This is a genomic window from Pelagibius litoralis, assembly GCF_011683915.1.
Classification (GTDB): domain Bacteria; phylum Pseudomonadota; class Alphaproteobacteria; order Kiloniellales; family Kiloniellaceae; genus Pelagibius; species Pelagibius litoralis.
In genome coordinates this window covers 1-91,593 of record NZ_JAAQPH010000024.1, presented here as the reverse complement: position 1 = coordinate 91,593, position 91,593 = coordinate 1, and the positions used below count along the sequence as shown (strand labels likewise).

General features: G+C 65.8%; 87 protein-coding genes, 1 tRNA gene, 1 pseudogene and 2 riboswitches. Of the genes and pseudogenes, 52 read left to right on the top strand and 37 right to left on the bottom strand.

The annotated features are described in order from the left end of the window. Positions 1-226: 226 nt before the first annotated feature. Positions 227-913: a cysteine hydrolase family protein gene (locus HBA54_RS23995; RefSeq protein ID WP_167229527.1), complete on the top strand. Its 687-nt coding sequence runs from the start codon at positions 227-229 to the stop codon at positions 911-913. A gap of 133 nt (positions 914-1,046) precedes the next feature. Here HBA54_RS23995 and HBA54_RS23990 read toward each other — a convergent pair whose 3' ends face one another. The 5 genes from HBA54_RS23990 to petA form a co-directional block, all read right to left on the bottom strand. Further along, positions 1,047-1,934 (bottom strand): VOC family protein, encoded by an 888-nt coding sequence (locus tag HBA54_RS23990; RefSeq protein WP_167229524.1) that lies wholly within the window; start codon positions 1,932-1,934, stop codon positions 1,047-1,049. Positions 1,935-1,977: 43 nt separating this feature from the next. Next, positions 1,978-2,865 carry an S-methyl-5'-thioadenosine phosphorylase gene (locus HBA54_RS23985; RefSeq protein ID WP_167229521.1) on the bottom strand — a complete coding sequence of 296 codons (888 nt, stop codon included), beginning with the start codon at positions 2,863-2,865 and terminating at the stop codon, positions 1,978-1,980. A gap of 178 nt (positions 2,866-3,043) precedes the next feature. Then, a complete protein-coding gene (locus tag HBA54_RS23980) occupies positions 3,044-3,823 on the bottom strand; it encodes a cytochrome c1 (RefSeq protein WP_205944880.1) in 780 nt (259 codons plus the stop codon). Next, complete coding sequence (locus tag HBA54_RS23975; protein ID WP_167229518.1) at positions 3,823-5,085, bottom strand: cytochrome b; 1,263 nt, start codon at positions 5,083-5,085, stop codon at positions 3,823-3,825. The genes HBA54_RS23980 and HBA54_RS23975 overlap by 1 nt, the downstream gene beginning before the upstream one ends. 14 nt (positions 5,086-5,099) lie before the next feature. Then, the gene (petA, locus tag HBA54_RS23970; RefSeq protein ID WP_167229515.1) at positions 5,100-5,648 is read right to left on the bottom strand and encodes a ubiquinol-cytochrome c reductase iron-sulfur subunit; all 549 of its coding nucleotides are present in this window, start codon (positions 5,646-5,648) and stop codon (positions 5,100-5,102) included. A 291-nt stretch (positions 5,649-5,939) separates the two neighbouring features. Here petA and HBA54_RS23965 point away from each other — a divergent pair, with 291 nt between their 5' ends. Both HBA54_RS23965 and hemF read left to right on the top strand, forming a co-directional pair. Then, positions 5,940-6,398, top strand: a complete 459-nt coding sequence (locus tag HBA54_RS23965; RefSeq protein WP_167229551.1) for a tRNA (cytidine(34)-2'-O)-methyltransferase — start codon at positions 5,940-5,942, stop codon at positions 6,396-6,398. A gap of 32 nt (positions 6,399-6,430) precedes the next feature. Further along, positions 6,431-7,306, top strand: coding sequence for an oxygen-dependent coproporphyrinogen oxidase (gene hemF / locus HBA54_RS23960; protein WP_167229512.1), 876 nt, complete (start codon positions 6,431-6,433; stop codon positions 7,304-7,306). An 11-nt stretch (positions 7,307-7,317) separates the two neighbouring features. On the opposite strand, the gene HBA54_RS23955 is transcribed toward hemF, so the two are convergent. Genes HBA54_RS23955 through HBA54_RS23940 form a run of 4 tightly spaced genes read right to left on the bottom strand, consistent with a single transcriptional unit; the run spans position 7,318 to position 10,080 of the window. Then, a complete protein-coding gene (locus HBA54_RS23955; protein WP_167229510.1) occupies positions 7,318-8,598 on the bottom strand; it encodes a CCA tRNA nucleotidyltransferase in 1,281 nt (426 codons plus the stop codon). A 38-nt stretch (positions 8,599-8,636) separates the two neighbouring features. Beyond that, positions 8,637-8,924 carry a hypothetical protein gene (locus tag HBA54_RS23950; RefSeq protein ID WP_167229506.1) on the bottom strand — a complete coding sequence of 96 codons (288 nt, stop codon included), beginning with the start codon at positions 8,922-8,924 and terminating at the stop codon, positions 8,637-8,639. Beyond that, positions 8,921-9,571 (bottom strand): CoA pyrophosphatase, encoded by a 651-nt coding sequence (locus tag HBA54_RS23945; protein ID WP_205944879.1) that lies wholly within the window; start codon positions 9,569-9,571, stop codon positions 8,921-8,923. Before HBA54_RS23945 ends, HBA54_RS23950 begins: the two co-directional genes overlap by 4 nt. Beyond that, entirely contained in the window at positions 9,568-10,080 is a 513-nt protein-coding gene (locus HBA54_RS23940) for a DUF1285 domain-containing protein (protein ID WP_167229503.1), read from the bottom strand. The genes HBA54_RS23945 and HBA54_RS23940 overlap by 4 nt, the downstream gene beginning before the upstream one ends. Positions 10,081-10,183: 103 nt before the next feature. Between HBA54_RS23940 and HBA54_RS23935 the strand changes: the two genes are divergently transcribed. From HBA54_RS23935 to HBA54_RS23915, 5 genes are all read left to right on the top strand, one after another. Further along, entirely contained in the window at positions 10,184-11,194 is a 1,011-nt protein-coding gene (locus HBA54_RS23935) for an AAA family ATPase (protein ID WP_437126252.1), read from the top strand. 63 nt (positions 11,195-11,257) lie between these two features. Next, positions 11,258-12,133 carry a DUF58 domain-containing protein gene (locus HBA54_RS23930; protein WP_167229500.1) on the top strand — a complete coding sequence of 292 codons (876 nt, stop codon included), beginning with the start codon at positions 11,258-11,260 and terminating at the stop codon, positions 12,131-12,133. Positions 12,134-12,188: 55 nt separating this feature from the next. Continuing rightward, entirely contained in the window at positions 12,189-15,017 is a 2,829-nt protein-coding gene (locus HBA54_RS23925) for a DUF4159 domain-containing protein (RefSeq protein ID WP_167229497.1), read from the top strand. Then, complete coding sequence (locus HBA54_RS23920; RefSeq protein ID WP_167229495.1) at positions 15,014-17,098, top strand: hypothetical protein; 2,085 nt, start codon at positions 15,014-15,016, stop codon at positions 17,096-17,098. The genes HBA54_RS23925 and HBA54_RS23920 overlap by 4 nt, the downstream gene beginning before the upstream one ends. Before the next feature lie 214 nt (positions 17,099-17,312). Beyond that, positions 17,313-17,768: a TspO/MBR family protein gene (locus HBA54_RS23915; RefSeq protein WP_167229492.1), complete on the top strand. Its 456-nt coding sequence runs from the start codon at positions 17,313-17,315 to the stop codon at positions 17,766-17,768. A gap of 28 nt (positions 17,769-17,796) precedes the next feature. On the opposite strand, the gene HBA54_RS23910 is transcribed toward HBA54_RS23915, so the two are convergent. Both HBA54_RS23910 and HBA54_RS23905 read right to left on the bottom strand, forming a co-directional pair. Next, complete coding sequence (locus HBA54_RS23910; protein ID WP_167229489.1) at positions 17,797-18,333, bottom strand: GNAT family N-acetyltransferase; 537 nt, start codon at positions 18,331-18,333, stop codon at positions 17,797-17,799. Between the two features lie 198 nt (positions 18,334-18,531). Next, a complete protein-coding gene (locus HBA54_RS23905; protein ID WP_167229487.1) occupies positions 18,532-19,482 on the bottom strand; it encodes a LysR family transcriptional regulator in 951 nt (316 codons plus the stop codon). A gap of 149 nt (positions 19,483-19,631) precedes the next feature. On the opposite strand from HBA54_RS23905, the gene wrbA reads away from it, so the two are divergent. The 3 genes from wrbA to HBA54_RS23890 are packed head-to-tail and all read left to right on the top strand — an operon-like array spanning position 19,632 to position 21,993. Further along, positions 19,632-20,234, top strand: coding sequence for an NAD(P)H:quinone oxidoreductase (gene wrbA / locus HBA54_RS23900; protein ID WP_167229485.1), 603 nt, complete (start codon positions 19,632-19,634; stop codon positions 20,232-20,234). 43 nt (positions 20,235-20,277) lie between these two features. Further along, on the top strand, positions 20,278-20,976 hold the full coding sequence (locus tag HBA54_RS23895; RefSeq protein WP_167229483.1) for a pirin family protein: 699 nt from the start codon (positions 20,278-20,280) through the stop codon (positions 20,974-20,976). 30 nt (positions 20,977-21,006) lie between these two features. Next, entirely contained in the window at positions 21,007-21,993 is a 987-nt protein-coding gene (locus HBA54_RS23890; RefSeq protein ID WP_167229481.1) for a glutathione S-transferase family protein, read from the top strand. A 190-nt stretch (positions 21,994-22,183) separates the two neighbouring features. Here HBA54_RS23890 and HBA54_RS23885 read toward each other — a convergent pair whose 3' ends face one another. Beyond that, a complete protein-coding gene (locus tag HBA54_RS23885) occupies positions 22,184-23,164 on the bottom strand; it encodes an endonuclease/exonuclease/phosphatase family protein (RefSeq protein WP_167229479.1) in 981 nt (326 codons plus the stop codon). Positions 23,165-23,371: 207 nt separating this feature from the next. On the opposite strand from HBA54_RS23885, the gene HBA54_RS23880 reads away from it, so the two are divergent. After that, entirely contained in the window at positions 23,372-24,007 is a 636-nt protein-coding gene (locus HBA54_RS23880) for a pyridoxamine 5'-phosphate oxidase family protein (RefSeq protein ID WP_167229477.1), read from the top strand. A gap of 154 nt (positions 24,008-24,161) precedes the next feature. On the opposite strand, the gene HBA54_RS23875 is transcribed toward HBA54_RS23880, so the two are convergent. Continuing rightward, complete coding sequence (locus HBA54_RS23875) at positions 24,162-25,013, bottom strand: AraC family transcriptional regulator (protein WP_167229475.1); 852 nt, start codon at positions 25,011-25,013, stop codon at positions 24,162-24,164. A gap of 53 nt (positions 25,014-25,066) precedes the next feature. On the opposite strand from HBA54_RS23875, the gene HBA54_RS23870 reads away from it, so the two are divergent. Both HBA54_RS23870 and HBA54_RS23865 read left to right on the top strand, forming a co-directional pair. Beyond that, complete coding sequence (locus HBA54_RS23870) at positions 25,067-26,284, top strand: MFS transporter (RefSeq protein WP_167229473.1); 1,218 nt, start codon at positions 25,067-25,069, stop codon at positions 26,282-26,284. 61 nt (positions 26,285-26,345) lie between these two features. After that, the gene (locus HBA54_RS23865) at positions 26,346-26,819 is read left to right on the top strand and encodes a GreA/GreB family elongation factor (protein WP_167229471.1); all 474 of its coding nucleotides are present in this window, start codon (positions 26,346-26,348) and stop codon (positions 26,817-26,819) included. A gap of 167 nt (positions 26,820-26,986) precedes the next feature. On the opposite strand, the gene HBA54_RS23860 is transcribed toward HBA54_RS23865, so the two are convergent. Together HBA54_RS23860 and HBA54_RS23855 are read right to left on the bottom strand one after the other, a co-directional pair. After that, entirely contained in the window at positions 26,987-27,622 is a 636-nt protein-coding gene (locus HBA54_RS23860; protein WP_167229468.1) for an exopolysaccharide biosynthesis protein, read from the bottom strand. A 259-nt stretch (positions 27,623-27,881) separates the two neighbouring features. Next, positions 27,882-28,220, bottom strand: a complete 339-nt coding sequence (locus HBA54_RS23855; RefSeq protein ID WP_167229465.1) for a helix-turn-helix transcriptional regulator — start codon at positions 28,218-28,220, stop codon at positions 27,882-27,884. 197 nt (positions 28,221-28,417) lie between these two features. Here HBA54_RS23855 and HBA54_RS23850 point away from each other — a divergent pair, with 197 nt between their 5' ends. Continuing rightward, positions 28,418-28,645, top strand: a complete 228-nt coding sequence (locus tag HBA54_RS23850) for a helix-turn-helix domain-containing protein (RefSeq protein ID WP_167229462.1) — start codon at positions 28,418-28,420, stop codon at positions 28,643-28,645. Positions 28,646-28,832: 187 nt separating this feature from the next. On the opposite strand, the gene HBA54_RS23845 is transcribed toward HBA54_RS23850, so the two are convergent. Beyond that, positions 28,833-29,501 carry an RraA family protein gene (locus HBA54_RS23845; RefSeq protein WP_167229459.1) on the bottom strand — a complete coding sequence of 223 codons (669 nt, stop codon included), beginning with the start codon at positions 29,499-29,501 and terminating at the stop codon, positions 28,833-28,835. A 229-nt stretch (positions 29,502-29,730) separates the two neighbouring features. Here HBA54_RS23845 and HBA54_RS23840 point away from each other — a divergent pair, with 229 nt between their 5' ends. From HBA54_RS23840 to HBA54_RS23805, 8 genes are all read left to right on the top strand, one after another. Continuing rightward, positions 29,731-30,303, top strand: a complete 573-nt coding sequence (locus HBA54_RS23840; RefSeq protein WP_167229456.1) for a DUF1353 domain-containing protein — start codon at positions 29,731-29,733, stop codon at positions 30,301-30,303. A 112-nt stretch (positions 30,304-30,415) separates the two neighbouring features. After that, positions 30,416-31,336: a pantoate--beta-alanine ligase gene (gene panC / locus HBA54_RS23835; protein ID WP_167229453.1), complete on the top strand. Its 921-nt coding sequence runs from the start codon at positions 30,416-30,418 to the stop codon at positions 31,334-31,336. 260 nt (positions 31,337-31,596) lie between these two features. After that, a complete protein-coding gene (phnD, locus tag HBA54_RS23830; protein WP_167229449.1) occupies positions 31,597-32,571 on the top strand; it encodes a phosphate/phosphite/phosphonate ABC transporter substrate-binding protein in 975 nt (324 codons plus the stop codon). An 88-nt stretch (positions 32,572-32,659) separates the two neighbouring features. Continuing rightward, entirely contained in the window at positions 32,660-33,481 is an 822-nt protein-coding gene (gene phnC, locus HBA54_RS23825; RefSeq protein WP_167229446.1) for a phosphonate ABC transporter ATP-binding protein, read from the top strand. Then, on the top strand, positions 33,478-34,287 hold the full coding sequence (phnE, locus tag HBA54_RS23820; RefSeq protein ID WP_167229443.1) for a phosphonate ABC transporter, permease protein PhnE: 810 nt from the start codon (positions 33,478-33,480) through the stop codon (positions 34,285-34,287). The genes phnC and phnE (HBA54_RS23820) overlap by 4 nt, the downstream gene beginning before the upstream one ends. Position 34,288: 1 nt before the next feature. Further along, positions 34,289-35,101 carry a phosphonate ABC transporter, permease protein PhnE gene (gene phnE, locus HBA54_RS23815; RefSeq protein WP_167229440.1) on the top strand — a complete coding sequence of 271 codons (813 nt, stop codon included), beginning with the start codon at positions 34,289-34,291 and terminating at the stop codon, positions 35,099-35,101. A 133-nt stretch (positions 35,102-35,234) separates the two neighbouring features. After that, complete coding sequence (locus HBA54_RS23810) at positions 35,235-36,194, top strand: TAXI family TRAP transporter solute-binding subunit (protein WP_167229437.1); 960 nt, start codon at positions 35,235-35,237, stop codon at positions 36,192-36,194. Between the two features lie 92 nt (positions 36,195-36,286). After that, positions 36,287-38,104, top strand: coding sequence for a TRAP transporter permease (locus tag HBA54_RS23805; RefSeq protein WP_322096106.1), 1,818 nt, complete (start codon positions 36,287-36,289; stop codon positions 38,102-38,104). Between the two features lie 18 nt (positions 38,105-38,122). Here HBA54_RS23805 and HBA54_RS23800 read toward each other — a convergent pair. Both HBA54_RS23800 and HBA54_RS23795 read right to left on the bottom strand, forming a co-directional pair. Further along, positions 38,123-38,197 (bottom strand) — tRNA-Gln (locus tag HBA54_RS23800). A 90-nt stretch (positions 38,198-38,287) separates the two neighbouring features. Further along, positions 38,288-40,942, bottom strand: coding sequence for an MMPL family transporter (locus HBA54_RS23795; protein WP_167229434.1), 2,655 nt, complete (start codon positions 40,940-40,942; stop codon positions 38,288-38,290). A 228-nt stretch (positions 40,943-41,170) separates the two neighbouring features. On the opposite strand from HBA54_RS23795, the gene HBA54_RS23790 reads away from it, so the two are divergent. After that, positions 41,171-42,262: a peptidoglycan-binding domain-containing protein gene (locus HBA54_RS23790; protein WP_167229431.1), complete on the top strand. Its 1,092-nt coding sequence runs from the start codon at positions 41,171-41,173 to the stop codon at positions 42,260-42,262. A gap of 4 nt (positions 42,263-42,266) precedes the next feature. On the opposite strand, the gene HBA54_RS23785 is transcribed toward HBA54_RS23790, so the two are convergent. The 3 genes from HBA54_RS23785 to HBA54_RS23775 form a co-directional block, all read right to left on the bottom strand. Then, positions 42,267-43,145: a 4-(cytidine 5'-diphospho)-2-C-methyl-D-erythritol kinase gene (locus HBA54_RS23785; RefSeq protein WP_167229428.1), complete on the bottom strand. Its 879-nt coding sequence runs from the start codon at positions 43,143-43,145 to the stop codon at positions 42,267-42,269. Positions 43,146-43,172: 27 nt separating this feature from the next. Then, positions 43,173-44,960: a tetratricopeptide repeat protein gene (locus HBA54_RS23780; protein ID WP_167229425.1), complete on the bottom strand. Its 1,788-nt coding sequence runs from the start codon at positions 44,958-44,960 to the stop codon at positions 43,173-43,175. Between the two features lie 227 nt (positions 44,961-45,187). Next, complete coding sequence (locus tag HBA54_RS23775) at positions 45,188-46,840, bottom strand: electron transfer flavoprotein-ubiquinone oxidoreductase (protein ID WP_167229423.1); 1,653 nt, start codon at positions 46,838-46,840, stop codon at positions 45,188-45,190. 320 nt (positions 46,841-47,160) lie between these two features. On the opposite strand from HBA54_RS23775, the gene HBA54_RS23770 reads away from it, so the two are divergent. The 5 genes from HBA54_RS23770 to HBA54_RS23750 all read left to right on the top strand — a co-directional run bounded on the left by HBA54_RS23770 (position 47,161) and on the right by HBA54_RS23750 (position 52,278). Further along, a complete protein-coding gene (locus tag HBA54_RS23770; RefSeq protein ID WP_167229421.1) occupies positions 47,161-47,649 on the top strand; it encodes a hypothetical protein in 489 nt (162 codons plus the stop codon). Positions 47,650-47,782: 133 nt separating this feature from the next. Then, positions 47,783-48,646: a uracil-DNA glycosylase gene (locus HBA54_RS23765; RefSeq protein WP_167229419.1), complete on the top strand. Its 864-nt coding sequence runs from the start codon at positions 47,783-47,785 to the stop codon at positions 48,644-48,646. A gap of 288 nt (positions 48,647-48,934) precedes the next feature. Continuing rightward, complete coding sequence (locus HBA54_RS29775) at positions 48,935-50,899, top strand: lytic transglycosylase domain-containing protein (protein WP_167229417.1); 1,965 nt, start codon at positions 48,935-48,937, stop codon at positions 50,897-50,899. Further along, the gene (gene moaB, locus HBA54_RS23755) at positions 50,886-51,431 is read left to right on the top strand and encodes a molybdenum cofactor biosynthesis protein B (protein WP_167229415.1); all 546 of its coding nucleotides are present in this window, start codon (positions 50,886-50,888) and stop codon (positions 51,429-51,431) included. The genes HBA54_RS29775 and moaB overlap by 14 nt, the downstream gene beginning before the upstream one ends. 151 nt (positions 51,432-51,582) lie before the next feature. Continuing rightward, positions 51,583-52,278: a nitroreductase family protein gene (locus HBA54_RS23750; protein ID WP_167229413.1), complete on the top strand. Its 696-nt coding sequence runs from the start codon at positions 51,583-51,585 to the stop codon at positions 52,276-52,278. 33 nt (positions 52,279-52,311) lie between these two features. Here HBA54_RS23750 and HBA54_RS23745 read toward each other — a convergent pair whose 3' ends face one another. Continuing rightward, positions 52,312-52,617 (bottom strand): ArsR/SmtB family transcription factor, encoded by a 306-nt coding sequence (locus HBA54_RS23745; RefSeq protein ID WP_437126250.1) that lies wholly within the window; start codon positions 52,615-52,617, stop codon positions 52,312-52,314. 149 nt (positions 52,618-52,766) lie between these two features. Here HBA54_RS23745 and HBA54_RS23740 point away from each other — a divergent pair, with 149 nt between their 5' ends. Continuing rightward, positions 52,767-53,861, top strand: coding sequence for an NADH:flavin oxidoreductase/NADH oxidase (locus HBA54_RS23740; protein ID WP_167229409.1), 1,095 nt, complete (start codon positions 52,767-52,769; stop codon positions 53,859-53,861). Here HBA54_RS23740 and HBA54_RS23735 read toward each other — a convergent pair. Together HBA54_RS23735 and HBA54_RS23730 are read right to left on the bottom strand one after the other, a co-directional pair. Beyond that, a complete protein-coding gene (locus tag HBA54_RS23735; protein ID WP_205944878.1) occupies positions 53,846-54,454 on the bottom strand; it encodes a TIGR04282 family arsenosugar biosynthesis glycosyltransferase in 609 nt (202 codons plus the stop codon). The two genes, HBA54_RS23740 and HBA54_RS23735, sit on opposite strands and share 16 nt — an antisense overlap. A 126-nt stretch (positions 54,455-54,580) precedes the next feature. Then, on the bottom strand, positions 54,581-55,291 hold the full coding sequence (locus HBA54_RS23730; protein ID WP_167229407.1) for a TIGR04283 family arsenosugar biosynthesis glycosyltransferase: 711 nt from the start codon (positions 55,289-55,291) through the stop codon (positions 54,581-54,583). Positions 55,292-55,407: 116 nt separating this feature from the next. On the opposite strand from HBA54_RS23730, the gene HBA54_RS23725 reads away from it, so the two are divergent. From HBA54_RS23725 to HBA54_RS23705, 5 genes are all read left to right on the top strand, one after another. Then, positions 55,408-56,529: a phosphotransferase family protein gene (locus HBA54_RS23725; protein WP_167229405.1), complete on the top strand. Its 1,122-nt coding sequence runs from the start codon at positions 55,408-55,410 to the stop codon at positions 56,527-56,529. Between the two features lie 109 nt (positions 56,530-56,638). Continuing rightward, positions 56,639-57,763 carry a PA0069 family radical SAM protein gene (locus tag HBA54_RS23720; RefSeq protein ID WP_167229403.1) on the top strand — a complete coding sequence of 375 codons (1,125 nt, stop codon included), beginning with the start codon at positions 56,639-56,641 and terminating at the stop codon, positions 57,761-57,763. A gap of 120 nt (positions 57,764-57,883) precedes the next feature. Continuing rightward, positions 57,884-59,281, top strand: a complete 1,398-nt coding sequence (locus HBA54_RS23715; RefSeq protein ID WP_167229401.1) for a cation:proton antiporter — start codon at positions 57,884-57,886, stop codon at positions 59,279-59,281. Positions 59,282-59,352: 71 nt separating this feature from the next. Next, positions 59,353-60,012, top strand: a complete 660-nt coding sequence (rnhB, locus tag HBA54_RS23710) for a ribonuclease HII (RefSeq protein WP_167229399.1) — start codon at positions 59,353-59,355, stop codon at positions 60,010-60,012. 153 nt (positions 60,013-60,165) lie between these two features. Further along, positions 60,166-61,203 carry a site-specific DNA-methyltransferase gene (locus HBA54_RS23705; RefSeq protein ID WP_240932865.1) on the top strand — a complete coding sequence of 346 codons (1,038 nt, stop codon included), beginning with the start codon at positions 60,166-60,168 and terminating at the stop codon, positions 61,201-61,203. A gap of 139 nt (positions 61,204-61,342) precedes the next feature. Here HBA54_RS23705 and HBA54_RS23700 read toward each other — a convergent pair whose 3' ends face one another. Further along, positions 61,343-63,436, bottom strand: coding sequence for a pyridoxamine 5'-phosphate oxidase family protein (locus tag HBA54_RS23700; RefSeq protein WP_240932864.1), 2,094 nt, complete (start codon positions 63,434-63,436; stop codon positions 61,343-61,345). Positions 63,437-63,469: 33 nt separating this feature from the next. After that, positions 63,470-63,910, bottom strand: coding sequence for a VOC family protein (locus tag HBA54_RS23695; RefSeq protein WP_167229393.1), 441 nt, complete (start codon positions 63,908-63,910; stop codon positions 63,470-63,472). A gap of 173 nt (positions 63,911-64,083) precedes the next feature. On the opposite strand from HBA54_RS23695, the gene HBA54_RS23690 reads away from it, so the two are divergent. Further along, on the top strand, positions 64,084-64,989 hold the full coding sequence (locus HBA54_RS23690; RefSeq protein WP_167229391.1) for a LysR family transcriptional regulator: 906 nt from the start codon (positions 64,084-64,086) through the stop codon (positions 64,987-64,989). 3 nt (positions 64,990-64,992) lie between these two features. On the opposite strand, the gene HBA54_RS23685 is transcribed toward HBA54_RS23690, so the two are convergent. Then, positions 64,993-65,601, bottom strand: a complete 609-nt coding sequence (locus tag HBA54_RS23685; RefSeq protein WP_167229389.1) for a glutathione S-transferase family protein — start codon at positions 65,599-65,601, stop codon at positions 64,993-64,995. A gap of 81 nt (positions 65,602-65,682) precedes the next feature. On the opposite strand from HBA54_RS23685, the gene HBA54_RS23680 reads away from it, so the two are divergent. After that, positions 65,683-65,997 (top strand): ArsR/SmtB family transcription factor, encoded by a 315-nt coding sequence (locus tag HBA54_RS23680; RefSeq protein ID WP_167229387.1) that lies wholly within the window; start codon positions 65,683-65,685, stop codon positions 65,995-65,997. After that, positions 65,994-66,482, top strand: coding sequence for an SRPBCC family protein (locus HBA54_RS23675; protein WP_167229385.1), 489 nt, complete (start codon positions 65,994-65,996; stop codon positions 66,480-66,482). Before HBA54_RS23680 ends, HBA54_RS23675 begins: the two co-directional genes overlap by 4 nt. On the opposite strand, the gene HBA54_RS23670 is transcribed toward HBA54_RS23675, so the two are convergent. Further along, a complete protein-coding gene (locus HBA54_RS23670; protein ID WP_167229536.1) occupies positions 66,479-66,844 on the bottom strand; it encodes a VOC family protein in 366 nt (121 codons plus the stop codon). The genes HBA54_RS23675 and HBA54_RS23670 overlap by 4 nt on opposite strands. A 121-nt stretch (positions 66,845-66,965) precedes the next feature. Between HBA54_RS23670 and HBA54_RS23665 the strand changes: the two genes are divergently transcribed. From HBA54_RS23665 to HBA54_RS23655, 3 genes are all read left to right on the top strand, one after another. Further along, on the top strand, positions 66,966-67,592 hold the full coding sequence (locus tag HBA54_RS23665; protein ID WP_167229383.1) for a LysE family translocator: 627 nt from the start codon (positions 66,966-66,968) through the stop codon (positions 67,590-67,592). A gap of 118 nt (positions 67,593-67,710) precedes the next feature. After that, on the top strand, positions 67,711-68,796 hold the full coding sequence (locus HBA54_RS23660) for a CARDB domain-containing protein (RefSeq protein WP_167229381.1): 1,086 nt from the start codon (positions 67,711-67,713) through the stop codon (positions 68,794-68,796). 126 nt (positions 68,797-68,922) lie between these two features. Then, positions 68,923-70,065 (top strand): DSD1 family PLP-dependent enzyme, encoded by a 1,143-nt coding sequence (locus HBA54_RS23655; RefSeq protein ID WP_167229379.1) that lies wholly within the window; start codon positions 68,923-68,925, stop codon positions 70,063-70,065. A gap of 52 nt (positions 70,066-70,117) precedes the next feature. On the opposite strand, the gene HBA54_RS23650 is transcribed toward HBA54_RS23655, so the two are convergent. Then, positions 70,118-71,023 (bottom strand): DMT family transporter, encoded by a 906-nt coding sequence (locus HBA54_RS23650; protein ID WP_167229377.1) that lies wholly within the window; start codon positions 71,021-71,023, stop codon positions 70,118-70,120. After that, a complete protein-coding gene (gene mutY, locus HBA54_RS23645) occupies positions 71,016-72,134 on the bottom strand; it encodes an A/G-specific adenine glycosylase (RefSeq protein WP_167229375.1) in 1,119 nt (372 codons plus the stop codon). The genes HBA54_RS23650 and mutY overlap by 8 nt, the downstream gene beginning before the upstream one ends. 58 nt (positions 72,135-72,192) lie before the next feature. Between mutY and HBA54_RS23640 the strand changes: the two genes are divergently transcribed. From HBA54_RS23640 to HBA54_RS23605, 8 genes are all read left to right on the top strand, one after another. Then, positions 72,193-72,741: a DUF721 domain-containing protein gene (locus HBA54_RS23640; RefSeq protein WP_167229373.1), complete on the top strand. Its 549-nt coding sequence runs from the start codon at positions 72,193-72,195 to the stop codon at positions 72,739-72,741. Positions 72,742-72,883: 142 nt separating this feature from the next. Next, a complete protein-coding gene (locus HBA54_RS23635; RefSeq protein ID WP_167229371.1) occupies positions 72,884-73,564 on the top strand; it encodes a thioredoxin domain-containing protein in 681 nt (226 codons plus the stop codon). 66 nt (positions 73,565-73,630) lie between these two features. Continuing rightward, positions 73,631-77,095, top strand: coding sequence for a chromosome segregation protein SMC (smc, locus tag HBA54_RS23630; protein ID WP_322096105.1), 3,465 nt, complete (start codon positions 73,631-73,633; stop codon positions 77,093-77,095). A gap of 203 nt (positions 77,096-77,298) precedes the next feature. Further along, positions 77,299-77,673, top strand: a complete 375-nt coding sequence (locus tag HBA54_RS23625; RefSeq protein ID WP_167229369.1) for an AtpZ/AtpI family protein — start codon at positions 77,299-77,301, stop codon at positions 77,671-77,673. A 10-nt stretch (positions 77,674-77,683) separates the two neighbouring features. Further along, positions 77,684-78,427, top strand: coding sequence for a F0F1 ATP synthase subunit A (locus HBA54_RS23620; RefSeq protein ID WP_167229367.1), 744 nt, complete (start codon positions 77,684-77,686; stop codon positions 78,425-78,427). Between the two features lie 79 nt (positions 78,428-78,506). Then, entirely contained in the window at positions 78,507-78,731 is a 225-nt protein-coding gene (locus HBA54_RS23615) for an ATP synthase subunit C-like protein (protein ID WP_167229365.1), read from the top strand. A 111-nt stretch (positions 78,732-78,842) separates the two neighbouring features. Continuing rightward, the gene (locus tag HBA54_RS23610) at positions 78,843-79,334 is read left to right on the top strand and encodes a F0F1 ATP synthase subunit B family protein (RefSeq protein ID WP_167229363.1); all 492 of its coding nucleotides are present in this window, start codon (positions 78,843-78,845) and stop codon (positions 79,332-79,334) included. Next, positions 79,334-79,816: a F0F1 ATP synthase subunit B family protein gene (locus HBA54_RS23605; RefSeq protein ID WP_167229361.1), complete on the top strand. Its 483-nt coding sequence runs from the start codon at positions 79,334-79,336 to the stop codon at positions 79,814-79,816. The genes HBA54_RS23610 and HBA54_RS23605 overlap by 1 nt, the downstream gene beginning before the upstream one ends. A 303-nt stretch (positions 79,817-80,119) precedes the next feature. Here HBA54_RS23605 and HBA54_RS23600 read toward each other — a convergent pair whose 3' ends face one another. Both HBA54_RS23600 and ampC read right to left on the bottom strand, forming a co-directional pair. Next, positions 80,120-81,064, bottom strand: coding sequence for a LysR family transcriptional regulator (locus HBA54_RS23600; RefSeq protein ID WP_167229359.1), 945 nt, complete (start codon positions 81,062-81,064; stop codon positions 80,120-80,122). A 165-nt stretch (positions 81,065-81,229) separates the two neighbouring features. Continuing rightward, a complete protein-coding gene (ampC, locus tag HBA54_RS23595) occupies positions 81,230-82,384 on the bottom strand; it encodes a class C beta-lactamase (RefSeq protein WP_205944876.1) in 1,155 nt (384 codons plus the stop codon). Positions 82,385-82,752: 368 nt separating this feature from the next. Here ampC and HBA54_RS23590 point away from each other — a divergent pair, with 368 nt between their 5' ends. Then, positions 82,753-83,319: a cytochrome c gene (locus tag HBA54_RS23590; RefSeq protein ID WP_167229357.1), complete on the top strand. Its 567-nt coding sequence runs from the start codon at positions 82,753-82,755 to the stop codon at positions 83,317-83,319. Between the two features lie 327 nt (positions 83,320-83,646). Beyond that, positions 83,647-84,072, top strand: coding sequence for a hypothetical protein (locus tag HBA54_RS23585; RefSeq protein ID WP_167229355.1), 426 nt, complete (start codon positions 83,647-83,649; stop codon positions 84,070-84,072). 54 nt (positions 84,073-84,126) lie between these two features. On the opposite strand, the gene HBA54_RS23580 is transcribed toward HBA54_RS23585, so the two are convergent. Continuing rightward, positions 84,127-85,203: an alcohol dehydrogenase family protein gene (locus HBA54_RS23580; protein WP_167229353.1), complete on the bottom strand. Its 1,077-nt coding sequence runs from the start codon at positions 85,201-85,203 to the stop codon at positions 84,127-84,129. 310 nt (positions 85,204-85,513) lie between these two features. On the opposite strand from HBA54_RS23580, the gene HBA54_RS23575 reads away from it, so the two are divergent. After that, entirely contained in the window at positions 85,514-86,458 is a 945-nt protein-coding gene (locus HBA54_RS23575; protein ID WP_167229351.1) for a ribose-phosphate diphosphokinase, read from the top strand. A 152-nt stretch (positions 86,459-86,610) separates the two neighbouring features. Here HBA54_RS23575 and gcvP read toward each other — a convergent pair whose 3' ends face one another. The 4 genes and pseudogenes from gcvP to HBA54_RS23555 form a co-directional block, all read right to left on the bottom strand. After that, complete coding sequence (gene gcvP / locus HBA54_RS23570) at positions 86,611-89,514, bottom strand: aminomethyl-transferring glycine dehydrogenase (RefSeq protein ID WP_167229349.1); 2,904 nt, start codon at positions 89,512-89,514, stop codon at positions 86,611-86,613. Between the two features lie 55 nt (positions 89,515-89,569). Beyond that, a complete protein-coding gene (gene gcvH, locus HBA54_RS23565) occupies positions 89,570-89,947 on the bottom strand; it encodes a glycine cleavage system protein GcvH (protein WP_167229347.1) in 378 nt (125 codons plus the stop codon). 17 nt (positions 89,948-89,964) lie between these two features. Next, positions 89,965-91,080, bottom strand: coding sequence for a glycine cleavage system aminomethyltransferase GcvT (gene gcvT / locus HBA54_RS23560; RefSeq protein WP_167229345.1), 1,116 nt, complete (start codon positions 91,078-91,080; stop codon positions 89,965-89,967). A gap of 55 nt (positions 91,081-91,135) precedes the next feature. Beyond that, a riboswitch (glycine riboswitch) is annotated at positions 91,136-91,258 on the bottom strand. Then, positions 91,259-91,354: riboswitch (glycine riboswitch) on the bottom strand. Between the two features lie 124 nt (positions 91,355-91,478). Then, positions 91,479-91,593, bottom strand: a pseudogene (locus HBA54_RS23555) (IS5/IS1182 family transposase); the annotation flags it as partial.

Here is a 91,593-nt window from a genome sequence, read left to right as displayed (position 1 = left end):
AAAACGCTATTGTGGTGGCGCACGGTGTTGTTCCTTTCTCGTGTCCCAGGACGTCGCCAAACGCTTGGACACCAGTAGAATCAACACCGTGCGCTCAGTCCACCAAATCTAAACCGGACACCAGTGGATCAAGTCCGAGGGTGACAGGTGGGGTTTGAGGGTGACGGGTGGGTCCGGGCGGAACGGCATTGACTCGGAACCATCCGGCGGTGCTATACCGCTGGCGATGACTTCCCCCACCGACAGCGCTGCGACCACCGCCGACGGTCCCCTTGGCCGCGAGCGGCCACTGGTTCCGGCGCGCGCGGCCCTGCTGGTCGTTGACGTGCAGAACTTCTGCACGCGGCGCGACGGCGGCGAGTTCAAAGGCCTCAGCGAGGCCGAGATCGAAAGCGGCTACGCCTATTACTTCGGGCAGGTGGAGAAGGCCGCGCTGCCGAACATGCAGAGGCTGCTGGCGGCCTGCCGCGGGGCCGGGATCGAGGTGCTCTATACGACCATCGAGAGCCTGACGCAGGACGGGCGCGACCGCAGCCTGGACTACAAGATCTCCGGCTTCAACATTCCCAGGGGCTCCTGGGACGCCAAGGTGGTCGAGGAGGTCGCGCCGCTCGGCGATGAAATGGTGTTCGCGAAAACCGCTTCGTCGGTCTTCGTCGCGACCAACATCGACTACGTGCTGCGCAACCTGGGCGTCGAACAGCTGGCGATCTGCGGCCTCAGAACCGATCACTGCGTCGAAAGCGCCATCCGCAACGCCTGCGACCTCGGCTATCTGGTCACCCAGGTCACCGACGCCTGCACCACCTTCACCCAGGACCGCCACGACGCCTCGCTGCGGGCCGTCAAAGGCTATTGCCGGCAGGTCACGACCGACGCCCTGCTGGCCGAACTGGGCGAAGAGAGACCCTAGATCGGATCATGTTTTGACGGAACCACTTCGTGGTTGCGCCAAAACATGTGAATCCGATCGCTATCAAACAGTTAGAGCAGATTCACCCGGTCGATGGATCGCCTCCGGCGATTCCATCCGAACGGGATCTGCTCTAAGCCGCCTCGGCGAATTCCAGCAGCACGCCGCAGGCCGCCGCCGGGGGCAGGCGCAGGACCTGTTTGCCGTCCCAGTGGACCGGCAGGCCGGCATGTTCCAGCAGGGTGGCGGTGCGCGCCAGGTCCTCAACGGCAATCCTGAGGGCGGCCAGCCAGGGGGTCGGCGGGCGCGGTGCGCCGGCCAGGCCGGGATGCAGCTGCCCCAGCATTTCAGAGGTGGTGAAGCGCAGCCAGGTGCCGTCGCAGTCGACCTCCACCACCCCGTCGCCGGCCCGCACGCGGTCGAAACCGAAGAGTTCGGCATAGGGTATCGCCAGGGCGGAGGGGTCTTTCACCACCGACGTCATGGCGATCAGCCCGGTCGCCCCGTTGGCGTGCTCGGTCCAGGCCTTCTGCCACACCAGCTCCGGCGTCAGGTGCTGGCAGACGAAGGCCGAGGTGCCCGGCGTCGCCTCCGGCGGCAGGTGCAGCAGCTTGAAGCGCGGCCAGACCTCCCCCTCCGGGTCTTCCAGGATGCGTTTCAGGTCGCGCATGTCGCCGGGCTGGATGCCGGCGCGGTGCAGCGCCCGGGCCGCCAGGCCGACGTCGTCGCTGGCAAAGGCCAGCCCCAGCAGGCCCTCGCGGGATTCGAGAAAGCGGTTCAGGTTGTTGGTGAACTGGCTGGAATCGATGATGCCCAGCAGCTCGATATAGTCGTTGGGAAACATCACGCAGTAATTGGCGGTCCCCCAGCCGATGTGGCGCCCGCGCGGCGACAGGGTAAAGCCCAGGCGCTGATAGGTGTCGTAGGCCGCTTCAAGGCCGCGGACCCCGACCAGGACATGATCGATGCCGCGAATCGGCCGCGCCGCCTCGACACCGCTTTCGGTGACCACCAGCTTCATCGGCTGCGCACCCTCCCTTCCAACAGGCTTTCCAGCCTTCTCGTCAGCCGCCCAGAACCCGACCCGCGACGGCATCCAAACGGGCCATGACGACAGGATCGCGCGCGCCCGCCTGAGTGATCACCGCCGCGTCCAGGGCCCGGTGACAGCCCCTGTCGCAGATATCGCGGCGCCCGCTCAGCTTCGGGACGACCTGCTTGATCAGTGCCCTTGCCTTGTCGGCATTGCCGAGCAGGGTCTGGACCACCTGATCGACCGTAACGTCGTCATGCCCCTCGTGCCAGCAGTCATAGTCGGTCACCATGGCCACCGTCGCGTAGCAAATTTCGGCCTCGCGGGCGAGTTTGGCCTCCGGCATGTTGGTCATGCCGATGACATCGCAGCCCCAGGAACGGTAAAGCTCGGATTCGGCGCGGGTCGAGAACTGCGGGCCCTCCATCACCATGTAGGTGCCGCCGCGCCGGCACGGCAGGGACAGTTCGCCGGCCGCCGCGGCCAGGTGATCGCCCAGCCGCCCGCAGACCGGATCGGCAACCGAGACATGGGCCACCATGCCCGGCCCGAAAAAGCTTTTCTGCCGTGCGAAGGTGCGGTCGATGAACTGGTCGACCAGCACGAAATGCCCGGGCGGCAGGTCTTCGCGCAGGGAACCGACGGCGCTCAAAGAAAGGATTTCCGTCACGCCTGCGCGCTTCATCGCGTCGATGTTGGCGCGAAAATTCAGATCGCTGGGCGACAGCTTGTGGCCGCGGCCATGGCGCGGCAGGAAAACCAGACGCTGCCCGTCCAACTCGCCGAACAACAGGGCGTCGGAGGGCTCGCCGAAGGAAGAGGTCATCTTGCGCCACTCGGCGTTCTTCAGGCCGTCGATTTCATAGATGCCGCTGCCGCCGATAATGCCGATCACCGGCACCGAGCCCGGTTCTGCCATGGGATACCCCTTTCTCGTAACGCCTCTTGCGCCTGCCGTCTCTGCACAGACTACCGGTCCCCCTGTACCGGACCGGGCAGGACTTGCCAAGGACAAGGCGGGGTTCCGCCCAAAGCAAAAGGCCGCCCCGGTTATCGCCGGGGCGGCCTTTGATGCAGTCTAAGCGTTGAGCGGCGCTCTAGTGAACGTCGGCCCAGACCTTGCGCTTGGCGGCATAGAGCACGCCGCAGAAGACCAGCAGGAAGATCAGCACCTTGATGCCCATGCCCTTGCGCTCTTCCAGTTTCGGCTCCGCCGTCCACATGAAGAAGTGGGCCAGGTCGGTCGCCATCTGGTCGACCGTCGCCGGCGTACCGTCGGCGTATTCCACCGCGTCCTCGAACAAGGGCGCCGCCATGGCGATCTGGTGGCCGGGGAAGTAGGCGTTGTAGTTCGAACCCTCGGCCAGCTCAAAGTCCGCCGGCGGATCGACATAGCCGATCATCAGGGCATGAAGGTAGTTCGGACCGTCCGCCCGGGCCTTGGCCATCAGCGAAAGATCAGGCGGTATGGCGCCGCCGTTGGCGAAGGCCGCTGCCTGTGGATTGGGAAAGGGCGCCGGGAAGTAGTCGGACGGGCGGCCTTCCCGCTCGAACATCTCGCCCTCATCGTTAGGCCCGTCGACAACGGAAACCTCGGCCGCCATGGCCTTGATCTCGTCCTCGGAATAGCCGAGGTCGGCCAGATTGCGGAAGGCGATGTAGTCCAGGCTATGACAGCCCGAGCAGACCTCGCGGTAGACCTGCAGACCGCGCTGCAACGAGGCCCGGTCATAGGTGCCGAACATGCCCTCGAACGACCATTCCAGCTGCGGCAGTGCGATGGCCTCGCCCGCCGCCTTGGCGCTGTTGGTGTTGAACAGCGCCCCGGTGGAAACGGCGGCAAGGGCCGCGAACCCAAAAATCAGTCCCTTGCGCATCAGGCTTTCTCCATCGGCTTGGCTGGGGCCCCGGCCATAGAACCGCCGCCGCCCTTTAACACCGGCTCGCTGATCGAGGTCGGCAAAGGTTTAGGTGTCTCGAACACCGAGAGCAGCGGCAGAATGACCAGGAAATGGATGAAGTAGTAAGCGGTCGCGACCTGCGCGATCCGCAGCCAGGCGCCCTCGGCCGGCTGCGATCCGGCATAACCCAGCACCACCGCGTCGACCATGAACAGCACGAAGAAGAGGCGGAAGAGCGGCCGGAAGCGGCCACTGCGGACCGGCGAACGGTCGAGCCAGGGCAGGACGAAGAGGATGGCGATGGAGCCGAACATGGCAATCACGCCCATCAGCTTGTCCGGGATCGACCGCAGGATCGCGTAGAACGGCAGGAAGTACCACTCAGGCACGATATGCGCCGGGGTCGAAAGCGGGTTGGCCGGAATGTAGTTGTCCGGATGGCCCATGTAGTTCGGCGCGTAGAACACCACCGCCGCCAGCACCAGCAGGAAGACCCCCAGACCGAAGGCATCCTTCACCGTGTAGTAGGGATGGAAGGGGATGCTGTCCTGCGGACCCTTGGTATCGATGCCGATCGGATTGTTGGAGCCGAAGCGGTGCAGTGCCCAGATGTGCAGGATCACCACGCCGACGATGATGAAGGGCATCAGATAGTGCAGCGCGAAGAAGCGGTTGAGCGTGGGATTATCGACCGTGAAGCCGCCCCACAGCCAGACCACGATCTGCTCGCCGAAGATCGGCACGGCGGAGAACAGGTTGGTGATCACCTTGGCGCCCCAGAAGGACATCTGGCCCCAGGGCAGCACATAGCCCATGAAGGCGGTGGCCATCATCAACAGCAGGATGACGACGCCCAGCATCCACAGCAGCTCGCGCGGCGCCTTGTAGGAACCGTAATAGAGGCCGCGGAAGATATGGATATAGACCACGATGAAGAAGAACGAGCCGCCGTTCATGTGGATGTAGCGAATCAGCCAGCCGTAGTTCACGTCGCGCATGATGCGCTCGACCGATTCGAAGGCGTAGTCGACATGCGCCGTATACTGCATCGCCAGCAGAATGCCGGTCAGGATCATGATCACCAGGGTGATGCCGGCCAGGGACCCGAAGTTCCAGAGGTAGCTGAGGTTCCTGGGCGAGGGGTAGCCCGACCCGACGGAGTGATCGAGGAAGGAGAAGATCGGCATGCGATGCTCGACCCACTTGATCACGGCGTTATTGCTTTGAAATCCGCTCATTTTTCTGTTCTCCCCTAGCCGATCACGATGGTCGTGTCGGTGGTGAACTCATAGGGCGGCACCGGCAGGTTCAGTGGGGCCGGGCCCTTGCGGATACGTCCTGATGTGTCGTAGTGGGAGCCGTGGCAGGGGCAGAACCAGCCGCCGAACTCGCCGCGATTCTGTCCTGTCTTCTGGCCCAGGGGAACGCAGCCCAGATGGGTGCAGACGCCGATTACGACCAGCCATTCGGTCTTCTGAACCCGCGCCTCATCGGTTTCGGCGTCCGGCAGGTCGTCCAGGGCCACCGCTTCGGCCTCGGAAATCTGATCTGCCGTACGATGATCGATGAAGACCGGGTTGCCGCGCCAGGTGACCGTGATGCGCTGGCCCTCGACCACCGGCCCCAGATCGACCTCGGTCGACGCCAGGGCCAGAACCTCGGCCGATGGATTCATCGACGCGATCAACGGCCAGACAACGGCGCCGGCGCCGACGGCGCCCATGGCGCCAGCGGCCAGGTATAAGAAGTCGCGACGTGTGTCGCCCGATCCGGCTTGTGCGGCTGCGGCGGTATCTGCCATACGATTTCCCCTAAGATCCCTCTTGTGGAACTGAGTCCCTACTTTGGAACTTCGACATTCAAAGGCTGCTTCAAAGCGATCCGATGACCTATAGGATCGTAATGAACAAAACCTTATCTTGCAGGGGGACATCAGACATGTGGCAAGCTGCCGCAGCGAACACCCCCGTCGCTCCGTTATGGAGGTCGATATAGAGTAATTTCCTTGGGAACGCAAAGCCCCTAAACAGAGCCTTGCTGCCGAAGACTCGCCAAATTGTCGAACCACCGAAAGCTGCAATTCCACCCCAACATGCGCCTTGCCCTGTTCCAGCCCGACATTCCCCAGAATACCGGCGCGCTGATTCGCCTCGCCGCCTGCCTTGATGTGCCTCTGGACATCATCGAGCCCTGCGGATTCCTAATCGACGACAAGCGCCTGCGCCGCGCCGGGCTGGATTACCACGCCCAGGCCCGGATGCAGCGCCACAGCTCCTGGGCGGTCTATCAGAGTCAGCTAAAGGGCCGCTTGCTGCTCTTGACGACCCGGGGCAGCGCGCCTTACACCGGGTTTTCCTTTCACAAGGACGACAATCTGCTGATGGGCCGCGAGTCCGCCGGCGTGCCCGACGACGTACACGCGGCCGCCGAAGCGCGGCTGTTGATCCCGGTGAGCGCCGATTGCCGCTCCCTGAACGTAGCGCTGGCGGCGGCCATGGTGCTTGGCGAGGGCCTGCGCCAGACGGCGCTGTTTCCTGGAAGATCTGACTGAACGACCCGAATAATGGACAAGGCAAGGCGCCGATGACCGATCAAACCCCCGACCAAACCGAAGAGCGGAAAACCCGCGCCCAGGCCTGGTTCAAGGACCTGCGCGACCAGATCTGCGCCGCTTTCGAGGCCCTGGAGGACCAGATCGAAGGGGTCAATGCGGAGCGCGTCGCCGATATCGCCCCCGGCCGATTCGAACGCAAGGCCTGGGATCGCCCGGATGGCGGCGGCGGCGTCATGGCCCTGATGCGCGGACGGGTGTTCGAAAAAGTCGGCGTGAACATTTCGACCGTCCACGGCCAGTTCTCCCCCGACTTCGCCAAACAGATACCCGGGGCCGAGGAAGATGCCTCCTTCTGGGCCAGCGGCATCTCGCTGGTCGCCCACCTGCGCTCACCCCTGGTTCCCGCCGTCCACATGAACACCCGCCATATCGTGACCACCAAAAGCTGGTTCGGCGGCGGCAGCGATCTCAACCCGATGGTCCCCGACGACCGCGACACGGCCGATTTTCACGCCGCCTTCAAGGCCGCCTGCGACCGCCACGACGCGGATTACTATCCGCGCTTCAAAAAGTGGTGCGACGAATACTTCTTCATTCCCCACCGGGGCGAAGCGCGCGGCGTCGGCGGCATCTTCTACGACTACATCGACAGCGGCGACTGGGAGGCCGACTTCGCCTTCACCCAGGACGTCGGCCGCGCCTTTCTGGAAATCTACCCGGCGCTGGTGGGCCGCCACATGGCCGAACCCTGGACCGAGGAACAGCGCCGCCACCAGCTGTTCCGCCGGGGGCGCTACGCCGAATTCAACCTGCTCTACGACCGCGGCACCAAGTTCGGCCTGCAGACCGGCGGCAACGTCGAGGCCATTCTCATGAGCCTGCCCCCCGAAGCCGCCTGGCCCTAATTCGCCACGCCCTAACTCACCTCAGCATGGCGGCGGTGCAGTTCAGCCAGACAGGCGGCCCGGTCCGGGGCGAAATCGGCAGCGGTCCACCAGTCTTCAACCTGGCGCAGCAGACCGCCGACCTGCGGCCCGGCGGGAATGCCGAGCGCCAGGACATCGCTGCCGCTTAAAGGAAAGGTTCGGGGCCGCCAGGCGGCCACTTCGGCCAGCGCCGACTGCAAAACCTCTGAAGACGCCTGCCGGCGGGCCGTCTGCATCAGCAGATCGTCCTTCACGCAGGCCGCGCCGTGGCGGTAGAGCGCACCGCGCAGCGCCGCACGGATGGCTGGGCGTTCGGCCAGGGGATCAAGCGCCAGCCGGGCCTGTTCCAGGTCCTGGGCGGGTGCCGCAAGCCGGCGCAGGGTCTCGCTGTCGATACCGGAGAGGCGCAGGCGGCGCGCGACAGCCACGGCGGCGTCGCGGTCAGGCGGCAGGAGGGCGGCCAGCCGCAGTATCGGTTCCGCCGATCCGGTCGAATCGACGGCAATCGAATCGATCGCCAAAAGGCGGCTGAGAACGTCCAAATCCACTATTTCCGGCAAGAAAGCGTCCAGAATGGCGTGATCTTTCATCACCCATAACACGGGCAGGGGATCCTCGGCCGCCAGCAGTTTCAGGAACTCCTGACGCAACCGCTCCCCCGACAGGGTCTTCAACTGCGGCGCCAGGGCGCTCATCACCGCCAAAACGCCCTCTTCCGGCGGAATCCGCCCGTAGTGGGCCTGAAAACGGAAGAAACGCAGCAGGCGCAGATAGTCTTCCTGGATTCGCGCTTTTGCATCGCCGACAAAACGCACCCGCCCGGCCTCCAGGTCCGCGCGCCCGTCGAAAGGATCGAAGAGCTGGCCCTCGGCTGTGCAGGACAGGGCATTGAAGGTCAGATCGCGGCGTGAGGCATCGGCCAGCCAGTCGTCGGTAAAAGCCACCTTGGCCCGACGGCCGTCGGTTTCCAGGTCCTCCCGCAGGGTGGTGATCTCAAAGGGCTTATGCCCCGCCACCGCCGTCACCGTGCCGTGGTCCAGGCCGGTCGGCACCACCTTGATACCGGCGTCGCGCAGCAGGGCCATGACCACCACCGGTTCATCCGGTGTGGCGATATCGACGTCCTTGACCGGGCGCCCCGCCAGGGCGTCACGCACGCAGCCGCCGACGAAGCGGACCTCACTGCCGCCCGCCGCCAGCGCCGCCATGACCCGCCGGGATTCCGGCGCGATCATCCAGTCCTGAAGTTCAAGCCGCTGCGGCTGAAACATCGTCGAAAGCCCCCCAGGCGATTGGCCATCAGCCGGGATCACTCCGCCGGATGGCTCGGCACCACTTCGCCATCGACGAAGGCCGGCGGCAAGAGTTTCGTACCCGGCGGTACGCCGCGGTCGGCGCCCAGCAAAAGCAAGGAGGCCGCGCTGAAGCAGACGCCGAGCGCCAGCAGCACGACCCAGGGGGTCGCCTCCCGGCCCGGGGGCACCCGACCGTCCGGCCCCGCCGCGGCCTGTCGGCGCCGGGCGAACCAGACAGCCAGGCCGTAGACCAGGAAGGGTGCCAGAAGCGGCAGAATCGCAAGGAAAAATACCCGGGTCATGAGGTCACCAGATCACGGTCGCGCAGGACCTCGGCGAGGTTGGAGATCATCCCGGCCGTCGCCCCCCAGATGAAATAGTCGCCGTAGGGATAGGCATAGAAAAAGCGTGTCTTGCCGTGAAACACCCGGCTGTGGGTCTGCCGGTTGGCCGCGTCGAGGAAAAACGTCAGGGGCACCTCGAAGATCTCGTCCACCTCCCCTGCCTCGGGCTGCAGCGACAGCGGCGGGGCGACCAGGCCGATGACCGGAATGACGCAGTAGCCGGTTCTGATGACATAGGTATCGAGACGGCCGATCAGGCGCACCCGGTCCCGGGTCAGTCCCACTTCCTCTTCGGCTTCGCGCAGGGCCGCGTCCTCGGCATCGCTGTCACCGGGATCGACACGTCCGCCGGGGAAACTGATCTGCCCGGGATGGTCCGGCAATTCCTCGCTGCGCCGGGTCAGCAGCACGCTCAAGCGGTCGCCGTAGTCGATAATCGGCACCAGCACGGCAGCATCGCGCAGCGGGCCCGCCGGGTCATAGAGATCGGGATTGAGGTCGTGATCGCCGCGCGGCACCGTCAGCGCCGCAGCCGACTCCGGCGCCGCGCGTTGCGAAGGCTCCGGCAGTTCGGCCAGTCGGTCCAGAAGGTCGTCAGCTCTCACGCCGCATTCCCTATCACGAAAAACACACCATCACTCCAGACTCCGAGCCCGTCCGCAGTCTCCGGGGCCGGGACCGCCAGTTCGGCCAGCTCATAATAGACCGGGCGCAGAATTCTTGCCTCCAGCGCGTCCCTGACCAGGATATAGGGACTCGGCCCGGCGCTTGCACGGCTTTCGGCGACCCTCAAGGGGTGGGCGGCCCCTGCCGCCACCCATTCGTCGAGATTGGTGCGGAAGCTCAGGCGCTGGTCCTCGCCGCTGCCCCTCACGGAAAGTTCAACGGCCACAAAAGGCACATCCTCCACCGTAATGCGCCCTTTTTCCACCGGGGTCTGCAGCCAGTAGGCCCCTTCGTCGTCGCGGCGCAGGACCGTGGCGAAAAGCTTCACCAGGGGCTTGCGGGCGATTTCGGCGCCTTCATGGAACCAGGTTCCGTCCCGGGCGATGCGGATGTCGAATTCTCCACCGGACGGCAAATCAGGAAGCCCTGGCGACTGGTCAGCGGACATCGAAAGCCTTATCTTCTCTAGTTAACGGACGAGCGGTCGGTTTTGCCCTGCCAACAGGCGGCAACCGGCCAGGCCCCACTTCACAGTCGGGAGATGCTGCCACGTGACAACGACCCCCACCCAACACGCCGACGATGCCGCCGGGCTGGCCGAACAGATCGAAGACCTGGGCGACAAGCTGGCGCTTGTACGCGAAAGCATCGGCCAGGTCATTTTCGGCCAACAAGAGGTCGTGGATCAAACCATTATCACGCTTCTGGCGGGTGGCCACGCCCTGCTGATCGGCGTGCCCGGGCTGGCCAAGACCCGCCTTGTCGAGACGCTCGGCACGGTTTTCGGGCTGGAAGACAAACGTGTGCAGTGCACACCGGACCTGATGCCGGCGGATATTCTGGGATCCGAGGTGCTGGAAGAGAGCGAATCGGGGCGCCGGTCCTTCCGCTTCATTCCCGGCCCGGTGTTCGGCCAGCTGCTGATGGCCGACGAAATCAACCGCGCCAGTCCGCGCACCCAGTCGGCCCTGCTGCAGGCCATGCAGGAGCACCGGGTTACGGTGGCCGGCAAGCCACACGACCTGCCCGCGCCCTTCCATGTGCTGGCGACCCAGAACCCCCTGGAGCAGGAAGGCACCTATCCTCTGCCCGAGGCGCAGCTCGACCGTTTCCTGCTGGAAATCGACGTCGGCTACCCGGAACTGGAGGCCGAGCGGCGCATGCTGATCGAGACCACCGGCCCGAACCAGATGAACGCCAAGGCCGTCATGGATGCCGAGCAGCTTATGGCCGTGCAGCGCCTGGTGCGCCGGGTACCGGTGGGCGAAAGCGTCGTTGAGGCGATTCTCGCCATCGTGCGCAACGGGCGGCCGGAAACCACCGCGCTGGAAGAGGTCCGCAGCCAAGTTGCCTGGGGCCCCGGCCCCCGCGCCAGCCAGGCCCTGATGCTGGCGGTCCGCGCCCGGGCCCTGATCGACGGGCGTCTCGCCCCCTCGATCGACGATGTGGTCGCCCTCGCCCACCCGGTCCTGAAACACCGCATGGCACTGAGCTTTGCCGCGCGCGCCGACGGCGTGACGCTGGACCACATCATCGCGCATCTGACGGCCCCCTATGCCTGAGCGGCGGCGCCGGGTCTTGGACGCAAAACAGGTAGAGGCAGCACGCGGGGTTTATAGCGCCCTATGACGACAACCCTACCGCTTCGGCACCGCGCCGAGCAGCTGGCGGCCAGCCTGCCGCCGCTTCTGGTCGCGGCCGAACGCGTCGCCTCCACCGTTGCCCAGGGCGTGCACGGGCGGCGGCGCGTGGGACAGGGGGAAACCTTCTGGCAGTTCCGGCACTACGACATGGGCGACCAGCCGCAGTCGATCGACTGGCGCCAGTCGGCCAAGTCGGACATGGTCTTTGTCCGGGAGATGGAATGGGAGGCCGCACAATCGGTGTGGATATGGCGCGACACCTCCGCATCCATGTCCTGGTCTTCCGACCGCAATCACCAATCCAAGCGTGAGCGCGCCGACCTGCTGACCCTGGCCTTGTCGGTTCTGCTGATGCGCGGCGGCGAACATGTGGCCCTGCTGGGCAGCGGCCTGCGGCCCTCCAACAGCCGGGCAAACCTCTCGCAGACCGCGGTACTGCTGGAAAGCGAGAACCAGGCCGACGAGGAACTGCCGCAGACGCTGCCGCTGCCGCGCAGCGCCCAGATCGTTCTGATCGGCGATTTCCTCGCGCCCCTGCCGGATATCGACCGGACGCTGCGCTACTACGGGGAAAGCGGCGTTCGCGGCACCATTCTGCAGGTGCTCGACCCGGCGGAGGAAAGCCTGCCCTATGACGGACGGGTGAACTTCGAGGGCCTTGAGGAAGAGGCGCCCTGGCTGGTTTCACGGGTCGAATCCGTGCGCGGCGACTACGCAAAGCGCCTGCAGGACCAGCGCGACGGTTTGCGCGACATTACCCGGGCGCTGGGCTGGGGTTGCGATTTCCATCGCAGCGACCAACCGCCCCAGGCAGCCCTGCTGCGGCTCTACACCACCCTGTCCCAGGTTTTGGCATGACGGGTTCTGGCATGAACGGCGCACAGCACGGGCGGCGCAGCCTGAGGCCGGCGCCATGATCAATCTCGGCCTGCTCGCCTTCGCGCATCCCTGGCTGCTGCTGGCCCTGATCGGGCTTCCGGTGCTCTGGCTGCTGCTGCGCTTGACACCGCCGGCGCCGCGCCGCGTCGCCTTTCCCGCCATCCGCCTGCTGGCCGGCCTGCGGGTTCCGGAGGAAACCCCGGCGCGCACCCCCTGGTGGCTGCTGCTGCTGCGCCTGATGATCGCCGCGCTGGTCATCCTGGGGCTCGCCCAGCCGTTGTTGAATCCGGCGGCACAGCTTTCCGGCAGCGGCCCGATGATCATGGTGATCGACGACGGCTGGTCGGCGGCGCGCTTCTGGCAGGCGCGCCAGGTGATCGGCGGGAAGCTGCTGGCCCAGGCCGAGCGGGAGGGCCGCGCCGCGGTGATCCTGACGACCGCGCGCGACGCCCAGGGCGAACCGGCCGCCACCACCGGCCTGCTGCCCGCCGCAGAGGCGCAACGCATCCTGCAGGGCCTGCGCCCGAAACCCTGGCCCAACGACCGGGCGACGGTGCTCGAAACGCTGGGGGATCTGGAGATTGACGGTTCGGCCCATGTGGTCTGGCTGTCCGATGGTCTGGGCGACGCCGACAGCGCCGCCCTGGCCACCGCCCTGCAACGGCTGGGCCGCCTGCATATCCTGCGCGAGGAAGGCAGCGCCCTGGCCCATCTCGCCCTGGCGCCGGATACCGAGGGTGTCGATCTCGTCGCCCGCGCCCTGCGTGCCGACGCCGGCGGGCCCGGCCGGGCCGAGGCCCTGGCCCTGGGGGCCGACGGGCGCATCCTGGCCAAGGCGCCCTTGCTCTTCGCCCCCGGCGAAGCGGAGGCCCGGGCCCTGCTCGACCTGCCGACGGAGATGCGCAACCGCATCGCCCGCATCGCCATCGAAGGCGAAGCGACCGCCGGGGCGGTGGTCCTGCTGGACGAACGCTGGCGCCGGCGGCCGGTCGGCCTGGTCGCGCCGGGATCGCAGCAGGAAGGCCAACCTCTGCTGAGCGAATCCTACTATCTGGAGCGGGCGCTGGAGCCTTTCACCGAACTGCGCCAGGGCAACGTCGAAGAACTGCTGCAACGCGACCTGGCGGTCCTCGTGCTGCCCGATGCGGTCAGCCTCAGCCCGCGCGAACGCGATGCGGTCGCCGCCTGGGTCGACCGTGGCGGCCTGCTGCTGCGGTTCGCCGGCCCGCACACGGTCTCGCAATCCAACAATGACCTGGCCAACAGCGCCCCGCCCAGCAGCGTAGCGGATGACCTGCTGCCGGTCCGGCTGCGCGGCGGCGACCGCATTCTCGGCGGGGCCCTGACCTGGGACACCCCGGCCCAGTTGGCGCCCTTCGCCAGCGACAGTCCCTTTGCCGAGATTGTCTTGCCGGAGGATGTCCTGATCCGCCGCCAGGTCCTGGCCGAACCTTCACTGGATCTGGCCGAAAAAACCTGGGCGAGGCTTGCCGACGGAACCCCGCTGGTGACCGCCGACCGGCGCGGCGGCGGCTGGCTGGTGCTGTTCCACACCACTGCCAACACCGACTGGTCGAACCTGCCGATCTCCGGGCTCTTCGTCGAGATGCTGCGGCGGGTAATGGCGGTCAGCCAGGGGATCAGCGGCGGCACGGGCGGCGAGGCCCTGCCGCCGATCGAGGTGATGGACGGCTTCGGCAGCCTGGGCGCGCCGCCCGCCACTGTCCTGGCGCTGGAGCCAGGAACCGGAGCGCCCGCAACCATCTCTCCGCAGCACCCGCCGGGCTACTACGGCAACGACAGCCTGCGTCAGGCCCACAACATGAGCAACAGCATTACCGCACTGGAACCGCTGAAGGAGCTGCCGGCCGGCGTTACCAGCGGGCTCTATCATGAAAGTCCGGAACAGGACCTGAAGCCCTGGCTGCTGGCCGCAGCGCTTATCCTGGCGCTGGCCGACCTGCTGATCTCCCTGCGGCTGCGCGGCCTGCTGCCGGTTCCGAGGAAGCGCGCCGCCGCCGCGGCGGGGGCCCTCATCGGGCCGCTTCTGCTGGCCGCGGCAGTCTACGGCTTTACCCCCCTGTCGCCGGCAGCGGCACAAAACAGTGAAAGCCTGGGCGCCGAGGGCCTGGCAACCGATGACGGGCGGGCCCTGGAAGCGACCCTCATGACCCGCCTCGCCTTTGTCGAGACGGGATCCAACGGGATCGACGAAATCAGCCGCGCCGGCCTGGCCGGACTGACCCGGGTGCTCGAACGGCGCACCTCGGTCGAAGCGGGCCCACCCCTCGGCGTGGTCCTCGGGCGCGACGACCTCTCGTTCTTTCCGCTCATCTACTGGCCGATCACCGACGAGCAGGCGGACCTGGATGCCGGCTCGATCGAACAGGTGAACAGCTATCTGGAAAACGGCGGCACCATCCTTTTCGATCTGCGCGAAGCGAGCAGCGGCATGCAGCTCTTCGGCGCCACCAGCCGTGGCACCCGCAACCTTCAGCGCCTGACGCGCGGCCTTTCGATCCCGGCGCTGGAGCCGGTGCCGACAGGCCATGTGCTGAGGAAGTCGTTTTATCTGATGGAGGATTTCCCCGGCCGTTTCGCCGGTGGGACGCTCTGGCTCGAAGCGCAGAGCGAAAACATCAATGACGGCGTCGCTTCGGTGCTGATCGGCAGCAACGACTGGGTCGGCGCCTGGGCCGTGAACCGCCTGGGCCGGCCGCTGAATGCGGTTGTTCCCGGCGGCCCGCGGCAGCGCGAGATGGCCTACCGCTTCGGCGTCAACCTGGTGATGTATGCCCTGACCGGCAACTACAAGGCCGACCAGGTGCACATTCCCTTCATCCTCGAGAGGCTCGGCCAATGAGCGCGCTTTCAGTCCAATGGGCGCCCTTGCTGCCCGGGACGATCCTGGCGGGCCTGGCCGTGGTGGCACTGCTGCTGCTTGCCCTCGCCCTTTGGCGTCGTGCCCCCGGGGTTTTCTGGCGCGGCCTTGCCTTCGGCGTCCTGCTGCTGGCGCTGGCCAATCCCGCGCTGATCGAGGAGCAACGCGATCCCCTGAGGGACGTGGTCTTCGTGGTTGCCGACGACAGCACCAGCCAGACCATCGACGAGCGCAGCGGACAGACCGATCTGGCCGTGGCCCACCTGCTCGAACAACTTGGCGAGCTGGGCGACACCGAAGTCCGCCTGATCCGTGCCGGCGACAACCGCGGCACCCAGGACAACAGAGGCACCCGGCTGTTCGGCCCTCTGCGTCAGGCCCTGGCCAAGGTGCCGCACCAGCGCATCGCCGGCATCTTTCTGGTGAGCGACGGACAGATCCACGATCTGCCGGAAACCGTCGAGAGCCTGGGTATCGAGGCACCGGTGCATCTGCTGTTGACCGGCGAGGAAGACGAGGGCGACCGGCGGCTGATGGTGACCCAGGCGCCGAGCTTCGGCATCGTCGGCGACCAGTTGAGCCTCACCCTGCGGGTCGACGATCTGATCAGCGGCGCCGCCGGCGGCAGCGGCCGCATCACGCTGCGCCAGAACGGTCAGGTAACGCAGAGCCTGGACGCGCCCATCGGCAGCGAACAGGAAATCGCATTCGAACTGAACCACCGCGGGCCCAGCGTTCTGGAAATCGAAGTCGCACCGGGCCCGGAAGAACTGACCCTCGCCAACAACCGGGCCGCCGTGGTGGTGAACGGGGTGCGCGACCGCCTGCGCGTTCTGCTGGTCTCCGGCGAGCCCCATGCCGGCGAGCGCGCCTGGCGCAACATCCTGAAATCCGATCCCTCCGTCGATCTGGTGCACTTCACCATTCTGCGCCCCCCGGAGAAGCAGGACGGCACGCCGATCCGCGAGCTCTCCCTGATTGCCTTTCCGACCCGCGAGCTCTTCGAGATAAAGCTCGACGAGTTCGACCTCATCATCTTCGACCGCTATCGCCGCCGCGGCGTTCTGCCCAGCATCTATCTGGAAAACGTCGCCGCCTACGTCGAAAAAGGCGGTGCCCTGCTGGAAGCCGTCGGCCCCACCTTCGCGACACCGTTGTCGCTCTATCGCACGCCGCTGGGGCGCGTGTTGCCGGGCGAGCCGACCGGCGCCATCTTCGAGAACGGCTTTCATCCGAAGGTGACCGATATCGGCCAGCGCCATCCGGTGACCGCCGGGCTGGACGGCGACCCGGGGAGCAGTGAGGAGGGCGCCCCGTCCTGGGGCCGCTGGTTCCGGCAGATCGACGCCGACCCCAGCAGCGGCGTGATCGTGATGGAGGGCATCTCGGAACGCCCCCTGCTGATTCTCGACCGCGTCGGCGAAGGGCGGGTCGCCCAGCTGATGAGCGATCACATGTGGCTCTGGTCGCGCGGCTTCGAGGGCGGCGGACCGCAGGCCGAATTGCTGCGCCGCATCTCGCACTGGCTGATGAAGGAACCGGACCTGGAAGAGGACGATCTGCGGGCCGAGGTCCGCGCCGGGCAGTTGCGGATTACCCGGCGCTCCCTGACCGAGGAGCTGCCGGAGGTCACCATTACCCTGCCGTCGGGCACCAAACGCAGCCTGCCGCTGACCCCGGAAGGCCCGGGCCGGGCAAACGCCCAACTCGCGGTCAGCGAAAACGGCCTCTATCAGATCACCGACGGCACCCTGACGACCCTGGCAGCGGCGGGGCCCCTGAACCCGCTGGAACTGCGCGACCCGCGCTCCACCGCCGCCCTGATCGATCCGCTGCTGCGCGAAAGCGGCGGCACCGCCCGCCGGCTGGCCGGCCAGGACCTGCCGGAGCTGCGCAAGGTGAGCGGCAGCCGCGACCGCTTCGGCCGCAACTGGCTCGGTATCAAAAGCGGTGGCGGCTATGTCGTGACAGGCGTGCTGCAGATCCCCCTGCTGCCCGCCTTGCTGGTGCTGTTCCTGGCCCTGGCCGCCGTGGTCCTTGCATGGCAGCGCGAAGGGCGCTAGAGCATGTTCCAACCAATTGGAGTCAATTTGATGGGCACTGGCGTCTCATTCGGCAAGGCGGGCTGTGCAGCGCGATGCGGCACATCGGATAAGCGCTGCAACGCAGCCAGGCCGCGAAAAGGCCTCGGTCAAATGGCTCCAATTGGTCGGAATATGCTCTAGCAAGGTTCCCATGCATCATCCAAGGCGTCTCGCTCCGCTGACGAGCCCCATCATGCTGCTCGTTTTCGTTATCATCTGCCTGCTTGCCGGGCGGCTGGGGGCTGTGCTGACGGCAACTTCGCTGACCGACTGGTACCCCAGTCTCGTGAAGCCGGCCTGGACCCCGCCCGATGTCGTCTTTCCGGTGGTCTGGTCGCTGATCTTTCTGGCCATGGGCATTGCCGCCTGGCTGGTCTGGCGTGAGGCCGAACGCGGTCAGTTCCTCAAGCCGTTCAGCCTCTTCTTCCTGCAGCTCTTCCTCAACGTCCTCTGGTCGTTCGCGTTCTTCGGCCTGAAAAATCCGCTGATCGGCGTCTTGGTCATCGCCGCCCTGATCGCGGCGGTGCTTGCCACGACGCGCGCCTTCTCAAAGATCGCGCCGGTCGCCGGTTGGCTGTTTCTGCCTTACATCCTATGGCTCGGCTACGCCGCAGCGCTGAACGTCGCCATCTGGCGCCTCAACGCCTGACCGCGCGGCGGCTCACCGGTCTTGACCGTCAAGCGACGGAGCGGCGAAGCCCCCTCTGGGTCTGGGAGACTGTCGGGCCGCTTCCGATCACACCGTAGACCTCGGTCAGGGCGCCGGGCACCAGTGCTTTCACCTGAAAGCGCTCCGGCTCCACCGGGCCGGGCAGCGAGAGACCGATGGTGCCGGCCGAGACAAAGCCAAAGGGGCGGTAGTAGGTCGGCGCGCCAACCACAACGCAGATGCTGTGCCCCAGCTTGGCGGCTTCATCCAGGCTGTGACCGACCAGGGCCTTGCCGATGCCGCGCCCCTGTTGGGCCGGTTCGACCGCAAGGGGCCCCAGCAGAATTGCCGGCGTCTCGGCAATCGCGATCGGCCAATAGCGGATCGAACCGAGCAGACTGCCGTCCTCGGCGACCGCGGAAAAGCACAAGCCCGCCACCGGTGCAATGCCCTCGCGCAGGCGATAGACCGTCCGCTGTGTGCGGTCGAAACCGAAGGTCCGGTCAAGCAGGGGCGTGTTGAGGGCGGTGTCATCCGGCCGCTCGGGCACAAGAACGAAGGTCATGATCTCTTTTCCAGGTGAGCCGTCCTAAAGAACGGCGTTTGCAGACTGCAGGCGTGGGCGCACGCAAAAGGCGCGGGGCTCAGCGTCGTCGTCGCAGTCTTTCCTGGTTCGCCAAGGGATCCACCCTCCTCTTATGCTTCGCTCGAACGGCTTTTGCCGTTCACGAACAACTGCCATATCACAGTTGTCTTAACGATTCTAGCCTTGTTGCATTGGCGCGGCAGGCTGCAGAACCCGGTCCAGCCCGTCGTCCCAATAGGGCTCGGGGCCGAAGCGCCCGGCCAGAAAGTCTACGAAGGCCCGGACCTTGGCGGAGAGGTTTCGGTTGTGCGGATAGACCGCATAGATGCCCTGCGCCGCCAGGCGAAAGCCGCACAGCACGGGCACCAGCCGGCCGGCCAGCAGGTGTTCGCCGACGATGAAGCTCGGCAGCGCCGCAATGCCCATACCGGCAAGGGCGGCACTGCAGAGCGCGTCGCCGTTGTTGGCCTGGAAAGGCCCTTTCACCTTCACCCGGACCGGACCGCGCGGGCCGGCGAAACGCCAGGCATGACGCTGGTCGAGGTTTGAATAGATGAGGCAGTCGTGCCCGCTGAGATCTTCCGGCTGCAACGGCGTGCCGCGCTGCGCCAGATAGTCGGGCGCGGCACAGAGAAGCGCCTGGCTGGGCGCCAGGTAGCGGGCGATCAGGCTGGAATCCTGTAGCGCGCCGGTGATGCGGATCGCGACGTCATAGCCCTCCTCCACTAGGTCGACGAAGCGGTCGTTCATGACCGCATCGATAACAATCCGGGGATAGCGCGCGTGAAACTCCGGGATCACCCGGGCCAGGTGCAGAAAACCGAAGGACATCGGCGCGTTCAGTTTCAGCAGGCCGCGCGGCGCCGCCGACAGGCTGCTGACCGCCGTCTCCGCCACCAGGGCCTCGTCCAGCACCCGGCGGCTGGCTTCGTAAAAGGTCGCGCCGGCCTCGGTCAGCGAGAGACGCCGGGTGGTGCGGTTCAGCAGGCGGACCCCAAGCCGGTCCTCCAGGCGGCCGACCTGCTTGGAAACCGCCGATTTGCTGACCCCGAGCACCCGGGCGGCAGCGGAAAACCCTTCCGCCTCCACCACCTCGGCGAAGACCGCCATCTCATCCAGCCGCGACATACTATCGTTTCCTTATAGAAACAATGATGTTCCAAATCGACCTATTAATAATCGAAAGAGAACGAATTAGCTATCATCCAGGCCGCTTTTGCGGCGACCCCGCAACCGCAACAGCCCGCCCGGCGCGGCGCCAATCAGGGAAATACAGGATGACCAAGCTACTCGTGCTCTATTACAGCAGCTACGGACACGTCGAAACCATGGCCGGCGCGATCGCCGAGGGCGCGCGCGAAGTCGCCGGAACCGAGGTCACGGTGAAGCGGGTGCCCGAGTTGATGCCCGAAGAGGTGGCCAAGAACGCCGGGGTGAAGCTCGACCAGGCCGCGCCGCTGGCCGATCCGAACGAGCTGGGCAACTACGACGCCATCATCTTCGGCACGCCGACGCGCTTCGGCAACATGGCGGCACAGATGCGCAATTTTCTCGATCAGACCGGCGGCCTGTGGATGAAGGGCGGACTGATCGGCAAGGTCGGCAGCGTCTTCGCCTCCACCGCCAGCCAGCACGGCGGCCAGGAGACCACGATCACCTCGTTCCACAGCACCCTGTTCCATCAGGGTATGGTGGTGGTCGGCGTACCCTATAGCTGCAAGGAGCTGATGCAGATGGGCGAGATCAGCGGCGGCACCCCTTACGGCGCCACCACCCTTGCCGACGGCGACGGCAGCCGCCAGGTCAGTGAGATCGAATTGAGGATCGCCCGCTTCCAGGGCCGCCACGTGGCGGAGATCGCCGGCAGGCTGGCGGGCTAGTTGAAGCGTGGAGAGAGGCTCCGCGCGCTGAAGGATAAAGACGATGATTGAGATCAAGACTTTCGACGACCTCGGCCGCTTCCAGAACGACTGGCTCTCGGCGCGCTATCACTTCAGTTTTGCTGATTACTACGACCCGGCGCGCATGGGCTTCGGCCCGCTCAGGGTCTGGAACGACGACAAGATCCTGCCGGGCACGGGCTTCGACCTGCACGGCCACCGCGACATGGAAATCATTACCTACGTGCGCGAAGGGGCCATCACCCACAAGGATCATCTCGGCAACGAGGGCAGGACCGAAGCGGGCGACGTGCAGGTGATGTCCGCCGGCAGCGGCATCATGCATGCGGAGTTCAACCGCGAAGACGAGGCGACACGGATTTTCCAGATCTGGATCGAACCGGCGGTCCACGGCGTCGAGCCGCGCTGGGAAGCCCGCGCCTTTCCAAAAGCCGAGCGCGCGGGCGAACTGGTCGCCCTGGCTTCCGGCCGCAGGCAGCATCAGGAGGCGCTGCCGATCTATCAGGACGCCGCCATTCTGGGCGCGACCCTGACGGCGGGCCAGGCGGTCAGCCATGACCTGGACCCGGGGCGCAAACTCTACCTGGTGCCGGCCAAAGGCAGCATCACGGTGAACGGTGTGAAGGCGGGCGAGCGGGACGGCATCGCCATCAACGATGTCGACAGGGTGGAGATCATAGCCGAAACCGACGCCGAGATTCTGCTGGCCGACGTCGCCTGAACGAAGACGCGAACGAAAAGGAAGAACATCATGGGTCTCTTGGTGGACGGTGCCTGGAAAGACCAGTGGTACGACACGAAGTCGAGCGGCGGGCGCTTTCAGCGCAAGCAGAGCGCCTTTCGCAACTGGGTCACCGCCGACGGCGGCGCGGGTTCCAGCGGTGAGGCCGGCTTCAAGGCGGAGGCCGGGCGCTATCACCTCTATGTCTCGCTGGCCTGCCCCTGGGCCCACCGCACCATGATCCTGCGCAAGCTGAAAGGCCTGGAGGACCTGATATCGGTTTCGGTGGTGCACTGGCACATGGGCGAAGAAGGCTGGACCTTCGAAGAAGGACCCGGCGCCACCGGCGACCCGCTGAACGGTGCCCGGCTGATGCATCAGATCTATACCAAGGCCGATCCGCTCTATAGCGGCCGGGTAACCGTGCCGGTGCTCTGGGACAAACAGAAGGGCACCATCGTCAGCAACGAGTCGTCCGAGATCATCCGCATGTTCAACAGCGCCTTCGACGGCCTGACCGGGTCCAACCTGGATTTCTATCCCGCCGCTCTGCGTGAAGAAATCGACGCCATCAACGCACCGATCTACGGCCACGTGAACAACGGCGTCTACAAGTGCGGTTTCGCCACCAGCCAGGAAGCCTATGAAGAAGCCTTCGACGCGCTCTTCGCCACCCTGGACGATATCGAGGCGCGGCTGGGCCGCCAGCGCTACCTCGCCGGAGATGTCGTTACGGAAGCCGACTGGCGGCTCTTCACCACCCTGCTGCGTTTCGATCCGGTCTACTACGGCCACTTCAAGTGCAACCAGCGGCGCCTCGCCGACTATCCCAATCTGTGGAACTACACCCGCGAACTTTACCAGATGCCGGGCGTCGCCGAGACCGTCGATCTGTTCCACATCAAGCAGCACTATTACGGCAGCCACGAAAGCGTCAACCCGACCCGCATCGTCCCCAAGGGCCCGGCCATCGACTTTTCAGCGCCGCACAACCGCGAGCGCCCGAGGGCGGCTTGAAATGATCAGTTAGAGAGATTTCCGATCACATCGGGGAAACCGCTTCCGCTTCACGTCATCCCGGACTTGATCCGGAATCCATGGTGCCGACGGCTCGATCTCTCGCAGGAAGCATCGAGGCTTCCCCGCTATGGACCCCGGATCAAGTCCGGGGTGACGGAAAACTGGTCCCTCCCGGTAGGAAGGCGTTTTACAGATCGAACTCTGCGACCAGGGGGGCGTGGTTGGAACGCGGATCATCCTCCGCCATCTCCACTTCGTCGGGCAGCGCGTCATTCAGCGCCTCGATGCCGGTGAAACCGCTATGCAAGGCGGGCGAAGCCAGGATGTGATCGAACATCAGCCTGCGCCCACCGTGGATCACGCTGTAACGCCTTTCCGCCGGCAGGGCCTGCTCAAGGAGGTGCAGCGCCCGCGCCGCCAGGGCCGGGTTGCCGTTGTCTTCGACGGCGGCGCGCAGAATTCTCGCCGGCGTTTCCTCGACGCCTGCGTTGAGGTCGCCGCAAACGGCGATCAGGGCCTGCGGTTCCCTGTCGAAGAGCTGTTCCACCAGCAGGCGCGCCTCCAGCGCCTGACCGCTGCGCATGATGGTCGCTGCCAGCAAGCCATCGGCCCAGCCGGCGACGGAGGACCAAACCTGCGCCGCGGTCTTCTGGCCGGGAATCGGCGCCGCCAGGGGCGAACGCAGATGAAGGTTGATCACGTGCAAAAGCCCGCCGGGTAACTGCAACAGGCAGTACAGAAGCGGACGGTCCCAGGCCAGGGTCGTGCCGCCGCTCTCCCGCGGGACGGCGGTCACCGCTTCATAGCGCCGGGGCGGCACCAGATCGTTGCGCAGTTCGCGGACCTCCAGGATCGGGAAGCGGCTGGCGAGCGCCAGGTTGTGAACATCGGCCAGGCCGCCGCCGGAAACCGCCGTGCTGGTCACCAGGTGGTATCCGGCATAGGCGGTGGCCGCCAGCAGCTTTTCCAGGGCCAGTGGCTGGCGCCGCGCTGCCCCGGCATCTCCCTCTGCCGCCTCAGGCTTCTGTCCGTTGACCTCCTGCAGACAAAGAACGTCGGCACGCAAACGATCCATCTGCGGCGCCATCACGGCGATCCGCCGTTCCAGGGCCGCCTCCCCGCCACGCCGCAGATCCAGGGACTCCAGGTTAAAGGTCGCCAGGCGCATCGCCGCCCTCCGAAAGGCTGCTTCAGATACCCGCTGCTTAGCAACGGCCGGCCGCTGAGGCTTTGATTCAGCGCAGAGCCGAGCCCGCAAATCCAGCAGGAAAGCCTTTTTTGCGACCGGTAGAGCGGACTAAACTACTCAAGTAGAGGCCTGCCCTGACCACCCCGGCGGGCGGCGGCAACATCCCTGTGCAGCAAAGGGCCGGCTGTGGCCATAGACAAGATCGATATCTGGAATGCGGACGAAGAACCACGGCTGAGCGCCGTTCTGAGCGAATGCTGGGCGCTGCTCCTGGACGGCGCGTCGGATCCGAAACACGATCTCTATACACCGGCACTGGCGACCAACGATCCGGCCCACGGCGCCATGGTGCGCACGGTGGTTCTGCGCCATGTCGACCGGGAGCGCCGACAGCTTACCTTCTATACCGACCTGCGCAGCCGCAAGGTCGGCGAAATCCAGGCCGACCCCAGGGTCAGCCTGTTGTTCCTGGCCCATTCCGACGACACCCAGATCCGGGTTCAGGCAGAGGCCAGAATTCATCACGGCGACGCGCTGGCCGAAGAGGCCTGGGCCGAGGTGTCTTTGAGCCAGCGCCGCTATTACATGGTTTCCGGTCCGCCCGGCCTGCCCTGGGCCTGGCCGACATCGGGCCTGCCCGAGCGTCTGGAAAATCATCCGCCGGGGAAGGCCGAAAGCCAGATCGGCAAACTGAATTTCGCCGTGGTGGTCTGCACCGTCAGTCAGATGGACTGGCTTTATCTCACACCCTACGGCCACCGCCGCGCCACCTTCGCCTGGAACCAGGCCGGACAACTGCAGACATCCTGGCTGGTCCCCTGACTGGGCCTACCGCACAACCAGCCCCCTCATCCCGACCCTCTCCCACGCAGGGGAGAGGGGGAACCAAAAAGGGCAGCTGTATTTCCCCCTCCCCTTGTGGGAGAGGGAGGGGGCCGCGTTAGCGGGAGGGTGAGGGGGCTTTTGGTTGCTCTGCCTATTCACCCGCACCGCGCTGGCGCAGGTAGCGGCCCGGGGTGTCGCCCAGGCTGCGGCGGAACATGGCGATGAAGGCGCTGGGGCTCTGATAGCCCAGGTCGAGCGCGACGGCGGTGACCGCTTCGCCCTCGGCCAGGCGGGCAACCGCCGTAACCAGACGCAGACGTTCGCGCCACTCGCCGAAGGTGAGGCCGGTTTCCTTCACGAAAAGCCGTGCCAGGGTGCGCTCGCTGGCCCCGGCGCCCCTTGCCCAGTCGGCCAGAGGCCGGCCGTCGGCGGGATCGTCGATCAGCGCCCGGGTTACTTTCAGCAGGCGCGAATCACGGGGCTGGGGCAGGTGCAGGGGCTCCGGCGTCAGGGCGCGCAGCTCGTCCAGAATGACCGCCATGATCCGCGCGCCCGGCCCTTCGGCCTCGTAGTCCAGGCCGACCTCGATGGCGCGCAGGATGAGGGCGCGCAGCAGCGCCGGCACCGCCACCACGCAGCAGTCGCCCGGCAGGCTTTCGGCAACGGCCGGGTCGATGTAGAGCGTGCGCATGGCGATGGTCTGGGCGTGGGACACCTGATGTTCCACCCCCGGCGGCACCCAGACCGCCTGCTCCGGCGCCACCACCCAGGTCCCGGCGGCGGTGGAGACGGTCATCACGCCGCTCACCGCATAGAGTAATTGTCCACGCCTGTGGTGGTGCCAGTCGCGCCGGCTGGGCCCGATGTAGTCCCGCGCCATCGGGGCGATGGGCCGCGCCGCGTCGGTGAGATCGCCCGGATGCCCGCCAGAGTGGCCCGGCGGCGGATCGACGGGCCTGACACGCCAGGACGCCGCCGGCCGGATTTGTCTGTTTGTAGCCATAATCTGTCATTATACAGCAAGACAGGCAACTCTGCATAGCCTAGATAAGGAGCATGACGACGCCCCTGAAAGCCCGCCTTCAATCCTGGCAGCGCCCGGAAGTCCTGCTGCTGCTGATGGCCGCATCGGTGCCGCTGAGTTTTGCCACCTGGCAGGCGCTGCTGAACAACTTCGCCATCGAACGCGCCGCCTTCACCGGCGCCGAGATCGGCATCCTGCAGTCGCTGCGCGAAGTCCCCGGTTTCCTTGCCTTCGGCGTGGTCTTCCTGCTGCTGGCGTTCCGCGAGCAGCGCCTGGCCTATCTCTCTCTGCTGCTGCTCGGCCTCGGCACTGCGGTAACAGGCGCTTTTCCCACGGTGATCGGGCTCTACATCACCACCGTCGTCATGTCGCTCGGCTATCACTACTACGAGACCCTGCAGATCTCCCTCTCGCTGCAGTGGATCGACAAGGAAAAGGCGCCGGAGACCCTGGGCCGGATCATTGCCGTCGGTTCCTTCGCCTCCATCGTGGTCTTCGGCCTGATCTGGCTGACCAGCGACATCCTGGCGCTGGATTACTTCTGGATCTATGCCATCGGCGGCGGCGTGACGGCGCTGGTCGCCCTGGTCGCCTGGCTGGGTTTCCCCACCTTCCCGCAGGAGGTCGAGCAGCATAAGCACCTGGTGCTGCGCAAACGCTACTGGCTCTACTACGCCCTCACCTTTCTCTCCGGCGCGCGGCGGCAGATCTTCGTCGTCTTCGCCGGCTTCCTGATGGTCGAGAAGTTCGGCTACGACGTCGGCGCCATCGCCCTGCTGTTCCTGCTGAACGCCGCCATCAACGTCTGGCTGGCGCCCAAGATCGGCCGCCTGATCGGACGTATCGGCGAGCGCCGGGCACTGATCTTCGAGTATATCGGCCTGATCGGCGTCTTCGTTGCCTATGCCTTTGTCGAGGACGCCACTGTGGCGGCGGGCCTCTATGTCGTCGACCACCTGTTCTTCGCCCTGGCGATTGCGATCAAGACCTACTTCCAGAAGATCGCCGACCCTGCGGACATCGCCTCCACCGCCGGGGTCAGCTTCACCATCAACCACATTGCCGCGGTCTTCCTGCCGGCAGCCTTCGGCTTCCTCTGGCTGGTCTCCCCGGCGGCGGTCTTCCTGAGCGGGGCGGCGCTGGCCGCCGGCTCCCTGCTGCTGGCCCTCAACGTGCCGCGCCATCCGCAGCCCGGCGAAGAGGTGCTGGTGGGGCGCATCCCGCTGGCAGCATCAGCCGCCGCGGAGTAGAATTCCGGCTTCGTCCAGACTGGATTCTAAGATTCTAACAAGACGCGTTGGCCGGGCCGGCATGGCTGAAGATATCCGCAACCTGATCACCCCCGAGGGTCTTGAGCGCTTTCAGCAGGAGCTGACCGAGCTTCAGGCGGAACGCCATGTCGTCTGCGGCATTGTCTCCTGGGCCGCCGGCAACGGCGACCGCAGCGAGAACGGCGACTACATCTACAACAAGCAGCGCCTGCGCCAGATCGACCGCCGGTCTTCCTGGCTCGGCCGCCGCCTGGAAAACGCCACCGTGGTGCGCCCGGAGCAGCAGAGCGCGACCGGCAAGGTGCGCTTCGGTTCGACCGTCACCTACATCGACGAAGACGACCGCAGCCACAAGGTGCGCATCGTCGGTTACGACGAAGCCGACATGGCCCGCGGCGAGATCTCCATCGGCGCGCCCGTGGCCCGCGCCCTCATGGGCAAGGCCGCCGGCGACGGCGTCGAGGTCGAAACGCCCGAGGGCGTGAAGTACCTCGATATCGAAGACGTCACCTGACCGAGTCTTCCTGGCAAAAACAAAGCCCCCTCACCCCGGCCCTCTCCCACAGGGGGAGAGGGAGAAACAAAAAGGGTCGCTACAAAAACCCTCTCTCCTCGTGGGAGAGGGAGGGGCCCGCGTTGGCGGGAGGGTGAGGGGGGAGTGTTTTTTTTGTGCCGAGCGTGTCAGATCAAACTGTTGGCGCCGAGGACCAGCAAGGTTGCCGCCGTGGCGGTGACGAGGAGCGCAAAAGCGCCGAGGCAAAGACCGATGACCGTGACCGTGCCGTCGCGTTCGATCAGCCCCATGGCGCAAACAAGCAGCGCAAAGGCGGAGAGCAGTCCGCTGAAAGGGATCGGCAGGAAGAGTGCCGCCGAAACGACGAACATCAACGCACCGATCACGCGCTCGGCCTGGGGCCGGAACAACCGGGGATGGCGCGGGCGGATCACCTTTTCGATGGGCCGCAGCAGGGGCCGCAGCCGCATGACGATGCGCTGAAAGCCGCGCCGCGGAATCCGCCGCCGGGAGATGAAGCCGGGCAGCCGCACATGGGGAAACCCCAGCGCCATCTGCCCGGTCAGCAACAACAGGGGAATGGCGGTCACCACGTTGGAGCCGATCGGCAGCGGCAGCATGTTGACCACCGAGAACAGCAGGATCGACCAGCCGAAGGAGCCCTGGCCCTGGTCCTCCAGAATCCGCCCCAGGGGAACCGCATCGAGCTTCCGGTAACGGCAGACCGCCCAGAGCAATGCCCGGGACATAGGCCGCGACAGGGGACGCCGCGCCGCAACCGGCTGGCCTTGTAGTGCCGTCATCCATTCTTCCTGAAGTGATCAACAGGCCTTCATATCGGGGCATTCGCCGCCAACGGCAAGCGGCAAGATTGGCACCGGGGTTGCGAGGATAGACGCGATAAACTCCCCTCATTCTCCCGCTGCGCGGGAGCCCCCTCACCCCGGCCCTCTCCCACGGAGGGGAGAGGGGGAACCAAAAAGGGCCGCTGTAATACCCTCTCCCCTCCGTGGGAGAAGGAGGGGCCCGCGAAGCGGGAGGGTGAGGGGTAACCGAGCGCCGTTATGTAACCGGTTTGGCAAGGCAGACGCCGGGGCCGCCGCTGCCGTCATCGTCGATCAGAAGAACGCCTGCCGCCTCGAAGGTCAGGCGCAGAAGCTGGGCGGTGCCCGGCTTCAGGGCGTTATGGCCGAGTTCGAAATTGCAGAGAGTGATGTAGTGGATGCTGGCGCGCTCGCCGAGATCTTCGCGGCTCCACCGCAGCATGGCGCGCGCCGCGCGGCACTGTGGGCCGGTGATTATGGGTTTACCGGCGATCTGGAAGGGTTCCGGCAGCACCGGAACCGCCCCGGCGCCGTTGCCGGGGGAAGACGAATCCGTGATAAGACTGGCTTTAGCCATGACCTGACTCCTCTTAAGTCGGGTTGCGGTCAGGCGCGGAAGGGTGCGGCTAACACCTTTTCGCGCCGCTTTTCTCGATTGAATGTTTTCAGTTTATATGAACTTTAAACATTCAAGTAAAAATAGAAAGCCTCGCGGGAAAAATCAATGATTTTCGCAACCTTGACGCCTAGCGGTCAGCCGTTGAGTATCCCGGCATGATTACCCCGGACCAATCCCGCGCCGCCCGCGCCCTGTTGCGCTGGAGCATACCCGATCTTGCGAAAGCCTCCCGCGTCAGCATCAGCACCATCAACGGTTTTGAGTTGGAGCGCCGCAGCCCCATCCCCGCCAACATCACCGCCATCAAGGCCGCACTGGAAGCCGCCGGGGTCATGTTCATCCCCGCCAACGGCGGCGGCCCCGGCGTGCGCCTGAAACAGTAGCGCCGCGCCACCCGCCACACACAGCCGTCACCCTCGGGCTTGTCCCGAGGGTCCATGGCACCACCGCACGGACCTTATCTTCGGACTTCGGAACGGGCCGAGGCATGGATACTCGGGACAAGCCCCAGGGTGACGATAAGCAAATTACGGCAGAAGTGAAAACCAAGCCGCGGTTCTTTGCCGCCCTTCAGAACTTGCCGTATTTCAGATAGGCCTGCTGCGGGTCCATGCCGTCGAGGATGGCGCGGCGCACTTTGTTTTCGGTCTGCACCGCCGCCTCCGCCGCCGTCACGATGACCGCCGCCTGCGCCCGGGGCAGCACGCAGGCGCCGTCGCGGTCGGCCAGGATGTAATCGCCGGGGTGGATATCCGTCTCGCCGATGCGGATCGGCACATCCATGCCGTCGGGCAGCCAGACGCCCACCACATCGCGCGGCGTGGTGTAGCGGCAGAATACGGGAAAGCCGATCTCCAGAATGAAATCGACGTCGCGGCAACCGCCGTCTACGAGATAGCCGAGGATACCGCGCCGCTGCAGGGTTTCCGCCGAAAGCTCGCCCATATGGGCGATGGTCGCGTCGTTGGGCTGGCAGACCACCACCGTGCCGGGCCGGGCCTTGCCGAGAAAACCGGTCCACTGCAGCAAGGTCTCATGCGGGTCGGCATTGTGGTCGATATGGCCGGACAGCGTGAACACGGGTCCGGCCAGCCGCTTTTCCGGAATCAGCGGGCGGATGTCGTGGGGCAAAGTGAAATCGCGGAGGCCGAGATCGCGCATCACGTCATGCACCACGCCCGTGTAGCAGGCCTGCAGACGCGCCGTCAGATCGGCCTCGTTCCCGGTGTTGCCGGCCATCCCTTTCCCCCTTTTCGTTTCCGCCATGCTAGCCGCTGACCGCGGGGAAGCGCAGTGGAAAACGACGCGGCCGGCGCAGTGGCGCGATACCTCCCGACACGGACAAGAACAACGCCCGTATTTCACACAGGCCCGGCAGGGATCGCTGCTCGACCCGCAGGGGCGGTTCGGGTAAGGCTTGCAGCGACGCCTGCTGTGGATCTTCGCCCCTAGCGCAAGGAGACACGACATGACGACAGGAGAGCCGGGATGGGACCCGGGACCGGACCCGTTTCCGCAAGACGATATCCGCCGGATCGCCGACTTCGAATACCTGGACGAGCTGAAGTTCCTGCGCCATGCAAAGGTGCACGTTCGCAAGACCCCGGAATCGCTCTGGCAACTCGCCGCCGATTTCCGCGTCGCCATGACGGTGCACCTGAAGGATGGCGGGTCCCGGCGCCTGACCATAAAGGCGCCGCGCGGCCTCTTTACCGATCTGGCTTCCGTGCCGCAGGCGCTATGGGCTTTCGCCGGCCCCATCGGCCGGCATCTCGAAGCCAGTGTCGTTCACGACTACCTCTACATGGCCTGGACCGATTTCCGGGACACGGGACATCCATCCCTAGGGCGCAATCGGCATTTTGCCGACGCGATGTTCCTCGCCGGCATGACGGTGTCGAAGGTGGCGATGCGCTGCCCGATGTATCTCGCCGTCCGGACCGTCGGCGGGTTCGTGTTCCGCCGCAAACCCTATTCGCTCAAGCAGAGAATGGAAGACTGGCTGCCGCTTCTCGACGACGGGCATGGACGGTCGGGCTGACCGCCGCGGCGCCGGCGGTTTAATGTTGCATTGCAAAAAGAATTGTTGATCGAAAGCAGAATTACCGCAGAATTCCCCACTTCGCAGGTGCCGCAAAAGAGGGGATGAGATCATGACCGCCGCTGGAACCGCCCCAGGGGCCGCCCGAGGGACCACCCCAGACGCGAAGGAACTGGCCAAACTGCGCCGGATCGCCGCGCTGCGCAGCCAGGTCGCCGCCTGGCGACGCGCCGGGGAGAGCGTCGCCATCGTCCCGACCATGGGCGCCCTGCACGACGGGCACCTGGCGCTGGTGCGCCGGGCCCGGAGCGATTGCGACCGGGTGATCACCACGATTTTCGTCAATCCGATGCAGTTCAACCGGCGCGACGACCTTTCGGGCTATCCGCGCGACGAGGCCGGCGATGCCGCCAAGCTCGCCGAGATGGGGGTCGATGTGCTCTTCGCACCGGCCGCCGAAGAGGTCTATCCCGAGGGCTACCAGACCCGCGTATCGGTGCCGCTGCTGTCCGATTGTCTCTGCGGCGCGGCCCGGCCCGGCCATATGGAGGGCGTGGCGACGGTGGTCGCGAAGCTGCTGCTGCAGTCCCTGCCCGACGCGGCCTATTTCGGCGAGAAGGACTATCAGCAGCTCCTGGTCATCAGGCGCATGGCCCGCGACCTGGACATCCCGGTGCGTATCGAGGCGGTGGCGACGGTGCGCGAGGCGGACGGCCTGGCGCTGTCGTCACGCAACCTTCTGCTGACCCCGGCGCAGCGCGATCAGGCGACGGCGATGTACCGGGTTCTGAGCGAACTGGCGGCGCGCCTGAAGGACGGCCGGACCCCGGCACAGCCGGCGCTCGCCTGGGCCCGGGCGGCGCTCACCGAGGCCGGCTTCGACCCGATCGACTACCTGGAACTGCGCGGCGCCGACAGCCTGCAGCCGCTCGAACGCGCCGAGCAGCCGGCCCGGCTCTTCGCCGCCGCCTGGCTGGGCCAGGTCCGCCTGATCGACAACCTGGCCATCGCGACTGGCTGCGCAAATGACTGACGGTGCCCGGCGGCATTGAGAAACCGACCCAACGTTGCAGAACCCCCTTCAACTAACGCTTAAGGACGCAGACCACGGGCCCGATCCGCTGTGCAGGCGGCTCCAGAGCAGACCCCCCGGCAGAAGCCTATCCCAGGTCAGTTTCTGCTTGGCGAGCCCGCGCCGATCTGAGAGCTTAGCGCCACAAATTTGCAACAAAGCACGGAGCCCGCCCGATGGCGGCAACGCTTCGACAAGTTGCGCAGAGGGAGGAAGAAAGCATGAGATTATCTGCATCACTGGCCGTTGTTTCGGGCTTGGTTCTGGGCTTCATGGCGTTTGCGCCTCAGGTCCAGGCGGCCGAGGACTGCCATCGCGGCACGCTCGACGAGCGCTACTGCGACCGCGACTTCAACCTGACGGCGGACCTGCCGGCCGATCCGGCCGACTGGGTCGACCCCGATACCATCATCTTCTCCTACACCCCGGTCGAAGACCCGGCTGTTTATGCCAAGGTGTGGGACGGCTTCATCCAGCACATGGCGGAAGTGACCGGCAAAGAGGTCGTTTTCTTCCCGGTTCAGTCCTATGCCGCGCAGTACGAAGCGATGCGCTCAGGGCGCCTGCACATCGCCGGTGTGAACACCGGCGGCAATCCGGTCGCGGTCTCCTGTGCCGGCTTCGTGCCTTTTGCGATGATGGCTTCGGCCGACGGCTCTTTCGGTTATGAGATGGAGATCATCGTTCCGGCCGACAGCGCCATTCAGTCGCCGGGCGATCTGAAGGGCAAGACCCTGGCCTTCACCTCCCCGACCTCCAACTCCGGCTTCAAGGCGCCCTCGGCGATCCTCAAGGGCGAGTTCGGCATGGAAGCGGACAAGGACTTCAAGACCACCTATTCAGGCAAGCACGACAACTCGATCCTGGGTGTCGTCAACAAGGACTACGAAGCCGCCGCCGTGGCCAACTCGGTCCTCAAGCGCATGATCGACCGCGACGCCGTGAAGGCCGATGCCTACCGCACGGTCTACAAGTCGCAGACCTTCCCGACCACCGGCTACGGCCACGCCCACAACCTGCATCCGGTGGTGGTCGCCAAGATCAAGGAAGCCTTCTTCTCCTTCCCCTGGGAAGGCTCGGACCTGCAGGCCGAGTTCAAGAAGGAAGCACGCTTCATCTCGATCCATCACAAGTCCGATTGGAATGTGATCCGCAAGATCGACACCGCCAACGGCGTCTCCTACGACTGCAAGTAATGCGATGGTGATCCGGGAAGCGGGCTCGTAAGAGCCCGCTTCCCCTTCTTTGCGGCAAGTCGGGAATGAGATCAAGTCGGGGAATGAGATGCTGCGTCTCGAAAACCTTGTAAAGCGCTACAAAACCGGCGACCAAGCCTTGAAGGGGGTCAATCTTGAGATTCCCAAAGGCCAGGTGCTGGCCCTGATCGGTCCCTCGGGCGCCGGCAAGTCGACCCTGATCCGCTGCATCAACCGCCTGGTGGAGCCGACCGCCGGTGCCGTCTATCTGAACGACGTCAATGTGGCCGCCGTCGGCGCGGGGGAGCTGCGCCGTCTGCGCCGGCGCATGGGCATGATCTTCCAGGAATACGCCCTGGTCGAACGCCTGACGGTGATGGAGAACGTGCTGTCGGGACGGCTGGGATACGTCGGCTTCTGGCGCAGCTGGTTCCGCAAATTTCCGCCCGACGACGTGGCCGAGGCCTTCAGGCTGCTCGACCGGGTCGGCCTCATGCACATGGCCGACAAGCGCGCCGACGAACTTTCCGGCGGCCAGCGCCAGCGGGTGGGGATCGCCCGTGCCCTCATTCAGAACCCCGAGCTGCTGCTGGTCGACGAGCCGACCGCCAGCCTGGACCCCAAGACGTCGCGCCAGATCATGCGGCTGGTCTGCGAGCTTTGCACCGAACGGGGCCTCGCCGCCATCATCAACATTCACGACGTGATGCTGGCGCAGATGTTCGGCCAGCGCATCGTCGGCCTGCAGCTGGGCGAGATCGTCTACGACGGCCCACCCAACGGACTGACCAGCGATGTGCTGACCACGATCTACGGCGAAGAGGACTGGGAAGCGACCATCGACAAGGTCGAGGAAGAAGAGGAAGAAGAGACGACCACCGCAGAAGCCGTACTCGGGGCTGACAGGTGAGCGAACTCAGCCCGGCCTATCCACGCAGCTGGAAGAAACCGCCGCTGATCGCCTCGGCCTGGCTGCGGCGCGGCCTGTGGCTGGGCGCGGCGATCTATCTGGCGCTGGCCCTGGGGACCATGGAGGTCAACTGGACCCGGGTGATGGACGGGCTGCCGCGCGGCGCCGCCTTCCTCAGCGCCTTCTTCCCGCCCGACTTCGTGACGCGCTGGGATTCCATCGTCGACGGCATTCTGGAATCGATCTGGATGACGGTCATCGCCACTGTCGCCGGCATCGCCCTTTCCGTTCCCGTCGGCCTGGGCGCGGCGAAGAACCTGGCGCCCATGCCGGTCTATCTGTTCTGCCGCGGCATCGTCGCGGTTTCGCGCACCTTCCCCGAAGTGATCCTGGCGATCTTCGCCGTGAAGCTTTTCGGCTTCGGGCCCTTCGCCGGCTTCCTGGCGCTCTCCATCGCCACGGTCGGCTTCTTCGCCAAACTGCTGGCCGAGGACATCGAGAACATGGACCCGTCTCAGGCCGAAGCCGTGAAGGCGACCGGCGCCTCCTGGTTCCAATGGATCAACTACGCCATCCAGCCTCAGGTGATGCCCCGCATGATCGGCCTGTCGATGTACCGGCTGGACATCAACTTTCGCGAATCCGCCGTGGTCGGGATCGTCGGCGGCGGCGGCATCGGCGCAACCCTGCTGACCGCCTTCGACCGCTACGAATTCGATTCGGCGGCGGCGATCCTGCTGGTGATCATCGGTATCGTCATGGTGCTGGAATATCTCTCCGGCTATCTCAGGCGCTGGGTGCAGTGACATGCCGGTAATCGAACAAAACGATCGCCTGGTCTGGAGGCGCCGCACCACGCCGCAGCAGTGGGGCCGATGGTTTGCCTGGCTGGTCGGCGTCGCCATCGTCGTCTATTCCTGGCAGATCATTTCCGATAAGACGATCTGGTTCTTCGTCGCCGATGCCGGCACCCAGGCCGCCGACATGGCCGAGCGGATGGTACCGCCCAAGTGGTCCTACATGGAACAGCTCTGGCTGCCGATCTGGGACACCATCAACATCGCGACCCTGGGCACCCTCATCGCCCTGGTGCTGGCCTTTCCCATCGCCTTCTGCGCTGCCAGCAACACCAGCCCGCACCCGGTCGTGCGCTCGGTCGCGCTCTTCATCATCGTTTCCTCGCGTTCGATCAACTCGTTGATCTGGGCGCTGATGCTGGTGGCCATCATCGGGCCCGGCGTCTTCGCCGGCGTCATCGCCATCGGCCTGCGCTCCATCGGCTTCTGCGCCAAGCTGCTCTACGAAGCCATCGAGGAGATCGATGCCACCCAGGTCGAGGCCGTCACCGCGACCGGCGCGACCGGGCCGCAGCGTCTCGCCTACGGCATCGTGCCGCAGATCCTGCCCGCCTTCGCCGGCATCGCGGTCTTCCGCTGGGACATCAACATCCGCGAATCCACGGTGCTCGGCCTGGTCGGCGCCGGCGGTATCGGCCTGCAGCTCAGTTCCTCGATCAACAGCCTCGCCTGGACCCAGGTGTCGCTGATCCTGCTGGTCATCCTGGCCACGGTGGCGGTCAGCGAATGGGTCTCCGCCAAGGTCCGCCACGCCATTATCTGAATGCCGGGGATCTGAGATGTGGGGCCGCGCCCGACTTGCCGGGTCTTGCCCGATCCGGTCCTTTGCGGCAGGCTCTTGGCCAAGAAATGACCGCCGCGACGGCGGGCGAAAACACACATGGGGAGCAGCCCGGATGAACCGCAAAACCCTGGCCGCCGCGCTGGCGGCCGCAACCGTTCTTTCCGCCTTCGGCCAGAGCGCCGCGGCGGAAACCCGCGTCACCTACAAATCCGCGAAATCCACCTCGTCCTACTACCAGATGGCGGTGCAGATCGCCGAAGCCATGAAGGCCGGCAGCGGCGGCGAGATCATCGTGACGGTGGAGGAAAGCCAGGGCTCGGTCCAGAACGTGAAGGAGGCCGCCAACCGCAGCGGCAACTATGTCTTCACCACGCCGCCCAGCCTGGTGAAGCTGGCCCTGGCCGGCAAGAAGATGTTCGAACCCAAGGACGCGGCCTTTGAAAAGATCCGCAGCCTGTTTCCCATCCCCTCCCTCACCATGCACTACGTGGTGCGCGCCGATGCCGGGGTCGATGACTTCGCCGGGCTGGCGGGCAAGGACTTCATCATCGGCAAGGGCAGCTTCGGCGCCCGCGAGGCGGCCAAGAACTTCGAACTCTTCGGCCTGACGGACCAGGTGAAGCTGGTGAACGTGGAGCTGGGCTCCGCCGTGCCGGCCCTGAAGAACGGCCAGGTCGACGGCTTCGCCACCGCCGGCTCCTACCCCGCGCCCAACGTGATGGAGGCCGCCGCCGGTACCGAGATCCGCCTGCTGTCGATGTCGGAAGAACAGCTTGCCGCCACCAAGCGCACCAAACTGGTGATCCCCGCCGGCACCTATCCCGGCATCGATTACGACGTCACCACCACGTCGCTGCCGGTCGCCGCCTACACCACGGCGGCGATGGACGAGGACACCGCCTATCGGCTGACCAAGACCTTCTGGGAAGGCAAGACCCAGATGGGCGCCGCCAACCCCTGGTGGAACGGGGTCAACGCCGACATGCTGGCCACCCTGGGGGCCGAACTGCACCCCGGCGCGATTCGGTATTATCAGGAGGCCGGCCTTACCGGCAAAGTGTCCGCCCAGTGACTTCTCCAACGGCTTGCCGTCACCCGGCAACTTGATGTAGACGGGAAGCCGTGAACTTCAGATTGGGCGCGCAGAACGCCCAAGAGGGGAGCGTGCGAGGAAGGGAGCAGATCACCGTGGCGGATAGTGTCGAAGCCACGGGTATTCGGCGCGGTTTCTTCTCCCTCCTCGCCCTCGTCTCCGTCGGCTTTCATCTCTGGCTGATCTTCGCCGGGCTGATCCCCAATCTGGTCAGCCGCCCCCTGCACCTCATGCTGGCCCTGCCCTGGGTCTTCCTGGCGGCGGAAAGCGGCGGTCCTTTCAGCCGCTGGTCCGGGCGGCTCCTCTGCCTCGCCGGGCTGCTGGCCTGCAGCTACATCATCGTCAATCTGGAAAGCCTGGACGAGCAGTACGGCAGCCTGCGCGGACCGCTGCAGTACACCCTCGCCATCGTGCTCATATTGGTGGTGCTGGAAATGGCGCGCCGGGCGATCAAGCTGGCCCTGCCGCTGGTCGCCGTCACCGCCCTGGCCTACGGTCTCTTCGGCCAGTATCTGCCCGGCGAGTTCGGCCATCCCGGCATTCCGGTGAATTCCTTCCTCGGCACCCTGGTGATCGCCGAGGGCGGAATCTGGGGCTCGCTGACCGGCGTCTCGGTGAACGTTGTGGCGGTCTTCGTCATTCTCGGCGCCTTTGTCGGCGCGGGCGAAGGCGGCGCCGGTTTCATGGCGCTGGCGACCCGGCTGGCCGGCAGGTTCAGGGCGGGCGCAGCCAAGGTCTCGATCCTTTCCTCCGCCTTCTTCGGCTCGATCTCCGGCTCCGCCTCGGCCAACGTCGCCTCGACCGGCGCCATCACCCTGCCGACCATGAAGCGCCTGGGCTATCCGCCTTCCTTCGCCGCCGCGGTGGAAGCCGTCGCCTCCAGCGGCGGGCAGATCATGCCGCCGCTGATGGGCGCCGGGGCCTTCATCATGGTGGAGCTGCTGCGCCTGCCCTACACGGCGATCATGGCGGCGGCGATCCTGCCCGCCCTGCTGTTCTTCTGGGCCAGTTGGACCGGCGTCGACCGCTTCGCCAAGGGCTACGGCCTGAAGGGCATGGCGCGCGAAGACCTGCCGGACCGCAGGACCCTGCTGACCACCGTGCCCTTCTTCCTCATCCCCTTCGGCCTGCTGCTCGCCGTGCTGTTCCTCACCGGCTACACGCCGCAGTTCGCCGCCGGCCTGGCCATCTTCGCCGCCGCCAGCCTGCTGATCACCGACCGCAACGGAACCTTCTCCATCCTCGCCTTCCTCAGGCGCTTCGAAGGGGCCTGCAACAACGCCGCGCGGCAGATCGCCACCATCGCCGCCATCATCATCTGCGCCGGCATCGTCATCGGTGTCCTGCACATGACCGGCCTCGGCGTGAAGGTGACCTCGGTCATCATCGGCCTTTCCGGCGGCCACCTCTGGGGCGCCCTGCTGCTGACCGCGCTGGCCTGTCTCATCCTGGGCATGGAGGTGCCGACCACGGCGGCCTATGTAATCTGCGTTTCGGTCGCCGGCCCGGCGCTGCAGGAACTCGGCCTGCCGGCGCTGCAGGCCCATCTCTTCGTCTTCTGGTATGCCCTGCTGTCGACCATCACCCCGCCGGTCTGCGGCACCGTCTTCATCGCCGCCGGCATGGCGAACACGCCCTGGGTGCCGGTGGCCGGCAAGGCCATGCGCCTCGGCCTCGGGCTCTATCTCGTGCCGCTGGCCTTCGTCGCCAACCCGGCGCTCATCGCCCCCAATGTAAACCTGCCGCTCGCGCTGTTGGCCCTGGTGAAGATCGGCCTCGGCCTCTGGCTGATCAGCCGCGCGCTGATCGGCGCCGGCGACGCGCTCTGGCTGCGGCTCGGCGCCGGCGCGGCCGGAATGGCGGCGATCTTCGCCTTCGGGGTGATATAGGTCTTCAGGAAGAAAGGTTGGCTGGGGCGGCAGGGATCGAACCTGCGAATGCCGATACCAAAAACCGGTGCCTTACCACTTGGCTACGCCCCAACAATGCCGCGTGACCCCCACTATCCTAGGACCGGAGGCCGGGCGGGCGCAATTTAACGCCCGGACTGCCGCGCCGCAATGCTCTTGGTTTTATCCCTCTCCCCGCCTTTCCGTGACCGCCAGCAGGGCCGGCAGCAGCAGCAGGATGCAGAACAGCGTGACCACGATGGCCAGGGTCAGCAGCATGCCCATGCTGGCGGTGCCGGGATGGCTGGAGAGCCCCAGCGCCCCAAAGGAGGCCAGGGTGGTCAGTGCGCTCAGCAGGATCGCCCGCGGCGTCGAATTCGCCCCCGCCGCGCCATCCGGTCCGGCTTGGCGCAGCTCGCGCGCCCGCATCACCGAATGGATACCGCTGTCGACGCCCAGGCCCAGCAGCAGCGGCAGCACGATGACGTTGGCGAAGTTGAACGGCAGGTCGAGCAGCACGCCCGCCGCCACGGTCATCGCCGCCGCCAGTACGAGCGGGATCAGCACCAGCAGGCAGTCGCGCAGGGAGCGCAACACCAGCCAGAGCAGCACCGCAATGGCGACCAGGGCGATCAGGCTGGCCTGAACGAAAGCCTCGATCACCGCGCGGCCGGCCGCGACGATGGTCACCGGCGGCCCGGAGACGGTCGGCACCACCGCCTGCACCGCATCGACAAAGCGCGCCCGCGCCGCCGCATCGCGCAGGTCGTCGCGCGGCTGGACTTCGATCAGCGCCCGCCCGTCCGCCGCCCTGTAACGGGCGATCAGGTCCGGCGGCAGGTCCTCAAGACCGACCGCATCAGCCTCCAGCGCCTCGCCCAAGCGGTCGATCTGCGGACCCAGGCCGGCAAGCCAGGCCCGTTCCAGCTTCGCCAGCACCGCGTTATCACCGCCGTCCAGGGCCCGGAGTGCCGTCAGCAGGCGCCCGGCGGCATCGCCAAGCGGCGGCGGGGCCGTGGCCAGGGTCTGCTGCAGAGCCGTCAGGGCCTTACGGCGCTCATCGGGGCCCGGAGGCGCCAGCGGCTCGCCCGGCAGGAAAAGCGGCGAGAGAAACAGCACCATTTCGTCGATCACCGCCAACTTGTCCTGCTGATCCGCCGGCACGAAGTCTGCGAGGGTAACTGCCGCGGCAACTTCGGGCAGGGCCTCCAGCCGCGCGGCCAGCGCCACCGCCTGGGGCAGGTCGGCGGCCAGAACCTCCGCCTCATAGGGCTGCACCCGCTCGTCCGACAGCAGGTCCAGCAAGGTGGCGACGGAGGGTGAGTTCGGGTCGCGCAGGTTCAGGGGGTCGTCGTCGAAGACCGCCTGCGGCAGGGCCAGCAGGGAGGCAAGCGCCAGCAGCCCGCCGAGGCCCAGCAACCAGCGGGCACGCTGCCCGGCCTGGCGGTGGACCCAGGCGCCAACGGCCGCAATCGGCCCGGGCTGCAGCGGTGCGGCCTGCAGCGGCAGCAGGCTGAGCAGGGCCGGCAACAGAGTGAGGTTGGCAAAGAGCGCGATGAACATGCCGCCGCCGGCGATCAGCCCCAGTTCAGACAAGCCGCGGTAGGCGGTCGGCAGAAAGGCAAAAAAGGCGATGGCGGAGGACAGGCCGCACAGCAGCAGCGGCCGGCCGATCAGCGCCGCCGTCAACGACAGCGCGGCCTGGGTGCCGCTCTCCCCAGGTTCGGCATGGAGGGGTTCGCCCGAGGAACCGCCGGCCCCCAGGACCTCGCGGAAGCGCAGCGCGAAGTGAATGCCGAAATCGACGCTGAGGCCGATGAACAGCACCGCAAAGGCCACCGATATGAGGTTCAACTGCCCGACCGCCAGCGCCGCGAAACCCGCCGTCCAGCAGAGACCGACGACCAGGGTTACCAGAATCGGCAGCACCAGCCGCCAGGAGCGCAGGCCGATAAACAGCACGCAGGCCACCAGCACCGCCGACAGCAGGCCGACGAAGCCGATGCCGCTGCGCACCGAATAAAGCTCGTCCTGGAGCATCAGGGCCTCGCCGGTCAGCCGGATGCGATAGCCGGCCGCCGCGTCGAAACCCGAGACCTCGATCGCCGCCTCGATGGCCACCACGGCCGCCGCCACCGGGGTCAGGCTGGCAAAATCGGTCCGCGGTTTGACGATGAGAAAACGGCGTTTCTGCGAATCAGTCTCAGCCTGTTCCTGCAGCAGGGCGGGCCAGGAAAGCCTGGCATGGGGCTGCGTCGGCAAGGCCTCGGCCACCGCCGCCAGGCTGTCCAGCAGGAACCCAAGGTTCTCGCCGCCGCCCTCTGCCTCGGTGAAGGCGTTGGTCAGCAGGCCCTGCAGGCCGCGCAGCGAGGGGTCCTCCAGCAGCGCCGCCAGCAGGGGTTCGGCCTCGGCAAGCCGGTCCGCCTGGGTATCCAAATCAATCTGGGAGAGAAAAAGAAGCCCGTTGCGGCGAAAAAAGGCCGCGCCCTCGAGATCGAAGACGCTCTCGAAGCGTTCGGGTTGCTCCCTCAGGGTAGCGGCCAGTCGCGCCGCCGCCTGCTCCGCGGCCAGACTGTCGGGACCTTCGATGACCAGGATCAGGGTGTCGTCGCGCTGGGGAAAGGCCAAATCAACCGCAACGTTATTCTGCCGAAAGGGCAGATCTTCCGACAGCATATCGGTGGTCGAGGTGTTGATACTGAGGGTGGTGACGGCGAACCACAGCAAGCCGGCGGCTGCCAGCAGCGACAGGCTGACCACCAGCCCGGCCCGCCGGCAGACCCGGCGAACCCAGGCAGAAACCCAATCATGAGAGGAGTCGGGCATTTTCGAAGACATGGCGCCCCAATTCGGTATCTCCGCTTATAGTCCGCCGCCGCCGCCTTTGACAACGCCGGGAGCGCCAAAGATTGAGGTTTTTTAAGGACTTCGAATTAGGGCTCCGTTAACTACGGCTGGCCCATAACGTCCTATAGGAACTTGGGCTTTCCTGCCTGGCGGCGGAAAGACCGGGGGAAAATGCGTGAGACGACAAGCACGCAGATCATCAACTTGCCGCGTGAGAGAATGAGCGAGCAAACCGAAAAGGCGAGCCAGAATCCGCGTAAAGCGGCCGCAGGAAAGCGGCCGCCGAGGAAATCGCGCTCGCCCGGGGCCAAGACCACCGCCAAACGGCACGGCCAGGAGAAGGGGACCCAAGGGACAGGGCCGAAGAAGGCCGCTGACGCGATGGAGAAACCCAAGAACTCTCTGGCGCCGGACCCTGCCACCATTACCTTCGGAAGCAACCGGCCGATCGTACCGCCACCGCCGCCAAAGCCGGTCAGCTCAGGCTTGCGGTTTTCCGGCCCTTCGGCGGGCACGCTCAAAGCCAGCGGACCGCAGGCAACGTCGGCCAAAGCCAATGGCCTGACCTTCACGGACGCGGCGCCGGAAGAAACCAAGTCCACCACTGCCCCCCAGGCGCCCAGGCCCCCCAAAGCGCCCGAAACAAAGACCGGCAAACCGCCAAGCAACAAAGCGGCCACGGCGAAATCCGGAACCAAGCCGCCGCAGGACGGCAAAAAGCCCGACGGTGCGGCAACCGCCAAAGCGAATTCGGGCAAAGCAAATCCGGACGGCGAGAAAACGCCAGCGAAACCCGCCGGTATCACAAAGCCCGCCATTGCGCCGCAGCAGGCTGGACCGCTGATCGAAAAAACGCCGTCGCGCCGCCCCGCCACCTATGCACTGCTTGGCTTTGCAGCGGTGGCCGGTCTGACCTGGTGGTTCAGCAATCAGCCGGTCGTGGAGCCGCAGCAGGGCAGCGGCGAAATCGCGGCCTTGCAGGACCCGGCCCCCGGCAATCCGGCCGCCGGGCAGGCAGCCGTTGGCCCGACAGAGGCTCCGGGCGCCGGCGACAGCGGATCGACGCCGGCCCCTGCCCAAGCAAGCGCCCCTGCCAGCGATGCCGTGACGATTGCCGAGCTCTGGGAGATCCAGGACATCCTGCGCCAGCTTGATCTCGCCCCCGGAACAAGCAACGGCCAGTTGACACCCGCCACCCGGGACGCGATCCGCAGCTATCAGGAGATGGCGGGCCTGGCCGTTACCGGCGAGGCCAGTCCGGCACTGCTCCAGGAACTGCGCTCCGTCGCCGCGCTCTACAACGGCGGTTGATACCTCAGCCGGCCCGCAGGCCGGTCGCCGTTACCCACCAGCCGGGCTCCGCACCCCGAAGCGCAAGGGCGGCACTCTCGGCATCGGCATGGTTTTCATAGATCGCAAAGCAGGTCGCGCCGCTGCCCGACATGCGGGCCAGGCGGCAGCCGGGCGTCGCGGCCAGGCTATCCAGAACCCGCGGCACCACCGGTGAAAGCCGCCGCGCCGCCTCCTCCAGATCGTTCGGCCGTTCGCCGAGCCAATCCAGCAGGGTATCGAAATCCGGCGGCGGCAGCTGTTCGTCGGCGCGGCTGAAGGCAGGCTGCCGGGCCTTGAAGACAGCAGCGGTGGACAGCGGCACCCCCGGATTGACGAGAACCAGGGCCAGGGCCGGAAAGGCAACGACCGGCCGCAGCACTTCCCCGATGCCGGACATCACGACGGTCCGGGCAGCAAGACAGACCGGCACGTCGGCGCCCAGTTGCAGGGCAAGATCCAGCAGGCTGGGATCGTCGGGCGATAATCCGGTCAGGCTGCAAAGCCCCCGCAGCACGGCGGCGGCATCGGCCGAGCCACCCCCGATGCCGGCGGCGACCGGCAGGTTCTTTATCAGGGTAACGGCAACGTTCAGGGGCCGGCCCGCCAAGGCCGAGAAGCCTTCTGCGGCCCGCAGAACCAGGTTGTCCGCCGCCGCCGACAGCCCGGCGGCAAAAGGCCCATCGATGGTGAGGTTCAGGACATCGCTTTCCTGAAACCTCAGCACATCGCCATGCTCGGCAAAGACCACCAGGCTGGACAAGGCGTGATAGCCATCGTCCCGCCGGCCGGTAACCTGCAGCGTGAGATTGATTTTGGCCCAGGCGGTTTGATCCGCCAAAGCGGTGCCCTTCAGATCAAGCATCTTCAAGTCGCTCTGGGTCCGCTAGCGCTAGATATCCTGCGGCAGGGCATCCATGCCGTCTTTGATCTTCTTCTCGATGATGGGGATCTGATCCGCCTCGGGATCGAGACTGAGCGAGCGGTTCCACTGAAACCTCGCCTCGATCCTGCGGCCGACACGCCAGAGCGCATCGCCCAGGTGGTCGTTGATCACCGGATCCTGCGGACGCAGCTCGACAGCTTTTTCCAGCTGCACCACCGCCTCCTCGTAACGGCCGAGCCGGTAGTAGACCCAGCCCAGGCTGTCGACGATGTAGCCGTCACGCGGGCGCAGCTTCACGGCGCGCACCAGCATCGCTTCCGCCTCATCCAGGTTCTTCTTCTTCTCAACCCAGGAATAAGCCAGATAGTTCATCACGTAGGGCTGTTCCGGCTGAAGGCCGAGGGCGTTCAGGAAATCTGCCTCCGCGCGCTCCCACTGGTCCGAACGCTCCAACGCGATGCCGCGGAAATAGAGCAGCGACCAATGGCGCGGAAGGATCTCCGACAGGCGGTCGACGGCGTCGTCATAGGCGACCACCGCCTCCTCAAAACGTTCCTCGGCGCGCAGCAGATTACCTTTTCGAAACAGCGGCTCGTAGCTGCCGGGCCGCTCTGCGGCCAGGTCGTCTAACTCGGTAAGGGCCAGATCGACCTCTTCCAGGGCCTGCAGCTCTTCGGCAACGCGCAGGCGCACGACCCAGCCGAAGAGTGAGTCTTCCGGGATCGACCGATAGGCGGCAATGGCGTCAAAGCCACGACCCTGATTCTGCAGGATCTCACCCAGCAGCACCCGCGCAAGAGTGAAGTCGGGGCGCAGCGCGATGGCCTGATAAAGGTGGACCAGGGCCGCATCGGTGGCCGACTCCTGGCTCAAGAGACTAGCGATATGAAACAGCACCTCGGCCATGCCGTCGGTCGCTTTGGTCACCTCCACCGGGCTGGTGACGCCCTTTTCGGCATTCTCCAGCATCGGCGCCAGAATGTCCGAGCCGGGATTGCTGGAAACAAAATCGCGGTAGACTTCCAGCGCCCGCGCCTGCTGGCCGTTGCGCTCAAAGAAACTGCCGGCCAACCAGGTCAGGCGCAGGGTCGGTCTGCCGGTGGTGGAAAGCAGGGTTTCGTACCCCGTTGCCGCGGTTTCGCTGCGGCCCCCCACCTCGTTGATCAGCGCGGCGTGAAGCCCGTGGAGCACCGCGAAGCCGCGCTCCCCCTCCAGAACCGAAAGACGCTCCAGGCCGCCGTCGGGATCGCCCTCTCCGGTCTTAACCCAGGCACGCAGCATCGGGACGAGAATCTGGTTGATGCCGCGTTCGGGCTGCATCGCCAGGATCTCATCGGCACGCTGCATATCGCCACTGCGCGCCGCCTCGACGGTAAGAACCAGATTGGCGACGGGGTTTTCGGGCTGTACGGCGATCACCCGCTGGGCCAGGCCGGCCGCTTCGTCCTGCCGGCCGGTGGCCGCCGCCAACTCCAGCGCCGGCAGCAAGACCTCGGGATTGTCGGGATCGTAGCGCAGAGCCTGGATCATATAGTCGGCCGCTGACTCCAGGTCCCCGTCACGCTTTGCCACCAAACCCGCCAGATAGGCGCCGTAAGGCGAGGCGATGGTCGGCGTGCTCGCGCGCTGCGGCAATTCAGCGGAAACCAACTGAACCGAAAGGTCGGCTCTTTGAACCGGCGGCTCCGCGCCGCAAGCCGCGGGAACCAGGCCAACCACCAGCGCGGCCACCGCCGTCTTGGGCCAATGGCCCCAGCGTGTCACCCGCTGCGTTATGGGTCGAACTTGCGACAAATCCATCTCCTGGCGTTGTTGCCTACGGCTGATTGCCCGGTCTAATCGCCTAGTCTAACCGAGGGCGGCAAGAGGCCACAACGCCGGGCTTGGCGCGCATCTTCACGCTCCTGCGATCAGCCGGATCGCGTTCCAACCCTTAAAGTGGACCAAATCCGCCGTATCGCAAGGGATCAAACGAGGGTCAGGCGATCAATGGGGGTGCCGCCAGGGCATCCCGTCGGCGGCTACATGTTCGGATAGTTCGGGCCGCCCGCGCCTTCCGGCGTAACCCAGACGATGTTCTGGGTCGGGTCCTTGATGTCGCAGGTTTTGCAGTGAACGCAGTTCTGCGCGTTGATCTGCAGGCGCGGGTTGGCGCCGTCGTCGTCGCGGACAATCTCGTAGACCCCGGCCGGACAGTAGCGCTGGGCCGGCTCGTCATAGAGCTTAAGGTTGTGCTCCACCGGTACCGAGGCGTCTTTAAGCGTGAGGTGAACCGGCTGATCCTCCTCGTGGTTGGTGTTGGAGATAAAGACCGAGGAAAGCCTGTCGAAGGTGAGCACACCATCGGGTTTGGGATAATCGATCTTCGGCATCTCCGCCGCCGGCTTCAGGCATTCATGATCGGCATGCCTGTGACGGAAGGTCCAGGGCGCCTTGCCGCCGAGCAGCTTCAGATCGAGGGCGCCATAGAGCATTGAGCCATAGAGCCCCCACTTGGTGAAGGCGGGCCGGAAATTGCGCGCCTTGTGGAGTTCCTCGTGCACCCAGGAGCCTTCGACCTTCTGTGTGAAGGTCGTCAGTTCGGCCGGCGGCTCGCCTTCCCCGCTCAGCGCTTCGAAGGCGGCTTCGGCAGCCAGCATGCCGGTCTTCATGGCATTGTGGCTGCCCTTGATCTTCGGCACGTTGAGGAAGCCCGCCGCGCAGCCCATGATCAGGCCGCCGGGAAAGGTGAGTTTCGGCAGAGACTGCAGCCCGCCTTCGTTCAACGCCCTGGCGCCGTAGGCGATGCGCTTGGCGCCCTCCAGCATCGGACGGATGGCGGGATGGGTCTTGAAGCGCTGCATCTCCTCAAAAGGCGAGAGATGCGGATTGTCGTAGTCCAGGCCGACGACGTAGCCGACGTAGGCCTGGTTATTCTCCAGGTGATAGATGAAGGAGCCGCCCCAGGTGGTGGTGTTCATCGGCCAGCCGGCGGTGTGGATCACCGTTCCGGTCTTGTGCTTCGCCGGGTCGAGCTGCCAGAGTTCCTTGATGCCCAGGCCATAAGTCTGCGGGTCCGCGCCTTCGCGCAGCCCGAACTTCTGCTCAAGCTGTCTGGTGAGGGACCCGCGGCAACCTTCGCCGAAGAAAACATAGCGGCCGTGCAGTTCCATGCCCTGCTGATAGGACGGCTTCTGCGCCCCATCCTTGCCGATGCCCATGTCGCCGGTCGCCACGCCCTTGACCCGGCCGTCGTCGTGATAGAGCACCTCCGAAGCCGCGAAGCCGGGATAGACCTCGACGCCCAGCGCCTCTGCCTGCTCGCCCAGCCAGCGGCAGACATTGCCCAGCGAGACCACGTAGTTGCCGTGGTTGTGCATCTGGCCGGGCAGCATCCAGATCGGCACCGAGATGCTGCCCTTCTCGGACAGCAGCAGGAATTTCTCGTCGCCGACCGGCGCATTCAGGGGCGCGTCCTTTTCCTTCCAGTCGGGAATCAGCTCGTTCAGGGCCCGCGGTTCAAGGACGGCGCCGGAGAGAATATGGGCGCCGACCTCGGAGCCCTTCTCCAGGACACAGACCGAAACCTCCTTGCCGCTTGCCTGGGAAAGCTGGCGCAGGCGGATGGCCGCCGAAAGGCCGGCCGGACCGGCCCCGACGATGACCACATCGTATTCCATGAACTCGCGTTCCAAGATCTCTCACTCCTCAAACGCCGGGGTGCTCTTCCCCGGTCCATCAATCCCGGGCCCTTTGTCAGGCCACTGCCGGGCCAAATCCAGGGCCCTTATGGTTTCGCTCTGCCTGTTGGTGTCGGAACGGAAGGTTGCCTTCGTTCCGACAGGTTTCCCCGGCATCGCACGACCGTCTTCATAGTACAGACCCGGGGCCGGGGCCAAGCAAAGCAGGCGCGCCCGTTATTCGCCATTTACCGCCGTTTTAGGCGCCCAGACGTGCGTCCTTACCGAAAATTCACCATTCCGGGCCATGTTACGGCCACTGGAGAACCGAAAAGATGGCCGTACAAGAGATTTCAAGGCAGGACGACGAAGGCGAGGTCGAGAACGATCCGAGCCCGCTGGACGAGCTGACCCATGCCGAAATGCGCATGCTCTACGCCGAATCGACGGAGTCGATCCGCTATGCCAAGACCCGCCAGTGGCGCTCCCTGAGCGGCATCCTGCTGATGTTCGGCGCGCTCATGGCTGCCTCCCAGTTCGCCGCCACCAATGCCCAGCTGGTCAATCTGATCGTCGCGATCAGCTTTCTCTGCAGCGGCGGGGCGATCTATACACTGGCGCTCTATCAGGCCTGGCAGAATACCGAACGGGAGAAACTGCGCGAGATCGGCCGCCACCTGTCCAGCTACGCCCAGTCGGTCCGCGCCGTGAAATCATCGCGCGAGGCGAACGTTCATCGCTACACGCTGCTGATCTTCATGATCTTCAGCGTGCTGATCGGCAACATCATGGTGGTGCTCTTCGCCTCCCCCGTCTTCCATTAGACCGATCTTCCGCTAGACGATACTTCCAGCAGAGCATTTTCCAAGCCCGTCTCACCCCCGGCAGACTTTCCGGCCGTTGGGCTTTCAGACCGGCGGGCTTTTCGGCGGGCCGCCGCCTCTGCTATCGTTGCCCATGATCAGCCAACAGCCGGACCCTGCGGCAAGCTTGGCCGCCTTGCAGTGGCTCATTGATGCCGGCGCCGACGAAGCCGTCGGCGAGGTGCCGCTCGACCGGACCGCGCTGCCGGACCCGCGGCGGCAGACCCGGGCGTCATCGTTGCAGACTGGGGCTCAGGCGCCGAAGTCTGCAACGATGACGCCGAAGACGGCGAGCCCGGCACCGCGCCCGCGCCCTACGCCGGGTCTCGCCTCGGCCAGCGAAACCCAGGCCGATGCCCAGCGCCTCGCCCAGGCCGCCAATTCGGTTGAGGAAATCCGTCAGGCACTGGAGCGTTTCGACGGCTGTCCCCTGAAGGCGACAGCGACCAACCTCTGCCTCTACGACGGCAATCCGCAAGCCCGGATCATGATCATCGGCGAGGCCCCCGGCGCTCAGGAAGACCGCCAGGGCAAACCCTTCGTCGGCCCGGCCGGGCAGATGCTCGACCGCATGCTGGCCGCGATCGGCCTGGATCGTAGCCAAGTCTACATCACCAACCTGCTGTATTGGCGCCCGCCGGGGAACCGCAATCCGACCCCGGCGGAAATCGCCGCCTGCCTGCCTTTCCTGGAACGCCAGGTCGAGCTGCTGGCCCCCAAGCTGCTGCTGCTCACCGGCGGCATGTCGGCCAAGACGCTGCTGAACAAAAGCGAGGGCATCCTGCGGCTGCGCGGCCGCTGGGACGACTATCGCCACCCCCGGATGGGCGAAACGATCCCTGCCCTGCCGACCCTGCATCCGGCCTATCTGCTGCGCCAACCAGCGCAAAAGCGCGAGGCCTGGCGGGACCTGCTGGCCTTTGCCGAGGCCATGGAGCGCGAGGGCCTTGCCCCCTAGAGCAGATCCATCGACCAGGATCTGCTCTAACTCTTTGATGTCGATCGGATTCACATGTTTTGTCGGAACCACTTTGTGGTTTCGACAAAACATGACCCGATCTAGGCGGGCCGATTCCTCCCAGATTCCCGTTGGATTCCTTGCCGATTTCCAATGGCCTCTAAAAAGCCATACTTAACGCCGATTTAACCCCGGCCGTGGCCTGCTGGTGCCTGCGGAGTTGCAGACATATCAGTGCTTGTTTAACGTCATCGGAAAACCGGGGCTATGAAAACACCGGGGGTCGCAGTGCAATCTAGGAGTCGGGTCGGTGCCCTTGTTTCCCGGGCACGGCCTTCTTTTGCTTATGTCGGGCGTTTTCTCGGCGCGGCGGCCTGCCTGCGCCTGGCGGCTGCCTTCGTCGTTGCCGGCTTTCTGGGTGCGGTGCCGGGTTTTGGACCGGGCGCAGCCGCACAGGTTCTGCAGCCAGGCGATCTGCAACCCAAAAATCCGAGTATCCAGAGTCAACCGGGCGGAACGGCCGCCCTGCCGGCCGGGATCGTCCCGGGCCCGGACGGCCTGCCGGCGGTGCTGTCGCCGGGTGACGCCGACCGCTACCGCCGGGTCTTTGCGCTTCAGGAAAAGGGCCGCTGGAAGGAAGCCGACAAGCTGATCGCGGGCTTGGGCGACCGCCGGCTGATGGGCCACGTCCTGGCCCAACGCTACCTTCATCCCACAGCCTATCGTTCCCGCTACAAGGAACTGAAGGCCTGGATGGACAGCTACGCCGACCATCCCCAGGCCCAGCGCCTCTACAAGCTGGCGCTGAAGCGGCGCCCGGCCAACTACCGCCGCCCGCAGCCGCCGGTGAGCCCCGGCCGCGGCATCGTCTCGGGCGGCAAGCGGGTCAGTACCGACTACGTTTCGCCGCGCAAACGCAGCAAGGCGACAAAGCGTAAGGTCGCCAAGCTGCTGCGCCAGGTGCACCACAACGTGCTGCGCCAGCGCTTCAGCGTCACCGAAGACCTGCTCAACAAAAAATCGACCCAGAAGCTGCTGGACCAGGTCGAACTGGACCAGGCCCGGGTGCTGGTCGCCTCCGGCTGGTTCTATTATGGACAATCGCAGCGCGCCTATGCCATCGCCAGTGCCGCGGCACGGCGCTCCGGTGCCGCGGCCCCGATGATCAACTGGATCGCCGGTCTGGCGGCCTGGCGGGTCGGCGACCTGGAATCCGCCGCAACGTTCTTTGAGATACTCGGCAATGCCGAGCGGGCGCCCGGTTGGAATATCGCCGCCGGCGCTTACTGGGCCGCGCGAACCAATCTGAGATTGCAGCGCCCGGAGCGGATCAGCCCGCTGCTGCAGCGCGCCGCGCTCTATCCCCATACTTTTTATGGCCTGCTGGCGCGCCGCGCCCTGGGCATGCCGATCGAGTTCGACTTCGGGTCCCACCGGATGGACCCGCAGATGGCGGCGCTGCTGAAGAACAACCCGGTCGGCGCGCGCGCCCTGGCGCTGATGCAGGTCGGCGACAGCGAAGCGGCGGAGCGCGAACTGGTGAAGGCCGGTTCCTGGGGCGACCCGCGCATGAGCCAGGCTCTGTTGGCCCTGGCGCAGCACGCCCGCATGCCCTCCCTCGCCTTTCGCATGGGCAGCCAGTTGGCACGCCAGCGCAGCGATCAGGCGACCCCCGGCGCCCTGGACGCCGCGCTCTACCCGATACCGCCCTGGCAGCCGGAAAACGGCTTCACCGTCGATCGCGCGCTGATTTTTGCGCTGATGCGCCAGGAATCGGGCTTCAACACCAAAGCCAAGAGCCCGGACGGCGCGCGCGGCCTGATGCAGTTGATGCCGCGCACCGCCAGCTATATCGCCCGTGACCGGCGCTACCGCGGCAAGGCGCGCAACGAACTGTTCGACCCCAGCCTGAACATGGAGCTGGGCCAGCGCTACATCGCCTACCTGCTGCGCCACGAAAGGGTGCAGGGCGACCTCTTCCGCCTGACCACCGCCTACAACGGCGGCCCCGGCAATCTCGGCAAGTGGGCGCGCAGGATGAAGGCGGGCGACGACCCGCTGCTCTTCATCGAGGCCCTGCCGTCGAAGGAAACCCGCCTCTTTATCGAGCGGGTGCTGACCAACCTCTGGATCTACCGCCAGCGTCTCGGCCAGCCGGCCCCCTCGCTGGAACGACTTGCGGGCGGCGACTGGCCGCGCTACGAAGCCTTGGACGGAACCCGTGCCGAGGTTGCACTGTATGGCCAGAATTGACGAAAGCCTGCCCTTCCTGCCTGTAAACATTGCCGTCCTGACCATCTCCGACAGCCGTACGCTGGCGGACGACAAGTCGGGCCAGCGCCTGGTCGAGATGATCGCCGCCGATGGGCACAAACTCGCCGCGCGGCAAATCGTCACGGATGACGGCGACAAGATCGTCGCCGCCCTGAAGGCCCACATCGCAGATCCCGATGTCGATGTGGTGATCACCACCGGCGGCACCGGGGTCACCGGCCGCGACGTGACGCCGGAGGCCTTCAAGCAGGTGATGGAAAAAGAGATCGAGGGCTTCGGCGAACTGTTCCGCTGGATCAGCTACCAGAAGGTCGGCACCTCGACCATGCAGAGCCGCGCGATCGGCGGTGTCGCCGACGGTACCTACCTCTTCGCGCTGCCCGGTTCGCCCTCGGCCTGCAAGGACGGCTGGGAAGAGATTCTGAAGTTCCAGCTCGACTCCCGCCACAAACCCTGCAACCTCGTCGAACTGATGCCGCGCCTGAAGGAACACCTGAAGGCGGCGAGCTGAATCCCCCAAGACGAATCCGGCGCGAAGCGGCCTTCCGCGTAAAAAGTTAACCCGTGCATTCGCCTTTATCCTTTGAAATCAACGGGCGAAACGCTTTACTGCAGGTTGTGCCGCCATTTCATGGCGGCGGCACCGGAACCGGAGCATGCAAATGAGTGATGCCAGCCTCGCCGCCCCTGCCTACGAAGCGATCCCCCTGCCCGATCCGCGCAGCTTCAGCGATGCGGAAATGGCCGAGCGGGCGGCGGAATTTCTGGAGGAAATGAAAACCCGCCATTCAATCCGCGATTTCGCGCCCACACCGGTGCCGCGCAGTGTGATCGAGGATTGCATCCTGGCGGCGGGGCGCGCACCCAGCGGCGCCAACCGGCAGCCCTGGCATTTCGTGGCGGTCGGCGATCCTGCCATGAAGAAACAGATTCGCGAGGCGGCAGAGGCCGAAGAAAAGACGTTCTATGACGGCAAGGCGGGCGACGACTGGCTCTCGGCCCTGGCGCCGCTCGGCACCGACGATGAGAAGCCCTTCTTGGAGACCGCGCCCTGGCTGATCGTGATCTTCGCCGAGCGCTACGGCGTCTCCGCCGAGCGCAAGATCGTGAAGAACTACTACATCAACGAATCGGTCGGCATCGCCACCGGCATGCTGATCACGGCCCTGCACTGCGCCGGGCTGGCGACCCTGACCCACACGCCCAATCCGATGCGCTTCCTGAACGACATCTGCGGGCGCCCGGAGAATGAAAAGCCCTACATGATCCTGGTTACCGGCCACGCCGCAAAAGACGCCACCGTGCCCAAGCACGCCAAGATCAAGAAGCCGCTGGAAGAGATCGCCACCTTTCGCTGATCTGGCCGCTGTTCGAGGCAACTGACCAACGCTTCAGGCGGCGCCGCGTTCGGGCGCCGTCAGCACAGCCTGCAACAGCCCGGGAAACAAGCTGTCGAGCTCGGCGCGCCGAAGCTCGTTCATATGAGTCGTGCCGTCGGTGCGGGTCCGCAGAACACCGGCGTCGCGCAGCACCCGGAAATGATGCGACATGCTCGACTTCGGCCGCCCACAGTCCAGCGCCGCGCAGGTTGCCTCGCCCTCACGGTCCAACTGACGCACCACGTCCAGGCGCACCGGATCGCTGAGCGCATGGAGCACGCGCGCCAGCTCAATATCCTCCGGCCTTGGATGCCGCATCGCCCTCATGCCTTGAACCTCAGGTCTATGCCCCTATATTTCGGTAGTTCGATTAATTTCGAACTACCGAACTTCTGAGTAAAATATAGGCTTTCCGCCTGATTTCGCAAGCCTCCGGCAGGACAGCCCAACACCAGGGGACCCCCCAGATGTCGTCGCTCTTCGATCCCTTTACCCTGAAAGACGTTACGCTGCGCAACCGCATCGCGGTCTCGCCCATGTGCCAGTACTCGGCCGAGGACGGCGTGATCAACGCCTGGCATTACACCCATCTCGACAGCCTGGCCCGCGGCGGCGCCGGCCTGGTGATTGCCGAGGCCACCGCCGTCTCACCCGAAGGCCGCATCACACCGGGCTGCGCCGGCCTGTGGTCGAACCGGCAGGCCGAGGCCTTTGCGCCCGCCGTCCGGTCGATCAAGGCGGCCGGGGCGGTGCCGGGAATCCAGATTGCCCATGCCGGCCGCAAAGCCAGCGCCAACCGGCCCTGGGAAGGCGACGATCATATGGCCGAAGACGACCCCCGCGCCTGGCAGCCGCTCGCCCCCTCCGCCCTGCCCTTCGGCGCCAACCTTCCGCGCCGCCCGACGGCGATGACCAAGGACGACATCCTCAAGGTGCAGCGGGACTACGTCGCAGCGGCGGAGCGCGCCCGGCAGGCCGGCTTCGAATGGCTGGAACTGCATTTCGCCCATGGCTATCTCGCCCAGTCGTTTTTGTCGCCGCACTCCAACCAGCGCGACGACGACTACGGCGGCAGCTTTGAAAATCGCATCCGCTTCCTGACTGAGACCTTCGCGGCGGTACGGGAAGTCTGGCCGCAGAATCTGCCCCTGACCGTGCGCCTGGGCGTCATCGAATTCGACGGCCGCGAGGAGACGGTGGACGAAGCGACCGAACTGGTGCGGCGCCTTGCCGGGCTGGGCCTCGACCTGATCGATGTCAGTCTCGGCTTTTCGATCCCCGGCGCCGACATCCCCTGGGGCCCCGGCTTCATGGCGCCGCTTGCCGAGCGTCTGCGCAGCGAAGCGAAAATCCCGACGGCCACGAGCTGGTACATCAGCGACCCCCAACAGGCGGACCAGATGATCCGTGAAAACAAGGTGGACCTGGTCATGCTGGGCCGGGCGCTGCTGGCAAATCCGCACTGGCCTTACGACGCCGCCCGCACCCTGGGCATCGACAAACCGTCCTGGACCCTGCCCGCGCCCTATGCCCACTGGCTGGAGCGCTACCGCGCCGCCTGATCTCTCAGGAGTTGGAGATCGGCCCCGGTATCGACATCGCGCAACCGGTCCAGCAAAGCCACCCGGACATCCTTCAGGTTCGCCAGGGTATCGTCGAGGGTGGCGGCGCTGGACCAGCGCACGCCGTCGAAAGGGGGGCGGACAACCGGCCGCCGCCGGGCGCCGACCAGCCAGTAACCGCCGTCCTCCGCCGGGCCGAAGACCCAGTCCGCCGCGCCCAGGCTTTTGAAAGCCCCGCCGATGTGGGCGCGCGTGATACCGGGAATGTCGCTGCCGATCATCACCAGCGGCCCGGGCGGCAGGGTCTCGAAAAGCCGGCCCATGCGGCGGCCCAGATCGCCCCGGCCCTGCGGCAACAAATCGCCGTGGAAAGGCCAGAGCCCGCGGCCCGACAAAGCCGCTGAGTCCGGCGTAACCGCCAACCAGAGCCGCCAGCGTGGATCGGCCGAGAGGTCGCGCAGCAGGCCCGCCGTATGGCCGCGGTAAAACCGCAAAGCCCCGACGGTACCGATGTCCCGCGCCAGGCGCCGCTTCACCGTTCCCAGACGCGGCGCCCGCGCCATGACCACGAGATGTTTCTGCAAGTCGGTCACGGTCTACGTCTCTCTGGGATTGACGGCACCGGCCCGCTCCCCCTCCCTGCCACCCAACGCCAGTATCCTATGGATGGCAGGGAGGGGGAGCGGGCTGGAACCGCTTCGACGTAAGTCGAAAACACGCTAACCGTAAAGCCGCGCCAGCAGGCGCGGCGGCGCCCCGGCGAAGTAGAGCGAGAGAATTGAAAGGTTGCGCAGCGGCCGCAGCAGCCAGCCGCCCCGCCGGTAACGAACCGCCGAGGTCACGGCGGCAGCGTCGAGCATCACCAGATTGTGCCGTCCCTGGCGGCGGACCAGACGGCGCAGAATGTCCACATCCTCCATCAGCGCCAACGGACGAAAGCCGCCAAGGTGGTCATAGAGCCTGCGGCTGATCAGCAGGCCCTGGTCGCCGTAAGGCAGGCCCAGGCGGCGGCTGCGCCAGTTCGCCAGCCGCTCGATGTGCCGCGCCTGCGGCGCCGGGTCGTCCAGCGCGAAACGGAAAACGGCGGCGCGCCGGTCCGCCCCTTCACCCGCGAGGAAACCGGCCACTTCCTGTGACCAACCGCTCTGCAGCACGGTGTCGGCATGGAGGAACAACAGCCAGTCGCCCCCGGCGGCCTCCGCCCCGGCTTGCAACTGAAGACCCCGTCCGACCGGCGAAGCGATGACCCTTGCGTCTGCCGCGGCGGCCAATCTGCCGGTGGCCGCGCTGTCGCCGGCCTCTGCGATGATCACCTCGCCCAGCAGCCCGCGCGCCCGCGCCTCCGCCAAAGCCGCCAGGCCCGCCGGCAGGGTTGCGGCGGCATCGAGGCTGGGGATCACCACCGAGAGCGTTGGGGCTGATGCGGTCATGCGCCAGGATGTAGCATGGAATGCCGGCGGCGGCGGAAACCAAGATTTCGTGATTTTGCGCCGCGCGATTGGCGTGCTAGCCGTCCCTGCCCAAAGGAAAACCGCGGAAAGAGACTTTGCCCAACCAACCCGATCTGGATGCGCTGCAGGCCGCCGCGCGCCACTTGCCGGGCTTCGCCGGGCTGGCACGCAACCAGCTGAGCCTGCTGCGCACCACCGGCCTGGCCCACGACCACGTCGCAATCGAGGGCTTCGGCATCGGCGGCCGCGCGGTCCTGCTGCGGGTGCCCCGGCAGAGCCAGTTCGCCTTCAACGCCGAAGACAATCTGCGCTATCAGGCGGCCTGCTTCGAGCGGGTGAGCCTGAGCGGCCGGGGCCCGAAGCTCTATGGCGTGATCCCGCCCTGCCCGGCCATTCCCCTGGGCGCCCTGGCGGTGGAGCGGATCGAGGGGCGGCCCCCGCGCCTGCCGGAGGATCTGGCCGCGCTGGCCGAGGCCATGGCCCGGGTCCACAGCCTGCCGCTGCCGGCGGCATCGCACTGCCCACCCCTGGCCGACCACCGTGATCCGGTCACCGGGGCGCTGAAAGAGATCGAGGCGCAGGCGGCCTTCCTGCCGCAGGCCGGACTGGCGCCGGAAAGCCTGGCGGCAGTGACGGAGGAACTGACCTGGGCACGGGGCTATGCCTCAGAGGTCGCCGCTGCGCGAAGCGATCAGCCGCGCAGCCTGGTGCTCACCGATACCCATCCCGGCAACTTCCTGATCGATCGGCGGGGCGAGGCCGTGATCGTCGATCTGGAAAAGGCACTCTACGGCGCGCCGGGCATCGATCTGGCCCATGCCACCGTCTATTCCTCCACCACCTGGGATCTGGATACTTCCGCTGAGTTGAGCGTCCGGGAGGTGGCCGGGTTCTACGCCCATTATCTGGCAGTCGCCGCGGACCTGTCCGGCACCGCCTGGCGCGACCGGCTGCGGCCCTGGCTGCTGCCGCTGCGGCGCCTTCTGTTTCTGCGCGCGATCACCTGGTGCGCCAAGTGGCGGGTGCAGCAGGCCAGACAGAAAACGGCCCTCAAGGAACGGGCCGGCAGCACTGAGGACTGGTCGGCGGAAAACAGCGATCCCGCCCTCATCGCCCATGTCGCCGGGCGGGTCGCGCTCTATCTGCGGCCCGAAACCCTGGCACGCATGCGCGGCGAATGGCTGACGCCCGGCGCTCTGACCGCACTACTGGAATAGCCGAACTGCTCGACTGACAGGCTGGTGACAAAGCCGAAGCCTGGGTTTGCGCTCTGAAAAAGAGTCAAATGTTCTTGTTTTGTTCATACCTCTTTGCTAGCCTCGGGACATGGTTGATCTGATCCCCGATAAACCAAAGAAGGGCCGTGGCGCCGTCAGCAATGCCAGCGGGCGTTACGAGCCCTTCACCCGGGTCGCCGTCGACGACGGTTGGGGCCGGGACCCGGGCAGCAGCGGCTTTGGCGAAGCGGGCTTCGGCGAAGACCCGCCGCCCCGGCCGACCGAGGTGATCTGGGATGCGACCCGCACGATCATCACCCGCAACACCTCGCCCGACATCCCTTTCGACCGCTCGATCAACCCTTACCGGGGCTGCGAGCACGGCTGCATCTACTGCTTCGCCCGGCCGAGCCACGCTTGGCTCGGCTACTCGCCGGGGCTGGACTTCGAAACCAAGCTGCTGGCCAAACCGGAAGCCGCCGAGCTGCTGCGCCGGGAACTGGCGCGCAAGAACTACCGGCCGAGGCCGATGGCGCTGGGCACCAACACCGACCCCTATCAGCCGATCGAAAAGAAGCTGCAGATTACCCGCCGGATCCTGGAGGTGCTGCGCGACACCGGCCATCCGCTGACCATTGTCACCAAGTCGAACCTGATCCTGCGCGATCTCGACATCCTGGCGCCCATGGCCCGCAAAAGACAGGTCCGCGTGATGATCTCGCTCACCACCCTGGACCGCAAGCTCTCGCGGGTCATGGAACCCCGAGCGCCGACCCCGGCGCAGCGCCTGGAGGCTTTGCGCACCCTGAATGCCGCCGGTGTGCCGGCCGGCGTGCTGACCGCCCCGATGATCCCGGCGATCAATGATCAGGAGCTGGAGGCGCTGCTGGAGGCCGCGGCCAGGGCCGGCGCCGCTGCGGCCGGCTATGTCCTGCTGCGTCTGCCGCTGGAGATAAAGGAACTCTTCGAGGAGTGGCTGGAAGCCCACTTCCCCGACCGCAAATCGAAAGTGCTGAACCTGATCCGCGACACCCGGGGCGGCAGGCTCAATCAGTCCGAATTCGGGCTGCGCCAGTCCGGTTCCGGCGTCTATGCCGAACTGCTGGGCCAGCGCTTCAAGCGGGCCGAGCAGCGGCTCGGCCTGAACCGGGGCTCTGCGCCGCTGGATAGCAGCCAGTTCACACCCCCCAAGCTGGAAAGCGAGGCCGACAAAAAGCAGCTTTCGCTGCTTTAGGGCCCGATCCGTCCCTCCCTCCCCCAAGCCTTCACTCTTTTGAAAGCCGCGGCCTGCTAAACCTTAACCCTGCGCTTAGAGCGGGCGCGGATCGGCGGTTCAGGAGAGTAGAGAAGGGTCATGGAGGGCCATACAAGCAGCATTACCGAGTTGGCGATCGTCGTGGTCGCCGCCCTTTGCTGCGGTCTTGTCATGCGCTACTTCCGCCAGCCGATCCTGCTGGGCTACATCCTGGCGGGCGCGGCGCTCGGCCCCTCCGGCTTCGGCTTCGTCGAAAACCGCGATCAGGTCCAGCTGCTGGCCGAACTGGGTGTGCTGATGCTGCTCTTCTTCATCGGCATGGAGCTGCAGCTGCGCGGCCTGAAGTCGGTCTGGCGCATCGCCGTCCTGACCACCGCCTTTCAGATCGCCGCCGGCGTCATCGCCATGTCGCTGCTGGGCTTCTATCTCGACTGGCCGATCGCGCTGACCGTCGTGCTGGGCTTCGTCGTCGCGCTGTCCTCCACCGCCATCGCCATCAAGATGCTGGAGGAGATCGGCGAAAAAGGCACCCGCGTCGGCAACGTCACCATCGGCATCCTGATCGCCCAGGACCTGGCCGTCATTCCGATGATGCTGGTGGTCAGCGCCTTTCACGGAGAGGGCAGCGCGATCACGCTGCAGGACGTCGCCAAGATCGGGCTCTCCATCGCTTTCCTCGCTCTGCTGCTGGTCTACCTCGGCCGCGGCCGGCGCCTGCGCCTGCCCTTTGCCAAGACCATCGGGCGCAACGCCGACCTGACGCCGCTGGCCGGCCTTGCCTTCTGTTTCGGCGCCGCCGCCCTGTCGGGCTTGCTCGATCTCTCGGCCTCCTACGGCGCCTTCCTGGCCGGGCTGGTGATCGGCAACTCCACCAGCCGGCGGGCCATGATGCACTACACAGCGCCGATCCAGGGCGTGCTGCTGATGGTCTTCTTCCTGACCATCGGCCTGCTGATCGATCTCCAATACATCTGGGACAACATCGGCATCGTCGTGCTGATCGTCACCTTCGTGGCCATCCTGAAGACGGCGCTGAACATCGTGGTGATCCGGGTGATGGGGGAAACCTGGCCGCGCGCCTTCCTCTCCGGTGTCATGCTGGCTCAACTCGGCGAGTTCTCCTTTATCCTGGCCGCCCTCGGCCTCACCGTCGGCGTCATCTCGCCGGACGAACACCGCCTGCTGGTGGCCGTCACCGTGCTGTCGCTGATGGGCAGCCCGTTCTGGCTGGAGGCCGCCCGCCGTCTGCACCGCATCGCCCTGCTGGGCATCACCTCGGGCCGCGAGACCCTGCGCTTGACCCTGGGGCCGGAGGCCAGCGCCCTCGGCCGTTCCGGCGGGCGCATCGGCGGCTGGGCCCTGCTGCTCGCCCGCCTGCTGGTCGGCCACAAGACAGTGGCGCCGCGCGAGCGTAGAAGCCAAGATGGCGGCGAACCTTCGCAGCCTTCCCCGGCAAACGTTCTTCAGGCAAAGCCCGGCGGCGCCGAGGCGGACTGAAACCGCGGCCCCGGGCCTGCGAAGAGCCGTCCGCCGTTGATCAACACCCGATTGCTTCGCCCGAAACATCCGTGCCCGACTTTTCCCTCGAACAGGAATTCCAGCGAGACCTTGGCCCTCCACCCGGCAGGCGCAAAAGCCTGAGAGTGATCGGCCTCGACGAGGCCGGGCGCGGCCCCTGGGCCGGGCCGGTGGTCGCCGCCGCCGTCTGGCTCGATGCGAAGAGGCTGCCGGCCGGCCTGCGCGACGGCCTGGACGACTCCAAGAAACTCACGGCCAAGGCGCGGGAGCGCCTCTTCGCGGCACTGCAGGCCCTGCCGCCGGAACAGGCCGCCATCGGCCTGGGCGAGTGCAGCGTCGAGGAGATCGACGCGATGAACATCCTGCAGGCCTCTCTGCTGGCCATGCAGCGCGCCGCCGCAGCCCTTTCGATATCCGCCGACGCCGCCCTGGTGGACGGCCGTCAGACGCCTGTCCTCGCCTGCCCGGCACGCGCCGTGGTGAAGGGCGACAGCCGCTCCCTCTCCATCGCCGCGGCCTCGGTCATCGCCAAGGTCAGCCGCGACCGGGGCATGGCCGCCCTGGCCCTCAGGCATCCCGGCTATGGCTGGGAACGCAACCAGGGCTACGGCACGGCGGAGCACCGTGCCGGCATCGCCCGGCTGGGGATCACGGCGGCGCATCGGCGTTCGTTTCGCCCAGTGCGGGACGCGCTCACCAGCAAACCTTAACTAAGTCCGCTAACATCTTGAGTCGCAAGACTCTTGACGCAAGTCGCTCGTTGAATCAGGATGCCCGCTTTGCGCCGGCGAGGGGCGCGCTCAAGAGGGGGAACGACCAGCGTGCAGAAAGATGTGGTCAAGCAGGGCGACTGCATCGCGTTGATGGAGGCCATGCCGGAAGCTTCGGTGGACATGGTCTTCGCCGACCCGCCCTATAATCTGCAGCTCGAAGGCGATCTGCTGCGTCCGAACAACAGCAAGGTCGACGCCGTCGACGACGCCTGGGACCAGTTCGACAGCTTCGCCGCCTACGACGACTTCACCCGCCGCTGGCTGCGCGCCGCGCGCCGCGTGCTGAAGGACAACGGCTCGCTCTGGGTGATCGGCAGCTATCACAACATCTTCCGCGTCGGCACGGCGCTGCAGGACCTGAACTACTGGATCCTGAACGACGTGGTCTGGCGCAAAACCAACCCGATGCCGAACTTCCGCGGCCGGCGCTTCACCAATGCGCATGAAACCATGATCTGGGCGGCCAAGGACAAGGACGCCCGCTATACCTTCAACTATGACGCCATGAAGCGGCTGAACGACGATCTGCAGATGCGCAGCGACTGGCTGATCCCGATCTGCAGCGGCGGCGAGCGCCTGAAGAACGACAAGGGCGAGAAGGCACACCCGACCCAGAAGCCCGAAGCCCTGCTTCACCGCGTCATCATGGCCGCGACCAAGCCGGGGGATATCGTGCTCGATCCCTTCTTCGGCTCCGGCACCAGCGGCGCGGTGGCGCGCAAGCTCGGCCGCCACTACATCGGCCTGGAGCGCGACAGCGACTACATCGCCGTCGCCAAGAAGCGTATTTCCCAGGTCCAGCCGATCACCGACATGGAGATGATCGACACCCCGGCCAAGCGCCAGGAGGCCCGCATTCCCTTCGGCTGGCTGATCGAACACGGCCTGCTGGAGCCCGGCACCGTACTGCACGGCCCGGACAAGCGCTGGCGCGCCAAGGTGCGCGCCGACGGCACGCTGATCACCGCCGACTTCAAGGGCTCGATCCACCAGGTCGGCGCCCATCTGCAGGGCGCCCCCTCGTGCAACGGCTGGTCGTTCTGGCATGTGAAGGCCGACGGCAAGCCGGTCTCCATCGACGTGCTGCGCCAGAAGCTCCGCGCCAACCTGCCCAAGACGCTGAACTAAAGCGGCACGCGAAGCCCACAATCATCCAGCCTGTGGCCTCCCCCATCGAAGGGGGAGGGCCGGGGTGGGGTGACACCCTGTCCGCATCAAGCTGCCCAACCCCGCTCCGAGCACGGCCATCGGGCAGCCCGCTGAAACCTCACAGATCCAGGACAACACCGACATCATCGCCGCAGCCGGTTTCACCGCCGTCTGGCCCCGCCTTCCGGGCACGCGGCGTCGCACAGCAGATCAGCACCTCGTCCGCGCCGCGCGGCCCGACCGGTTCCTCGATGTAATCGACGCTGCCACGGATGATGCGGGTGGCACAGCTGCCGCAGATGCCGGAACGGCAGGCATAGGCAGGGGCAAGACCGGCGCTTTCCGCCAAGTCCAGCAAGCTGCCCTTTTCCGGCGCCCAGGAGACTTCCCGGTCGGCGGTATCGAAGCGCACCGTTACCGGCGCTTCACCTGATTCCCCTTCAACCGGTGCCGAAACCGCAGGCGCCGCGCTTTTCAGCAGGGTCGCCGGCCCGAAGGATTCATAGTGGATCCGGGTCTCGCGCACGCCGATCCCCACAAGGCCGTCATAGAGACCCTGCATGAAGGCGGCGGGCCCGCAGAGATAGAAATCGTAGTCGTCCAGCGGCAGCAGCCATTGCAGCAGAGCGATATCCACGTGACCCTGGCTGTCGTGGGTCTCACCCAGGCGATCGGCCGGGCCCGGTTGGCTGTAGCGGATATGGGCCCTGAAAGAACCGTAGTCCCGCGCCCAGGCCCGCAGCGTTTCATCGAAAGCCTGGGTCGTGCCGTTGCGGCTGCCATGAATGAAGTACGTCGGGCGGAAGCGGCGCGTGCGCTCGCCCTCGTTGAGGAGATGCCGCGCCATGGCCATCATCGGCGTGATCCCGACACCGGCGGAGAGCAGCACCACCGGCCGCTCACTGGTCTGGTCCAGAACGAACCTGCCGCGCGGGGCCATGGCCTGCAGGCGAAAACCTTTTGCCGCGTGATCGTGAAGATAGCCGGAGGCCAGCCCGTCGCGCTTGATCGAAAGACGATAACGCTCGCCATCGGGCGCGTCGGAGAGTGTATAGGTCCGCGTCACCGGCGCATCCTGGCCGGGCACATCCAGACGGATGGGAAGGAACTGACCGGCCTCGTAGGACGCCGGCGCCCTGCCGTCGGCGCGGCGCAGCATGAAGGAGGTGATGGCCTCGCTCTCAGGCAGGACGTCGACCACTTCATAGTCGAGATAGCTGTTGCGTTCCCGGTTGGCGGCAATGATTTCCTCCGCCTCCTGCCAGTTGCCGGTCTGCGCCAGCTTCGGGGAGAAACCCTCGAAACGAAAACCGAGCGGCAGGCTGCCTTCAACCGCGACAGCCTCTTCCAGGTGAAAACGGATCAGCCGCTCGGCGCCGGCAAAAGCCTGCACCGCCTCGTCCTGCCAGACGATCTCTGCGGAGCCGGTGAGGTAAAGCAGTCCGCCCTTTTCAAAGTCGACGAAAAGGAACCCGGCCCTGGGGTTGATCAGGATGTTGCCGACCGTGTTGAAGTGATAGTTCCCGCTGTAGTCGGGAAAGACAAAGGTATCGGCGCCCTCGACCTTGACGAAGCCCGGCTTGCCGCCGCGATGGGAAACATCGGCGCCGCGCGCTGCCCCCTCCACCGGCCCGCTGGCGGTCGCGATGAAAAGGGTATCGGCCTCAGCGATCAAGCGGCGGTCGGCCGAGGAAAAACGATTGCGCCGGGCAACCTCCAGAAGGGTGGTATCGGCCGGTTGCCAATCGACGGCGCGGGCCTGGATGTACTGGGGACAGTTGCCGAAGCTCTGCCCCACCGCGATGCTGAAACCGTCATCGCGCAGGGCGCTCACGGTTCCGGTCAGACGGTTGCGGCGACGGCTGGCCGGCAGGATACCGAGCACGCCCAGTTCCGCCCCTTCCTTCAAGCCATCGCTCAGAGGATCGCCGGGCAGCGGCAGGGCTGCGACGTCCAGACTGCGGGCATCCGGTGTCGAAAGAAAACCGGGCGGCCCGGCCAGCAGCGACGCCCAGGGGCGCCCCGCCTCATCGACCGAGCCGACCAGCAGGAACGGCAGCAGGCCATAGAACGCGCGATGCTGATCGGGCAGATAGTCACGGATGACACGGCGGCCGACGCCTTCCATCTTGTCGCGTAGCCCGGCCCGTTCCTGCGCCGCCTGTTCGCCCGCATGAAAGGGTGAGGGGCTGAGCTTGCTGCCACCGTCCATGTTTCTCACTCCGGTTTTCCCGGTCAGGCCGCCTTAAGCGGCCGGGGCGATGAACTCAACACGGATGCCGCCGGGGATGGCGCACATCATGTGGCGCAGGGGTGCTTCGCCCAGCGGCTCGGCGGCGAACTCCATGACCACCCCGTCGGCCTTTTCCAGGCGCGCCTGCAGCGCCTCCAGGGCGGCGGCGTTCTCTACCGCCAGGGCAACATGATGCAGGCCGATGACGTTCTTGCGGTCGAAGGCCACCGCGGTCGCCGGATCGTGCGCCTGCCAGAGCGTGATCATGGTGGTGCCGTCGCTCACAAACGCCGCCGGGTAGTCCGGCTTCTCGCCGACCTGCTGGAAACCCAGGGTCTCGGTGAAGAACCGCAGGGTCTGCGGCAGGTCGGGAACGGTCAGGCCGATATGGTGGGCGCCCCGGGTCAGGGGGCCCGAAAGGCCTGAATCGGCAGATTGGGAAGCGGCGGTCATTATTGGATTTCCTCTCTGTCTCGCAATGGGGCTCGCAACGGGGCCGTCGGCCGGAGTCTCTGGCTGTGCCGCAGATCCGGCCCATCGGCCTGATGGAGAGAAAGATGGCCCTTTCATCCAGACAACTTAATAGGTAGTATCGGCAAATCATTATTCCATAAATAGGAATAATCATGGATCGCCTGCAAACCATGACCGTCTTCGTCGCCGTCGCCGAGGAGGCCGGCTTCGCCCCCGCCGCCCGGCGCCTGGGGCTTTCCCCGCCTTCGGTGACCAGGGCCGTATCGGAACTGGAGGGACGGCTCAATGCCCGGCTCTTCCACCGCACCACCCGCAGCGTCCATCTGACCAGCGCCGGGGAGCGCTACCTGCTGGACTGCCGGCGCATCTTGCAGGAGGTTGAGGATGCCGACTCTGCCGCCGCCGGCGTCCACGGGCGCCTGCAAGGGCGGGTCACCGTCACATCCTCGGTCCTGTTCGGCCGCCTGGTGCTGGCCCCCATCGTGCTGGAGCTGCTGCAGCGCCATCCGCAGCTGTCGATCTCCACGCTGCAGATCGACTGGGTGGTGAACCTGATGGAAGAAGACATCGATGTCGCCGTGCGCATCGCCGAGCTGCGCGACTCTTCACTCTCAGCCCGACGCGTCGGCGCCATCGGCCGGGTGCTCTGCGCCTCGCCGGCCTATCTGCGCAAGCACGGCCGCCCGAAAACGCCGGACGACCTGGCCGGGCACGACACCATCGGCTTTACCGCCGCCGCCGCGATCAGCGAATGGGCTTTTCACCACGACGGCAAGCGCCGGATCTTCCGGCCCCGCGCCCGCCTGCAGGTGAACAACGCCGACATGGCGATCGCTGCCGCCGGCGCCGGCTTCGGCATCACCCGCGTGCTGTCCTACATGGTCGCCAGGCAGGTCGAAGCGGGAGAGCTGGAGATCGTCCTGCAGGACTACGCCCCGCCCCTGCTGCCGGTCCATGTGGTGCATAAGGAAACCGGCCGGACCTCCGCCCGGGTCCGCGCCGTCTTCGACTTTCTCGCAGAGCGGCTGAAGGAGCACCCCGCGGTCAAGGCGCGGTGAGGGTCACGCGCTCCAGCTCGGCCTTGCGCGGAGCGTCTGGTTCCAGCGACTGAGATGGGGCAGCGAAACCGGAATGGCGACCTCCACGAAGTCCGCCAGCATGGCGGCGGTCATGCCGGTGATATCGGCGACGGAAAAGCTTTCGCCGGCGATGAAGGGACGGCCGTCGCTCAGTTCCTCGTCCAACCAGGCAAACCTCTCCGCCATGTCGGCGCGCTGCGCCTCGGCACAGGCCGGCACCTGGGTCAACTTGTCGGCAAAGAACGAGAAAGTATGCCGGGCGATCTGGCCGAGGGGATTCATGATCCCCAATTCCACACGGCGATCCCACATCTCAATCCGCGCACGTTCCACCGGATCGCGTCCGAAGAGACTGGGATCGGGATGCAGGGCTTCCAGGTAGCGGCAGATCGCCTGTGACTCGGTAATTACGGTGCCGTCGTCCAACTCCAGCAGCGGCACCTCGCCCAGCCGGTTCTTCTTCAAAAAATCATCGCGGCGGGTCTCCCCGCCCGGCAGGTCCAGATTGATCCGTGGAATCTCGATCCCCTTCTCCGCCAGGAAAATGCGAACCCGGCGCGGGCTGGGCGCCGCCGCGTTGTAGAACTTCATAGCCGGTGATCCTCTTCCAGCGCTTTACAGAACCTTCGCCATGATTTATCTTAATATCAACATATGATCAATAGGTGATAAATGCTGGATACCACTTTTGCCGCCCTGTCGGATCCCACAAGGCGCGGCATCCTGGCCTTGCTGGCCGAGCGCGAGCATTCGGTCGGCGAACTGGTCGAACAGTTCCCGATCACCCAGTCGGCCGTCTCCCGGCACCTGAACGTGCTGGAACAGGCGACATTGATTGAGCGGCGGCGCGACGGCCAGCGGCGCCTCTGCGTCCTGCGCAGCGAAGCCCTGGCGGAGGTCGATCTCTGGATGGAGCGCTATCGCCGGATGTGGGACGGCAAGATGCGGCGTCTGGACAAAGCGCTCAGGAAAGGAAAGAAGCGATGAGCGAAGCAGCAGCAACAGCAGCAACAGCCACCCGCAGCGTCGCGTTGCGCTACCGCTTCGACGCCACGGTCGAGGCGCTCTTCGACGCCTGGACCGATCCGCAAATGCTCGGCGAATGGTGGGGGCCGGAAGGAGTCCGCACCAAGGTGTTGAAACTGGACCTGCGGCCAGGCGGAGAGGTTCTCTTCGAAATGACCTTCGAGGACGGCACCGTCAGCCACATGACGGGAACCTACCGCGAAATCGACCGCCCGCGCCGGCTGGTCCTGGTGATCACCGAGAACTGCAACACCGGGCTGCCGCCCGGTATCGAGCCGCAGATCGCACCGACCCCGGTGACGGTGGACTTCATCGATCATGGCGGGACTGCCGAGATCGTCATCCAGCAGGAGGGCCTGCAGCCGGGCTACGCGGAACTGGTTTCCTGGGGCTGGGGCGGCGGCATGGCGAAGCTGAAAGCGGCAGTACAGCAGCGCGCCAGTTAAGCCGGTTCGAAGAGTTCGATGGGATTGCCGGAAGGGTCCTCGCAGAGGATCTGCCGGCCGCCGGGCCCGATGAGGATCTCATTGCGAAAGCCCACCCCGTCGCCGCGCAGCACGCCGACCATCGCCTCCAGATCATCGACGGTCACCACGATACGCGACCAGCCGCCGGGCACCGGCTGGGCACCGTCAGGCATGGGTTTGGCGGCCGAGGCCTGCGGCCCCGCCAGCCAGAGCTTCAAGTCCTCCCGCGCAACGATGGCCATGGCCGGACCGAACTGCTGAACCAGTTCAAAGCCGAGGCGGTCGCGATAGAAGGCCACCGCCTGATCGACGTCGTGCACGATGTAGCGAACTTGCGCCAGGATTGCCTCCTCTCAATTGATCGCGCCACTATAAGAGCAAAAGCACCACCTTTGCAGGGGCATTTAGCGGGGTGAGCAGCCTTCCCGGTTCTGCTATATCCTGGGGCCGAAAGGAAAGCCCATGCCCGCGTTCGATCTGTTGATTCCCTTCTTTGCCGCAACGCTGCTTTTCGCGGTGATGCCGGGGCCGGCCATTCTTTACACGGCAGCCCAGACCATGGCCCAGGGGCGCAAGGGCGGGATCCTGGCGGCGCTCGGCATCCACATCGGCGGCTATGTCAATGTCGTGGCGGCGGCGACCGGCCTTTCGGCGGTGTTCCGCTACGTGCCGGAGGCCTATCTGGCGGTGAAAATCATCGGCGCCCTCTATCTGAACTGGCTGGGCCTTTCCTTTTTCCGCAAACCGCGCGAAGAAGTCCTGCCGAACGTGGAGGCCGGCAGCCCTGTCGGCGCCTTCTTCCAGTCCATTGTCGTTGAGGTGCTGAACCCCAAGGCGGCGCTGTTCTTCATCGCCTTCCTGCCGCAGTTCGTGGACCCGGCGGCGGCCTGGCCGCTTTGGCTCCAGCTCCTGATACTCGGCACCTTCGTCAATATCGCCTTCTCCAGCATGGATTTCGTCACCGTCGCCCTGACCTCGACCATGGTCAGGCTGGTGCGCAAGAGCGCCAGCGGCCAGCACGTCATCCGCGCCATCGGCGGCTCGGTCCTTGTCGCCCTGGGCGTCCACCTTGCCGCCTCACGCAGTTAACCGATACCGAAATATCTCTCACGGTTGCGCTCAACCGGCGCGTTTGCCGCTGCATTGAACCATCCGTGCCTCTCCTGCGACCTATGGCCAAAGCGTCCCCATTCCGCAGGAGAGAGAAATGCGTATCCATCTTGTCCCTGGCCGTCTTGTTCCCGGCCTTCTGGCCTCCGCCAGCCTGACCGCCCTTCTGGCCGTCGCCGGCGCAAGCCAGGCCGCCGCCCAGGCCGATCTGGTGCCGATCGTAACGGCGCCCATGTCCGCCAGCGTCGGCGTGCAGAACATGGGGGACACCCCGGCCCCCGCCAGCCATCTGACCATCAGCTGCACGAAGTTCGGCAAGGTCTCCGGCGGCTGTCCGGACGTACCCGAACTGGGCGTCTACGAAAACCCGGCTTTCCCGGATGTCGGGACCGTCGAGGTGCCGGAACTGGCGCCGGGTGAGATCTTCAATCACGACCTGACGGTCTGGGCGGCCATCGTCTGGCCGGTCGGAAACTACGTCTTCAATGTCACGGCCGATGCCGGCGGCGTCGTTGCGGAATCGAACGAAGCCAACAATACCACCCAGACCAGCTACACCCAGCTGCCCGCGCCGGCCGTCGTCGAGCAGCCGCCGCTGCCGCTGCAGGCCACGCCGGGCAAGCGGCCGTCCCGCAATCAGGCGCCGGTAAAGGCTATCGTCGCACAGATCGCCCTGCCCGACCTGATGTCCACTTCGCTGGGCACCTACATCGGCGGCGACCACAGCCTGTGGAATCAGGTCCAGACCGTCCGCACGGGCCAGATCGCTCAGAAGCAGTTGGGCCGGAACAAAGACGAATGCCTGGTGCCCGCCAAGGTCCGCGTGATGAACATCGGCAACGCCGACAGCAAGACCTTCGCCATCAGCGTCTTCGATGACGGCAAGCTGCGCACCACCAAGACCGCTTCCCTGAAGAAAGGCAAGGCCAAGTGGGTCGAGTATGACCTGCGGCTCAACGAGGGCACCAACAAGGTGATGGTCAGGATCGACCCCAAGAACCAGGTCGCCGAGGAGAACGAGAAGAACAACACCTACTACACCACGGTAGAGGTGCCCTTCGATTGCGACGGCGTGGCCGTGCTGCAGCCCCAGGGCAAAGCCACGATCGTTGTGCCCAAGCAGCGCGAGATGAAGAAGTTCATCCCGCAGCGGCGGACCGAACCCAGGCGGCCTGCCAAGTAACCCTTCCTGCTGAAACCTGCCTCAAAGGGCGGCCCTCTCCGGGGCCGCCCTTCTTCTTTTGCAGCACTGTGCCGAAGTCAAAACTTGGGTTAGGTTTGCCGCTCATCCAACCTTGCGCGGACCGTCATGCCCCAGCCCCTTCTGGACCAAACCCTGATCGCCCGTCCGGGCAGCCGGCTGGATATCACCACCCCCGCCCTGGTGCTCGACCTCGACGCGCTGGAATCCAATCTCATGGCCATGGCCGAGTTGGCCAAGGTCCAAGGCATCGGCCTCAGGCCCCATGCCAAAACCCACAAGTCGGTCGCCATCGGCAAACGTCAGATGGACCTCGGCGCGCTCGGCCTCTGCTGCGCCAAACTCTCCGAAGCCGAAGCCCTGGCCGAGGGCGGCCTCGACCGTTTCCTGCTGACCTCCCCAGTGACGGGCAGCCGGCGCATCGAACGCTTGCTGGCCCTGAAGGCCCGATGCAGAGAGTTGATGCTGGTGGCGGACGATCCGGGGAACCTGAAAGACCTGGGAAAGGCCGCGGCCGCACACAACCAACAGCTCGACCTTCTGATCGATGTCGACGTCGGCCAGCACCGCACCGGCGTCGCCAATCATGTACAGGCCCTGGCCCTGGCCGGGATAATCGCCGCAGATCCGAACCTTAAGTTACACGGCCTGCAAGGTTATGCCGGGCAGCTGCAGCACATTGCAGACTATGACGAAAGACGACGCGCCTCCCACGCCGCCCTGGCACAGCTGGCGGCGCTGCGCGATGTGCTGGAGGCCGCGGGCCATCCCTGCCCGATCATGACCGGCGGCGGCACCGGCAGTCATGCCTTCGACCACGAAGCCGGGGTGCTGAGCGAACTGCAGGTCGGCTCCTACATCGTCTCCGATGTGGAATACGACGCCGTCGATCTGGCTGGGGACGGCAGGCGGCCCTTCCGCGCCGGGCTTGTCGTCTATTCCCGGGTGATCAGCGCCAACCACCAGGGTTTCGTGACTATCGACGCCGGCTCCAAGAGCATCGCCACCGACGGGCCGCTGCCCGAGATCGTCTTCGGCGCGCCGGAAGGGACCCGCTATTCTATATCCGGCGACGAGTTCGGGCAGCTCGACCTGCCGCCCGGCAGCGCGGCCCTGAAGGTGGGTGACCTGGTCGGCCTGCAGGTGCCGCACTGCGACCCGACCATCAACCTTTTCGATCACTACCACTGCATCCGCGGCGACGCCCTGGTCGCCCTCTGGCCCATAGAGGCGCGCGGCGCCTCTTCATAAAACGGAGCACGGGGGGCTTCGGCTTAGGGAATGAGGCGCGCGGCGTTCTTTCCTACCCAACCCGCATGCGGCGGCCGATGGCGACCGAGGCGACCACGAAGACCGCGAAGCCGATCGTCATCGCGTCGATGTGCTCGCCCAGCAGCACCGCCGAAGCGAAGATGGTGAGGAAGGTCTGCAACAGCTGCACCTGGCTGACCCGCGAAACCCCGCCCATGGCGAGCCCCCGGTTCCAGGCGAAGAAGCCCAGAAGCTGGCTGAACAACGCAACGTAGAGAAAAGCCCCCCAGCTTGCGGGGGAGCCGCTCATGCCGTGCTCGGCGATGGAAAGACCGACCGGCACCGCCAGGAAGGGGGCGGAGATCACCAGCGCCCAGCAGATCACCTGCCAGCCGCCCAGGGTTTTGGTGAGCCGCGCACCCTCGGCATAGCCGATGGCGGCACAGACGACCGAGGCCAGCAACGCCAGATGGCCCGGCCCGATGCTGCCGCCGCCGCGCAGCAGGGAAAAGGCAACCACCGCCCCGCCGCCGAGCAGCGAGAAAAACCAGAAGCCCGGCGACGGGCGCTCGCGCAGCATGACGGCGGCGGCCAATACGGTCGCCAGGGGCAGGATACCCAGCACCACGCCGCCGTGGGCCGCCGGCACCGAGAGCATCGCCCAGGCGGACAGCAGGGGAAAGCCGAGTACCACGCCCAGTGCGACGATCACCAGGCTGCGCCATTCCCCCCACCGGGGCAGGCGTTGGCGGGTCGCCAGCAGGATCGCCAGGGCGACACCGGCGGCCAGGATAGCCCGGCCGAGCCCCACCACCACCGGCTGGAAATCCACCACGGCGATACGGGTTGCCGGCAGGGTCAGGCTGAAGACCGCAACGCCGACGAACCCGAGCAACAGACCTTTTGTCTCCTGACCGCTGGGGATTTGCGGAGCGGCGGATTCCAAAGGATCAGCCATCAGATGCCGGCCTCAGATCAGCGGTCTGCTTCAGCCCATGGTCGATGATCTTGCGCATCACCGTCGGCAGCGCCTCGCCATCCAGGCCGTCCAGGGCAACCCAGCGTCCGGCGGTCTTGGGCAGCCGGGCCCGCGTCGTCATCGCCGCCCAGACCGTCACCTCGAAATGAAAGTGGGTGAAGGTGTGACGCACCATTCCGGGCAGGGCCTGCCAATCGGCGGCCAGGGGAACGGCCTTCACCGCCTCGCTTTCCTGCCAGCGGGAGTCGCGCCAGTCGGTCGACGGCACCTCCATCATGCCGCCGAGCAGGCCTTTCTCCGGACGGCGGCGCAGCAGCAGCGCCCCCTCCGGCCCGGCGAGCCAGAACGCCACGGCATGGCGGGTCGGCTTGACCTTCTTGGGCAGCCGGCGCGGCAGGTCCGCCGCACTGCCGGCGGCCCGGCCGCGACAGTGGGTCTCCAGCGGGCAGAGCAGGCATTTGGGCTGGCGCGGCAGGCAGACGGTCGCCCCCAGATCCATCATCGCCTGGGCGAAATCGCCGGCACGGCGCCCTGGCGTGATGGTGTCGGTCAGGGCCTTCAGCTCTGCCTTGGCGGCCGGCAGCGGCGTTTCGACGGCAAACAGGCGGGCCACCACCCGTTCGACGTTGCCGTCGACCACCACCGCACGCCGGCCGAAGGCGATGGCGGCAACGGCGGCGGCCGTGTAGGCGCCGATCCCCGGCAGCTTCAGCAGATCGGCCTCGTTGTCCGGGAAAACGCCCTGCAGATCTTCGCTCACCACCTGGGCGCAGCGGTGCAGGTTGCGCGCCCGGGCGTAGTAGCCGAGCCCGGCCCAGGCCGTCAGCACCTGATCGAGAGGGGCCGCCGCCAAGGCATCCACATCGGGCCAGCGGGCCAGAAAACCCTGATAGTAGGGCCCGACGGTGGCCACCGTGGTCTGCTGCAGCATGATTTCGCTGAGCCAGACGCGGTAAGGATCTTGCAGGGCGGCGCCCGGCGGCGCGCGCCACGGCAGGCGGCGGGCGTGGCGGTCGTACCACCCCAACAGCTTCACCTGGATGTCAGCAGAGGTGTGTGCGGCAAAGCCGGAAGGTGCGACAGAAGCCATAGCCTCCTCTATACTCAGGCGCAGCGAGACCGCAAAGCGAGCTTTTGTCACCAAGACAATGTCAAAGACCGGCAACACCCCCTATGCCCGCCCCCCGGAGCGCAAACGCCGCAGCAGCCTGCGCGCGCTTTCAGCCAGCCTGTCGGGGGTCACCAAGCGGGCCTTTGCCCGCCGTGGCCTGAGCGGCGGGGAGCTTGCCCGGCAGTGGCCGACCATCGTCGGCGCCGATCTGGCCAGTCAATGCCAGCCCAGGAAGCTGCGCTTTCCCAAGCCCGGCGAGGCCGTCAACGGCGCCCTGACGCTGCGCGTCGCGCCGGCCTGGGCCCTGGAAATCCAACATCTGGAAAACGTCCTGCTGGACCGCATCAACGGCTTTTTCGGCTATCGCGCCGTGGCCCGGTTGATTCTGCAGCAGGGGCCGTTGTCGGTTAAGGAGAACCGGGGACGCGCGGCAGCAAAAGCAGCGGCTGCCCTGCCCCTGCCGCCGGCGGACAGCCAACTGACCGCGAAACTATCCACAGTCGAGGACCCGGACCTGCGCTCCGCCCTTGAACGCCTGGGCCGGTCCCTGCGACAAAAGCAGGCAAGGAAGCCCAAAAGGCCTTAAAAACCGGTTCTTCCGGAACCACATAGGCGCTGGGAGGGACGGATCGGTAAGTGCCCGTTTATGCGAGTCTTTTGGACCGAAAAGGGCGCTTGTGAAATCCGAAATGGCCCACTAGCATATACAACATCTGGTAGGTTTAGCCATGAAAAGACGGAACATACTGATCGGAATGGGCGCTGTGGCGCTGGGTGCCGGCGTTGGCGGTGCCTATGCCTTCATGCAGGGCCCGACCCAAAACAATCCCGCTGCCGGGGGAGCCGCGTCTGGACCGCAGCTTGCCGCGGCCGGCGATATGGCGCTGTTCGAGGACGACCGTATTCTGGGGGCCGACGACGCGCCGGTCACCATTATCGAGTATTCCTCGCTCACCTGTCCGCACTGCGCCAGCTTCCACCGCGGCACCATGCCTCAGGTGAAGACCAACTGGATCGACACCGGCAGAGCCCGCCTGGTCTATCGCCATTATCCGCTGGACCGGCTGGCGCTGCGCGCCGCGGCGGCGGCCAACTGCATCGAGGGGGACGGCTTTTTCGGCTTCATCGATGTGCTGTTCAACAATCAGGAACGCTGGAGCCGCAATCAGGATCCAATGGGCGCGCTGCAGCAGTTTGCCGGCCTTGCGGGGCTGAGCCCGGAGGCTTTTGAGGCCTGTATCGCCGACGAGGCGACCATCACGCGGATTCTGGAGATCCAGACCGACGGTCGCGATACTTATGAGGTTGCTTCGACTCCGAGCTTTGTGATCAACGGTCAGAGAGTAGTGGGCGCGCGCGATTACGGAGAGTTCGACGCCGCCCTGACGGAGTTTGAGTCGGAGGCCTGAGCGCCGGCCGGCAATACTGGGGGGTTTATGATCACTGGTTCTACGGCAAAGGGGGATTAGCCGGGCGTGGTGCAGTTCACCAAGCTTCGCTTGAGCGGATTCAAGTCTTTTGTCGATGCCACTGAGCTGGTGATCGAACCGGGTATGACGGGTGTCGTCGGGCCCAACGGCTGCGGCAAGTCCAATCTGGTCGAAGCGCTGCGTTGGGCCATGGGCGAAACCTCGGCCAAGAGCATGCGCGGCAGAGAGATGGATGACGTCATCTTTGCCGGCAGTTCTGACCGGCCGTCGCGCAATGTGGCCGACGTCACGCTCTATCTTAACAATGACGAGCGCAAGGCGCCGGCCATGTTCAACGACCTCGAGGAGATCGAGGTCACCCGGCGGATCGACCGTGGCTCCGGCTCCACCTACCGGGTGAACGGCAAAGAGGTGCGCGCGCGCGACGTACAGCTGCTGTTCGCCGATGCCGCCACCGGCGCCCATTCCACCGCGCTGGTCAGCCAGGGGCGGATCGGCGCCCTGATCAACGCGAAGCCGGCCGACCGCCGCTCCCTGCTGGAAGAGGCAGCCGGCATCACCGGCCTGCACTCCCGCCGTCACGAGGCCGAGCTGCGCCTGCGCGCCGCCGAAACCAACCTCGAGCGCCTGGACGACGTGATCGCGACCCTGGAAACCCAGCTCCAGGGCCTCAAAAAGCAGGCCCGGCAGGCAACCCGTTACCGCAACGTCAACGAACACATCCGCCGCTCGGAGGCCATCGTCCTGCATCTCGAAGGGATGGAGGCGAAAGAGGCCCTGGCAACGGCGGAAGCCGCCTACGCCGAGGCTGAGAAAGCCGTCGCCGAGGTCACCCAGACCGCCGCGAGCCGGGCCAGTGAGCAGGCCGAGGCCGCCGCCGCCCTGCCCACCCTGCGCGATGCCGAGGCCGAAGCCGCCGCCGGGCTGCACCGCCTGACCGTGGACCGCGACACCCTGGACCGCGAAGAAGCCCAGGCGGTGGAAGCCAAAAGCCGCGCCGAGGAACGTCTCGCGCAGTTGCTCGGCGACCGCAGCCGGGCCGAGGGACTGGCCGGCGATGCCCAGGCGGCACAACAGCGCCTCGACAGCGAGCGCAAGGAACTGACCCAGGCGGCGGAAGGCGAGAGCGAAGACCTCGCCGCCGCAGAGGCTGAGCGCGCCGCGGCATCCGGCAAGAGCCAGGAACTGGAACAGACGCTCTCCGGCGTCACCAACAAGATCGCCCAGGACGAAGCCCGGGCCGCCGCCCTGCTGCGCCGCATCGAGGAATTGACCCAGCGCCTGCAACGCCTGCGCGCGCAAAGCCAAGAGGCGCGCAACCAGCGCCAATCGCTGCAGAACGAAACCGTCGCCGAGGCGGAACTGACCGCCGCCGGCGAGGGTCTGGAAGAAGCCGAGCAGACCCTGGCCCGGAACCGTCAGAATTCCGCCGCGAGCGCCGAAGCGACCGCCGCCGCCCGTGGGCGTGAGGCCGAGTCGCGCGGACTGCTGCGCGAAAAGGAAGCCGCCCAGGCGAAGCTGGAGGCCGAGATCTCGGCCCTCACCGCCTTGTTGGAGCCGGCCGAATCCGACATGTGGCCGCCGGTGGTGGACGCGGTCTCCGTCACGCCGGGCTTCGAAGCCGCCCTGGGCGCCGCCCTGGGCGACGACCTGACCGTGTCGGCGGACGAAGCCGCCCCGGTGCACTGGGAAGCGCTGTCGCCGCTCTCTGCCGTTCCCGCCCTGCCGGCCGGGGCCGATCCGCTTTCCGCCGTGGTGCGCGGCCCCGCCGCCCTGGACCGCCGCCTGTCGCAGATCGGCGTCGTCGCGGACAGCGCGACCGGCGCCCGCCTGCAGGCCGAACTGCGGCCGGGCCAGCGTCTGGTCACCAAGGAGGGCGATCTCTGGCGCTGGGACGGCTTTACCGCCCGGGCCGAGGCCCCGACCGCCGCTGCCCAACGCATGGCCCAGCGCAACCGTCTGGCCGAGCTGCGCAGCGCCCTGGAAGGGGTCGAGCGGGAAACCGCCCGCGCCGCCGCCGATCACGGCGACCTCGAAACCGCCGTCGAACAGGCCGTTCAGGCGGAAAAGGCGGCGCGGGAAACCGAAGCGGCCGCCTTCGATGCGGTGAATACGGCGCGGCAGAAACATACGGCGCTGGCCCAAAAGGCCAATGCCGTGGCCTCGCGCCTGGCCGCCCTGGACGAAAGCCTGGAGCGCCTGCAGGGCGACGAGCGTGAGAGCGAGGCGACCCTGGAGCAGGGCCGCGGCGAACAGGCCGCCCTGCCCGATCTCAATCTGGAACACCAGCGCGCCGACGAACTGCGCGAGGCGCTGAGCGAAGCGCGCGACAATCTGGTGGAGCGCCAGGGGCGGCTCGACCAACTGCGGCGCGAAGCCGAAGCCCGGGGCCGCCGGCTGGGCGATATCGCGACGGAATACCAATCCTGGCTGCGCCGGGCCGAGGAGGCCAAGGCGCACCTGACCGACCTGGAGGAACGCCGCGGCGCCACCCAGACGGAAATCGAAACCCTGGCCGCCGTTCCCCTGGCCCTGGGGGAGCGCCGCGAGGCCCTGGCCGCCTTGATCGAAGAGGCCGAGAACCGCCGCCGCAGCGCCGCCGACGCCCTGGCCAGCGGTGAGAACCGCCTGGGCGAGGCCGACAAGACCCTGAAGGCGGAAGAAGCCCGCCTCACCAATGCGCGGGAAAACCGCATCCGCTGCGAAGGCGCGGTCTCGCAGGGCCGCCAAAGCCTGGATACGGTGATCGAGAAAGTCCGCGAGAAACTCTCCTGCGAGCTGGACCAGGCCCTGGCGGTTGTCGAGATCGACCCGGAACAGAGCCTGCCGCCGCGCGAAGAGGTGGAAACCAAGCTGGCGCGCCTGATTCGCGAGCGCGAGAACCTGGGCGCGGTGAACCTGCGGGCCGAGGCCGAGGCGCGCGAGTTGGACGAACAGATCGTCGGCATGCAGTCGGAGCGCAGCGACCTGATCGCCGCCATCAGCCGCCTGCGCCAGGGTATCGCCAGCCTGAACCGTGAGGGCCGTGAGCGTCTGCTGGCCGCCTTCGAGGCGGTGAACAGCCACTTCTCGGAGCTTTTCGTGCGGCTGTTCGGCGGCGGACGGGCCCACTTGAAGCTGACCGAATCGGAAGATCCGCTGGCCGCCGGCCTGGAAATCATGGCCAGCCCGCCGGGCAAGCGCCTGCAGGTCATGTCGCTGCTGTCCGGCGGCGAGCAGGCCCTGACCGCCCTGGCCCTGCTTTTCGGCGTGTTTTTGACGAATCCGGCGCCGATCTGCGTGCTGGACGAGGTCGACGCCCCGCTGGACGACGCCAACGTCGACCGATTCTGCAGCCTGGTGCACGAGCTGACCGAGTCCACCGCGACACGGTTCCTGCTGATCACCCATCACCGCATGACCATGGCGCGCGTCGACCGCCTGTTCGGTGTGACCATGGCCGAACGCGGTATCAGCCAGCTGGTTTCGGTCGATCTGCAGGCGGCGGAAGGCCTGCGCGAGAGCGCCTGATCCGACCCTAAAGTGCCGCCGTCGCGGGGCCGCCCGCCGGAACCGATTCGACGCAGGTCGAAAACGCTCTAGGCCAGGGGAACGGCGGGTTTTCTTCGCCTTGACAGGGGGGAGGAGTCTTCATACTGTGCGCGCGAATTCAGCTCGGACCACCATCAATCCTTGGAGAGAACGGTCACCCGGCGAGTGGGACGGAGGTGCGCATGCAAGACGACCCACCCCCGCCATCCCTTGAACAGCTGGACGAGAGACTCCGCGCGGCGCAAGCCAAGCGGCGCAACGCAAAAGCCGACTCGGGCGACCGGGGAAAAGGACTGGCCTTTGCGATGCGGATCGGGGTGGAGATTGTCGCGGCGCTTATTGTCGGCGTGGCGATCGGATACTTCCTCGATCGGTGGCTGGGAACCAAACCATGGTTCCTGCTGCTGTTTTTCGTCCTCGGTGCTGCCGCGGGGTTCATGAACGTTTTCAGGGTTGTCGGCGGTTTGGGTGGACAGGTCGGATATCGCGACAAAGGCGAAGCGGCCGGGTCCGACGAGGGGCAAGATCCTGCCGACCGGCAGGATAAGGACGGATAAGGGTTAGAATATGGCTGAAGGCGGCGCACATAGCCCCCTGGAACAGTTCGAGATCAAGGGCCTGTTCCCGGCGCGCGACCATGGCGACATCGGCATGCTGGATTTCACCAACTCGTCCCTGATGATGGTGACGACCCTGGTGCTGATCTCCGCCTTCCTGATTCTCGGCATGCGCCGCGGCGCCCTGGTTCCCGGGCGGATGCAGAGCCTGGCCGAGATGTCCTATGAGTTTATCGCCGGGTTGATATCGGACACCGTGGGCGCGGAGGGGCGGCGTTACTTTCCGATCGTCTTCACGCTCTTCATGTTCGTCCTCTTCGGCAACCTGCTGGGCATGCTGCCCTACAGCTTCACCTTCACCAGCCACATCATCGTGACCTTCGCCCTGGCGATGATCGTCTTCACCGGCGTCACGGTCCTGGCCATCGCCAAGCACGGCATGCACTTTTTCTCGTTCTTCGTGCCGCCGGGGGCGCCGATTGCCATGTGGCCGCTGCTGATCCCGATCGAGGTGATTTCCTACCTCTCGCGCCCGATCAGCCTGTCGGTCCGGCTCTTCGCCAACATGCTGGCCGGCCATACCCTGTTGAAGGTGATCGCCGGCTTCATCGGCCTGCTGGGCGTTTTCGGCATCCTGCCCTTCGCCCTGGTCGTGGCGCTGACCGGCCTGGAGATCCTGATCGCCTTTCTGCAGGCCTATGTCTTCGCCATTCTGACCTGCCTCTACATCAACGACGCGCTGCACCTGCACTGACCCCGGGGGAAAACGCAGGCCGCCAGCATCCATTCCACAACCAACTTTTCTCAGGTTTACCTCAAAGGGAGCTTTAACAATGGAACTTGAAGCCGCGAAAGTGATCGGCGCGGGCCTCGCCGTTATCGGCGTCATCGGCTCGGGTATCGGTATCGGCAACATTTTCTCCTCCTTCATCGTTGCCGTGGGTCGTAACCCGGCGGCACGCGGCGAAGTCTTCACGATGACCATGCTGGGCTTCGCGCTGGTCGAAGCCATCGCGCTCTTCGCGCTGGTCATCGCGCTGCTCATTCTCTTCGGCTAAGTGCCGTTGGCCGGTTGATGCCGGGAAAAGCGCTCCGGCGGGTTTTCTTCGCCCGCCGGAACACTACATTCCCGGCGGAGACAACCCTGACCGAGTGAGAGGACGCGGGCCATGCCCCAACTTGATCCTGCCGTCTGGCCGACACAGCTGTTCTGGCTGGCGCTTACCTTCATCGCCCTCTACCTGGTCGTCTGGCGGGTGGCGCTGCCGCGCATCGCCGACGTTCTGGAAGCCCGGCAGCGCAAGCTGGACGACGACCTGAAGAAGGCCACGGCCCTGAAGGAAGAGGCGGAGATCATCCTGGCGGAGTACGAAAAAATGCGTGCCGACGCCCAGGCCTCCGCCCACCAGGAACTGCAGGCCACCCACGACGCCTTGAAGCAGGAGGCGGCGCGGGAGACCCAGGTGCTGGCGGACAAGCTGAGCGCCCAGACCGATGAGGCCGAGGCCCGCATCGCGGCCGCCAAGACCGCCGCGCTGGCCAGCCTTGAGGGCACCGTCTCCGAGGTCGTGGTCGCGGCGACTGAAAAGCTGATCGGCGTGAAGGCCGGCGGCGAGGAAGTCGCCCGGGTGGTTGGCGATGTGATGGGGAGCAAGCGCTGATGCTGAACGATCCGACATTCTGGGTCGCCGTCGCCTTCGTCGTCTTCCTGGGGCTGATGTACTGGAAGGCCCGCAAGCCGATGCTCGACGGGCTGGACGCGCGTGCCGAACGCATCAAGGCCGAGCTCGACGAGGCCCAGCGCCTTCGCGAGGAAGCGCAGAAGGCCCTGGCGGAATACAAGCGCAAGCAGCGCGACGCCGCCAAGGAGGCCGAGGAAATGCTGGCCAGCGCCAAGCACGAGGCCGAACTGCTGCGCAATCAGGCGAGCGAGGATCTGAAAGCGGTGCTGGCGCGGCGCGAAAGAGCCGCCCTGGAAAAGATCGCCCAGGCCGAGACCCAGGCGATCCAGGACGTGCGCGCCCAGGCCGTCGACATGGCCATGGCGGCAACCGCCAAGCTGTTGTCCGAAAACGTCGACCCCGGCCGCGACCAGGCGATGGTCGACCAGGCGATCCGGGATCTGGGCACCAAGCTGCACTGAGTTGGACCGACAGTCCCCGAGACGACAAAACGCCCGGCCCTCTTCAGTGAGCGCCGGGCGTTTTTCTTTATAGAGACGCCCCCTCACCCCCTCCCGCTTCGCGGGCCCCTCCCTCTCCCACAAGGGGGAGAGGGAACGATAGCGACCCTTTTCCTTTCCCCCTCTCCCCTCGTGGGAGAGGGCCGGGGTGAGGGGGGATCGGCATCCCGCCCAAGCGGGAGGACGAGGGGGCTTTTGTTTCCGGGCTCTACCGGACCGCAACCGTTTCACTGGACAGCGGCGCGGCGCGGCGGCTTAAAGGAATTAGGTGCCGAAACCGGCCATCGGGTCTTGGCAGGACGCCGGAAAGGACGGGCTGCCTGTTTGGCCGGCGCGCGCATCCGCTTTGAGGACCTTCAGAGTCCATTCTTCGAACTGGCGCATCGCCGGGCTGGGCGGCTTCTGCGCCACGCGGGTCAGCCAGTAACGCCCGGTAACGATCTCAGCTTCGAAGAGACGCACAAGGCGCCCCGATGCCACCCGGTCCGCGAACATGGCCGAGGGAAGAATGGCGACCCCCATGCCGGCCTCGGCCAGGTCCGCCATCGCGACCGAACTGTCGAAAACCGGCCCACGGAGGTCCGGACACCGCAGGCCGACGGCATGGAACCAGCCTGGCCACTCGTCGGCACGGTAGGAACGAAGCAGGACATGCTCCGCCAAGGCTGCCGGATTGCCGATCCTTGCGGCAAGACCGGGGGCACAAAGCGGTGTCAGCGGTGCTTCCATCAGAGGCACGGCCTCGATGCCGCTCCAATGGCCCGCACCGAAACGGATTGCCATCTGAAGCCCTTCCCTGGGGATATCGACCCGGTTGTTGTTGGTCGAAATGCGCAGGTCGATGCCGGGGTGGGCTGAATTAAACCGGTCCAGCCGTGGCAAAAGCCACCCCACCGCAAAGGTCGTCACAACGCCCAGGTGAAGTGTCTCCCGGTAGCGGCCGTCAAGGAACCTGTCCAGTACGTCGCCTATCCGCTCCAGGCTTTCCGTTACGACAGGAAAAAGCGCCACGGCTTCATCCGTCAACAGCAACCCTTTGGGCGTCCGGGTGAAGAGCTTGACCCCCAACAGTTCTTCAAGCCCGTTGACCTGGTGGCTGACCGCAGCCTGGCTGACACGCAGCTCGATAGCGGCCTGCGTGAAGCTGCCTTGCCTTGCGGAAACCTCAAAAGCGCGCAGGGCGTTCAGCGGCAGATTGGGACGGTCCATTGGCTACAGCAATCCTTTTCCGGCCAGCCGCAGCGGAGGAGCCAGTCGTCAAGGCGGCCGTGGCGAGTGCCAAACAAGATCCGCTCTATACCAGAGAGTCAGAGCAGATTCACCCGGTCGAATGGATCGCAAAAGCGATTCCATCCGACCGGGAGCGGCTACAGGCTATCCGTCAACCGCCTGAAGGCTTTGGATCAGGTCATAGGTGGCCCGAATTCGCGCCTCGTTCGGAAAGTTGCGATTGGCGAGAACCACAACGCCGAGGCCTTTGCCCGGCAGCAAGGCAACGTAGCCCCCAAATCCGAAGGTCGAACCGGTCTTGTTCAGGATGACGTTCTGTTGGGGCGGCAGAGGCGGATCGATCGGCTCAACCGGCTGTGGCTTCAGGATGAAATCATAGCCATTGCCCTTGACCATCTGCTCGACGCCGACCGGCCAGGGGTATTGTTCCCAGATCATGGCCTGCACGTAATAGGCCGTCTTCGACTGTCCCTGCCGTGTCCGCTCAAGCGCCGCCTTCAGCGCCGGGGCGGCGTCGGCCTGCCCAAGCTCAAGATCCAGCAGGCGAAGCATGTCCCGCGCACTCGATTTCACGCCATAGGCTTCATCAGCCAGCACACCCGGATTGATCCTGATCGGCTTGTTGGTCTTTCGGTCATAGCCGAAGGCATAGCGCTCCATCGCCTCCGCCGGAACCTCGACCCATGTGCTTTCCAGCCCCATCGCCGGAAACAGTTCTTCTTCGACCGCATCGGCATAACGCATGGACAAGGCATCGGCGGTGATATGGCCGAGAAGCCCGACGCTGATATTCGAGTAACTGCGGGCGCCTTCCTGCGGCGGCTGCCAGTTGGCCAGCCAGCCGATGAGGCCGGGAAACGCCTGCACCGAATCCGGCACCTGAAGCGGCAGACCGCCGGTCGAATGCGTGGCCAGATCCATCAGGCGAATGTTATCGAAAGCAGAGCCCCGCAGTGCCGCGAGGCGGTCGGATACCGCTTCGTTGAGGTCCAGGTCTCCCCGCTGTTCGGCCAAGGCGGCGAGGCTGGCGTTGAAGATTTTGCCGATGGACCCAAGTTCGAAGATCGTATCGGGAGAGACGGCGATATTGTCTTCGCGCGATGCAAGACCCGTGGCGTAGAAGTAGTGCCGCCGCCCCATGGTCACGCCGACAATCAGGCCTGGAATGTCGTATTCCGCCACCGCGGACGAGAAGCTGCGCTTGGCCATATCCGCGACCTGCGATTCGGATAGGGTCTGAGCCGCAAGCGTGGTGGGAAACAAAAGCAGCAAGAGCGCCGCCAGTCTGAATTTCATCATATCTACCTCGGTTTTTCGGCCTGCATTCGGGCTTTAGGCTCTAACGGCACGGCCTTGTATCCTCAAACGAGAAATCATTGAATTCGGCACTAGTTTTTCTATTGCCGCATCTGATCCGAGACTGTCTTGCGAGGGCGGGGGTCTCCGGAAATCAGACTTAGATGGACCGACTTGACTAAAGTCATCGCATTTCGACGGCCCGGCCGATAGGCTTTTTCATCTTCTCGTCAAAGTCATCAGCCGGTCGGTTACCTGCAGCCGCAACCAGGCGGCCCCGGTCGACACCTTCCTTGCTGACCTGAAGAAAAGCAGCCACCCAGGCGGGCCGAGCCGTGCTTGTGAACCGCCCGAGATCAAGGAGACGCAGCATGTTGCGTGGACTTTGTATCCTCATCCTGGCAGCCGGATTCATGGCAACCCAGAATCAGGGACTGGCAGATGATGATCCGCGAACGGCCTTGCCGCTGCCGCCCGAGGTCGGAGCGGGCTTCCTCGCGGAGATGCGCACGCACATGGCGAACCTGGATGACATCGTTGCCGCTCTCGCGGAAGACGATTTCGAAGAGGCGGCCCGGGTCGCAGACATCCGCATGACCTTTGGCCATCACCGGTGGATCAGAATGGCCGAAGACGGTGCGAGCGAAGAGGAGATCGCCTCGGCCAAGACCCGCTTCAAGCAGAGGCATGAATCCCGCGGCGGACAACGGGGCGGCGGCATGGGGATGGGTTCCGGATTCGGACGCGACATGCCCGAGGATTTTCGCGCCATGGGCGCCTCGCTCCACGAAGCCGCGGAGTCCTTTGCGCAAACCGCCAGATCCGTGGCGACACCGGCAATGCCTGGAGACTATCGCGCTGTTTTCGGTGCACTGCAGGAAGTGACCAACAGCTGCCGGGCCTGCCACGACGCATTTCGGATCGAAGTTTCCAAGTAGATGCCGACGGCTTGTCGGACGCTCTCGGCCTGTCCGCGAATGACAGGCGAGGATATGCGCAGCGGCAGCGATGGGCCGGGCCGCACGGTGCCGTCCGGCGAGATGGGTGCGGGCCGGTAGATCGTAAAACAAAAAGCCCCCTCACCCCTCCCTCTCCCACGCAGGGGAGAGGGAGGGGCCCGCGCAGCGGGAGGGTGAGAGGGAGCTGTCTTCCCGCGAAGCGGGAGGGTGGGCGGGTGTCCCCGCAAGCGAATTGAACCCTTGGGCGGCGCGCGACGACTAAAGGCGGTAAGCTTTCCCGCTGAACTGAACGGGCTCTCAGGCATCATGTACAGATTACGCGCGCTTTCGACCCTTCTGCTGCTGCTTGCCGGCAGCGCTTCGGCCCTGGCGCAGGAGCCGGAGTACCTGCTCTACGGCGGCAAGGGGCAGAACACCTTCCTGGGCTGTTTGAACTGTTCGCGCTTCGACAACACCTCGATCTGGAACAAGCTCGGCCCCCACGGCTCCGAATTCGACAACGCCACCATCTGGAGCAAGACCGGTGTCTACGGGTCCCCCTACCAGACGCTGAGCCCCTGGAACCGGAATTCCTTCGAAGGCCCGGTGGTGCGCGACAAGGACGGCAACAGCTACGGCAAGTTCACCCGGAACCAGTTCGACGACCAGACCAAGGTCGAGTCGCTGCTGTGGATCCTGGAGAACTACGACTATGTGATTTCAAACCTCAACGAGGTCAGGCTGCGGCACTGACCGCCTTTGTGACCGATCCTTCGGGCAAAGGCTCCGCGCCGCCGACCCACCTACCTAGCCCGCGTTACGGATGACGATCTTGCCGATGTGGTCTTTCTCAAGGAAGGCCTTCTGTGCCTGTTGCATCTCTTTGAGATCGAATTCCCTGCCGATCAGCGGGCGCAATTCACCCCCTTCGATGTAGCCGATGACGTCTTTCATGATGTTGTCCGGCTGGAAGGTCGACCCGAGCAGCGTCAGGTCGCGCAGGTAGAGGGTGCGAACGTCGAGCTCAACGATGGGCCCGGCAATGGCCCCGGCAGTCACATAGCGGCCGCCGCGCCGCAGCGCCGCGATCATGTCCGGCCAGCGCGGGCCGGCGACAAGGTCGACGACCACGTCATAGGCGTCGGCAGGAAAGGCGTCGTCGCGGGCAATCGTGGCATCGGCGCCCAAGGCCCGGAGCGCCTCGGCTTTTGCGGCCTCGGTCATCGCCGTAACATGGGCGCCCCGGCGCTTTGCCAGTTGAATCGCGGCGGAGCCGACACCGCCCGACGCGCCGGTGATCAGCACAGCCTCGTCCTTCAGGCCGACCCGTTGCAGCATTCCCTCCGCCGTCGAATAGGCGCAGGGGATCGAGGCAAGCTCGGTATCCGACCAGTCGGACCGGACAGCCAGGGCGTCAGCCGCGAAGGTCTTGGCAAACTGCGCGAAAGCGCCATCGCATTCCGACCCGAAGGTCCAGGTGGAAAGCCGGCCGTCCTCTGCGCCCGTGGATTGAAGCGCACGAACCAGAACACGCTCTCCGATCCGCTCGCCCGGGACCCCCGGACCGACCGCAACAATCTCACCGCAGCAGTCCGCACCCTGGATGAGCGGAAAAGAAATGGGACTGCCCGACCAACTGCCGTCGGCCACTTCGGGCCCGGTGTTTCCGGTTGCGGCGGCCGAGGCCGTGCTCTCCCGCACCGACTTCGAATACCAGGCCGTTCTTGTGTTGATGTCGGTGTTGTTGACCGAGGAGGCCAGCACCCGCAGCAGAACCTCGCCCTCACCCGGCCTGGGGACGTCAACATCCTCGCGCCACTCCAGCTTTTCCAGGCCGCCATGGCCGGTCAACACGACGCCGTACATCTTATCGGGGATGGCCATCGTTCGACATCCTATCTTCCTGGGACAAGCACCATAGGACATTGTTGCTCTGATACGCAGGCGCCTGTCCAGGGCGGACTGTAGACTCTCTCACAGTTTGACGGCACCAGCCCGCTCCCCCTCCCGGCCACCCACCAGGATAATCGCATTGGGTGGCCGGGAGGGGGAGCGGGCCGGAACCGATTCGACGTAAGTCGAAAATGCCCTAGGCGCCACGGCTTCCAGCACCTCATAACGGGTGCCATTTCAGACGGGATGGGCTAGAAGGGCGGCAGCGTTCCCAGGCACCCTTTCTGCGACCGGAAACCCCATGCTCGATACCATTCGAATCATCAGCGGGTCGGCCCATCCGGCCTTCGCCGACCAGATCTGCCGGCACCTCGGCGTCGAACGCTGCAAAACGCGCAGCCTGCGCTTTTCCAACGAGAACATCCTGGTCCAGATCGAGGAGAACGTGCGCGAAAGCGATGCCTTCGTCATTCAACCCTCCTGCGCGCCGGTCTCCGACGGCATCATGGAACTGCTGATCACCATCGATGCGCTGAAGCATGCCTCCGCCAAGCGGATCACCGCGGTGCTGCCCTACTTCCCCTACGCGCGCTCCGACAAGAAGGACCAGCCGCGGATCTCCATCACCGCCCGGCTGATGGCCGACCTGCTGGAGACGGCGGGGGCGGACCGGGTGCTGACCATGGACCTGCACTCTCCACAGGTGCAGGGCTTTTTCCGCATTCCCGTGGACCAGCTGCGCGCGGCGCCGATCCTCTGCGACCATCTGCGCGACTCGCGCGATCTCAGCGACTATGTCCTGGTGGCCGGCGACGTCGGCGAAGCCAAGGAGATCGGCGGCTATGCCAACCGGCTGAACCTGCCCATCGCCATCGTCGACAAGCGCCGCGACGGCGACGATGAAAAACCGCGGGCGGTGGCGCTGATCGGCGACGTCGCCGGCAAGCGGGCCCTGATCATCGACGACGAGATCGCCAGCGGCGGCACGCTGATGGAAGCGGCGGCCTTTCTGCAGAAACACGGCGCCGTCTCGGTGGAGGCCGCCGCCGTGCACCCGGTGCTCTCCGGCCAGGCGGTACAGCGCATTGCCGATTCGCCGCTGCGCTCGGTCGTGGTCACCGACACCATTCCCCTGACCCCGGAAAAACAGATCGACAAAATCGAGGTCTGCTCGGTGAGCCAGCTCTTCGCCGGCGCCATCCAGGCGATCCACAACGGCTCCAGCATCTCCAGCCTGTTCCGTTAGGGAGTTTTCGACTTGCGTCGAAAACTCCCCTCACCCCGACCCTCTCCCACAAGGGGAGAGGGGGAACCAAAAAGTGGAGCCGCCTTACTTCCCTCTCCCCTCGTGGGAGAGGGAGGGCCCGCGTAGCGGGAGGGTGAGGGGGCTTCTTCCCCCTACTCCGCGGCTTGCTGGTAGGCCTCCATCGGCGGGCAGGTACAAACCAGGTTGCGGTCGCCGGCGACGTTGTCGATGCGCGCGACCGGCGGCCAGTACTTGTCCTCCTGCATGCCGGGCAGCGGGAAGAAGGCGCGCTGCTTGTCGTAGGGCCGATCCCAGGTCTCGGCCATCAGCAGGTGGTGGGTGTGCGGCGCGTTGTGCAGCACATTGTTCCCGGCATCGGCGGCGCCGCTTTCGACCTCGGCGATTTCATGGCGGATTGCGATCATGGCGTCGCAGAAACGGTCGATCTCGCGCTTGGCCTCGCTCTCCGTCGGCTCGATCATCAGGGTGTCCGCCACCGGGAAAGACATGGTCGGGGCGTGGAAGCCGTAATCGACCAATCGCTTGGCGACGTCCTCGACGCTGATCCCGCAAGCCTCCTTGATCGGCCGGAAGTCGATGATGCACTCATGCGCCACCATGCCGTTCTGCCCGGTGTAGAGCACCGGATAGTGCGGGGCCAGCCGCGCCGCGATGTAGTTGGCGTTGAGAATGGCCAGCTGGGTCGCCCGGGTCAGGCCGTCGGCACCCATCATGGCGATATAGGCCCAGGAGATCGGCAGGATGCTCGAGGACCCCCAGGGCGCCGCCGAGACCGCGCCGATGGTGCCCGCCGCGCCTGCCGCCGGGTTCACGCCGGGAACCACCGGGTGGTCCGGCAGGAAGGGCGCCAGATGGGCCATCACGCCGATCGGCCCCATGCCGGGGCCGCCGCCGCCGTGGGGAATGCAGAAGGTCTTGTGCAGGTTCATGTGGGAGACGTCGGCACCGATCTCCCCCGGCTTGCAGACCCCCAGCAGCGCATTCAGGTTGGCGCCGTCCATGTAAACCTGTCCGCCGTTGTCGTGGATGATCGCGCAGATATCGCGGATCGCCTCCTCGAAAACGCCGTGGGTCGAGGGATAGGTCACCATCAGCGCGGCCAGGTTCTCCCGATGCTGTTCGGCCTTGGCTTTCAGGTCTTCCACATCGACGTTGCCCTGATCGTCGCAGGCAACCACCACGACCTTCAGCCCCGCCATGGTGGCCGAGGCCGGATTGGTGCCGTGGGCAGACGACGGGATCAGACAGATATCGCGGTGGGTGTCGCCGCGGCTCTCATGGTACTTGCAGATGGTCATCAGCCCGGCGTACTCGCCCTGGGAGCCGGCGTTGGGCTGCAGGGAGATCGCATCGAAGCCGGTAACCGCGCAGAGCATGCCTTCCAGCTCCTCGAAGAGCTGGCGGTAGCCGGCCGCCTGCTCCAACGGCGCAAAGGGATGCAGGTCGCTGAACTCGGACCAGGTGACCGGCTCCATCTCGGTCGTGGCATTCAGCTTCATGGTGCAGGAGCCGAGCGCGATCATCGAGCGGTCGAGGGCGATATCCTTGGCCTGGAGACGGCGCAGGTAGCGCATCATCTCGGTTTCCGCGTGGTAGAGATGGAACACCGGATGGGTGAGGAATTCGCTCTGGCGCCTCAGGCCGCCGGGGATACCAGCCACGGCTTCGCCTTCCAGAGCCTCCGCAGTTGCCGCCGGCCCGCCGGCGAAGACGCCCAGCAGCCGCTCCACATGCTCGCGGGTGGTCACCTCGTCCAGGGACATGCCGATGCGGTCGCCATCGATAAGCCGGAGGTTGATGCCGGCTTCGCAGGCTGCGGCGACCAGGGCCTCCGCCTTGCCCGGCGCCGAGACGCTGAGGGTGTCGAAGAAGGTTTCGTTTTCCACGGCAAAGCCCAGGCGGCCCAGCCCGGCAGCCAGGATGCCGGTCAGCCGATGCACCCGCCCGGCGATGGTCGTGAGGCCGTCCGGGCCGTGATAGGTGGCGTAGAGGCCGGCGATGATCGCCAGCAGGACCTGCGCCGTGCAGATGTTGCTGGTCGCCTTTTCCCGGCGGATGTGCTGTTCGCGGGTCTGCAGGGCCATGCGCAGCGCCGGGCGCCCCTCGGCATCCACAGAGACGCCGATAAGGCGGCCGGGGACCGAGCGCTTGTAGGCGTCGCGGGTGGCGAAGTAGGCCGCGTGCGGGCCGCCGTAGCCGAGCGGCACGCCGAAACGCTGGGCCGTGCCGACCACGACGTCGGCGCCCATTTCACCCGGCGGGGTGATCATGGTGAGCGCCAGCAGGTCGGCGGCCACCACGGCCAGAGCCTTCTGTTCATGCAGTTTTTCGATGACCGGCGTCAGATCGCGGACATGCCCGAAACTGCCGGGATACTGCAGCAGGGCGCCAAAGACCTCTTTACCGGCGAGCCCGGTTTCCGGATCGCCGACGATCAGGTCGATGCCCATGGGCCTGGCCCGGGTCTGCAGCACCGCCAGGGTCTGGGGATGGCAGTCGGCGGCAACGAAGAAGCTGTCGGACTTGGACTTGGCGACCCGGTGAGCCATGGCCATGGCTTCGGCCGCCGCCGTGGCTTCGTCGAGCAGCGAGGCGTTGGCGAGTTCCATACCGGTCAGGTCGATGATCATCTGCTGATAGTTCAGCAGCGCCTCCAGCCGGCCCTGGCTGACTTCGGCCTGATAGGGCGTGTAAGCGGTGTACCAGCCGGGATTTTCCAGCACCCGGCGCACGATGACGCCGGGCACGACGGTGTTGGAATAGCCCATGCCGATCATCGAGACCATGACCTGGTTCTTGTCGGCCATGGCCCGCATGGCCTCCAGCGCTTCCTTTTCGCTGCGCACCGGCGGCAGCGGCATGGCAGAGGCGCTGCGGATCGCCGCCGGCACCGTCTTGTCGATCAGGCCGTCCAGCGAATCCAATCCCAGGCTGCCCAGCATCTCTTGGATCTGAGGCTCGCCCGGCCCGATGTGACGGCGGACGAAATCGTCCTTGGCTTCCAGTTCCACCAGACTGCGCTCTGCGTCGCTCATGCTTTTCTTCTCCTCAACGGATCGAAGGGCCAGGGGGTCGAAGGGCCGGGGCCGCTCAGCCCTGGCCTTCGGCAAAGGACTTATAGGCAGCGTCATCCATCAGGTCGGCGACCTGACCGGCATCCGCCAGCTTCATCTTGAAGAACCAGCCATCGCCTTCGGGGTCGCTGTTCACCTTGCCCGGCTCGTCGTTCAGCGCCTCGTTCACTTCCAGAACCTCACCGTCGGCGGGCGCATAGATTTCGCTGGCGGCCTTTACGGACTCGACCACCGCGGCATCCTTGCCCTTCTCCAGAACCTTGCCGACCTCCGGCAGTTCGACAAAGACGATATCGCCGAGCTGTTCCTGGGCGTGGTTGCTGATGCCGACGACGGCGACGTCGCCCTCGATGGTCAGCCATTCGTGGTCTTCGGTGTAACGGCGCGCAGTCATAATGAAAAATCCCCCTGTTAGCCTCGGTAGTAGTTGTGTTTGACGAACGGCAGGGCGGCGACCCGGCAGGGCAGCAGCTTGCCGCGCACCTCGGCCTGCAGGGCCGTGCCCTCGGCCGCGTGGTCGGCGGTGACGTAGCCCATGGCGACCGGCGCGCCGACGCTCGGCCCGAAACCGCCGGAGGTGACATGGCCGATGTCGTTGCCCGCCGCATCCTTCAGCAGCGTGCCCTCACGCATCGGTGCCCGGCCCTCCGGCAGCAGGCCGACCCGGCGGCGCGGCGGCCCTTCGGCCAGATGTTTCTGTATGATCGCGGCGCCGGGAAAGCCGCCCTCTTCGCGGCGGCGCTTTTGGATTGCCCAGGCCAGGTCCGCCTCGATGGGCCCGGTGCCGGTGTCGATGTCATGGCCGTAAAGACAGAGGCCGGCCTCCAGGCGCAGCGAATCGCGCGCGCCCAGGCCCGCCGGGGCCGTCTCGGGTTCCGCCAGCAGACGGCGCGCCAGCGCCTCGGCCTTGTCGGCAGGCACGGAGATCTCATAGCCGTCCTCGCCGGTGTAGCCGGCCCGGCTGACCAGACAGGCGATGCCGTCAACGTCCAGGGGTTTGCAATCCATGAAGCGCAGGGTTTCAGCGCCCGGGGCAAGGCGCGCCAGCACCGTGGCGGCCTGGGGGCCCTGCAGGGCGATCAGCGCGCGGTCGGCCAGCACCGTCAGCCGGACATCGCCTTTCAGGTTCGCCTTCATATGGGCGATATCGGCGTCCTTGCAGGCGGCATTCACCACCAGGAACAGCCAGTCGCCCTGGTTGGAGATCATCAGGTCGTCGAGGATGCCGCCCTGGTCGTTGGTGAAAAAGCTGTAGCGCTGACGCCCCTCTGCCAGCTTGGCGATCTCGGCGGGCAGCAAGGCTTCCAGCGCCGCGACACGGTCGGCCCCGTCGAGCCGGACCTGGCCCATATGGGAAACATCGAACAGCGCCGCCGCCGTGCGCGCCTGGCTGTGCTCGGCCATGATGCCGGCGGGGTACTGAACCGGCAGCGCGTAACCCGCAAAGGGCACGATCTTGCCGCCCAGTTCCTGGTGCAACGCGTGAAGCGGTGTTTGCTTCGGCCCTGATTCGCTTTCCTGCGCCACTCCCGGCTCCCTCCACAAAAGGTCAATGTTGCCGCAGCCACCCTTTCAGGCAGCTCCGGCCCCTTCTGTCATGGATACCTGAGAGATTCACCGGCGCGTCGCGTCTGGCACGGGCCGGCTTACTCCTTCGGTGAGGCGCAGCAGCTCAAAAGGCGCTGCGACCACTTTCCAGAATTGCCTCCCCCTTGCGGTCCTCTTTGCCTGAGAGTTTCCGGGGCGGTTGCTCCTTCGGCGCCGGTCTGTTGGCCAGACCGGGCTCTCCCGCAAGGGATCAAAGGCAGAAAGACGCCGATTTGGCTTCGGCGTCTTCTTGCTGACCAGAAGCTAGCCCTTCACTGCGCCAAATTCAACTCCCGGCGCCTCACAGTCTCGTAATCAATTCGTTCTAGGGTCAGGACTCAATTGAGCCACCATGTGATGATTGCGGCGATGAAGACGGCAGATAGGAAAGTATCTGCGCGTTTGTCGTATCGGGTGGCGATTCTTCGGAAATCTTTGAGCCGACAGAACATG

Excerpts from the sequence above, each read along its gene's own strand:
- HBA54_RS23705 (WP_240932865.1), top strand. The coding sequence starts at position 60,166 with ATGGAGGCCATGCCGGAAGCTTCGGTGGACATGGTCTTCGCCGACCCG.
- HBA54_RS23785 (WP_167229428.1), bottom strand. The coding sequence starts at position 43,145 with ATGCTTGATCTGAAGGGCACCGCTTTGGCGGATCAAACCGCCTGGGCC.
- HBA54_RS23650 (WP_167229377.1), bottom strand. The coding sequence starts at position 71,023 with ATGGCTGATCCTTTGGAATCCGCCGCTCCGCAAATCCCCAGCGGTCAG.
- HBA54_RS23750 (WP_167229413.1), top strand. The coding sequence starts at position 51,583 with ATGAGTGATGCCAGCCTCGCCGCCCCTGCCTACGAAGCGATCCCCCTG.
- wrbA (WP_167229485.1), top strand. The coding sequence starts at position 19,632 with ATGACCAAGCTACTCGTGCTCTATTACAGCAGCTACGGACACGTCGAA.
- HBA54_RS23685 (WP_167229389.1), bottom strand. The coding sequence starts at position 65,601 with ATGAAGTTCTACAACGCGGCGGCGCCCAGCCCGCGCCGGGTTCGCATT.
- HBA54_RS23915 (WP_167229492.1), top strand. The coding sequence starts at position 17,313 with ATGCTGCTCGTTTTCGTTATCATCTGCCTGCTTGCCGGGCGGCTGGGG.
- HBA54_RS23940 (WP_167229503.1), bottom strand. The coding sequence starts at position 10,080 with ATGTCCGCTGACCAGTCGCCAGGGCTTCCTGATTTGCCGTCCGGTGGA.
- HBA54_RS23985 (WP_167229521.1), bottom strand. The coding sequence starts at position 2,865 with ATGGCAGAACCGGGCTCGGTGCCGGTGATCGGCATTATCGGCGGCAGC.
- HBA54_RS23665 (WP_167229383.1), top strand. The coding sequence starts at position 66,966 with ATGCCCGCGTTCGATCTGTTGATTCCCTTCTTTGCCGCAACGCTGCTT.
- HBA54_RS23675 (WP_167229385.1), top strand. The coding sequence starts at position 65,994 with ATGAGCGAAGCAGCAGCAACAGCAGCAACAGCCACCCGCAGCGTCGCG.
- HBA54_RS23640 (WP_167229373.1), top strand. The coding sequence starts at position 72,193 with ATGTCAAAGACCGGCAACACCCCCTATGCCCGCCCCCCGGAGCGCAAA.
- HBA54_RS23955 (WP_167229510.1), bottom strand. The coding sequence starts at position 8,598 with ATGTTTCAGCCGCAGCGGCTTGAACTTCAGGACTGGATGATCGCGCCG.
- petA (WP_167229515.1), bottom strand. The coding sequence starts at position 5,648 with ATGGCAGATACCGCCGCAGCCGCACAAGCCGGATCGGGCGACACACGT.
- mutY (WP_167229375.1), bottom strand. The coding sequence starts at position 72,134 with ATGGCTTCTGTCGCACCTTCCGGCTTTGCCGCACACACCTCTGCTGAC.
- HBA54_RS23740 (WP_167229409.1), top strand. The coding sequence starts at position 52,767 with ATGTCGTCGCTCTTCGATCCCTTTACCCTGAAAGACGTTACGCTGCGC.
- phnC (WP_167229446.1), top strand. The coding sequence starts at position 32,660 with ATGCTGCGTCTCGAAAACCTTGTAAAGCGCTACAAAACCGGCGACCAA.
- HBA54_RS23655 (WP_167229379.1), top strand. The coding sequence starts at position 68,923 with ATGCCCCAGCCCCTTCTGGACCAAACCCTGATCGCCCGTCCGGGCAGC.
- HBA54_RS23875 (WP_167229475.1), bottom strand. The coding sequence starts at position 25,013 with ATGGCTACAAACAGACAAATCCGGCCGGCGGCGTCCTGGCGTGTCAGG.
- HBA54_RS23855 (WP_167229465.1), bottom strand. The coding sequence starts at position 28,220 with ATGGCTAAAGCCAGTCTTATCACGGATTCGTCTTCCCCCGGCAACGGC.
- panC (WP_167229453.1), top strand. The coding sequence starts at position 30,416 with ATGACCGCCGCTGGAACCGCCCCAGGGGCCGCCCGAGGGACCACCCCA.
- HBA54_RS23810 (WP_167229437.1), top strand. The coding sequence starts at position 35,235 with ATGAACCGCAAAACCCTGGCCGCCGCGCTGGCGGCCGCAACCGTTCTT.
- ampC (WP_205944876.1), bottom strand. The coding sequence starts at position 82,384 with ATGATGAAATTCAGACTGGCGGCGCTCTTGCTGCTTTTGTTTCCCACC.
- HBA54_RS23590 (WP_167229357.1), top strand. The coding sequence starts at position 82,753 with ATGTTGCGTGGACTTTGTATCCTCATCCTGGCAGCCGGATTCATGGCA.
- HBA54_RS23720 (WP_167229403.1), top strand. The coding sequence starts at position 56,639 with ATGGTTGATCTGATCCCCGATAAACCAAAGAAGGGCCGTGGCGCCGTC.
- HBA54_RS23575 (WP_167229351.1), top strand. The coding sequence starts at position 85,514 with ATGCTCGATACCATTCGAATCATCAGCGGGTCGGCCCATCCGGCCTTC.
- HBA54_RS23905 (WP_167229487.1), bottom strand. The coding sequence starts at position 19,482 with ATGTCGCGGCTGGATGAGATGGCGGTCTTCGCCGAGGTGGTGGAGGCG.
- HBA54_RS23715 (WP_167229401.1), top strand. The coding sequence starts at position 57,884 with ATGGAGGGCCATACAAGCAGCATTACCGAGTTGGCGATCGTCGTGGTC.
- HBA54_RS23860 (WP_167229468.1), bottom strand. The coding sequence starts at position 27,622 with ATGACGGCACTACAAGGCCAGCCGGTTGCGGCGCGGCGTCCCCTGTCG.
- moaB (WP_167229415.1), top strand. The coding sequence starts at position 50,886 with ATGGCCAGAATTGACGAAAGCCTGCCCTTCCTGCCTGTAAACATTGCC.
- phnD (WP_167229449.1), top strand. The coding sequence starts at position 31,597 with ATGAGATTATCTGCATCACTGGCCGTTGTTTCGGGCTTGGTTCTGGGC.
- HBA54_RS23620 (WP_167229367.1), top strand. The coding sequence starts at position 77,684 with ATGGCTGAAGGCGGCGCACATAGCCCCCTGGAACAGTTCGAGATCAAG.
- HBA54_RS23990 (WP_167229524.1), bottom strand. The coding sequence starts at position 1,934 with ATGAAGCTGGTGGTCACCGAAAGCGGTGTCGAGGCGGCGCGGCCGATT.
- HBA54_RS23730 (WP_167229407.1), bottom strand. The coding sequence starts at position 55,291 with ATGACCGCATCAGCCCCAACGCTCTCGGTGGTGATCCCCAGCCTCGAT.
- HBA54_RS23695 (WP_167229393.1), bottom strand. The coding sequence starts at position 63,910 with ATGACCGCCGCTTCCCAATCTGCCGATTCAGGCCTTTCGGGCCCCCTG.
- HBA54_RS23975 (WP_167229518.1), bottom strand. The coding sequence starts at position 5,085 with ATGAGCGGATTTCAAAGCAATAACGCCGTGATCAAGTGGGTCGAGCAT.
- HBA54_RS23600 (WP_167229359.1), bottom strand. The coding sequence starts at position 81,064 with ATGGACCGTCCCAATCTGCCGCTGAACGCCCTGCGCGCTTTTGAGGTT.
- HBA54_RS23980 (WP_205944880.1), bottom strand. The coding sequence starts at position 3,823 with ATGCGCAAGGGACTGATTTTTGGGTTCGCGGCCCTTGCCGCCGTTTCC.
- HBA54_RS23895 (WP_167229483.1), top strand. The coding sequence starts at position 20,278 with ATGATTGAGATCAAGACTTTCGACGACCTCGGCCGCTTCCAGAACGAC.
- hemF (WP_167229512.1), top strand. The coding sequence starts at position 6,431 with ATGACCGATCAAACCCCCGACCAAACCGAAGAGCGGAAAACCCGCGCC.
- HBA54_RS23585 (WP_167229355.1), top strand. The coding sequence starts at position 83,647 with ATGTACAGATTACGCGCGCTTTCGACCCTTCTGCTGCTGCTTGCCGGC.
- HBA54_RS23850 (WP_167229462.1), top strand. The coding sequence starts at position 28,418 with ATGATTACCCCGGACCAATCCCGCGCCGCCCGCGCCCTGTTGCGCTGG.
- HBA54_RS23700 (WP_240932864.1), bottom strand. The coding sequence starts at position 63,436 with ATGGACGGTGGCAGCAAGCTCAGCCCCTCACCCTTTCATGCGGGCGAA.
- HBA54_RS23930 (WP_167229500.1), top strand. The coding sequence starts at position 11,258 with ATGACGACAACCCTACCGCTTCGGCACCGCGCCGAGCAGCTGGCGGCC.
- HBA54_RS23925 (WP_167229497.1), top strand. The coding sequence starts at position 12,189 with ATGATCAATCTCGGCCTGCTCGCCTTCGCGCATCCCTGGCTGCTGCTG.
- HBA54_RS23770 (WP_167229421.1), top strand. The coding sequence starts at position 47,161 with ATGGCCGTACAAGAGATTTCAAGGCAGGACGACGAAGGCGAGGTCGAG.
- HBA54_RS23605 (WP_167229361.1), top strand. The coding sequence starts at position 79,334 with ATGCTGAACGATCCGACATTCTGGGTCGCCGTCGCCTTCGTCGTCTTC.
- HBA54_RS23765 (WP_167229419.1), top strand. The coding sequence starts at position 47,783 with ATGATCAGCCAACAGCCGGACCCTGCGGCAAGCTTGGCCGCCTTGCAG.
- phnE (WP_167229440.1), top strand. The coding sequence starts at position 34,289 with ATGCCGGTAATCGAACAAAACGATCGCCTGGTCTGGAGGCGCCGCACC.
- HBA54_RS23795 (WP_167229434.1), bottom strand. The coding sequence starts at position 40,942 with ATGTCTTCGAAAATGCCCGACTCCTCTCATGATTGGGTTTCTGCCTGG.
- HBA54_RS23995 (WP_167229527.1), top strand. The coding sequence starts at position 227 with ATGACTTCCCCCACCGACAGCGCTGCGACCACCGCCGACGGTCCCCTT.
- HBA54_RS23625 (WP_167229369.1), top strand. The coding sequence starts at position 77,299 with ATGCAAGACGACCCACCCCCGCCATCCCTTGAACAGCTGGACGAGAGA.
- HBA54_RS23745 (WP_437126250.1), bottom strand. The coding sequence starts at position 52,617 with ATGCGGCATCCAAGGCCGGAGGATATTGAGCTGGCGCGCGTGCTCCAT.
- HBA54_RS23845 (WP_167229459.1), bottom strand. The coding sequence starts at position 29,501 with ATGGCCGGCAACACCGGGAACGAGGCCGATCTGACGGCGCGTCTGCAG.
- HBA54_RS23580 (WP_167229353.1), bottom strand. The coding sequence starts at position 85,203 with ATGGCCATCCCCGATAAGATGTACGGCGTCGTGTTGACCGGCCATGGC.
- HBA54_RS23790 (WP_167229431.1), top strand. The coding sequence starts at position 41,171 with ATGAGCGAGCAAACCGAAAAGGCGAGCCAGAATCCGCGTAAAGCGGCC.
- HBA54_RS23965 (WP_167229551.1), top strand. The coding sequence starts at position 5,940 with ATGCGCCTTGCCCTGTTCCAGCCCGACATTCCCCAGAATACCGGCGCG.
- gcvP (WP_167229349.1), bottom strand. The coding sequence starts at position 89,514 with ATGAGCGACGCAGAGCGCAGTCTGGTGGAACTGGAAGCCAAGGACGAT.
- HBA54_RS23660 (WP_167229381.1), top strand. The coding sequence starts at position 67,711 with ATGCGTATCCATCTTGTCCCTGGCCGTCTTGTTCCCGGCCTTCTGGCC.
- HBA54_RS23690 (WP_167229391.1), top strand. The coding sequence starts at position 64,084 with ATGGATCGCCTGCAAACCATGACCGTCTTCGTCGCCGTCGCCGAGGAG.
- gcvH (WP_167229347.1), bottom strand. The coding sequence starts at position 89,947 with ATGACTGCGCGCCGTTACACCGAAGACCACGAATGGCTGACCATCGAG.
- HBA54_RS23920 (WP_167229495.1), top strand. The coding sequence starts at position 15,014 with ATGAGCGCGCTTTCAGTCCAATGGGCGCCCTTGCTGCCCGGGACGATC.
- HBA54_RS23615 (WP_167229365.1), top strand. The coding sequence starts at position 78,507 with ATGGAACTTGAAGCCGCGAAAGTGATCGGCGCGGGCCTCGCCGTTATC.
- HBA54_RS23610 (WP_167229363.1), top strand. The coding sequence starts at position 78,843 with ATGCCCCAACTTGATCCTGCCGTCTGGCCGACACAGCTGTTCTGGCTG.
- HBA54_RS23950 (WP_167229506.1), bottom strand. The coding sequence starts at position 8,924 with ATGACCCGGGTATTTTTCCTTGCGATTCTGCCGCTTCTGGCACCCTTC.
- HBA54_RS23680 (WP_167229387.1), top strand. The coding sequence starts at position 65,683 with ATGCTGGATACCACTTTTGCCGCCCTGTCGGATCCCACAAGGCGCGGC.
- HBA54_RS23890 (WP_167229481.1), top strand. The coding sequence starts at position 21,007 with ATGGGTCTCTTGGTGGACGGTGCCTGGAAAGACCAGTGGTACGACACG.
- HBA54_RS23885 (WP_167229479.1), bottom strand. The coding sequence starts at position 23,164 with ATGCGCCTGGCGACCTTTAACCTGGAGTCCCTGGATCTGCGGCGTGGC.
- HBA54_RS23910 (WP_167229489.1), bottom strand. The coding sequence starts at position 18,333 with ATGACCTTCGTTCTTGTGCCCGAGCGGCCGGATGACACCGCCCTCAAC.
- HBA54_RS23635 (WP_167229371.1), top strand. The coding sequence starts at position 72,884 with ATGAAAAGACGGAACATACTGATCGGAATGGGCGCTGTGGCGCTGGGT.
- HBA54_RS23865 (WP_167229471.1), top strand. The coding sequence starts at position 26,346 with ATGGCTGAAGATATCCGCAACCTGATCACCCCCGAGGGTCTTGAGCGC.
- HBA54_RS23870 (WP_167229473.1), top strand. The coding sequence starts at position 25,067 with ATGACGACGCCCCTGAAAGCCCGCCTTCAATCCTGGCAGCGCCCGGAA.
- HBA54_RS23840 (WP_167229456.1), top strand. The coding sequence starts at position 29,731 with ATGACGACAGGAGAGCCGGGATGGGACCCGGGACCGGACCCGTTTCCG.